Annotated in this window: 109 protein-coding genes (2 of these 109 only partly in view); 54 read left to right on the top strand and 55 right to left on the bottom strand. The window is 69.7% G+C overall.

The window, feature by feature from the left end:
• The 3 genes from AC07NB_RS09025 to AC07NB_RS09015 all read right to left on the bottom strand — a co-directional run.
• A protein-coding gene (locus AC07NB_RS09025; protein ID WP_494570382.1) for a carbon-nitrogen hydrolase family protein crosses the window boundary here: on the bottom strand, window positions 1–206 show its 5' end (the start). It extends 643 nt beyond the left edge of the window; 206 of the gene's 849 nt are visible here — the first part of the coding sequence; it begins with the start codon at window positions 204–206; the stop codon falls past the left edge of the window.
• Window positions 206–463: a glutaredoxin 3 gene (grxC, locus tag AC07NB_RS09020; protein ID WP_291836487.1), complete on the bottom strand. Its 258-nt coding sequence runs from the start codon at window positions 461–463 to the stop codon at window positions 206–208. Before grxC ends, AC07NB_RS09025 begins: the two co-directional genes overlap by 1 nt.
• Before the next feature lie 76 nt (window positions 464–539).
• On the bottom strand, window positions 540–1,334 hold the full coding sequence (locus AC07NB_RS09015; protein ID WP_291836490.1) for a ComFC family protein: 795 nt from the start codon (window positions 1,332–1,334) through the stop codon (window positions 540–542).
• Here AC07NB_RS09015 and AC07NB_RS09010 point away from each other — a divergent pair.
• Window positions 1,333–2,214, top strand: a complete 882-nt coding sequence (locus AC07NB_RS09010) for a methyltransferase domain-containing protein (protein WP_494570383.1) — start codon at window positions 1,333–1,335, stop codon at window positions 2,212–2,214. The genes AC07NB_RS09015 and AC07NB_RS09010 overlap by 2 nt on opposite strands.
• Before the next feature lie 13 nt (window positions 2,215–2,227).
• Here the strand turns inward: AC07NB_RS09010 and AC07NB_RS09005 are convergent, their stop codons facing one another.
• The 5 genes from AC07NB_RS09005 to AC07NB_RS08985 are packed head-to-tail and all read right to left on the bottom strand — an operon-like array spanning window position 2,228 to window position 5,401.
• Window positions 2,228–2,407 carry a Flp family type IVb pilin gene (locus AC07NB_RS09005; protein ID WP_291836497.1) on the bottom strand — a complete coding sequence of 60 codons (180 nt, stop codon included), beginning with the start codon at window positions 2,405–2,407 and terminating at the stop codon, window positions 2,228–2,230.
• A 22-nt stretch (window positions 2,408–2,429) separates the two neighbouring features.
• A complete protein-coding gene (locus AC07NB_RS09000; RefSeq protein ID WP_494570641.1) occupies window positions 2,430–2,828 on the bottom strand; it encodes a (deoxy)nucleoside triphosphate pyrophosphohydrolase in 399 nt (132 codons plus the stop codon).
• 1 nt (window position 2,829) lies between these two features.
• Window positions 2,830–3,009, bottom strand: a complete 180-nt coding sequence (locus AC07NB_RS08995) for a hypothetical protein (protein ID WP_494570384.1) — start codon at window positions 3,007–3,009, stop codon at window positions 2,830–2,832.
• Window positions 3,010–3,056: 47 nt separating this feature from the next.
• Window positions 3,057–4,448, bottom strand: a complete 1,392-nt coding sequence (gene argJ, locus AC07NB_RS08990; protein ID WP_494570385.1) for a bifunctional glutamate N-acetyltransferase/amino-acid acetyltransferase ArgJ — start codon at window positions 4,446–4,448, stop codon at window positions 3,057–3,059.
• Window positions 4,445–5,401, bottom strand: a complete 957-nt coding sequence (locus tag AC07NB_RS08985) for a peptidylprolyl isomerase (protein WP_494570386.1) — start codon at window positions 5,399–5,401, stop codon at window positions 4,445–4,447. The genes argJ and AC07NB_RS08985 overlap by 4 nt, the downstream gene beginning before the upstream one ends.
• Window positions 5,402–5,640: 239 nt before the next feature.
• On the opposite strand from AC07NB_RS08985, the gene secA reads away from it, so the two are divergent.
• Entirely contained in the window at window positions 5,641–8,496 is a 2,856-nt protein-coding gene (gene secA, locus AC07NB_RS08980) for a preprotein translocase subunit SecA (RefSeq protein WP_492311789.1), read from the top strand.
• Between the two features lie 73 nt (window positions 8,497–8,569).
• On the opposite strand, the gene AC07NB_RS08975 is transcribed toward secA, so the two are convergent.
• Entirely contained in the window at window positions 8,570–9,007 is a 438-nt protein-coding gene (locus AC07NB_RS08975) for a helix-turn-helix domain-containing protein (RefSeq protein ID WP_291840715.1), read from the bottom strand.
• 73 nt (window positions 9,008–9,080) lie between these two features.
• On the opposite strand from AC07NB_RS08975, the gene AC07NB_RS08970 reads away from it, so the two are divergent.
• Together AC07NB_RS08970 and AC07NB_RS08965 are read left to right on the top strand one after the other, a co-directional pair.
• Complete coding sequence (locus tag AC07NB_RS08970; protein ID WP_494570387.1) at window positions 9,081–9,920, top strand: class I SAM-dependent methyltransferase; 840 nt, start codon at window positions 9,081–9,083, stop codon at window positions 9,918–9,920.
• A 43-nt stretch (window positions 9,921–9,963) separates the two neighbouring features.
• The gene (locus AC07NB_RS08965) at window positions 9,964–11,127 is read left to right on the top strand and encodes an aminotransferase class V-fold PLP-dependent enzyme (RefSeq protein WP_494570388.1); all 1,164 of its coding nucleotides are present in this window, start codon (window positions 9,964–9,966) and stop codon (window positions 11,125–11,127) included.
• A 7-nt stretch (window positions 11,128–11,134) separates the two neighbouring features.
• On the opposite strand, the gene AC07NB_RS08960 is transcribed toward AC07NB_RS08965, so the two are convergent.
• Together AC07NB_RS08960 and AC07NB_RS08955 are read right to left on the bottom strand one after the other, a co-directional pair.
• Complete coding sequence (locus AC07NB_RS08960; protein WP_291836308.1) at window positions 11,135–12,034, bottom strand: hypothetical protein; 900 nt, start codon at window positions 12,032–12,034, stop codon at window positions 11,135–11,137.
• Between the two features lie 105 nt (window positions 12,035–12,139).
• Window positions 12,140–13,642: a CoA-acylating methylmalonate-semialdehyde dehydrogenase gene (locus AC07NB_RS08955; RefSeq protein ID WP_494570389.1), complete on the bottom strand. Its 1,503-nt coding sequence runs from the start codon at window positions 13,640–13,642 to the stop codon at window positions 12,140–12,142.
• A gap of 190 nt (window positions 13,643–13,832) precedes the next feature.
• On the opposite strand from AC07NB_RS08955, the gene AC07NB_RS08950 reads away from it, so the two are divergent.
• Both AC07NB_RS08950 and AC07NB_RS08945 read left to right on the top strand, forming a co-directional pair.
• The gene (locus tag AC07NB_RS08950) at window positions 13,833–14,429 is read left to right on the top strand and encodes a hypothetical protein (protein ID WP_494570390.1); all 597 of its coding nucleotides are present in this window, start codon (window positions 13,833–13,835) and stop codon (window positions 14,427–14,429) included.
• A complete protein-coding gene (locus tag AC07NB_RS08945; protein WP_494570391.1) occupies window positions 14,426–15,457 on the top strand; it encodes a WD40 repeat domain-containing protein in 1,032 nt (343 codons plus the stop codon). The genes AC07NB_RS08950 and AC07NB_RS08945 overlap by 4 nt, the downstream gene beginning before the upstream one ends.
• Before the next feature lie 13 nt (window positions 15,458–15,470).
• Here the strand turns inward: AC07NB_RS08945 and AC07NB_RS08940 are convergent, their stop codons facing one another.
• The gene (locus AC07NB_RS08940) at window positions 15,471–16,361 is read right to left on the bottom strand and encodes an alpha/beta fold hydrolase (protein WP_494570392.1); all 891 of its coding nucleotides are present in this window, start codon (window positions 16,359–16,361) and stop codon (window positions 15,471–15,473) included.
• Between the two features lie 58 nt (window positions 16,362–16,419).
• Complete coding sequence (locus AC07NB_RS08935; RefSeq protein WP_291836325.1) at window positions 16,420–16,905, bottom strand: Fur family transcriptional regulator; 486 nt, start codon at window positions 16,903–16,905, stop codon at window positions 16,420–16,422.
• A gap of 106 nt (window positions 16,906–17,011) precedes the next feature.
• Between AC07NB_RS08935 and AC07NB_RS08930 the strand changes: the two genes are divergently transcribed.
• Together AC07NB_RS08930 and AC07NB_RS08925 are read left to right on the top strand one after the other, a co-directional pair.
• Window positions 17,012–19,045, top strand: coding sequence for a TonB-dependent receptor (locus AC07NB_RS08930; protein ID WP_494570393.1), 2,034 nt, complete (start codon window positions 17,012–17,014; stop codon window positions 19,043–19,045).
• Between the two features lie 89 nt (window positions 19,046–19,134).
• On the top strand, window positions 19,135–19,926 hold the full coding sequence (locus tag AC07NB_RS08925) for a SapC family protein (protein WP_291836332.1): 792 nt from the start codon (window positions 19,135–19,137) through the stop codon (window positions 19,924–19,926).
• A 56-nt stretch (window positions 19,927–19,982) separates the two neighbouring features.
• On the opposite strand, the gene AC07NB_RS08920 is transcribed toward AC07NB_RS08925, so the two are convergent.
• Window positions 19,983–20,390 (bottom strand): hotdog family protein, encoded by a 408-nt coding sequence (locus tag AC07NB_RS08920; protein ID WP_291836335.1) that lies wholly within the window; start codon window positions 20,388–20,390, stop codon window positions 19,983–19,985.
• A gap of 13 nt (window positions 20,391–20,403) precedes the next feature.
• Complete coding sequence (locus AC07NB_RS08915) at window positions 20,404–21,426, bottom strand: NADP-dependent oxidoreductase (RefSeq protein WP_494570394.1); 1,023 nt, start codon at window positions 21,424–21,426, stop codon at window positions 20,404–20,406.
• A 317-nt stretch (window positions 21,427–21,743) separates the two neighbouring features.
• Between AC07NB_RS08915 and AC07NB_RS08910 the strand changes: the two genes are divergently transcribed.
• Window positions 21,744–22,022, top strand: coding sequence for a hypothetical protein (locus AC07NB_RS08910; protein WP_291836341.1), 279 nt, complete (start codon window positions 21,744–21,746; stop codon window positions 22,020–22,022).
• Window positions 22,023–22,092: 70 nt separating this feature from the next.
• Here the strand turns inward: AC07NB_RS08910 and phyR are convergent, their stop codons facing one another.
• Window positions 22,093–22,887 (bottom strand): anti-anti sigma factor/receiver protein PhyR, encoded by a 795-nt coding sequence (phyR, locus tag AC07NB_RS08905; RefSeq protein ID WP_291836344.1) that lies wholly within the window; start codon window positions 22,885–22,887, stop codon window positions 22,093–22,095.
• Between the two features lie 195 nt (window positions 22,888–23,082).
• Between phyR and nepR the strand changes: the two genes are divergently transcribed.
• The 6 genes from nepR to AC07NB_RS08875 all read left to right on the top strand — a co-directional run bounded on the left by nepR (window position 23,083) and on the right by AC07NB_RS08875 (window position 29,156).
• Window positions 23,083–23,271 (top strand): anti-sigma T factor NepR, encoded by a 189-nt coding sequence (nepR, locus tag AC07NB_RS08900; protein ID WP_291836347.1) that lies wholly within the window; start codon window positions 23,083–23,085, stop codon window positions 23,269–23,271.
• On the top strand, window positions 23,268–23,873 hold the full coding sequence (locus tag AC07NB_RS08895) for a sigma-70 family RNA polymerase sigma factor (protein ID WP_492311797.1): 606 nt from the start codon (window positions 23,268–23,270) through the stop codon (window positions 23,871–23,873). The genes nepR and AC07NB_RS08895 overlap by 4 nt, the downstream gene beginning before the upstream one ends.
• 4 nt (window positions 23,874–23,877) lie before the next feature.
• Entirely contained in the window at window positions 23,878–25,644 is a 1,767-nt protein-coding gene (phyK, locus tag AC07NB_RS08890) for a sensor histidine kinase PhyK (protein ID WP_291840993.1), read from the top strand.
• A 38-nt stretch (window positions 25,645–25,682) separates the two neighbouring features.
• The gene (locus tag AC07NB_RS08885) at window positions 25,683–25,820 is read left to right on the top strand and encodes an entericidin EcnA/B family protein (protein WP_376859470.1); all 138 of its coding nucleotides are present in this window, start codon (window positions 25,683–25,685) and stop codon (window positions 25,818–25,820) included.
• 186 nt (window positions 25,821–26,006) lie between these two features.
• Window positions 26,007–27,665 (top strand): MFS transporter, encoded by a 1,659-nt coding sequence (locus AC07NB_RS08880; protein WP_492311799.1) that lies wholly within the window; start codon window positions 26,007–26,009, stop codon window positions 27,663–27,665.
• A 39-nt stretch (window positions 27,666–27,704) separates the two neighbouring features.
• A complete protein-coding gene (locus AC07NB_RS08875; RefSeq protein WP_494570395.1) occupies window positions 27,705–29,156 on the top strand; it encodes an NAD-dependent succinate-semialdehyde dehydrogenase in 1,452 nt (483 codons plus the stop codon).
• An 11-nt stretch (window positions 29,157–29,167) separates the two neighbouring features.
• Here the strand turns inward: AC07NB_RS08875 and AC07NB_RS08870 are convergent, their stop codons facing one another.
• Genes AC07NB_RS08870 through AC07NB_RS08860 form a run of 3 tightly spaced genes read right to left on the bottom strand, consistent with a single transcriptional unit; the run spans window position 29,168 to window position 31,566 of the window.
• Window positions 29,168–30,364 carry a hypothetical protein gene (locus AC07NB_RS08870; RefSeq protein ID WP_494570396.1) on the bottom strand — a complete coding sequence of 399 codons (1,197 nt, stop codon included), beginning with the start codon at window positions 30,362–30,364 and terminating at the stop codon, window positions 29,168–29,170.
• A gap of 27 nt (window positions 30,365–30,391) precedes the next feature.
• A complete protein-coding gene (locus AC07NB_RS08865; RefSeq protein WP_492311802.1) occupies window positions 30,392–31,060 on the bottom strand; it encodes a helix-turn-helix domain-containing protein in 669 nt (222 codons plus the stop codon).
• Between the two features lie 38 nt (window positions 31,061–31,098).
• On the bottom strand, window positions 31,099–31,566 hold the full coding sequence (locus AC07NB_RS08860) for an Lrp/AsnC family transcriptional regulator (RefSeq protein ID WP_291836930.1): 468 nt from the start codon (window positions 31,564–31,566) through the stop codon (window positions 31,099–31,101).
• A 155-nt stretch (window positions 31,567–31,721) separates the two neighbouring features.
• Here AC07NB_RS08860 and ald point away from each other — a divergent pair, with 155 nt between their 5' ends.
• Both ald and AC07NB_RS08850 read left to right on the top strand, forming a co-directional pair.
• Entirely contained in the window at window positions 31,722–32,837 is a 1,116-nt protein-coding gene (gene ald, locus AC07NB_RS08855; protein WP_291836921.1) for an alanine dehydrogenase, read from the top strand.
• Between the two features lie 166 nt (window positions 32,838–33,003).
• Window positions 33,004–34,020, top strand: a complete 1,017-nt coding sequence (locus AC07NB_RS08850) for an alpha/beta hydrolase (protein WP_494570397.1) — start codon at window positions 33,004–33,006, stop codon at window positions 34,018–34,020.
• Here AC07NB_RS08850 and AC07NB_RS08845 read toward each other — a convergent pair.
• Window positions 34,017–34,793: a hypothetical protein gene (locus tag AC07NB_RS08845; RefSeq protein ID WP_494570398.1), complete on the bottom strand. Its 777-nt coding sequence runs from the start codon at window positions 34,791–34,793 to the stop codon at window positions 34,017–34,019. The two genes, AC07NB_RS08850 and AC07NB_RS08845, sit on opposite strands and share 4 nt — an antisense overlap.
• A gap of 89 nt (window positions 34,794–34,882) precedes the next feature.
• Here AC07NB_RS08845 and obgE point away from each other — a divergent pair, with 89 nt between their 5' ends.
• Window positions 34,883–35,944 (top strand): GTPase ObgE, encoded by a 1,062-nt coding sequence (gene obgE, locus AC07NB_RS08840; protein ID WP_494570399.1) that lies wholly within the window; start codon window positions 34,883–34,885, stop codon window positions 35,942–35,944.
• A gap of 51 nt (window positions 35,945–35,995) precedes the next feature.
• Window positions 35,996–37,000 (top strand): DUF6624 domain-containing protein, encoded by a 1,005-nt coding sequence (locus AC07NB_RS08835; RefSeq protein ID WP_494570400.1) that lies wholly within the window; start codon window positions 35,996–35,998, stop codon window positions 36,998–37,000.
• A 6-nt stretch (window positions 37,001–37,006) separates the two neighbouring features.
• On the opposite strand, the gene AC07NB_RS08830 is transcribed toward AC07NB_RS08835, so the two are convergent.
• A complete protein-coding gene (locus AC07NB_RS08830) occupies window positions 37,007–37,564 on the bottom strand; it encodes a DUF1579 domain-containing protein (protein ID WP_494570401.1) in 558 nt (185 codons plus the stop codon).
• A gap of 142 nt (window positions 37,565–37,706) precedes the next feature.
• On the opposite strand from AC07NB_RS08830, the gene AC07NB_RS08825 reads away from it, so the two are divergent.
• The 7 genes from AC07NB_RS08825 (at window position 37,707) to AC07NB_RS08795 (ending at window position 43,940) form a co-directional block, all read left to right on the top strand.
• On the top strand, window positions 37,707–38,381 hold the full coding sequence (locus AC07NB_RS08825; protein ID WP_494570402.1) for a nicotinate-nucleotide adenylyltransferase: 675 nt from the start codon (window positions 37,707–37,709) through the stop codon (window positions 38,379–38,381).
• A 117-nt stretch (window positions 38,382–38,498) separates the two neighbouring features.
• A complete protein-coding gene (gene rsfS / locus AC07NB_RS08820; RefSeq protein WP_291840035.1) occupies window positions 38,499–38,903 on the top strand; it encodes a ribosome silencing factor in 405 nt (134 codons plus the stop codon).
• Window positions 38,904–38,918: 15 nt separating this feature from the next.
• Entirely contained in the window at window positions 38,919–39,383 is a 465-nt protein-coding gene (gene rlmH / locus AC07NB_RS08815; RefSeq protein ID WP_492311808.1) for a 23S rRNA (pseudouridine(1915)-N(3))-methyltransferase RlmH, read from the top strand.
• Between the two features lie 108 nt (window positions 39,384–39,491).
• Complete coding sequence (locus AC07NB_RS08810) at window positions 39,492–40,565, top strand: murein hydrolase activator EnvC family protein (protein WP_492311809.1); 1,074 nt, start codon at window positions 39,492–39,494, stop codon at window positions 40,563–40,565.
• Between the two features lie 154 nt (window positions 40,566–40,719).
• Window positions 40,720–42,090 (top strand): S41 family peptidase, encoded by a 1,371-nt coding sequence (locus AC07NB_RS08805; protein WP_291840026.1) that lies wholly within the window; start codon window positions 40,720–40,722, stop codon window positions 42,088–42,090.
• Between the two features lie 111 nt (window positions 42,091–42,201).
• Window positions 42,202–43,398, top strand: coding sequence for a divergent polysaccharide deacetylase family protein (locus AC07NB_RS08800; RefSeq protein WP_494570403.1), 1,197 nt, complete (start codon window positions 42,202–42,204; stop codon window positions 43,396–43,398).
• Between the two features lie 68 nt (window positions 43,399–43,466).
• Window positions 43,467–43,940, top strand: a complete 474-nt coding sequence (locus AC07NB_RS08795) for an RNA pyrophosphohydrolase (protein ID WP_494570404.1) — start codon at window positions 43,467–43,469, stop codon at window positions 43,938–43,940.
• Here AC07NB_RS08795 and AC07NB_RS08790 read toward each other — a convergent pair.
• The 7 genes from AC07NB_RS08790 to AC07NB_RS08760 form a co-directional block, all read right to left on the bottom strand.
• Window positions 43,937–44,182, bottom strand: a complete 246-nt coding sequence (locus AC07NB_RS08790; protein WP_494570405.1) for a DUF1272 domain-containing protein — start codon at window positions 44,180–44,182, stop codon at window positions 43,937–43,939. The two genes, AC07NB_RS08795 and AC07NB_RS08790, sit on opposite strands and share 4 nt — an antisense overlap.
• Before the next feature lie 49 nt (window positions 44,183–44,231).
• Window positions 44,232–44,561, bottom strand: a complete 330-nt coding sequence (locus tag AC07NB_RS08785) for a DMT family transporter (RefSeq protein WP_291836895.1) — start codon at window positions 44,559–44,561, stop codon at window positions 44,232–44,234.
• A 199-nt stretch (window positions 44,562–44,760) separates the two neighbouring features.
• Window positions 44,761–45,030 carry an ATP synthase F1 subunit epsilon gene (locus AC07NB_RS08780; RefSeq protein ID WP_291836897.1) on the bottom strand — a complete coding sequence of 90 codons (270 nt, stop codon included), beginning with the start codon at window positions 45,028–45,030 and terminating at the stop codon, window positions 44,761–44,763.
• Window positions 45,031–45,032: 2 nt separating this feature from the next.
• Window positions 45,033–46,586 carry a F0F1 ATP synthase subunit beta gene (atpD, locus tag AC07NB_RS08775; protein ID WP_291836898.1) on the bottom strand — a complete coding sequence of 518 codons (1,554 nt, stop codon included), beginning with the start codon at window positions 46,584–46,586 and terminating at the stop codon, window positions 45,033–45,035.
• 43 nt (window positions 46,587–46,629) lie between these two features.
• Window positions 46,630–47,508, bottom strand: coding sequence for a F0F1 ATP synthase subunit gamma (locus AC07NB_RS08770; protein ID WP_492311812.1), 879 nt, complete (start codon window positions 47,506–47,508; stop codon window positions 46,630–46,632).
• 32 nt (window positions 47,509–47,540) lie between these two features.
• Window positions 47,541–49,073, bottom strand: a complete 1,533-nt coding sequence (gene atpA / locus AC07NB_RS08765; protein WP_291836902.1) for a F0F1 ATP synthase subunit alpha — start codon at window positions 49,071–49,073, stop codon at window positions 47,541–47,543.
• 68 nt (window positions 49,074–49,141) lie between these two features.
• Window positions 49,142–49,696: a F0F1 ATP synthase subunit delta gene (locus tag AC07NB_RS08760; protein WP_492311813.1), complete on the bottom strand. Its 555-nt coding sequence runs from the start codon at window positions 49,694–49,696 to the stop codon at window positions 49,142–49,144.
• A gap of 258 nt (window positions 49,697–49,954) precedes the next feature.
• Between AC07NB_RS08760 and AC07NB_RS08755 the strand changes: the two genes are divergently transcribed.
• Both AC07NB_RS08755 and AC07NB_RS08750 read left to right on the top strand, forming a co-directional pair.
• Window positions 49,955–50,800: a TerC family protein gene (locus AC07NB_RS08755; RefSeq protein ID WP_291836906.1), complete on the top strand. Its 846-nt coding sequence runs from the start codon at window positions 49,955–49,957 to the stop codon at window positions 50,798–50,800.
• Between the two features lie 2 nt (window positions 50,801–50,802).
• A complete protein-coding gene (locus AC07NB_RS08750) occupies window positions 50,803–51,609 on the top strand; it encodes a glutaminyl-peptide cyclotransferase (protein ID WP_494570406.1) in 807 nt (268 codons plus the stop codon).
• Window positions 51,610–51,768: 159 nt separating this feature from the next.
• Here AC07NB_RS08750 and AC07NB_RS08745 read toward each other — a convergent pair whose 3' ends face one another.
• Window positions 51,769–53,931 (bottom strand): primosomal protein N', encoded by a 2,163-nt coding sequence (locus tag AC07NB_RS08745; RefSeq protein WP_494570407.1) that lies wholly within the window; start codon window positions 53,929–53,931, stop codon window positions 51,769–51,771.
• A 30-nt stretch (window positions 53,932–53,961) separates the two neighbouring features.
• Between AC07NB_RS08745 and fsa the strand changes: the two genes are divergently transcribed.
• The 4 genes from fsa (at window position 53,962) to AC07NB_RS08725 (ending at window position 57,388) form a co-directional block, all read left to right on the top strand.
• The gene (gene fsa / locus AC07NB_RS08740) at window positions 53,962–54,615 is read left to right on the top strand and encodes a fructose-6-phosphate aldolase (protein WP_494570408.1); all 654 of its coding nucleotides are present in this window, start codon (window positions 53,962–53,964) and stop codon (window positions 54,613–54,615) included.
• A gap of 56 nt (window positions 54,616–54,671) precedes the next feature.
• Complete coding sequence (locus AC07NB_RS08735; RefSeq protein ID WP_494570409.1) at window positions 54,672–55,373, top strand: DUF484 family protein; 702 nt, start codon at window positions 54,672–54,674, stop codon at window positions 55,371–55,373.
• Window positions 55,355–56,284, top strand: a complete 930-nt coding sequence (locus AC07NB_RS08730) for a tyrosine recombinase XerC (RefSeq protein WP_494570410.1) — start codon at window positions 55,355–55,357, stop codon at window positions 56,282–56,284. The genes AC07NB_RS08735 and AC07NB_RS08730 overlap by 19 nt, the downstream gene beginning before the upstream one ends.
• Before the next feature lie 231 nt (window positions 56,285–56,515).
• Window positions 56,516–57,388 (top strand): retropepsin-like aspartic protease, encoded by an 873-nt coding sequence (locus AC07NB_RS08725; protein ID WP_291835340.1) that lies wholly within the window; start codon window positions 56,516–56,518, stop codon window positions 57,386–57,388.
• Between the two features lie 58 nt (window positions 57,389–57,446).
• Here the strand turns inward: AC07NB_RS08725 and lpdA are convergent, their stop codons facing one another.
• The 4 genes from lpdA to AC07NB_RS08705 form a co-directional block, all read right to left on the bottom strand.
• Window positions 57,447–58,856: a dihydrolipoyl dehydrogenase gene (gene lpdA, locus AC07NB_RS08720; protein ID WP_494570411.1), complete on the bottom strand. Its 1,410-nt coding sequence runs from the start codon at window positions 58,854–58,856 to the stop codon at window positions 57,447–57,449.
• A 105-nt stretch (window positions 58,857–58,961) separates the two neighbouring features.
• The gene (locus AC07NB_RS08715; protein ID WP_494570412.1) at window positions 58,962–59,441 is read right to left on the bottom strand and encodes a hypothetical protein; all 480 of its coding nucleotides are present in this window, start codon (window positions 59,439–59,441) and stop codon (window positions 58,962–58,964) included.
• A gap of 63 nt (window positions 59,442–59,504) precedes the next feature.
• Entirely contained in the window at window positions 59,505–61,355 is a 1,851-nt protein-coding gene (locus tag AC07NB_RS08710) for an ATP-binding protein (protein ID WP_494570413.1), read from the bottom strand.
• Between the two features lie 209 nt (window positions 61,356–61,564).
• The gene (locus AC07NB_RS08705; RefSeq protein WP_494570414.1) at window positions 61,565–63,832 is read right to left on the bottom strand and encodes a TonB-dependent receptor plug domain-containing protein; all 2,268 of its coding nucleotides are present in this window, start codon (window positions 63,830–63,832) and stop codon (window positions 61,565–61,567) included.
• 254 nt (window positions 63,833–64,086) lie between these two features.
• Between AC07NB_RS08705 and AC07NB_RS08700 the strand changes: the two genes are divergently transcribed.
• On the top strand, window positions 64,087–65,184 hold the full coding sequence (locus AC07NB_RS08700; RefSeq protein ID WP_494570415.1) for a phytase: 1,098 nt from the start codon (window positions 64,087–64,089) through the stop codon (window positions 65,182–65,184).
• Here the strand turns inward: AC07NB_RS08700 and AC07NB_RS08695 are convergent.
• Window positions 65,181–65,858: a TMEM175 family protein gene (locus tag AC07NB_RS08695; protein WP_494570416.1), complete on the bottom strand. Its 678-nt coding sequence runs from the start codon at window positions 65,856–65,858 to the stop codon at window positions 65,181–65,183. The two genes, AC07NB_RS08700 and AC07NB_RS08695, sit on opposite strands and share 4 nt — an antisense overlap.
• Window position 65,859: 1 nt before the next feature.
• A complete protein-coding gene (locus AC07NB_RS08690; protein ID WP_494570417.1) occupies window positions 65,860–66,558 on the bottom strand; it encodes a MarC family protein in 699 nt (232 codons plus the stop codon).
• Between the two features lie 97 nt (window positions 66,559–66,655).
• Between AC07NB_RS08690 and pyrF the strand changes: the two genes are divergently transcribed.
• Window positions 66,656–67,372, top strand: a complete 717-nt coding sequence (gene pyrF / locus AC07NB_RS08685) for an orotidine-5'-phosphate decarboxylase (RefSeq protein ID WP_494570642.1) — start codon at window positions 66,656–66,658, stop codon at window positions 67,370–67,372.
• Between the two features lie 3 nt (window positions 67,373–67,375).
• On the opposite strand, the gene AC07NB_RS08680 is transcribed toward pyrF, so the two are convergent.
• From AC07NB_RS08680 to AC07NB_RS08670, 3 genes are all read right to left on the bottom strand, one after another.
• Window positions 67,376–68,194, bottom strand: coding sequence for a hypothetical protein (locus tag AC07NB_RS08680; RefSeq protein WP_494570418.1), 819 nt, complete (start codon window positions 68,192–68,194; stop codon window positions 67,376–67,378).
• 127 nt (window positions 68,195–68,321) lie between these two features.
• Entirely contained in the window at window positions 68,322–68,756 is a 435-nt protein-coding gene (locus AC07NB_RS08675) for a hypothetical protein (protein ID WP_494570419.1), read from the bottom strand.
• 54 nt (window positions 68,757–68,810) lie between these two features.
• Complete coding sequence (locus AC07NB_RS08670; RefSeq protein WP_494570420.1) at window positions 68,811–69,047, bottom strand: DUF1674 domain-containing protein; 237 nt, start codon at window positions 69,045–69,047, stop codon at window positions 68,811–68,813.
• Window positions 69,048–69,135: 88 nt separating this feature from the next.
• On the opposite strand from AC07NB_RS08670, the gene htpX reads away from it, so the two are divergent.
• Window positions 69,136–70,101, top strand: a complete 966-nt coding sequence (gene htpX / locus AC07NB_RS08665; RefSeq protein ID WP_494570421.1) for a zinc metalloprotease HtpX — start codon at window positions 69,136–69,138, stop codon at window positions 70,099–70,101.
• Window positions 70,102–70,141: 40 nt separating this feature from the next.
• On the opposite strand, the gene AC07NB_RS08660 is transcribed toward htpX, so the two are convergent.
• A complete protein-coding gene (locus AC07NB_RS08660; protein WP_494570422.1) occupies window positions 70,142–70,948 on the bottom strand; it encodes a hypothetical protein in 807 nt (268 codons plus the stop codon).
• 125 nt (window positions 70,949–71,073) lie between these two features.
• Window positions 71,074–72,933 carry a DNA helicase RecQ gene (gene recQ, locus AC07NB_RS08655; RefSeq protein WP_494570423.1) on the bottom strand — a complete coding sequence of 620 codons (1,860 nt, stop codon included), beginning with the start codon at window positions 72,931–72,933 and terminating at the stop codon, window positions 71,074–71,076.
• A 64-nt stretch (window positions 72,934–72,997) separates the two neighbouring features.
• On the opposite strand from recQ, the gene AC07NB_RS08650 reads away from it, so the two are divergent.
• From AC07NB_RS08650 to AC07NB_RS08605, 10 genes are read left to right on the top strand one after another with little or no spacing between them, the layout of a single operon-like run.
• Window positions 72,998–73,897 (top strand): class I SAM-dependent methyltransferase, encoded by a 900-nt coding sequence (locus AC07NB_RS08650; RefSeq protein ID WP_494570424.1) that lies wholly within the window; start codon window positions 72,998–73,000, stop codon window positions 73,895–73,897.
• A gap of 34 nt (window positions 73,898–73,931) precedes the next feature.
• On the top strand, window positions 73,932–74,678 hold the full coding sequence (locus AC07NB_RS08645) for a pseudouridine synthase (RefSeq protein ID WP_494570425.1): 747 nt from the start codon (window positions 73,932–73,934) through the stop codon (window positions 74,676–74,678).
• A gap of 52 nt (window positions 74,679–74,730) precedes the next feature.
• A complete protein-coding gene (locus AC07NB_RS08640) occupies window positions 74,731–75,945 on the top strand; it encodes an NAD(P)/FAD-dependent oxidoreductase (protein ID WP_494570426.1) in 1,215 nt (404 codons plus the stop codon).
• Window positions 75,946–75,976: 31 nt separating this feature from the next.
• Window positions 75,977–76,627 (top strand): phosphoribosylanthranilate isomerase, encoded by a 651-nt coding sequence (locus AC07NB_RS08635; protein ID WP_494570427.1) that lies wholly within the window; start codon window positions 75,977–75,979, stop codon window positions 76,625–76,627.
• Between the two features lie 20 nt (window positions 76,628–76,647).
• Window positions 76,648–77,862 carry a tryptophan synthase subunit beta gene (gene trpB, locus AC07NB_RS08630; RefSeq protein WP_291833855.1) on the top strand — a complete coding sequence of 405 codons (1,215 nt, stop codon included), beginning with the start codon at window positions 76,648–76,650 and terminating at the stop codon, window positions 77,860–77,862.
• Between the two features lie 6 nt (window positions 77,863–77,868).
• Window positions 77,869–78,327: a hypothetical protein gene (locus AC07NB_RS08625; protein ID WP_494570428.1), complete on the top strand. Its 459-nt coding sequence runs from the start codon at window positions 77,869–77,871 to the stop codon at window positions 78,325–78,327.
• Complete coding sequence (locus tag AC07NB_RS08620) at window positions 78,327–78,743, top strand: hypothetical protein (protein ID WP_492311835.1); 417 nt, start codon at window positions 78,327–78,329, stop codon at window positions 78,741–78,743. The genes AC07NB_RS08625 and AC07NB_RS08620 overlap by 1 nt, the downstream gene beginning before the upstream one ends.
• Window positions 78,740–79,570, top strand: a complete 831-nt coding sequence (gene trpA, locus AC07NB_RS08615) for a tryptophan synthase subunit alpha (protein WP_492311836.1) — start codon at window positions 78,740–78,742, stop codon at window positions 79,568–79,570. Before AC07NB_RS08620 ends, trpA begins: the two co-directional genes overlap by 4 nt.
• Before the next feature lie 9 nt (window positions 79,571–79,579).
• Window positions 79,580–80,473: an acetyl-CoA carboxylase carboxyltransferase subunit beta gene (locus AC07NB_RS08610; protein WP_291833841.1), complete on the top strand. Its 894-nt coding sequence runs from the start codon at window positions 79,580–79,582 to the stop codon at window positions 80,471–80,473.
• Between the two features lie 9 nt (window positions 80,474–80,482).
• Window positions 80,483–81,757 (top strand): bifunctional folylpolyglutamate synthase/dihydrofolate synthase, encoded by a 1,275-nt coding sequence (locus tag AC07NB_RS08605; RefSeq protein ID WP_494570429.1) that lies wholly within the window; start codon window positions 80,483–80,485, stop codon window positions 81,755–81,757.
• Window positions 81,758–81,760: 3 nt separating this feature from the next.
• Here AC07NB_RS08605 and trxA read toward each other — a convergent pair whose 3' ends face one another.
• The 7 genes from trxA to AC07NB_RS08570 all read right to left on the bottom strand — a co-directional run bounded on the left by trxA (window position 81,761) and on the right by AC07NB_RS08570 (window position 91,855).
• Window positions 81,761–82,108, bottom strand: a complete 348-nt coding sequence (gene trxA, locus AC07NB_RS08600; RefSeq protein WP_291833835.1) for a thioredoxin — start codon at window positions 82,106–82,108, stop codon at window positions 81,761–81,763.
• 109 nt (window positions 82,109–82,217) lie between these two features.
• Window positions 82,218–85,661, bottom strand: a complete 3,444-nt coding sequence (gene addA / locus AC07NB_RS08595) for a double-strand break repair helicase AddA (RefSeq protein WP_494570430.1) — start codon at window positions 85,659–85,661, stop codon at window positions 82,218–82,220.
• The gene (addB, locus tag AC07NB_RS08590; protein WP_494570431.1) at window positions 85,658–88,729 is read right to left on the bottom strand and encodes a double-strand break repair protein AddB; all 3,072 of its coding nucleotides are present in this window, start codon (window positions 88,727–88,729) and stop codon (window positions 85,658–85,660) included. Before addB ends, addA begins: the two co-directional genes overlap by 4 nt.
• Complete coding sequence (murU, locus tag AC07NB_RS08585; protein WP_494570643.1) at window positions 88,726–89,421, bottom strand: N-acetylmuramate alpha-1-phosphate uridylyltransferase MurU; 696 nt, start codon at window positions 89,419–89,421, stop codon at window positions 88,726–88,728. Before murU ends, addB begins: the two co-directional genes overlap by 4 nt.
• Before the next feature lie 29 nt (window positions 89,422–89,450).
• Complete coding sequence (amgK, locus tag AC07NB_RS08580; RefSeq protein ID WP_494570432.1) at window positions 89,451–90,539, bottom strand: N-acetylmuramate/N-acetylglucosamine kinase AmgK; 1,089 nt, start codon at window positions 90,537–90,539, stop codon at window positions 89,451–89,453.
• Complete coding sequence (tsaE, locus tag AC07NB_RS08575; protein ID WP_494570433.1) at window positions 90,532–90,999, bottom strand: tRNA (adenosine(37)-N6)-threonylcarbamoyltransferase complex ATPase subunit type 1 TsaE; 468 nt, start codon at window positions 90,997–90,999, stop codon at window positions 90,532–90,534. The genes amgK and tsaE overlap by 8 nt, the downstream gene beginning before the upstream one ends.
• The gene (locus AC07NB_RS08570; RefSeq protein WP_494570434.1) at window positions 90,992–91,855 is read right to left on the bottom strand and encodes a GNAT family N-acetyltransferase; all 864 of its coding nucleotides are present in this window, start codon (window positions 91,853–91,855) and stop codon (window positions 90,992–90,994) included. The genes tsaE and AC07NB_RS08570 overlap by 8 nt, the downstream gene beginning before the upstream one ends.
• A 96-nt stretch (window positions 91,856–91,951) precedes the next feature.
• On the opposite strand from AC07NB_RS08570, the gene AC07NB_RS08565 reads away from it, so the two are divergent.
• Both AC07NB_RS08565 and AC07NB_RS08560 read left to right on the top strand, forming a co-directional pair.
• Complete coding sequence (locus AC07NB_RS08565; protein WP_494570435.1) at window positions 91,952–94,078, top strand: S9 family peptidase; 2,127 nt, start codon at window positions 91,952–91,954, stop codon at window positions 94,076–94,078.
• A gap of 83 nt (window positions 94,079–94,161) precedes the next feature.
• Window positions 94,162–96,258 (top strand): S9 family peptidase, encoded by a 2,097-nt coding sequence (locus AC07NB_RS08560; RefSeq protein ID WP_494570436.1) that lies wholly within the window; start codon window positions 94,162–94,164, stop codon window positions 96,256–96,258.
• A 68-nt stretch (window positions 96,259–96,326) separates the two neighbouring features.
• On the opposite strand, the gene AC07NB_RS08555 is transcribed toward AC07NB_RS08560, so the two are convergent.
• Window positions 96,327–96,632 (bottom strand): hypothetical protein, encoded by a 306-nt coding sequence (locus AC07NB_RS08555; RefSeq protein WP_291835886.1) that lies wholly within the window; start codon window positions 96,630–96,632, stop codon window positions 96,327–96,329.
• 178 nt (window positions 96,633–96,810) lie between these two features.
• Here AC07NB_RS08555 and AC07NB_RS08550 point away from each other — a divergent pair, with 178 nt between their 5' ends.
• A complete protein-coding gene (locus tag AC07NB_RS08550) occupies window positions 96,811–98,844 on the top strand; it encodes an AsmA family protein (protein ID WP_494570437.1) in 2,034 nt (677 codons plus the stop codon).
• A 31-nt stretch (window positions 98,845–98,875) separates the two neighbouring features.
• Window positions 98,876–99,748 carry an alpha/beta hydrolase gene (locus AC07NB_RS08545; protein ID WP_291835881.1) on the top strand — a complete coding sequence of 291 codons (873 nt, stop codon included), beginning with the start codon at window positions 98,876–98,878 and terminating at the stop codon, window positions 99,746–99,748.
• Between the two features lie 3 nt (window positions 99,749–99,751).
• Here AC07NB_RS08545 and AC07NB_RS08540 read toward each other — a convergent pair whose 3' ends face one another.
• Window positions 99,752–100,642, bottom strand: coding sequence for an SDR family oxidoreductase (locus AC07NB_RS08540; protein ID WP_494570438.1), 891 nt, complete (start codon window positions 100,640–100,642; stop codon window positions 99,752–99,754).
• Window positions 100,643–100,741: 99 nt separating this feature from the next.
• Here AC07NB_RS08540 and AC07NB_RS08535 point away from each other — a divergent pair, with 99 nt between their 5' ends.
• From AC07NB_RS08535 to AC07NB_RS08525, 3 genes are all read left to right on the top strand, one after another.
• A complete protein-coding gene (locus AC07NB_RS08535; RefSeq protein ID WP_494570439.1) occupies window positions 100,742–101,572 on the top strand; it encodes a helix-turn-helix transcriptional regulator in 831 nt (276 codons plus the stop codon).
• 217 nt (window positions 101,573–101,789) lie between these two features.
• The gene (locus AC07NB_RS08530) at window positions 101,790–102,092 is read left to right on the top strand and encodes a hypothetical protein (RefSeq protein WP_494570440.1); all 303 of its coding nucleotides are present in this window, start codon (window positions 101,790–101,792) and stop codon (window positions 102,090–102,092) included.
• A gap of 45 nt (window positions 102,093–102,137) precedes the next feature.
• Window positions 102,138–103,583, top strand: coding sequence for an AMP nucleosidase (locus AC07NB_RS08525; RefSeq protein WP_494570441.1), 1,446 nt, complete (start codon window positions 102,138–102,140; stop codon window positions 103,581–103,583).
• Window positions 103,584–103,600: 17 nt separating this feature from the next.
• Here AC07NB_RS08525 and AC07NB_RS08520 read toward each other — a convergent pair whose 3' ends face one another.
• Genes AC07NB_RS08520 through AC07NB_RS08495 form a run of 6 tightly spaced genes read right to left on the bottom strand, consistent with a single transcriptional unit; the run spans window position 103,601 to window position 108,415 of the window.
• Window positions 103,601–103,747 carry a hypothetical protein gene (locus AC07NB_RS08520; RefSeq protein WP_492311846.1) on the bottom strand — a complete coding sequence of 49 codons (147 nt, stop codon included), beginning with the start codon at window positions 103,745–103,747 and terminating at the stop codon, window positions 103,601–103,603.
• Window positions 103,748–103,798: 51 nt separating this feature from the next.
• Window positions 103,799–104,260: a phasin family protein gene (locus AC07NB_RS08515; protein ID WP_291835862.1), complete on the bottom strand. Its 462-nt coding sequence runs from the start codon at window positions 104,258–104,260 to the stop codon at window positions 103,799–103,801.
• Between the two features lie 26 nt (window positions 104,261–104,286).
• Entirely contained in the window at window positions 104,287–105,036 is a 750-nt protein-coding gene (locus AC07NB_RS08510; RefSeq protein WP_494570442.1) for a creatininase family protein, read from the bottom strand.
• 51 nt (window positions 105,037–105,087) lie between these two features.
• Window positions 105,088–105,684, bottom strand: coding sequence for a TetR/AcrR family transcriptional regulator (locus tag AC07NB_RS08505; protein ID WP_291835856.1), 597 nt, complete (start codon window positions 105,682–105,684; stop codon window positions 105,088–105,090).
• Window positions 105,684–107,276 (bottom strand): DHA2 family efflux MFS transporter permease subunit, encoded by a 1,593-nt coding sequence (locus AC07NB_RS08500; protein WP_494570443.1) that lies wholly within the window; start codon window positions 107,274–107,276, stop codon window positions 105,684–105,686. The genes AC07NB_RS08505 and AC07NB_RS08500 overlap by 1 nt, the downstream gene beginning before the upstream one ends.
• Window positions 107,277–107,305: 29 nt before the next feature.
• The gene (locus tag AC07NB_RS08495) at window positions 107,306–108,415 is read right to left on the bottom strand and encodes an HlyD family secretion protein (protein WP_492311850.1); all 1,110 of its coding nucleotides are present in this window, start codon (window positions 108,413–108,415) and stop codon (window positions 107,306–107,308) included.
• A gap of 196 nt (window positions 108,416–108,611) precedes the next feature.
• On the opposite strand from AC07NB_RS08495, the gene AC07NB_RS08490 reads away from it, so the two are divergent.
• Window positions 108,612–109,889, top strand: coding sequence for a flavin monoamine oxidase family protein (locus AC07NB_RS08490; RefSeq protein WP_494570444.1), 1,278 nt, complete (start codon window positions 108,612–108,614; stop codon window positions 109,887–109,889).
• Window positions 109,886–110,169 carry the beginning of an endonuclease III gene (gene nth / locus AC07NB_RS08485; protein WP_494570445.1) on the top strand. The gene runs 457 nt beyond the window's last position, so the window shows 284 of its 741 coding nt (coding positions 1–284); its start codon is at window positions 109,886–109,888; its stop codon lies beyond the right edge, outside the window. Before AC07NB_RS08490 ends, nth begins: the two co-directional genes overlap by 4 nt.

Genomic DNA, 110,169 nt, shown 5'->3' with positions numbered 1-110,169 from the left:
GCCACCACCTCGTCGCGATCGTCGGGGACCAGCACTGCCTCGCGGGCGGCGCGGTCCTGGATCAGGAAATTGGTGGCCTCGGGCGTCAGGATCAGCCGGGCCCCGCCTGCCGCCGCCTGGCGGATCAGCGGCTCGACATGGACGAAGGCGGCCCCGGGCGAGGCCGGGGTGCGCGTCTGGATCAGGGCGACGGAAAGAGTGCTCATCAGGCGGCGAGCAGTGCGTCCAGCTCGCCCTTGCGGTCAAGCGCATGCAGGTCGTCGGAGCCGCCGATGTGCTTTCCGCCGATGAAGATCTGCGGGAAGGTCATCCGGCCGTTGGAGCGCTGGATCATCTCCTGCTTCTTCTGCGGATCGTTCGAGGCGACGATCTCGGTGTAGTCCACGCCCTTGCGGGCCAACAGGGCTTCAGCCGCCGCGCAATAGGGGCAACCGGGCTTGGTGTAGATGACGACGTCGGCCAATTTTATCTCCAGCTTGATGCGCCCCCTGTCGCTCGCCGCGCAGCGGCTCGCTGATCGAGGGGCATGCTCTTCCCCCCTACATAGTCAGTTCGCGCACGGTTCGCACGCGGGCGATGACCGCCAGGTCCACGGCGCGGGCTCCGGCCTCCAGCAAAACCCGGGCGCAGGCCTCGGCGGTGGCGCCGGTGGTCAACACGTCATCGACCAGAAGAACGCGCCGCCCCTTGATCCGCCGCGCGCCCGAAGGGGTGACCGCGAAGGCCGCCTTCACGTTCAGACGCCGCCCGCGCGCCGACTTGCCGCCCTGGCTGGTGGTGTGGGCCTGACGCACCAGGGCGTCAGGCAGATAGTCGAGCCCTGCGGCCCGGGCCAACGGCCGCGCCACCTCGGCGGCCTGATTGAAGCGCCGCGACAGCAGCCGCCAGCGGTGCAGGGGCACGGGCGCCACCACATCCGCCTCGGCCAGCAGGGGCGCGGCGGCGCGGCTGAGCCAGCGGGCGAACAGCGGCGCGAACGGCTGGTGGTCGCCGTGCTTGAACTTCAGGATCAGGCCGCGCGACGCCTCGTCATAGAGGCAGGCCGCCCGCGCCCGGGCGAAGGCGTAGGGCTGGGCCAGGCAGGCCGCGCAACGCTCGGACGCAAACACTCCGCCGTCCATCTCGAACGCCGCGCCGCAGCCGTCGCAGACCGGGTCCTCCAGAAACACCACTCGACTCCAGGCGTCGGCGGTGAGGCCGGCGGAGGCGGTGGCTTCAGGGCTGTCGTGGGCCAGCGGCGGCAGCAGCAGATCGGCCACGCCCCGGCCCAGAAGACGGCCGAAACCGGCTGCGGCTTCCCATCGCGTGCGCCAGACCCCATCCTGAAGGCTCATGAGCCCCTCCTCCGGTCCCCCCGTCATCTTCGACAGCCAGCGCCGAACGGCAAGGCTTCAGCGCAGCGAAAAGTTGTTTTCCGGCGCCGACTTCCTGCATGCGCGGGCGGCGCAGAACGCCGTCGACAGCCTGGACGCCCTGCTGCGCGACTGGCCCGAAGTCGCTGATCTATCGGCCCATCCCGGCCCGTTCGCCGCCGCCCTGGCCGACAGTCATGCCGCGCCGCGGGTCGGCGCCGTTAAGACGGTGGACGACCGCCCGGCGCGCGCGGCCCCGGGCCAGACGCCGCTGGACCTGCCGGATCAGTCGCAGGACCTGATCGTCAGCCTGATGAGCCTGCACTGGGCCAACGATCTGCCGGGCGCCCTGAGCCAGATCCGCCGGGCGCTGAAGCCGGACGGCCTGTTCGTCGGCACGCTGCTGGGCGCGGGCACGCTGAAGGAGCTGCGCGCCGTGCTGACCGAGGCGGAGCTGGAGCAGCGCGACGGGGCGCAGGCGCGGGTCTCGCCCTTCGCCGACGGCTTCGACGGGGCGGCCCTGCTGCAGCGGGCCGGCTTCGCCTTGCCGGTGTCGGACGTGGACCGGCTGACGGTCCGTTATCCCGACCTGTTCGCCCTGATCCGCGACCTGCGCGCCATGGGCGAGACCAATGTGCTGGCGGGGGCGAGCCGTCCGCTCACGCGCGGCATCGTCGCCCGGGCGGCGCAGCTCTATGCGGAAAGGTTCGGCGAACCGGACGGCCGGATCCCCGCGACCTTCGAGATCGTCCACCTGGCCGGCTGGGCCCCGCACGAAAGCCAGCAGAAGCCCTTGCCCCGCGGCTCGGCGAAGATGCGGCTGGCGGATGCGCTGGGCGTGAAGGAGCAGACGGGGGAGTAGGCCCGGCCGGCCGTCAGCCGCCCATCGCCGCGCGGATCGCGTCCATCGCGCCGTTGAAGACGCCGCTGCCGGTCGCGCCGAAGGCGGTCAGGGCGGACAGGATCACCAGGAAGATCAGGGCGAGGATCAGCCCGTATTCGATGGCCGTGGCGCCGCTCTCGTCGCGCCGGAAGCGATCCAGGAAACGTTTCATCGGCGCCTCCCTTTCCGGACGGCTAGAGCAGATCGCGCAACCAGGCGATCAGGGGTTCGTCCGCCGGGGGCATGGGATAGTCCGGCAACTGCGCCGGCCGAACCCATTTTAGCGCCGAATGCTCATGCGCCTGAACCACCCCCGACCAACGTCGGCACAGATATAGTGGCATCAACAGGTGAAATGACTCGTAAGCGTGACTGGTAAACACGAAGGGGGCCAGGCAGGCCTCGTTCACGTCGATGCCCAGCTCTTCCTTCAGTTCACGGATCAGGGCGGCCTCGGGACGCTCGCCCGGCTCGACCTTGCCACCCGGGAATTCCCACAGCCCCGCCAGCTGCTTGCCCTCGGGCCGCTGGGCGATCAGCACCCGACCGTCGGTGTCGATCAGGGCGACGGCGACGACGAGGACGGTCTTGATGTCAGACAAGGCTTTCTCCTGCCCATGCCGTCCAGGCCTCCGCCGGGACTCCGAATTCTTCGAATGCGGCCTGTTTCGCCGCCTCGACGTTATCGAGGAGGTGATCGCGCTCTGGAAAGGCGGACTGTTGGTGTTGGAACACGAACAGGTACGCGCCCTCGGAAGCGGGTTCGATGACCACCCTATAGGCTTCGCCCGTCGTCCCGAGAGCCGTCAGAGACGCGGGCATCAGCTGCGGTAGTCGCCGTTGATCTCGACGTAGCGCTTGGTCAGGTCGCAGGTCCAGACGGTGGCCGAGGCGCGGCCCGAACCCACGTCAACGGTGATGTCGATCTCCGAATTCTTCATATAGGCGCTCATCTTGGCCTCGTCGTAGGTCTGCGACGGGGCGCCGTCGATGGCGGCGACATGCGGGCCGAATTTGATGGCCAGGCGGTCGCGGTCGACCGGCTCCTCGGTCTTACCGACGGCCATGACGACGCGGCCCCAGTTGGCGTCCTCGCCGGCCAGGGCGGTCTTGACCAGCGGGCTGTCGGCGATGGACTTGGCCAGCTTGCGGGCCGAGGCGGGGCTAGCCGCGCCGTCCACCGTGACCTTGACGAATTTGGTCGCGCCCTCGCCGTCGCGGACCAGCTGGTGGGCGAGGTCGAGCATGACCTGGTCCAGCGCGCGGCTGAAATCCTTCAGACGGCGGTCGCCGACCCGGCCGATGCGCGGCGCGCCGCTGGCGCCCGTAGCGAACAGCAGGCAGGTGTCGTTGGTCGAGGTGTCGCCATCGACCGTCACGCTGTTGAAGGTCGTGCGCACGTGCAGGCCCAGCAGGGCGCGCAGCACGTTCGGATGGATGTCGGCGTCGGTGACGATGAAGGCCAGCATGGTGGCCATGTCGGGCGCGATCATGCCCGAACCCTTGGCGACACCGGCGATGCGGACCTTGTGCCCCTCGATGTCGCACTCGGCGTACGAGCCCTTGGGGAAGGTGTCCGTGGTCATGATGGCCTGACCGGCGGCGGCCCAGTTGTCGGAGTCCAGCCCGGCCTCGATGTCGTGCAGGCGGGCGGCGATCTTGCGGTCGTCCAGCACCACGCCGATCACCCCGGTGGAGGCCAGCATGACGTCGCGCTGGCGGCAGCCGAAGCGTTTGGCGACCTCGGAAGCCGTGCGGCGGGCCGCATCGGCCCCGGCCTTGCCGGTGAAGGCGTTGGCGCAGCCGGCGTTGACCACCAGCGCCCGCACGTCCTGGCCGCCGTCCTCGGCGCCCAGATGGCGTTTGCACCAGTCGACCGGGGCCGAGCCGACCTTGTGGCGGGTGAAGACCCCGGCGCAGCTGGTGCCGCGCGCGAAGCTGAACACCACCAGATCGTCGCGCTCGTGCTTGTAGAAGCCCGCGCGGCCGGTCGCGATCTCGACCCCGCCGATGGGCGGGATGACCGGGAAGGGCACGGCCAGCGGCGACACCTCCAGACCCGGCTTGCCCGGCGCGGGGGCGGCCGCCGCGGGTTTCGACGGAGTGGTGGCGCGCTTGATCGCCGTGGTCACCGGCTCCAGCGCCTTTTCGAAGGCCTGTTCGATCATCTGGCCGGTCGAACCCCGACCGGGGGAAGTGGGCGTCTTGCTCATCGGGCCTTGACGGGAACGGGGGCGGAAACAGGGGCGGGCGAGGCGGGCGGCTGGGCAGGAGCGGCCGCGGGCGGAACGGCGGCCGAGGCCGGTTCCTGCGAAGGCGCGCCCTCGCCGCCCAGCAGGACCTCGACGGCGGCCTTGCCGCGCAATTCCTCGAGCAGCTGGCGCACGCCTTCATAGGTCAGGTAGCGCACGATCTGCGGCCGGGCCTGCTCCATGGTCGGCGGGGTTTCGCGGCGGCGGTCCTCGACCCGCAGCACGGCCCAGCCGCCCTCGGTCTGGAAGGGACCGACGGTGGAGCCGGCGGGCCGGTCCCGCAGGGCGTTGCGATAGGCCTCGGGCATGACGTCCAGCGTCGAATAGCCCAGGTCGCCACCTGAGAAGCGGGTCGCGTCATCGATCGACCGCTCCATGGCCACCGCCTCGAAGGCAGCGCCCTGCCCCAGGATGCCGACCACGGCGTCGGCCTCGGCGCGGGTGCGCGACAGGATCAGGCGGGTGCGGACCTCTTCCGAGGTCCGGGCCAGATTCAGCTGGCCCTGGTAGATGCCCTCGACGGCCTTGTCGGAAATCTTGTCGTTGACCACCGTCTCGACCAGCATGTCGCCGAGGATGCGTTCGCGGGTGGCGGCCAGGCGGCGCTGGGCCAGGGGCGAATTGTCCAGCCCCCGGCGCTCGGCCTCGTGGGCCAGCAGCTTCTGGTCGATGACCTCGTCCAGGACGCGGCGGAACAGGTCGGAGGTCACGTCCAGCGGCTCGCCCTCGCCCACCAGTCCCTGCGCCACGGCCTCGCGCTTCACGTCGGAGGCCCAGATGGTCTCGTCCTGGATCTTGGCCACGGCGCGGTCGCCGGGCTCGGGCGGGCGGTCGGAGCCGCCGCCGCGATCACAGGCGGCGACCGTCAGCGCGAACGCCATCAGCAGGGGAAACAGGACGCGGGAAGGCCTCATGCAGACGCGCTCCGTCGGCGGGCGGCGAAAGGCCCTCGCGTTGACAGGGATAAGGCCGGTGCTTAAGTCCCGGCTGCGCCCAAGTCGAGGGGTTTTCGATCGTTCGCGCGGCCCTCGCGCGCGCCTGTTTTCAAGGGCGCACCGGGCCGTCGTCGCCGGAGCCCCTCTGCGGCGTCCGCCGCCGCCCTTCCGGGACCACAACCAGAGCCATTTGTCGCTCGCCCGCCTTCGGATCCTCCATGCTCGGCTTTGCCAAGAAGATTTTCGGCTCCTCCAACGACCGCAAGGTCAAGGACTTCATGGGCCGCGTTCAGAAGATCAACGCGCTGGAGGAGAAGTACGCCGCCCTCTCGGACGACGAGCTGCGGATGATGACCGACGCCTTCCGCGACCGTCTGGCCGGCGGCGAGAGCGTCGACAAGATCATGAACGACGCCTTCGCGGTGGCCCGTGAGGCCTCCAAGCGCGTCCTCGGCCAGCGCCAGTATGACGTGCAGCTGACCGGCGGCATGATCCTGCACGACGGCGGCATCGCCGAGATGCGCACCGGCGAGGGCAAGACGCTGGTCGCCATCGCCCCGGCCTATCTGAACGCCCTGTCGGGCAAGGGCGTGCACGTCATTACCGTGAACGACTACCTGGCTCGCCGCGACGCCGAGTGGATGGGCCGCGTCTATCGCTTCCTGGGCCTGGAAGTGGGCGTGATCGTCAACGGCCTGTCGCAGGGCCAGCGCCAGGCCGCCTACGCCGCCGACATCACCTACGGCACCAACAACGAATTCGGCTTCGACTATCTGCGCGACAACCTGGTCTACGACCGCAAGGAGATGGTGCAGCGTCCGCACCACTTCGCCATCGTCGATGAGGTCGACTCGATCCTGATCGACGAAGCCCGGACCCCGCTGATCATCTCGGGCCCGACCGAGGACCGCTCCGACCTGTATGTGACGGTCGATGCGATCATCAAGGACCTGATCCAGGACAAGACGACCTACGACCTCGACGAGAAGCAGCGTCAGGCGCTGCTGACCGAGGAAGGCTCGGAGCTGATCGAACAGTTGATGGAAGAGCGCGGCCTGTTCGCCGAGGACACCACCGGCCTGTACGACGCGGCCAACATCACCCTGGTGCACCACATCAACCAGGCCCTGCGCGCCAATACCCTGTACCAGAAGGACAAGGACTACATCATCAAGGCCGGCGAGGTCATGCTGATCGATGAGTTCACCGGCCGCATGATGCAGGGCCGCCGCCTGTCCGAAGGCCTCCACCAGGCCATCGAGGCCAAGGAGGGCGTGAAGATCATGCCCGAGAACCAGACCCTGGCCTCGGTGACGATTCAGAACTATTTCCGCCTCTACGAGAAGCTGTCCGGCATGACCGGCACGGCCGCGACCGAGGCCCAGGAATTCCTCGACATCTACAAGATGGACGTCCTGGAAGTGCCGACCAACCGCCCGGTCCAGCGCATCGACTACGACGACGAGATCTTCCGCACCGAGCGCGAGAAGAACCTGGCCATCGCCGCCCAGATCGCCGAGCGCCATCTGGCGGGCCAGCCGGTGCTGGTCGGCACGGTGTCGATCGAGAAGTCCGAGACCCTGTCCGAGCTGCTGAAGAATTTCGTCTACAAGGTCGAGGTCTCCCGCACCCCGAAGAAGGAGTTCGAGGGCAAGCCCAAGGACGCCGAGAAGATCGGCGATGCGGCCTATGACATCGAATACGAGGTCAAGCTGCGGGGCATTCCGCACAATGTCCTGAACGCGCGCCAGCACGAACAGGAAGCTTACATCGTCGCGGACGCGGGCCTGCCCGGCGCGGTGACCATCGCCACCAACATGGCCGGCCGCGGCACCGACATCCAGCTCGGCGGCAACCTCGAGATGCGCATGCAGAAGTGGCGCACGGAGCTGCGTAACATGGCGCAGGAGCTCACCCCCGAGATGGAGGCGGCCGAAGAGGCCCGCCTGAAGGCCGACATCGCCGTCCAGAAGGAAATCTCGCTGGCCGCCGGCGGCCTGTTCGTGCTCGGCACCGAGCGCCACGAGAGCCGCCGTATCGACAACCAGCTGCGCGGCCGGACCGGCCGTCAGGGCGACCCCGGCACCTCGAAATTCTTCCTGTCCTGCGAGGACGACCTGCTGCGCATCTTCGCCGGCGACCGTCTGGACTCGATCATGAAGTCGTTCGGCGTCGCCGAGGGCGAGGCCATCAGCCACCCGTGGCTGAACAAGGCGGTCGAACAGGCCCAGAAGCGCGTCGAGACCCGCAACTACGACATCCGCAAGAACCTGCTGAAGTACGACGACGTCGTGAACGACCAGCGCAAGGCCGTGTTCGAGCAGCGCCAGGAGTTCATGGACGCCACGGACCTGTCGGAACTGGTCAACGAGTTCCGCAGCGACGTGATTTCGGACCTGGTCGAGAAGCATATGCCGCCCAAGGCCTATGCCGAGCAGTGGGACATCGCGGGCCTGGACGAAAAGGTCCGCTCGACCCTGGGTCTCGAGCTGCCGCTGGCTGACTGGGCCGCCGAGGAAGGCGTGTCCAACGAGGAGATCGAGGAGCGCATCGTCACCGCCGCGGACGCCCGCGCCGAGGAACGCATCGCCCTGGTCGGCGCCGAACAGATCCGCAACCTCGAACGCCAGTTCATGCTGCAGATGATCGACATGCAGTGGCGCGAACACCTGGTCCAGCTGGACCACCTTCGCGGCGTCATCGGCCTGCGCGGCTACGGCCAGCGCGATCCGCTGAACGAGTACAAGACCGAGGCCTTCAACCTGTTCGAGTCGCTGCTGTACGGCCTGCGCCACGATGTGACGCGTTGGCTGATGACGGTGGAGTTCCGCTTCGAGCAGCCGCCGGCGATGGAGATGCCCGAGTTCCAGGAAATCCACCTGAACCCCGGCACCGGCGAGAACGAGATGGCCAACCCGCTGGCCCAGCTGCCGGAAGGCGCGCTGGAAGGCGACGCCCGGTCGCGTCTGCCGGTCGACGTCCTGCCCGTCGGCTGGGAACGCACCCCGCGCAACGCCGACTGCCCCTGCGGCTCGGGCCGCAAGTTCAAGCACTGCCACGGCAGCCTGATTTAAGGACGCTATCGCTCGCCGCGCGGAGGCTCGCTGCCCGAGCGCCAGGACGTGTGATCGACCTTCGGGCGGCGGTTCAGACCGCCGTCGCCCGGAACCGGCTCCGCGAGGGCGTCGCCGCCGCCTCCCGACCCGCAAAGCGCACGATCCGACGGAATTTGGCGCACGCCATCAGCGTCGGCGCCGTGCAGGCCGAGGCGTGCAGCAGGCCTTCGCGCATCCGCGACAGCTCCTCGATACGGCGGCCGATCTCTTCCGCCCTCGCCCGCAGCCGCGCCTTGTCTATGACCGGCTCGGGCGCGCCGCCCAGCATGGCCGCGATCTCGTCCAGCGAGAAACCGGACGCTCGCCCCAGCGCGATCAGGGACAGGCGCTCCAGCACCTCCGGATCGAACAGGCGTTTGAGCCCCCGGCGCCCCGTCGAGGCGATCAGCCCGCGCTCCTCGTAGTAGCGCAGCGCCGAGGCGCGCACGCCCGAGCGGCGGGACAGTTCGGCGATGTCGATGTCGCGCACTCTTGACCTCAAGTCGGCTTGAACTTGCAGGATGGGCGCGCGGTCCTCTCGCCGCAACCGGATGGAGACCGAGATGACCGACCCCGCACGCCCGGCCGTTCCCGATCAAGGCTACTGGAGCCGGTCGGGCGGCTCCGCCTGGGCCGATCTCCAGACCCTGATGGACCGGCTCTACCAGCCGATCGGCGAGGCGGTCGCGGACCGGGCCGATCCGCTCGTCGGTGCGCGGGTGCTGGACGTCGGCTGCGGCGCGGGCGCGACGACGCTGGACCTGGCCCGGCGCGTGGGTCCGACGGGACACTGCACCGGCGTCGATATCTCCGCCCCCCTGCTGGAGGCGGCGCGGCGCAGGGCGGTGGCGGCCAATGTCGATTTCATCGAGGCCGACGCCCAGACCCATGACTTCGGCGCGGCGACGTTCGACGCCGTGACCTCACGGTTCGGGGTGATGTTCTTCACCGATCCGGACGCCGCCTTCGCCAATCTGAGGCGGGCGACCAAACCCGGTGGCCGCCTGACCTTCGCCTGCTGGCGTGCGGTCGCCGAGAACGCCCTCACCCAGGTCCCGCTGGAGGCCGCCACGCCCTTCCTGCCCGACCTGCCCCCGTCGCCGCCCGTCGACGCCCCCGGCCGGTTCGCCTTCGCCGATCCGGAAAAGGTGCGCGGCATCCTGCATCGCAGCGGCTGGACGGACATCGAGATCACGCCGCTGGACACGCCCACGCCCCTGAGCCTGGACGAGATGCTCGACCTCGGCCTGAAGTTCGGCGTGCTGGGAACGGCCCTGCCGCAACAGGACGAGACGGTGCGGGCGCAGGTGCGCGCGGCGGTGACGGATCGGCTGAACGTGCACCTCCGGGACGGGATCATTCCGATGAGCGCCGCCTGCTGGCTGGTCTCCGCCCGGCGCTGAAGGCCGCTGGCGGCGACCGCCGCGCCGTGCGACATCCACGGATATGACCCATAAGGCCCTGTTCTCCCGCGCCCTGTCCCTGGACCCGGAGCGCCTGCATTTCGCCGCTCACAGCCACCACCTGTGGCCCGACGCCAGCTTCGACGGCCAGGTGCGGGCCTGGGTCGAGGCCAACCGGTTCGCTGACCGCAAATGGGACCTGGTCTTCGGCGACGTCGTGCCCGAGGCGCAGACGCATGTGGCCAAAGAGCTGAACCTGCCCTCGCCGGACAGCGTCGTCTTCGCGACCAACACTCATGAATTCCTGCTGCGCATCGTCTCCGGGATCGAGGCCAAGCCCGTGCGCATCCTGTCGACCGATGGCGAGTTCCACTCGTTCCGCCGTCAGGGCGAACGCTGGGAGGAGGCGGGCGATGCGGTCATCACCCGCGTGCCCCTGCATCCGTTCGACACCTTCGAGGCGCGCTTCATCGAGGCCGCCCGGGGGGGCGGCTTCGACCTGATCGTGATCAGCCAGGTCTTCTTCCGGACCGGACAGGTGTTCGGCGGCGTCGAGGCGCTGGCCGACCTGGCCAAGCCGGAAGGCCCGTGGGTGGTTATCGACGGCTACCACGGCTTCATGGCGGTCCCGACCGACCTGTCGGCGGTGGCGGACCGCGTCTTCTATGTCGCCGGGGGCTACAAATACGCCATGTCGGGCGAGGGCGCCGGCTTCCTGCATGCGCCCGACGGCTTCTGCCCCCGTCCGGTGATCACCGGCTGGTTCGCCGAGTTCGGCAATCTGACCGGGCCGCCGGAGGGGGTCCAGTACCGCGCCGACGCGGGCCGTTTCTGGGGCGCGACCATGGAGGCGACGCCCCTGTACCGCTTCAACGGCGTGCGCCGCATGCTGGAAGAGGCCGGGCTGAGCACCGCGAACGTCGCGGCCCACGCCCGCGGGCTGATGGCGCGGTTCCAGGGCGCCGTGCAGGCGGGGGAGGCCGGACGGCTGGACAAGGCCGAGCTGATCAATCCCGTCGCCGGCGACGCGCCACGCGCCCGCTTCCTGGCCTTCCGCCACGCGGACGCGCAGGACTGGCGCAAGCGGCTGCTGGACGCCCATGTCGTCACCGACGTGCGCGACGATGTGATCCGCTTCGGCTTCGGCCTGTATCAGGACGAGGCGGACGTGGACCGGCTGATCGAGATCTGCCGCCGCGTCCTGTGACGCCGACCTAGTAGAAGGTGGTGTCTTCCTGCTGGCGCGGCTCGGGCGCCTTTCGCGGGGCCGAAGGCTGGGCCGGACGCGCCGGAGCCGGGGTCGCCCCAGGCGTTGCCGGCTGGGCGACGCCGGGCTGGGCCGGGACCTGACCGGGAACGGGCGTCACCTGCGGCAGGGTCGGATACGGCAGGCTCTGCGGCGCGGGTCCGCCGTCGGGGTAGGGCAGCGGCGCCTGGCCGTCCGCCGCGGGCGCTGCAGGGGCGATCCGGTCCGGGGCGTCCAGATCGTCGCGGATGAAGGCCCAGGACCGGGCGTCGGAACAGGCGCAGGCCTTCATGAAGCCCTCGCGGTCCCGCCAGATGATCAGCGGATAGCGGGTCTGCAGCCCGGCCTCGCTCAGATTGCGGCTCAGCTGGCCGACGAAGTCGCGGCCGGCGTCGACCACCGCCCCCCGGGCCAGGTTGCCGTCGGCCGACGGAATGCCCGCCGCCGTCCAGTTGTTGACCGGCGTGGCGGTCCAGCGCTGGTACAGCACCCAGTCGCGGGTCAGCCACAGCTCGGCGACCGTGGCGCGCTCGGCGGCCGTGGACTGCTGCAGCCCCTCGCGGTCGCCGCGCGCGAAGACGAGGATGCGCATCTCGACCCCCGCGGCGCGCAGCTTGGGCCCCTCCTCGCGCTCGAACCGCTGCATGGCGGCGCTGTCGCGATAGCCTATGACGTACAGGGCCTGACCGCCGCCGCCCGCCGAGATCCACGAGCTTTCATCCAGCAGGCGCTGGATCTCGACCTGGTTGCGGGTGACCGTCACCGGCTGGAAGCGGGCGTAGAAATTCCAGTAGGCCCAGTAGCCGCCGCCCGCGAGGGCGAGGCCGATCACGGCGGCGAGGGCGGACCAGACGAAAAAGCGACGCATGCGGGGGAGCGCTCCAGCTTCACAGTGCGTGGAGGTTAACGCCTAACATCGAAATGCGCTGCCGCGAACGCCGGAAAGGCGAAACCTTGCCGACGTTCGTCAATCTCAGCCCATCGTCGGGATGACGAAGGAGCTGTCGGCGTGCTCCAGCTCGCTATCGGGCCAGCGGGCGGTGATGGTCTTGACCTTGGTCCAGAACTTCACGCCTTCCATGCCGTGCTGGTTGGTGTCGCCGAAGGCCGAGCGCTTCCAGCCGCCGAAGGTGTGATAGGCGACCGGCACCGGGATCGGCACGTTGATGCCGACCATGCCGACGTTGACGCGGGCGGCGAAGTCGCGGGCCGCGCGGCCGTTCTGGGTGAAGATGGCGACGCCGTTGCCGTACTGGTGCTTGGACGGCAGCGACAGGGCCTCCTCGAAGCTGGCGGCGCGCATGATCTGCAGCACCGGGCCGAAGATCTCTTCCTTGTAGGATTCCATGTCCGCCGTGACGTGGTCGAACAGCGACGGGCCGACGAAATAGCCGTTCTCGTGACCCTGCAGGGTGAAGCCGCGGCCATCGACGACCAGTTCGGCGCCGTCCTTGACGCCCTGGTCGATCCAGCCTTCGACGCGCGCCTTGTGCTGGGCCGTGACGACCGGGCCATAGTGGGCGCCCGCGTCGGTCGAGACGCCGACCCGCAGGGTGTCGATCTCGGCGACCATGCGCTCGCGCAGTTCATCGGCGGTCTTCTGACCGACCGGCACCACGACCGGCAGGGCCATGCAGCGCTCGCCCGCCGAACCGAAGGCCGCGCCGGACAGGTCCTTGATGACCTGATCCATGTCGGCGTCGGGCAGGACGATGCCGTGGTTCTTGGCGCCGCCCATGGCCTGGACGCGTTTCCCGTGCTGGGCGCCCATCTGGTAGACGTAATGGGCGATGTCGGACGAGCCGACGAAGCTGACGGCGTGGACCTGCGGGTGGGTCAGGATGGCGTCGACGGCGGCCTTGTCGCCATGGATCACGTTCAGGACGCCGGCGGGGGCGCCCGCCTCCATCATCAGCTCGGCCAGACGCACCGGCAGGGACGGATCACGCTCCGACGGCTTCAGCACGAAGGTGTTGCCGACCGCGATGGCGACGCCGAACATCCACATCGGGATCATGCCGGGGAAGTTGAACGGGGTGATGCCCGAGACGACGCCCAGCGGCTGGCGCATCGAATAGACGTCAATGCCGGGACCGGCGCCCCAGGTGTACTCGCCCTTCAGCACGTGCGGGATGCCGCAGGCGAACTCAATCACTTCCAGGCCGCGCTGGATGTCGCCCTTGGAGTCGGCGATCACCTTGCCGTGCTCCGACGACAGCAGCTCGGCCAGCTCGTTCATGTTCGCCTCGACCAGGCGCTTGAACTCGAACATCACACGGGCGCGGCGCTGCGGATTGGTCGAGGACCAGCCGTCAAAGGCGGCCTGGGCGGCCTGCACGGCGCGATCGACCTCGCCGGTCGTGGCCAGCTGGACACGGGCCTGGACCTCGCCGGTGTTCGGATTGAACACGTCGCCGAAGCGACCCGAGGCTCCGACGAACGACGCGCCGCCGATGAAGTGATTGATGTCACGCATGATGTGGGCGTTCCCTGAACCGGAGGCTTGTTCTTATGGGCGGCGGTTTAGCCGCTGCCGCGAGGGAAAACCAGCCGCGCACACCTGTACGGGCGTTGCGAAACCGTAACTGTCCGACGAGGACAGGCTGTGATCCAAAAAGGCCCGTCCCGCGCAAGATGTCGCCCGGGAGCCGCCGATGGAGCTCGCTATGGACGATGGATCCCTGGAACAACGCCTGATGAAGCTTGAGCGGCGCAATCGCCTGCTGACGGCGGGACTGGTCGCAACGGCGGCGCTCGGCCTGATCGCCGCGGCGTCCGCCGGCGCCGATCTCGACCGTTCGCCTCAGGTGTTCGACAAGATCGTCGCCCGCGAGATCGTCGTGATCGATCCCAACGGCCGCGAGCGGGTGGTGATCGCCGCGCCCCTGCCCGAACCGCGTCTGGCCGGATCGCTCAGCAAGCGCGGCGAGGCTCTGTCCGGCATCCTACTGTTCGACGGCGAGGGCAATGAGCGGGGCGGCTATGTCACCGGCGACGATCCGTCGAGCGGGATATCCCTGACCCTGGATGAGATCGGCCGGATGGCCGTGTCGCTCTGGGCCGGCGAGCGCGGATCCTCCGGCCTTCGGTTCGGCAATCAGGACGGCAACTCCGTCGATCTGCAGGTCAATCCGGCCGGAACCTTCCTGACACTCCGGGAGAAGGGGCAGATCACCGCCGTGCTGCCGGCGTCCGCGACTCCGCCAGCGGCCGCTTCCCCGCCGCCTCCAGCGCCGGCGGCGCCCGCAGGGACGCCACAATGACCTTCCGCTCTCTGAAACCCGCGGCCCTCGTGGGCCTCGCCCTTCTGGCCGCCGGCGTCAGCCCTCTAAGGGCGCAGGACGCCGGCGAGACGATTCGGGCCGCCGGTGAATCCATCAGCCTGAGTCAGCCTCGTGCGGTGACATCCCTGGATATCGATCCACGCGGCGAGACGCTGGCGGCGAGCGGGCTCGACGGCGCGGTGCGTCTCTGGTCGCTGGCGACGGGCGCCGCCGGGCCGGTGTTCCAGATTCACGAAGGGGACGCGGCCGCCGTGCGCTTCACCACCGACGATCGCCACCTGCTCACCACAGGCGCAGACGGTCAGGTCGCCCTGCTGGACGCCGCCGCCGGAACCCGCGTCCGGACGTGGCGCTTTCCGACCTGGTGCCTAGGGCTGGCCGTCATCGACGGGGACACGGCGGCCGTGGGCTGCGCCGATCTGAAAATCCGGATCCTGAACCTCGGCGAGGACCGGGTCGTGCGCGAAATCCAGGCTCCCGGAGATCTGCAGTACCAGTACGTCATCTCGCTTTCAGCCTCACCGGATGGGCGACTGCTGGCCTCGAACAACCCGCTCACCCTGTATGACGTGGAGACCGGGGAACAGCGGGGAAGCGTGCCCAGCTTCGCGCAGCGCGTGACGTTCTCGCCCGATGGTCGGAGCCTTCTGGGCGGCAGCATGAAGGCCGGAGCGTCAGTGGTTTCCGTCGACCCCCTCCAGGCCCGCGCGCGCCTGGTCACGGATGTGGAGCAGCAGGCGCAGACCCCGTCCGGGCGTCAGACCGTCCGGCAGGGAATGCCGATCTACGGCGTCGTCTGGTCGCCTGACGGCCGGTTCTTCGCGACGGGGGGCCTGGACCGGCTCGTGCGTATCTGGCGCATGCAGGACGGCGCCGAACCTGTCGAGGTCACGCGGCTGGAAGGTCATGAGAGCGCGATTTCCGCCCTGGCTTGGCGTGGCGACCATCTGGTCAGCGGCGACCTGGGCGGTCATATCCGGATCTGGCGCCTGACGAGCGGGTCCTGAGACCGCCCCCCTCTCAGACCGCCGCGTCGAACAAGGCGTCGCGGGCGACGTCGGCCTTGAGCATGGGGAAGAAATGGGTGCCGCCGTGCACCGTCTCGACCGTGACCTTGGGCAGGCCCGGCGGGCTGCGGGTGGGGAAGCAGGTCGAGCCGGCCTCGGCGCGCAGAATGCGGACCGGACGGTCGACCCGTCCCAGCGCCCGCCACGGATCATGCGACTGGGCCGCATAGTTGGAGGCTTCCCATTCCGGCGCGCAGGCCAGGACAAAGCCCTCGGGCGTCTCGATCAGACCATCGGCCAGATAGTCGGCGATCATCATCTCGGGCCAGCCGCGGAAGGCCCCCCGGCCCGAATAGGCGGCAAGCGCCTGCTCTCGGCTGTCGAATACGGCGCGGCGCTTGAGGGCGTTCTTCACCAGCGGGATCCGCGAGGCCAGGCGGTCGAACAGGGGCAGCTGGAACAGGGCCACGGTGACGCGGCCCCAGATCACGGGATCCATCAGCACCAGCTCTGACACCCGCTCGGGGCGTTCGGCGGCGGCGAGCAGGGCCGCGGTGCCCCCCATGGAGTGCCCGGCCAGCACCACTGGCGGGCCGTCCAGCGCATCCAGCAGGGCGACGAGGTCATCCCGGTGATCGCTCCAGCCGCGCCGCCCCTGCCGTTCCGTCGGCAGGGTGGTGCGCCCGTGACCGCGCAGGTCCGGGGCCCAGATGCGCAGCGTCCCGGACAGGGGCGCCAGCAGGGTGCGATAGGTCATGGCATTGAAGCCGTTGGCGTGAACGAAGACCAGGTCCACGGGTCTCTTCGGATCGCCGAAATCGAGGACCGACATTTCGCCCGCGCCCCACCGGTTGTCGACCGGCAGGCTCAGGCGACGGGGCGGGGAGAGCCGGATCGCGTCCATGCCGCAGAGATAGAGACCCGGGAGCCCGTTTTCCAGAGAAACCGACTTGAAACGGACGTCAACCGGCGACGCGGCAGGCCGGGCACCGGCCGTGGGCCTCGATCGTGGTGCGCTCGATGACGTAGCCGGCGGCGCCCGCGGCCCGGTCCAGCCCCTCGGCGACCGTGGCGGAGACCTCCTCGGTCGCGCCGCAGCAGTCGCAGATCAGGAAGGCGGCCGCATGGTCCGCCGAGCCCGAGGAACAGGCGACATAGGCGCTGATCGAGGCGATGCGGTGGGCCAGGCCCATGCGCTCGAGGAACTCGAGCGCGCGATAGACGGTGGGCGGCTTGGCCGGCTGACCGTCCTCGCCGAAGCGCGCGATCAGGTCGTAGGCCTTCACCGGCTCGCCCGCCGCAAGCAGCAGTTCCAGCACCCGCAGGCGGGCCGCGGTCATGCGCTCGCCCTCGCCCGTCAGACGCGCGTCCGCGGCGGCCAGGGCCAGGGCCACGGTCGAGGCGGACGGCGGACCGTCATGATGATGGTGATGGCAGGTGTCGCCCATGACTGAGAGCTAATCCTTCCCCCGCCCCGCCGCAACCGCATCCCGCTTGACTTCGTGTGATGTTATCTCATAACACTCACAGAATCCTCCCCTCCGAGTCCTCTCCATGACCCTCGCCGCCGTCTCCCGCGCCGCCCTCCTGACCGCCCTCGGCTGGAGTGCGCTGGCGGGCGCCGCCTCCGCCCAGAGCGGGCCTTCGGCGCCCCGGCAACCGGTGGCGGAGCTGGACGAAGTGGTCGTGACCGGGGCGCCCTTCGGCATCAGCCAGCGGGCCACCACCATCGCCACCACCGTCCTGACCGAGGAGCAGCTGGCCCAGGCGCCGGCCGCTTCGCTGGGTGATCTGGTCAACGGCCTGCCGGGCGTGCGCTCGACCGACTTCGCGCCCGGCGCCAGCCGCCCGGTGATCCGCGGCCTGTCGGGGCCGCGCGTGCAGGTGCTGACCAATGGCATCGGCCTGATCGACGCGAGTTCGGTCTCGCCCGACCACCAGGTGGCCACCGATCCGGCCGAAGCCAATCGCATCGAGATCGTGCGCGGCCCGGCGACCCTGGCCTACGGCGGCACCGCCATCGGCGGGGTGGTCAATGTGCTGGACGGCCGTATCCCGGACGCCCTGCCCGACGGCGTGGACGGCATGGTCTCGACCCAGGCCTCCAGCGTCGATGACGGCTGGTCGGCTTCGGGCCGCGCCACCTTCGCGCTCGGCCCCGTCGCCGTGAATGTGGAGGGCGTGAAGAAGGACGCCTCTGACTACGACATCCCCTCGCCCGCCATCTCGCAGCGTCTGGCCGACGCCGAGGGCGTCGCGCGCGGCGACGGCGGCACGCAGCCGAACAGCTTCTCGCAGCTGGAAAGCTGGGGCCTGGGCGCCTCCTACATCGGGTCGCGCGGCTATATCGGCGCGTCATACAAGGACCTGTCCTCGACCTACGGCACCGTGGCCGAGCCGGACGTCTTCATTGAGCTGAAGCAGACCCGCGAGGACGTGCGCGGCGAGCTGCGCTTCGACGGCGGCCCGTTCCAGGCGGTGCGCGGCTCAGCCGGCCACGCTGAGTACACCCACACCGAGTTCGAGGGTCCGGGCGAACCCGGCACCATTTTCAACTCCGACGGCCAGGAAGGCCGTATCGACCTGGTCCAGCGCACCCGCGACGGCTGGAACGGCGCGATCGGGGTGCAGGCCCTGTCGCGCACCTTCGAGGCCATCGGCGATGAAGCCTTCGTCCCGTCCAGCAAGATCGAGGAGACCGGGATCTACACGGTCCAGCGCCTGGACCGCGACGGCTGGGGCCTGGAGGGCGGTCTGCGCTACGACCGGCGCAGCCTCGCCGCCAACCCGCTGAACGGCGACCCGCGCGTCGACCGCAGCTTCGACAACTGGTCCGGTTCGGCGGCGGTCTTCGTCCGCCCGACGCATGACCTCTTCCTGGGCCTCAGCCTGGCGCACAACGAGCGCGCGCCTTCCGAGGTCGAGCTGTTCGCCGACGGCCTGCACATCGCCACGGCCGTCTACGAGACCGGCGACCCGACGCTGGACAACGAGAAGGTCTCCACCATCGAGGGAACCGTCCACTATGACGCCGGCAAGTTCCGCGGCGACCTGCACGTCTATGCGTCCAAATACGACGGCTTCATCGACGAGCGCGACACCGGGGCCACCTTCATCGACGACGGCGAGGAATTCCCGATCTTCCAGTTCGTCCAGACCGGCGCGAAATTCCGCGGCTTCGAGGCCGAGGCCGAGTACGAGTTGTGGAGCTCGGGCGACCGGGCGCTGTCGCTGCAAGGCGCCGCCGACTATGTGCACGCCGAGACCGACGTCGGCCCCGCCGCGCGCATCCCGCCATACAGCGTGACTGGCCGTCTGGCCTGGACCTCGACCCCGTTCGACGCGACCTTCGAGGTCCGCCACGTGGGCGAGCAGGACCGGCTGGCCGAGTATGAGCTGGGCACGGACGGCTACACCCTGGTCAATCTGTCGGGCGTCTGGCGGCCGTTCAGCGACCGCAAGGTCTCGATCTTCGCCGAGGGCCGCAACCTGACGGACGAGGAGGCCCGCGAGCACGTCAGCTTCCTGAAGGACATCGCGCCCCTGCCCGGCCGAAACCTCCGCGTGGGGGTGAGCTACAGCTTCTAGACGAACCTGGAAGGCGAGCCGGTTTGCCGGTCTCCCATCTCTGGGCTAGAAGGCCCGCCTTCCTCTTTTTTCCAGAGCTGACCGCGTCCATGACCGACACCACCGCCCAGACCGCCGGCCTGTCCGGAAACGTCCTCTTCTACAGCCAGCCCGAACCCCTGTCGGTCGAGGCCCACGGCACGCTGGGCGTCGATCCGGTCGATCGGCCCTACGCCTTCACCGCCGTCACCAATCTGGTGCCGCTGACTGTGACCGAGTTCGCTCCGGCCGCCCTGTCCTATCCGGTCATCTTCGTCGGCGAGGCCAAGCAACCGGTCGCCGTGATGGGCCTGCGCCCGGCCGAGAACCTGTATGTCAGCGAAGAGGGCGACTTCCGCCCCGAGGCCTACATCCCGGCCTATGTGCGCCGCTATCCGTTCGTCTTCGCCAACGACGACACCCAGAAGCGCCTGATCCTGTGCGTAGACCGCGCCGCCCCCTTCCTCAAGGAAGCCGGCCAGACCCCGCTCTTCGTCGATGGCCAGCCGTCGCCGTACACGCAGCAGGCCATGGAGTTCTGCAACAATTTCGAACAGGAGCGTCAGCGCACCGAGGCCTTCGTCGCCCTGCTGACCGAGCTTGACCTGTTCGAGACCAAGGAAGCCGTCTTCACCCCGCGCAATCCGGACGGCACCGCCGCCGAGCCGCAGAAGCTGGCCGAGTATTTCGCCATTTCGGAAGACAAGCTGAAGGGCCTGTCGCACGAGAAGCTGGCCGAACTGCGCGACAACGGCGCCCTGGGCCAGATCTACGCCCACCTGGTGTCGCTGCTGGGCTGGGATCGCCTGATCGCCATGGCCTTCCAGCGCGCCGCGCAACAGCCGGCCGCCGCCAACGCCTGAGCGTCCATCCGGACTTCAGAATGAGAAGGCCCCGCCGTCGACGGCGGGGCCTTTTCTTATCGACGCGCCAGAAGCGAGCGGGTCAGGCAGGAGAAGATCAGCCGTCCCGCCTCGTCCAGCATGTCGTGCTGGGCGATGACGATGCCCTTCTCGTCCCCTACCGGATCCTTGCCCATGACGGTCATGCGGCCGCGCATCAGCTCGCCGGCGGGCGGGTTGCGCATGTAGCGCAGGCCGTCGACCGCCAGCACCTTGGACTGAGCCCAGCCCGCCGCCTTGTCGGCGAACAGTCGGCTCCATAGGGCATAGACCATGGCGTCGGGCGCGCCATAGGCTGGATCCCAGCCTGGGAGGAAGCGTTCGATGAACACCTCCATCGCCGCCTGATCGACCATACAGGCCCCCAGCGGCACCACCTCGCCGACGCCCAGATCTTCGAAATGGACGTGCAGGGGTTCGGTCATCCGGGGCGCTCCGTCAGGCGGCCGGTTCTTCCGACACCCGAACCAGCAGCTTGCCGTCGTGATCGCCGGTGAACAAGCGGTTCAGCGAGTCGAGCGCGCCTTCCAGCCCGTCATCGACATGAACCTTCCACTTCACCCGGCCGTCAGCCAGCATCGGACCGACCTCGGCCACCATCTCCTTGCCGCGATGGCCGTAGTCGAGGACCAGGAAGCCGCGCACGTCGAGCCGGTGGGTGATCAATCGGCTGAAGTTCGGCGACGGCGGCATGCGGGTGGCGTTGTAGGACGAGATCAGGCCGCAGACGGCCATGCGGCCATGGATCTTCAGACGGTTGAAGACGGCGTTCATGATGTCGCCGCCGACGTTCTCGAAATTCATCTCGAAGCCGTCGGGAGCCAGGCGGTCCAGGGCGTCGCCCACGTCTTCGTTCTTGTAATCGATGGCGGCGTCGAACCCGAGATCCTCGGTCAGCCAGCGGCATTTCTCGGCCCCGCCGGCGATGCCGATGACCCGCGCGCCGCGCGCCTTGGCGATCTGGCCCGCGATCGAGCCGACGGCGCCGGCGGCGGCGGAGATGACGATGGTCTCGCCCGCCTGCGCCTTCAGCACGTCGGTGACGCCCGCCCAGGCGGTCAGGCCGGTCATGCCCAGCACCGACATGTTGGCGGTCAGCGGCAGGCCCGGCGCACGATGGGCCCGCGACGCCGCGGCGTCGGGAATGACCGCATAGTCGGCCCACCCGCCTGCGGCGGTGGTGACCACGTCGCCCACCTTGAAGCGCTCCGACCGGCTTTCCTCGACCACGCCCAGCGTCAGTCCGCGCATCACGCCGCCCAGCGGCACGGCGGGCAGATAGCCCTCGGCCTCGTTCATCCAGGTGCGGTTGGTCGGGTCCAGCGACAGATAGACGGTGCGGACCAGGATCTCGGAATCCTTCAGGTCGGGCAGGGTCCCCTCGACCAGCTCCAGATCGCCGGGCTGGATCAGGCCCTTGGGCCGCTGACGCAGCACCCACTGACGGTTGGTTCGAGCCATGGGATGTCCCTCCGGGTTTTCTTTCTGGACCCACATAGTGGCGACAGCCGCGCGACTGTCCAGACGGCGCAAAGAAAAAGGCGGACCGCAGAGGGTCCGCCCGAAGTGGCATCATCGAGAATGAGGCGCGGAGGCGACAGACTGGCTGTGGCCAGTCCTAAGTCGGGGGGGCGTCGCCGCCTCCGCAGACTGATAACGGGGTCTCCTGAATGGGGTTCCGGAGCGCTTCGGATTTATTTCGCCTTTCGAGCGAGACCGGAACAGCGGCGCCGACCGCCGCGTTGAACAGCCGACCCATTGACCATCGGGAGGCCGTCATGACCCATGAATCCCCACACGACAAATCCGCCGACGCCGTCCACGAGGGCCGTCCCGTAGAGGCCCAGTATGTCCGGGGCGGCCGGGGCGGCGTGCGCATTCTGACCCTGCTGATCGTTTCCGCCGGCGCGGCTGCGATCCTGCTGCTGGGCATGTGGTTCGTCAGCAACGGCGGCTTCGAACGCACCAACGCCAACAACGGCGAGCAACCCGTCGACTCCCAGGCCTTCAACCGGGAGGCCGCCGCGCCCCCGACCGCTTCCGCTCCGGCTCAATAGCGGAAGCCCCAACGACAAAGGCCCCGGTCGCGGGACCGGGGCCTTTCTTCATTCGTCATAAGCGAAACGGTCAGGCCGCTTCCCGTTGGCGCGAAGGATGGAAGAACAGCGCCTGGCTGATCGCCGCTTTCACCGTCTCCGGCTGGAAGGGCTTGGTGATCAGGAAGGTCGGCTCCGGCCGCTCGCCGGTCAGCAGACGCTCGGGGAAGGCGGTGATGAAGATCACCGGCACATCGATCCGCTTGAGGATGTCCTTGACCGCGTCGATGCCCGACGAGCCGTCAGCCAGCTGGATGTCGGCCAGCACGAGACCCGGACGATGACGCGACACCGCATCGACCGCTTCGTCGTGGGTGGTGGCGGTTCCGGTGACACGATGGCCCAGCTCCTTCACCAGGCTTTCGATGTCGGCCGAGATGATGGCCTCGTCCTCGATGATCAGGACATCGGTGGCCAATTCGGCGTCGATGTCCGACTGGGCTTCCGAGATCAGGCGCTCGACGTCCTGGGCGTCGGCGTCAAGGATCTGGGCGGCTTCCGAAGGGGTGAAGCCTTCAAGGGCGGTCAGCAGGAAGGCCTGGCGCGACCGGGGCGCGATGCGCATCAGGCGGCCCGTGGGATCGTCGCGGCCTTCGATGCCGCTCTTGTCCTCCAACTGGGCGCCGGTCGAGGTCCAGATGGCGTGGAACACATGATAGAGAGCGACGCGAGGCGTCATCTCGGTCGGCAGTTGGCGCTCGCCGGCGGCGAGGGCCTCCAGCGCAACGCGGACGTAGTTGTCCCCGGTGGTCTGATCGCCGGTCAACGCGCGAGCGTAACGGCGAACATAAGGAAGATGCGGCGCAAGGCGGGCCAGCAGGCTCATACTCGAAGTCCCCGACATAGGTTTGCAGGCCCCCGGAAACGGGACCGCAGCAACCGATGGAAACGTATCAAATCAGTCACGGTTCCCGAACGCGAAAGAAAGCTTGAGCATATTTCGGTTCCATCCCCGGAACCCGAAACCGGGGGTGGCGTTTCCCGCTTCTACAATAGCGTCTGGGTGGCGATCTTTTTTACAATGACAGACAAATCCAACCCTCCGGGGAAACCGGCCAAGGACGGAGCCGGCCTCGAGGAGGCTCGCCTGCGCCAGCAGGCTATCGGCGTGAAGCTGAGGCATATGTTCGATGAGGTCGTGAACGAGCCCGTCCCGGACGAATTCCTCGACATTCTGAGGCGCGCCGACGAGCGCGGGAGCGGCGCATGAGCGGCACGAACCCGCCGCCCAAGCCGCCTTCGGCTGACGACAACGCCTTCAAGAAAGAGCTGGTCGCGCTGATCCCGCATCTGCGTGCGTTCGCCCGCACCCTGACCGGTGATCCGACGGCGGCCGACGACCTGGCGCAGGACGCTATGATGAAGGCTTGGGACGCCCGCGCCAGCTATCAGATGGGCACCAATATGAAGGCCTGGACCTTCATGATCCTGCGTAACCAGTTCTATTCCGAGAAACGCCGATCCTGGCGCCAGTCGCAGCTGGACCAGGAAGCCGCCGAGCGGACCCTGGTGGCCGTGGACGATCCGGAATCCCCGGTCGCGCTGGACGAACTGCGTCTGGCCCTGGCCACCCTGCCCGAGGAACAGCGCGAGGCGCTGATTCTGGTCGGCGCCGGGGGCTTCGCCTACGAGGAGGCCGCCGAAATCTGCCAGTGCGCTGTCGGCACGGTCAAAAGCCGCGTCTCCCGCGCCCGCAAGGCGCTGCAGGCCACGCTCGAGAAGGGCGGCTACGCCCGCGACGGCCGCGCCGCCGGCGACGCCATGCGTTCCATCCTGGCCGCCGCCGACCGCTTGAGCAGCGTCCGGAACTGATCCGGTGCGGATCGGGCGCGCACTGGGCAGGGGGCTGGCTCAGCCGAAATTCCAGGGCATCCGCTTCCGATTGGGCGTCGCCCTGGCCCTTGCCCTGCTGCCCATCCTCCTGCTGGGCGCCTTCCAGGCCCAACAGCAGTTCCGTCTTCAGGACACGGAGCGGCGGCAGGACCTGCAACTGGCCGCCGAACGCACGGCCGCCAGCGCCAAGGCGCGGCTGGACAGCACCAGCGTCCTGCTCCAGGCGCTGCGGCCCGAGGCGCTGGAGCTGTTCTGCGAACCCCGGCTGACGGCGCTGGTCGACCGGCTGGACGACCTTGACGGCCTCGCCCGGCTGAGCCCCACCGGCTACACCGCCTGCGCTTCGCAAGCGCTCGGCGCCTCGCCGCCGCCCTGGCTGATCGACGCCCGCCGCAGCGCCTGGTTCCAGCGCCTGCGGGCCGGCGAGAACACGGTGCTGGCCCGCGCGCCCGCCGCGCCGGGACGACCGCCGGGACTGATCGTCGCCCTGCGGCTTGAACGGCCCCTGGGCGCATTCGACGGCGCCATGATCGCGGTCATCCCCCTCGCCTCCCTGCAGCCGGACGTCGCCGACGCCGCCCTGCCCGAGGGATCCCAGGCCGCCCTCACCGATGCGCAAGGCCGCATCCTGACGGCCACGGACGTCGACGCCTTCACCCTGACCGGCGACCAGAGCCTGCTCGGCTGGGTCGATCGCGCCCGCACCCAGGGCTCGTCCATCTTCGAGGGCGATTCCGACGGTCGGCGCCGGGTCTTCGCCGGCGCGGCCCTGGCGGGACGCGACGTCTACGCCCTGCTGTCGGCACCGTCGCCGGGCCTGCTGTCATGGGCGCGCCTGAACCCGGTCGGCCTGCTTCTGATGCCCCTGGCCGCCTGGCTGGCCGCCTTCGTCTCGGTGATGCTGTTCAGCGAGCGTATCGTGGTGCGCTGGCTCGACTATCTGGAACGGATCGCCGCCATCTACGCCCGCGGCCGCTTCTCGGTGCGTCCCGTCCAGGCGGTCAATGCGCCGTCAGAGATCCGCGTGTTGGCCAAGACCCTGGACGAACTGGCCGAGACCATCACCACCCGTGACGCCGCCCTCCTGGCCTCGGTCGAGGAAAAGGACGCGCTGATGCGCGAGATCCACCACCGGGTGAAGAACAACCTGCAGATCATCTCGTCCCTGCTGTCGATGCAGCAGCGGGCCCTGAAAGACGAACCAGCCAAGGCGGCCGTGGGCGACACCCGCCAGCGGATCGCGGCTCTGGCCCTGATCTACCGCACACTCTACCAGAGCGACGACCTGCGCTATGCGGACGCCCGCATCTTCCTGACCGAACTGGTCGGCCAGCTGATCGCCAGCGAGAGCGGGCGCGGCCATCTGGTCACCTCGTCGGTGGAGGCGGATTCGCTGGTCGTCGATCCCGACAAGCTGGCTCCACTGGCCCTTTGGCTGGTCGAGGCGGTGACCAACGCCCAGAAACACGCCTTCGCCGGCAGAGGCGGCGACCTGAAGGTCCGTTTCCGAGTGCAGGGCGACCAGAGCGTCCTGGAGGTGCAGGACAACGGACCGGGCGTCAGCGAGACGGAACGCGCCGGCGTGGGGCGCACCCTGATGGGCGCCTTCGCCAAGCAGCTGCGCGGAGAGGTCGAGATGCTACCGGCCGAGGGAGGCGGCACGATCGCCCGCATGACCTTCGCCACGCCCGAGGCTGTGGTCCCTGTCGATCCCGCCGATCTGGGAACCCCCAAAGCCCCGCGACGTTGATACGGCAGACGCCTCCCCGGCCTCATGGAGTTGAACCGATGCGCAAGATTTTCATCCTGGTCGCCGCCGCCGCCGCCCTGACCACCGCCGCCTGCAACACGGTGTCCGGCGTGGGCCGTGACGCCTCCGCCGCCGGCAACGCCGTCACGGGCGCCGCGGAAGAAGCCAAGAACTAAACCCGTTTCGAGTTCCCGGATGCGGTTCCCCCGACCCGCGATCCGGTTGAAAGAGGCCCGCCGGTCCCCCCACCGGCGGGCCTTCGTCTGTCTGGCCCGCCGCTTCCCGCTTGCGCCCGGCGTGGCGCGCTCTAGCATCGCGCCGAAGCGTCCATAGACGACGCTCACGACGCGGGGAGGCGTTGGATGACGCAAGCGGTTGAAACCCGGGATGGACCGGGCCTGAAGACGGTTGTGGGCGCCTCAGCGGCGGGCACGGCGTTCGAGTGGTACGACTTCTTCGTCTTCGGCTCCCTCGCCACCGTCATCGCCAAGCATTTCTTCGCCGATGCGGGCGAGACCGTCAGCTACATCATGGCCCTGCTGACCTTCGGCCTGGGCTTCGTGGTTCGGCCCCTCGGCGCCCTGGTGTTCGGCTGGTTCGGCGACCGCACGGGGCGCAAGACGACCTTCCTGGTGACCATCACCCTGATGGGGGTGGCGACCGTCGCCATCGGCCTGCTGCCGGACTACGGGACCATCGGCATCGCCGCGCCGATCCTGCTGCTGATCATGCGCATGCTGCAGGGCTTCGCCCTGGGCGGCGAGTACGGCGGGGCCGCCATCTACGTCGCCGAACATTCGCCGCCGAAGAAGCGCGGCCTGCTGACCGGCTGGATCCAGACCACTGCGGCCATGGGCCTGATCGGCGCCCTGGCGGTCATCCTGACGACGCGCGCCCTGGTCGGGACCGAGGCCTTCGACGACTGGGGCTGGCGCATTCCCTTCCTGCTGTCGGCCCTGCTGCTGGCGGTGTCGCTGTGGATCCGGCTGAAGCTGAACGAGAGCCCGGCCTATCAGCGCATGGAGGCGGAGTCTGGCGAGAACCGCGCGCCCTATCGCGAGGCCTTCTTCCAGTGGGGCAACGGCCGCTTTGTCCTGATCGCCCTGTTCGGGATCATGATCGCCCAGGGCGCGGTCTGGTACTGCGGGTATTTCTACACCCGTTTCTTCATGGAGAAGGTGCTGAAGGTCGATACGAACACGGTCGATCAGCTGGTGCTGATGGTCACCGTAGCCTCGGCCTTCCTCTACATCTTCTTCGGCTGGCTGTCGGACAAGATGGGGCGCAAGCCGGTCATGCTGTTCGGGATGATCCTGGCGCTGGTCGCCTTCTTCCCGGGCTTCCACGCCCTGACCCGCGCCGCCAATCCGGCGCTTGCGGAGGCCCAGGTCTCCAGCCCGGTGACCGTCGTGGCCGACCCCGCCGACTGCAACCTGCTGTTCGATCCGATCGGGAAGGCGGTCTTCTCCAGCTCCTGCGACATCGCCCGCATCGCCCTGTCCAACGCCGGCGTCCCCTATGAGACCGTCGACGCTCCAGCCGGCGCGCCGGCCGTGATCCGGGTCGGCGACGCCGAGGTCGCCTCGATCGATGGAAGCGCCATGGCCCCGGCCGCGCTGAAGGCGGCGCGCGCGGACCTCGAGGTCCGCGCCAAGGCCGCCCTGACCGCCGCCGGCTATCCGGCCAAGGCCGATCCGGCGCGGATCAACATGCCGCTGACCTGGGCCATCCTGATGATCTTCATGGTCGCGGCCTGCGCCCTGTACGGCCCCCAGGCCGCGGCGCTGGTCGAACTGTTCCCGACCCGGGTGCGCTATACGGCGATGAGCCTGCCCTACAACATCGGCACCGGCTGGGTCGGAGGGCTGCTGCCCGCCGCCAGCTTCGCCCTGGTGGCGGCGTCGGGGAATATCTATTTCGGCCTCTGGTACTCGGTCGCCTTCACCGTCGTGGCGGTCATCGTCAGCCTGATCTGGCTGCCGGAGACAAAGGGCCGCGACCTGGACACGATCGAGACCTGACGCGTTCCCTCCGTTCCTCCCCGAACCGGACGACTGACCATGAACACCTCCGCCCGCGACGCCGGCCTGGCGCTCCTTCGCGAACACGCCTTCATCGCCGGCGAGGCGGTGACGGGGGCGAAGCGGATCGCCGTCGATGATCCCGCCACGGGCGAAGTCATCGGCCATATTCCCGACCTCGGCGCCGCCGAGACCGAGCGGGCCATCCAGGCGGCGGACGCGGCCTTCCCCGCCTGGTCGCGGTCCGACCCGCACAAGCGCGCCGCCTTCCTGCGCGAATGGGCGCGGCTGATCGACGAGAACACCGAGGGTCTGGGCGCCCTGATGGCGCTGGAGAACGGCAAGCCGTTCGAGGAAGCCAAGGGCGAGGTCGCCTACGCCAACGGCTTCATCAAATGGTTCGCGGGCCAGGCCGAACGGTTGATCGGCGAGACCCAGGACAGCCCGCTCGGCCACGTCATCCTGACCTTCCGCGAGGCGGTAGGCCCCTGCGCCCTGATCACCCCGTGGAACTTCCCGGCGGCCATGCTGACCCGCAAGCTGGGTCCCGCCTTCGCCGCCGGCTGCACCGCCGTGGTCAAGCCGGCCAGCCAGACGCCGTTCACCGCCCTGGCCCTGGCGGAGCTGGCCTACAAGGCGGGCCTGCCCAAGGGCGCGCTGAGCGTCATCACCGGTGACGCGGCGACCATCGGCGGGGTTCTGACCGCCTCGCCCCTGATCCGCAAACTGTCCTTCACCGGCTCGACCCCGGTCGGCCGCAAACTGGCCGAGCAGTGCGCCCCGACCCTGAAGCGGGTGTCGATGGAGCTGGGCGGCGCCGCCCCCCTGATCGTCTTCGCCGACGCCGACCTGGACCTGGCGGTGGCCGAGACCATCAAGGGCAAGTTCCGCAACTCGGGCCAGACCTGCGTCTGTCCCAACCGCGTCTATGTCGAGGCGTCGGTCGCCGAAGCCTACGCCGAAAAGCTGGCCGCCGAGGTGGCGAAGATCCCGGTCGGTCCAGCCTTCGAAGCCGGGGTCAAGGTCGGGCCGCTGATCGAGGACAAGGCCATCACCAAGGTCGAGGACCACCTGGCCAAGGTGCAGGCCTCGGGCGGGCGAGTTCTGACCGGCGGGGCGCGCCACGAACTGGGCGGCCGCTTTTTCCAGCCGACCGTGACCCTGGGCGGCGATGACAAGCTGTTCCGCGAGGAGGAGACCTTCGGTCCGCTGATCCCGGTCTTCCCGTTCGAGACCGAGGACGAGGTGCTGGGCAAGGCCAACGACAGCGAGTTCGGCCTGGCCTCCTATCTGTTCACCCGCGACCTGGATCGCGCCTTCCGCATCGGCTGCCGCATCGAGGCGGGGATGTGCGGGGTGAACACCGGCCTGATCTCGACCGCCGTGGCTCCGTTCGGCGGGGTGAAGTCCTCCGGCTACGGCAAGGAGGGCTCGGTCCACGGCATCGACGAGTATGTGGACATCAAGGCCGTGACACTGGCCTTGCGCTAGGCGCGACTTCGCTACGCGTCCGGGGCCAGCGGCCAGAGCCGATCGACGGGCCGTTCCAGCACGCGGGCGGCGACCGGATGCAGGACCGCGGGCGCGAGTCTGCCCCGGCGAACCGCGTCGGCGAGCCAGGCCTCGATCGAGCCGCCCTCGCGCGACCAGCGATCCTCGCGCAGCAGGCCGTAGAGTCCCGCCGCCAGCACATGCATGCCGTCGTCCTGGGTGCGCCAGCGGTCGGCCGGATTGCGCGCCACGCCGAGGACTTCGCTGACGGTCTGGTCCAGCGCCTGGCAGAGGTCCTCGTTCAGGACGCCTTCCAGGGTCGTGTAGCCGAAGCGGGGATCATGCTCGCGAACGATGCGGGGGATCAGCGGATCCCTTTCCAGCACGGCCAGCGCCGCCAGAGCCGTCGGGCCGTCCATCGGCACGGGCGGATGCAGCAGCTCATGGGCGGCGATCCGGACGGTGAGGCCCACGTCGTAGTCGGCCGATTGCAGGAAGCGCTGGCCGTGCACCTTGATCCCATGGGGCTTGGAGAACTGCAGCAGGGTGATGTCGATGCGGGGATCGAAGGTCCGTCCCGTCAGCTTCTCCTCGACCTTGATGATGTCGAAGGCCGGCAGGGCGGCGCGCAGCATGGTCAGTCCGGCCTCCAGCGCCGCGCCGGCCCGCTCGCGGCGCCAGGCCGAAAACCCTGCCGCCTTCATCGCTTCCAGGATCGATCGCGTCTCCGGCGCATGACGAACGAACCAGTCCCAGTCCTTCTGGTCCCAGTAGGGACCGGTCTGATAGGTCGGACGGACGATCGCCTCCGGATCGCCCAGGGCGACAATCATGTCGTCCAGGGTCGCGTCGCGGTCGGCGTGGGACAGGATGGTGTTCAGGTTCGGCGAGAACAGGCCGAAGCCGTCATCCTCGGCCGTCTGCCATAGAGCCGGGACGGCGCGCCGCACCGCCTCCGGCAGGCGGGGCGCGAAGGCGGCGACATCTTCGGCGTAGTAGCGCGTGTAGAGCTCACGGCCCGACAGGGGCGCCAGGAAGGCGATGGCGTCCTGCCCCTCGGAATCCTGCACCCGCCAGTCGGTGCGGCCGGGCGGACGGCTCGATCCCGAAGCTTGCGGCCGCGCCCGAGCAGACGACGGCATGGTCAGCAGAACGGCGGGCGCCAGGGGCGCGGCGAGGGCGGCGGTGAGGAGGGTGCGTCGATCCATGGCCCAGACCTAGTCGAGCCCGGAGCCTCAGGATTGAACCGACTTGACCCGAAGCCGTCCTGGCGGAAGGCCGGTCAGGGCGGCGACAGCGCGGCTCATGTGGGCCTGATCGGCGAAGCCGAGCTCGGCCGCCAGCGCCGCCGGCGGGTCCTCGCGCCGTTGAAGCGCCCGGGCGGCCCTCAGCGCCCGCTGCTCGGCGCGGTATCGTCGGGGCGTCGTGCCGAAGACCTGGCGGAAGCCCCGGCTGATCGTTTCGGGCGCCAGGCCGGCCCCGGCCGCCCAGGCCTCAAGTCCGACATCCGGTCCCCTGCGAAGCGCGGCCGCCAGCAGGTCGGGCCAGTCGCCTCCGTCGTCCGACGCGGGCGTCAGCGCTTCACGGAACAGCCCCAGGGCCTCGACCATGTCACGCCGGGCGGCCCGCGCGACGACGTCGGGATCGGCGATCCGGCCGACGCCGAAAGCCACCGGGTCGGTGAAGGGCAGGTTCAGCACCACCGCCCCCGAGGCCGACACGGCGTCCATGTGGGATTCCCAGGCGCCGTGGATCAGCACCTGGCCCGGAGCGGCGCGAAAGCGGCCCCGATCCCCCGCCTCGACATAGCCGCCGGACAGCACCAGGGCGGCGTAGGCGTGCGCGTGGCGATGCCGCTCCATGCGGCCGCCGGCGGTCAGGGTCTGGAAAAGCGAATGGCCCACCCCGCCAAACTGGGGGCGGGATCGGTCGGGGTCCAGTGTCAAACCGGTAATGCGCCGCGCTTGACCACCGTCCGCATCGCCACGCTGGACGACACCCGCGTCACACCGGGTATGCGGGTCAGTTCGCGAGAGTGGACCCGTTCCAGGTCGTCCACGTCGCGAACCACGAGACGCAGCAGATAGTCCGAGCCGCCGGTCATCAGATAGCATTCGACCACCTCCGGCACGGTGGCGATGGCGGTCTCGAAGGCGGTCAGGGCGGCTTCGGCCTGGGACGAGAGGGTCACCGTCACGAAGACGCTGATCGGCAGGCCGACGGCGCGTTCATTGATGATGGCGGCGTAGCGGCTGATTACCCCTTCGCTCTCCAGCGCCCTGAGTCTGCGCAGGCAGGCGCTCTCGGACAGGTTCACGGCGCGGGCCAGATCGGCGTTCGTCATGCGCCCGTCGCCCTGCAGGGCGCGAAGCATCTTCCGATCCGTATCATCGAGGGTGACAGCGGAAATCGTCTTCACAGGCGGCCTCGTTCGCAGATTCTGCGACTTTACGTCGATCAGTCAGCAAAAAGAACAGGAACCTGCGCGGAAACCGCCGCTAGATTGCGCGCGAAACGCGGCCGCCGCAGAGTGGCTCGTACCCGGTTCAGGCAAGGAAACTCCCCATGCGCGTCGGCGTCCCCAAGGAAATCAAGAAGAACGAGCACCGCATCGGCCTGACGCCGACCGCCGTGCGCGAGTACGTGTCCCACGGCCACGCCGTCTCGATCGAGAAGGGCGCCGGTCTGGGCGCCGGCTTCACCGACGCCGACTACGTCAAGGCGGGCGCCAAGATCGTCGACACCGCCGCCGAAATCTTCGCGAACAACGACATGATCGTGAAGGTCAAGGAGCCGCAGAAGGTCGAGTGGGAAATGCTCCGCGAGGACCAGATCCTGTTCACCTACCTGCACCTGGCGCCCGATCCCGAACAGACCAAGGGCCTGATCGCCTCGAAATGCGCCGCCGTCGCCTATGAGACCGTGACCAACGCGCAGGGCGGCCTGCCGCTGCTGGCCCCGATGTCGGAAGTCGCAGGCCGGATCGCCGTCTTCTCGGCCGCCGAGACTCTGCTGAAGCACAACGGCGGCATGGGCCTGCTGTTCTGCGGCGTTCCGGGCGTGGCTCCGGCCCGCGTGCTGGTGCTGGGCGGCGGCGTCGTCGGCCTGAACGCGGCCCGCATGGCCATGGGCCTGGGCGCCGAGGTCGTGGTGCTGGAACGCTCGATCCCGCGCATGGCCTACATCGACGAAGTTACGCAGGGCCGGGTCATCACCCGCTATTCCTCGATCGGCGCGATCGAAGAGGAACTGGTCAAGGCCGACGTCATCATCGGCGCCGTGCTGGTGCCGGGCGCCGAGGCGCCCAAGCTGATCAAGAAGGAACACCTGAAGTCGATGAAGCCCGGCTCGGTGCTGGTCGACGTCGCCATCGACCAGGGCGGCTGTTTCGAGACCAGCCACGCCACGACCCACGAAGACCCGACCTACGTCATCGACGGCGTCGTCCACTACTGCGTGGCCAACATGCCGGGCGCCGCCCCGCGCACCTCGTCGGAAGCCCTGAACAACGCCACCCTGCCCTTCGGTCTGGCGCTGGCGGACAAGGGCCTGGACGCCCTGAAGGACAACCCGCACCTGGCGCGCGGCCTGAACGTGCTGAAGGGCGAGCTGACCTATCCGGCCGTCGCCGAGGCGCTGGACATGCCGTGGAGCGATCCGTTCGGCGTCTGGGCCAAATAGGCCTTCCACCAGACCGACAGATGAGCGGGCGGGATCGGCGACGGTCCCGCCCGCTTTCGTTCTGGCGCCCGGTCATGAAATTATCTCGGGGCAGGCTGGAGTTCTCATCCTTTGTGAGGCCTCCGTCGCCGTGGCTAGCTTTCCCCGGCACAGGGGAGACGCGCAGATGTCCGGAATGAGAGTGTTCCTGATCGTTGCGGTCGCGGTGGCGACGGTCAGCGGCGCGCTGGCCTGCATCGAAAGGCCCGAGGCGGAACCGCACCGTGCGGCAACGACGACCGCGCCTCAGGAGATCGGAACGCACGTCGGCGTCTGGCGGCAGCCCGAAGGCCTGATCCAGACCCCCATCTGGCCCGGCGTCGCGCCGGACATGGCCGGCATGACCCAGCCGCCCGAAAGCGTCCTGACCAGGCACACGCCGGACGCCATCGGCGGCACGACCTCGCAGGCCGTCCTCGACGTCTCCGTTCCGACCATGACGGTCTTTCCGCCCAAGGGCCGCAACACCGGCGCCGCCATCGTGGTCTTCCCGGGCGGCGGCTTCCGCGCCGTCGTCCTGACCATCGAAGGCACGGAGATCTGCGGCTGGATCACCTCGAAAGGGATCACCTGCATCCTGTCCAAATACCGCGTCCCGGGCAGCAACCACTACTGGAACCCGGAGTGCCGCTGCAGCATCACGCCAGACGTGCCGCGCGCGCTGCAGGACGCCCAGCGCACCATCCGGCTGGTTCGCGCCCGGGCGGCCGAACTGCAGATCGATCCCGACAAGATCGGCGTCATGGGTTTTTCGGCCGGCGGGTATCTGGTCGCCCAGACCAGCAACATCTTCGCACCTGCCTACACGCCGGTCGACGCCGCCGACCGGATCAGCAGCCGCCCGGACTTCGCCATCGCCTTCTTCCCCGGCCACATCTGCCGTCGCGGCGGCGCGATGGATCCGGGCCTCCGCGTCACCGGACGGACCCCGCCGACCTTCCTGTTGCAGGCCTGGGACGACCCGGTGGACGACATCTGCAACAGCACCCTCTACGCCCGGGCGCTCGACGCCGCCGAGGTGCCGGCGGAGGTGCATCTGTTCGCCAGGGGCGGGCACGCCTTCGGCCTGAGGCGTAACGAGAGCCCCGATACCGTCTGGCCCGGACTGGTCGAGACCTGGCTGAAGGGAATCGGCGTCCTCTAGACGATCAGCGACACCAGGCCGCCGCCCAGATCGGCGCCGGCCTGTCCGACCTGGCGGTCCATTTCGGCGACGGCCTTGTCCAGTTCGGCGGCTTCCTGCGGCGACATGGCGTCGTCGTCCTTGCCGGCCTTGGCGCGCTCGGTGGCGGCGCGGACGAGGGCCTTCAGTTCGGCGGCCATCTTGCGGACATCGGCCATCAACTCACTGTCGGCCTGCTGCTGGCCGCTGCGGCGGGCCATGTCGGCGACCTGCGCCTTCTGCTCGTCGATGGCCTGCTGATAGGGATTGGCGGACTTGCCCGTATCCTCCTTGCCGGCGTCGGTCTCGCCGGCCTGCGTTTCGCCCGTCGGGGTCTGCTCTCCGGAGGCGACGGGCGAGCCCTCGCGACCGGCGGCCGCATCGCCCTGGGCTCCGGCCGCGTCGGAGCCCGAGACCGGAGCCGCCGGCGCGCCGCCCACCCCCATGCCGGAGATCACGCCGCCCGCCGCCGCATATTCCTTGACCGCCGCGCCCAGTTCGCGCGCGATCTGGGCCGCGATCCGCGCTGTGCCCTTCGGATCGACCCCGGCCATGGAGCGCAGCATCTGCAGCCGCGCCTTCAGCTGTTCGATCTTCTGGCGCGCCGCGGCCTTGCGCTCTTCCGAGGCCTGGCTGCTCTTCGCCCGGAGCGTCTCGGAGGCGGCCCTGGCGTCGCGCAGCCTCGCCTCGGCCGCGGCCTTGAGCCGATCCTCACGCGCCGTGTCCGCCGCCTTGAGCGGCGTCAGCATGTTCATCAGGCTTTCGGACGAGATCTTCACCCCGTGGAGGGTGAGGTGATGCGCGCCGCCTGTAAATCGCCGCTCTCTTGCGGCATAAGCCGCCGATGAAGTTTCTCGACCAGGCCAAGATCTATATCCGCTCCGGCAACGGCGGCGGGGGCTCCGTTTCGTTCCGCCGCGAAAAGTTCATTCCCAACGGCGGGCCGGACGGCGGCGACGGCGGCCACGGCGGCAACGTCTGGATCACGGCCATGGACGGCCTGAACACCCTGATCGACTTCCGCTACCAGCAGCATTTCAAGGCCCAAACCGGTCACCACGGCCAGGGCCGCCAGATGCACGGCGGCAAGGGCGAGGACGTGATCCTGAAGGTCCCGGTCGGCACCCAGGTGCTGGACGAGGACAAGGAGACGGTCCTGCTGGACATGGACTACGCCGGCAAGACCGAGATGCTGCTCAAGGGCGGCAACGGCGGCTGGGGCAATACCCGGTTCAAGGGCCCGTCCAACCAGGCGCCGACCTACGCCAATCCGGGCCAGGAAGGCCAGGAGCGCTGGATCTGGCTGCGGTTGAAGCTGATCGCAGACATCGGTCTGGCGGGCCTGCCCAACGCCGGCAAGTCGACCTTCCTGTCAGCCGCCAGCGCGGCCAAGCCCAAGATCGCCGACTATCCGTTCACGACCCTGGTGCCCAACCTGGGCATGGTCGACCTGTCGCCCACCGAGCGTTTCGTCATCGCCGACATCCCGGGCCTGATCGAGGGCGCCAACGAGGGCGCGGGTCTGGGCACCCGCTTCCTGGGCCACGTCGAACGCTCGGCCTCGCTGATCCACCTGATCGACGGGACGCAGGAGGACGTGGCCGGAGCATACCGGATCATCCGCGGCGAGCTGGACGCCTACGGCGAGGGCCTGGCCGACAAGGCGGAATTGCTGGCGTTGAACAAGATCGACGCCTTGTCGCCGGAAGAGCGCGACGCCAAGGCCGCCGAGCTGGAGGCCGTATCGGGCAAGCGACCGTTCCTGGTGTCCGGCGTGTCCGGCGAGGGCGTGACCCCGCTTCTGCGCGCGGCCTGGAACGAGGTGCGCAAGACGCGCGGCGAGCTGACCCGGGTGGACGACGAGGACGAGGGCGTGGTCGAGACCCCCGGCGGCTGGGCGCCTTGATCCTGCCTTGAAACGCCCCTGTTCTCCCAAAGGAGAATGAGGGGCTCTTCGATGGTTCGACACGCTGCGCTGACGGTCGCCGCCATGGCGGTCTGTATGATCCTTTCCGGGTTCCAGAGCGCGCCCACGCAGACGCCGCCGCAACTGACTCCGGCCCTCGCGGCGTTGGCCGAGGACGCCGACGCCGCGAGAGCCTTCGACTACATGGCGCTGAAGGCTGAGGGCGCTGACCTCAGCGCCTTGTCCGACGCCGTCTTCCGTGGCGCCGTGATCGACGGAAACGGCCGCTGCCTGTCAGAGGCGGAGGCCGAACTCCAGGCCAACCTCGCCGCCGCCATGATCGCGGCGGACCCGGCGGCTTTCGACGACGATCGCGCGGCGGCGGCCGAGGCCTGGGCGAAATGGGACCTGTTCGCCGAGGGGATCGAACACGGCCAGGTCGCCACCGAAGAGCCGTTCAAATGGGTCTCGGACCGCTATGCGCAACTCGAGAGCGAGACCAGCCCGCGGTCGCGGGAGCTGCTGCGCCGGACCGCGCGCGACCAGCTGTACCGCCACAGCTGGACCGGCGGCTCGCAGATCTGGGGCGAACTGAGCCCCGGCGCCAAGGGACGGGTGATGTCACGCCTGATGCGAGCCACCTGCCTGACCGACCGTGACAACACCGCCTGGCTGAAGGCCGATGTGGCGGCCAACGGCTGGTTCACGATCTCAGCCACGGGCGAACGAGCCTCGAGCTCGGCCTGGCTGATGGCCCAGCACGCCGACCGTGATCGCGACTTCCAGCGGCACGTGCTGGCCCTGATGGAGCCGCTGGTCGCATCGGGCGAGGTCACGCGCGGCAACTACGCCTATCTCTGGGACCGGATCGCCGTCAGCGAGAACCGGCCGCAGCGCTACGGCACCCAGGGGCGCTGCACGGGCCCCGGCCGCTGGGAGCCGAACGAGATCGAGGACCGCGACCGGGTCGAGGCGCTGCGCGAGGAAGCCGAGATCGGCAGCCTGGTGGAGTACGAGGCGCACATGCAGCCGCACTGCGCCGGGTTCGCCGGCTGACAGGATCTAGGCGACCCGGCTCCACTGCATGATCCAGTTCCAGTCCCAGGTCGCGCCACCGTCGCGGGAGGCGCCCTGACGCCAGCGGCAGCTCGTGGCGGTGATCTGGTCCCAGCAGCCGCGGTAGATGACCGTTCCCTGATCGTCGGTCTCGGCGGCGTCGAAATCGCCGACGCCGTCCACGAAACGGCCGGGCGTGCCGGTCGATCCGGGCACGCCGGTCCTGGCGTTCATCCAGTAGTCCAGCCAGACGCCGTTGGCGGCGTCGAGCGTGCGCAGCCCCATGCCGCTGAAATCCCTCGCCGGGATGCGCAGCTCCTCGACGCTGGCCACGCCGCCCAGGATGTTCCAGCAGGTCGCCTCGCCGTCGAACTCGTCCCAGTCGCCCGGAGCCTTGAGGCGCCGGTTCCGGATACGCCATTCGCCGGACAGGAAGTCGAACTCGCCCGCGCGCGCCGGGACCTGGGCGCGCGCGGGAACGGCGACCAGGGCGGGCGCGGCGGCGAGGCCGGCGGCGGCTTTCAGGACGCCCCGGCGGCCGGGGCGAAGCGATGCGTCAGTCATGGAGTCCTCCCTGTAGGGACCGAACCTGCGCCGGGGCTGCCGCCACCCTGCTGTCAGCATCGGGGGGCAACGACGAAACTGAGGCGACACGGACGATCCCGCGTGTTAGGGCGCGGATGAGCATAAGTCGCGCGAGCCCGCCTTGCCCTTCTTCCACGCCGGTCCCGCGCCGAAGATCGCCGGCCCCCGCAGGGGCGCGCTGCGCGACGGCCTGGACCTGCGCCCCGGCATGTCGGTCGGCCTGTTCGGCGGCTCGTTCAATCCCGCCCACGACGGTCACGCCCATGTCGCCGAAACGGCCCTGCGGCGGCTGGGGCTGGATCGGGTGATCTGGCTGGTGTCGCCGCAGAACCCCCTGAAGGACGCCCGCGACAGCGCCCCGCTGGCCGAGCGAATGGCCTCCGCCGGACAGGCGGCCCAGCTGGCGGCCTCCGGCCCGTCGATGATCGTCTCCGATGTCGAGACGCGGTTGGGCACCCAGTGGACCATCGACACCCTGCGCGCCCTCGTCGCCCGCCATCCGGGGGTGAATTTCGTCTGGCTGATGGGCTCGGACAACCTGGCCAGCTTCCATAAATGGCGCGGCTGGACGGACATCATGCGGCTGATGCCGGTGGCGGTGATCGCTCGCCCGGGCTCGATGCTGGACAGCCGCACCGCACCGGCGTCGGCCCGCTTCGCCGACGCCCGCGTGCCCGCCCAGAAGGCCCGGCTGCTGTCGTCGATGGAGGCTCCGGCCTGGACCTATCTGACCGCGCCGCTCAATCCGCGCTCGTCCACGGCGCTGCGCGCGGCCGCCAAGAGCCGCGGTGCGTGACGGCGGGGGCCGTCCGTGCTAGACTGCCCCTTTAGTAACGACCCCCGGAGCCCTCCGCTGACCCCCTCTACCGCGTATGACGCGCACGATGACGCCGTCTCCAACACGGCGCACGAGATGGACGAGATCGAACCCGTCCACTCCGAAGACGGTCAGCAGGCTCCCCTCCCCGTCGGCCTGACGGACCTCGAGAACGCCATCCTGGGCAAGCTTGACGATGACAAGGCGCAGGACATCGTCCTGATCGACCTGCGCGGCAAGAGCCCCATGTCCGACGCCATGATCGTGGCTTCGGGCCGCTCGCACCGCCACGTCGGCGCCCTGGCCGACCACCTGCAGCGGCTGATGAAGGAAAAGGGCCTGGGCAAGGTCAAGGTTTCCGGCCTGCCGCACTGTGACTGGGTGCTGCTGGATGGCGGCGACGTGATCGTCCACCTGTTCCGCCCGGAAGTGCGCGCCTTCTACAACATCGAGAAGATCTGGTCGGTCGAGAGCGGCCACCGCACCGACAGCCGCGCCTGATCCCCTGATCCGACCATGAAGCTGGGCGTCATCGCGATCGGCAAGCCGGGACGCGGGCCTGAAGCCATGCTGGCCGAGGACTACGCCCAGCGCGCCACCCTGGCGGGCCGGGCGCTGGGTCTCGGGCCGCTGGAGCTGATCGATCTGGAGCCCCGCAAGCCGGGTAAGGCGCTCGAAGCCGAGCTGATCCTCAAAGCCGCCGAGGGCGCGCACCTGATCGCCTGCGACGAACGCGGCAAGACCTTCTCCAGCCGCGCCTTCGCCGACCATATCGCCCTGCTCCGGGACCGGGGCGAGCGGCGGCTGGTGTTCGCCATCGGCGGAGCCGACGGACTGGACGCCAGCGTGCGCGAAGCCGCGGGATCGACCCTGGCCTTCGGCCCCCAGACCTGGCCGCACGCGCTGGCGCGGGCGATGCTGGCGGAGCAGCTGTATCGCGCCGTGACCATCCTGGCCGGATCGCCTTACCATAGGGACTAGAGCGAAATCGGTTTGGATGCGCAGCATCCGGGCTCAGATTTCGCTCCAGAGTTATGCCGGACCATTTTTTGGATTCGGATTGGAGCAACCCGAAGCAAAAATGGTCTGATGCGTCCCCTGATCGCCATCGCCATGGTCGGCCTGATCGCCCTGCCCGTCGCCGCCGCGGCGCCGCAGGAACGGGGCGAAGTCGCGCGCCTGCAGGCTGAGTTCCGCGACGAGCAGGCCCGCGCCCGCCGCCTGAGGGCCGAGGCCGACGACGCGGCGGCCGAGATCGGAACCCTGGAACGCGAGCTGGGCCGCCTGACCGCCGCCGTCAGCGCCGACGACCAGCTGATCGCCGCCCAGCGGGCGCGATTGCGCGAACTGGGTCAGCGCGAGAGCGAGCTGGTCGCGCGCCTGGCGCTGGCGCGCGGGCGGCAGGCGCGGCTGCTGTCGGCCCTGCAGATGATGAGCCGCAAGCCGCCGCCCCCCCTGCTGGTGCCCGCCGACGAGGCGGTGGACGCGGTGCGGGCCTCCATCCTGCTACGCGCCATCGCCCCCGAGTTGCAAAGCCGGGCCAAGGCCCTGGCGGATCAGCAGGCCGAGCTGACCCGCATCCGGCGGCTGGCGGCCCTGAACAGCGAGCAGCTGTTCACGACCGAGAGCGCGCGGGGCGACCGGCGCGGCGAGATCGAAAGCCTGTCGGCGCGCAAGGCGGCGCTGCAGGCGGTGTTGCGCGCCGAGGCCGTGCAGGCGGAACGGGCCGGGCGTGCGCTGGAAGCCCGGCTGAACGCGCTCGGCGCCGCCGTGCCCGCGCCGGAGACCGACGCGCCGACGACGGTGGCCCGCCTGCCCGCGGGGCGCAGCCGCCTGACCGCCCCGGTCGAAGGCGCGCCCTCGACCCGTTTCGGACGCGGCTCGAACGGATGGCGCTGGAGCGCAAACCAGCTGGAGGCCCGCGCCCCCGCGGCCGGACGCGTGGTCTTCGCCGGCCCGCTGTCGGGTTGGGGACAGGTGGTGATCGTCGACCTGGGCCCCGGTTGGCGCGCGGTCATCGCCGGGCTGGACGAGGTCTCGGTCGAGACCGGGACCCGGGTCTCGGACGGCCAGGCCGTGGGCCGCACCGCCCCCGACGGAGAGGTCTGGTTCGAGCTGCGGCGCGACGAACGCGCGGTCGATCCGGCGCCGTGGTTGAATTGACTCCGGTCGGGCTCCGAACGGGCGAATCCGCTTCCCATCCGCTGATGACGCTGATTTTATCGACCGTCTCCGGATCGGCCACGATTTCGTCGTCGCCCGGGACCTAACTGCCGCCCTGTAAGACCGCCTCCCCGGTCCGCTGAGAAGAAGACGAATGCGCAAGCTGCTGATGATCGGCGCCGCCGCCGCCACCGTGGTCGGCCTGGGGGCCGCGACCGCCGCCGGTCAGACCCCGCGCAACGAAGCCTTCCGCATGATCGGCCTGTTCGGCGACGTGCTGGGCATTGTCGAGCAGGCCTATGTCGTGCCGGTCGACGATAAGAAGCTGATCGAGGCGGCGCTGCAGGGCATGATGGGGGCGCTGGACCCCCACTCCAACTATCTGCCGCCGGAAGGCTACGGCGATCTGCGCGAGCGGACCGAGGGCCACTATTCGGGCGTCGGCCTGACCATTTCCTCGGAAGGCGGGCTGGTGAAGATCATCTCGCCGATGGATGGCGGCCCGGCCGCCCGCGCGGGCGTCAACGCCGGCGACGTCATCTCGGCCATCGACGGCCAGAGCGCCTCGGGCCTGACCGTCAGCCAGGTTTCCGACAAGCTGCGCGGCGCCGTGGGCACCACGATCAAGGTCACCTTCCTGCGTGACGGCGAAGAGCCGCGCGAAGTGACCCTGACCCGCGAGGTCATCCGCATCGAATCCGTCACCGGCCGCGTCGAGGGCGATTTCGGCTATCTGCGCGTCTCGACCTTCAACGAGAACACGGGCCGCGAACTCAGCGAGACGATCGCGAAGCTCAAGACCGAGAACCCGGCGCTGAAGGGCTATGTCCTCGACCTGCGCAACAACGGCGGCGGCCTGCTGGACGCGGCCATCGCCGTGTCGGACGCCTTCCTGGAACGTGGCGAGATCGTCAGCCAGCGCGGGCGCAAGCCGGACCAGATCCAGCGCTACGCCGCGACCCCGGGCGACCTGACCAACGGCCTGCCGCTGGTGGTGCTGATCAACTACGGCTCGGCCTCGGCTTCGGAGATCGTCGCCGGCGCCCTGAAGGACCACCAGCGCGCCACGGTCGTGGGCCTGACCAGCTTCGGCAAGGGTTCGGTGCAGACGGTGATCCCGCTGCGCAACGGCGCCGACGGCGCCCTGTCGATCACCACCGCCCGCTACTACACGCCGTCCGGCGCGTCGATCCAGAAGATCGGCATCGAGCCGGACCTGGAAGTGGCCCGTTCGGAAGCCGAGGCGCGCATCATCTCGCGCTCCAGCTTCATCTATTCCGAGGCGGCCTACGCCACGGCGCTGGACGCCTCCATCGGGGCCGAACGCAAGGGCGCCCACGTGCCGCACGAGGCCCCGGGCGAGGCCTATGACAAGGACAAGGACTACCAGCTGGAGCGCGCCTTTGACGTGCTTCGCGCGGGCGGTCAGCTGACCCGGCTGGCGGCGGCCCCGGAGGGCATCGTCACCTCGGCGCCCGGCACGGTGCTGGCCGACAACGGCGCGGCGGGAAGCCCCGGCGAATAAGCCCCCACATGGCTAACGCGCCGTTAGGGTTTCTTAACCGGCGCTCGGCAATGTGAGCCTCGAAGGGGTCCGCGTGCGCGGGTCCCGCCCATCGAGCGTGCTCACCTGTCCATGTTCGCCAAGCGCCAGTCCGCCCTCGCCGCCACCGCCGGAGCTCCGCCGGTGAAGATTCCTTTGCGCGACCGCCTCGCGCCGCTCGGCCGCCTGCTGAAGAAGCCGCCGGTCGCCGTCGCCGGCGCGGGCCTGCTGCTGCTCGCCGCCGCCGCCCTGTTCATCACCGTGCTGGGCGATCCGCGCGCCGGCGCGCCCTCGGCCCGCGCCACCCTGAAGCGGGAGGCCGCCGCCGGCGCGCCCGCCCCATCCGGTCTGGACGCCTTCTCGATGAACGGCGGGGCCTACGAGGACCTGACGGCCGGCGACGGGACGCTGGATCCATCGGCCATGGGCCAGGCCATGATCACCCTGCCCGACGGCGCCAGCGTGTCGGGCGACGGCGCGCCGGTGACCGCCCCGCGCATCGCCGCCCAACCCCTGACCCAGGCGCCCATCGCCGGCCTGCACCAGCCGGGTCCGGACGGCGTCCTGCCGCGCATCGCCAGCGACGGCCGCGTGCCCGCCCAGGCCTACGCCCGCCCGTTCAGCGCCAACGGCCGCCCGCGCGTGGCCGTGGTGGTCGGCGGTCTCGGCCTCAACGCCGTGACCACCCGCGCCGCCATCGAGCGCCTGCCCGCCGAGGTGACGCTGAGCTTCGTCCCCTATGCCGAGGGCCTGCAGGGCTGGATCGACCTGGCCCGCGCCCAGGGCCACGAGGTGATGATCGAGATGCCGATGGAGCCCACCGGCTATCCGTCGAACGATCCCGGCCCCTACACCCTGCTGTCCTCGGCCGACGCCGCCGATGTGACGGCCAAGATGAACTGGCTGCTCAGCCGCGCCACCGGCTATTTCGCCGTGACCAACTATCTGGGCGACCGCTTCCAGACCTCGGACGAGGGCATGAACGCCTTCATGGGCATGCTGCGCGCGCGCGGCCTCGCCTTCATCGACGACGGCTCCATGAGCCGCAAGCCGGGCGCCTGGGCCCGCGCCAGCGCCAACCGCGTCATCGACGAGGAACAGACCCCGGCCTCCATCGTCGGCCAGCTGAACGCGCTGGAGGCCCTCGCCAAGGCGCGCGGGCAGGCCATGGGCACGGGCTTCAGCTATCCGGTGACGGTCGAGGCCGTGGCCCGCTGGACCGCCGGCCTGGAAGCGCGCGGACTGCAGCTGGCTCCGGCGAGCGCGATGACGCAGCGGCCGGGACGGTAAGGCCGTAGGGCCGCGGCCGAACGACCTGCTACAAAGCCCTATCGCCTATTCCTACCGCCTCGGGCCCCATGACCGACCTGTCCCTCTACCGCCCCAACGTCGGCGTCGTGCTGTTCCATCCGGACGGACGCGTCTGGTACGGGCGGCGGGCCGGGACGCCGGAACCCCATAACTGGCAGTTCCCGCAGGGCGGCGTGGATGACGGCGAGGACTATGAGACCGCCGCCCGCCGCGAACTGGCCGAGGAGACCGGCGTGGTCTCGGCGGAACTGATCGGCGAGATCAGCCAATGGGTCGCCTATGATTTTCCCGAAGGGTACGGCGGCTCGAAGCAGGCCCGCGGCTGGAAGGGCCAGAAGCAGAAATGGTTCGCCTTCCGCTTCACCGGCGAGGAGTCCGAGATCGACCTGGAGCAACACGACGAGATCGAGTTCGACGCCTGGCGCTGGGGCCGGTTGGACGAGGCGCCCGACCTGATCGTGCCGTTCAAGCGGGCGGCCTATGAGCAGGTGGCGGCGACCTTCGCGGCGCTGCTGATCTAGGCCGCCACGCAACCCTCGGGCTTGAGCACCCGCGCGGTGGAGGCCGGATATTTCGCCAGCAGATGCGCGGGCCGGATCGGTCGGGCCACAAACCCGCCGCCGCAGTTCGGGCAGACGCCCTTTAGCCGCGTCTCCACGCAGTCGGCGCAGAAGGTGCATTCAAAAGTGCAGATGCGGGCGTCGGCGCTATCGAACGGCAGATCGCGGTCGCAGCATTCGCAGTTGGGACGGATTTCGAGCATCGGGGCCTCCCTGTGGAGACCCTGACACCCGCCCCGTCCCACCGCAACGTCAGTGGGCGCCGCCGCCCGGCGCCAGGCGGAACAACACCAGGCCCGACAGCACCAGCACCGCCGCCAGGATGCGCAGCGGGTTGATCTGCTCGCCCAGCAGGACCACGCCGACGACGAAGGCCCCGACCGCGCCGATGCCGGTCCACATGACGTAGGCCGTGCCCATGGGCAGGGTCTTCATCGAGATGGACAGCAGGGCGAAGCTGACGGTCATGAAGCCGAGCGTGGCGACGCTGGGCCACAGGCGGGTGAAGCCGTGCGACTGCTTCATGAAATAGGCCCACACGATCTCGAGCAGGCCGGCGATGAGAAGATAGATCCAGGCCATGGGTTGCGGCCCTCCTTGCAAAGGGCCGGGCCGTCCCGGACTTGACCCGGCGCCGGAGCACGGGGGCGAGGACGTGGCCTCGTCTTGCTGGGGCTATCTAGGGCGCCGGGCGCGGGGGTCAAGAGCCGGGGCGAACAAGAAAAATCCGGCGGACGCGCTGGGCGTCCGCCGGATATTCAGATCAGATTTGCGGGGCCGATCAGGCCGCGGCCACTTCCGAGGCTTTTTCGGCCAGGATGGTCAGGCCGGCCGGGGTCACGTCGGCGAAACCGCCGTGCACCTCGAACTGACGGCGCGAACCGCCGTCAATGACCGTGACCACGCCCTCGCGCAGGGCGGTCATGAAGGGCGCGTGGTCGGCCAGGACGCCGAAGTCGCCCTCGACGCCCGGCGCATCGACCTGGTCCACGAGGCCCGCGAAGACCTCGCGTTCAGGCGAGACGAGGGAGAAGCTCAGCTTGCCGGCCATGATCAGGCTTCCGCGGCCAGCTTCTGGGCCTTCTCGACGGCTTCCTCGATGGCGCCGACCATGTAGAAGGCCGCTTCCGGCAGGTGGTCGTATTCACCGGCCACGATGCCCTTGAACGAGCGGATCGTGTCTTCCAGCGAGACGAACTTGCCCGGCGAGTTGGTGAACTGCTCGGCCACGAAGAACGGCTGCGACAGGAAGCGCGAGATTTTGCGGGCGCGCGAGACGACCAGCTTGTCCTCTTCCGACAGCTCGTCCATGCCCAGGATGGCGATGATGTCCTTCAGGGCCTTGTAGGACTGCAGGACTTCCTGGACCGAACGGGCGACGCGGTAGTGCTCCTCGCCGATGACCAGCGGGTCCATGATCCGCGAGGTCGAGTCCAGCGGGTCCACGGCCGGGAAGATGGCCTGGGCGGCGATGTCGCGGCTCAGAACGGTCTTGGCGTCCAAGTGGGCGAACGAGGCGGCGGGCGCCGGGTCGGTCAGGTCGTCGGCGGGAACGTAGATGGCCTGGATCGAGGTGATCGAGCCCTTCTTGGTCGAGGTGATGCGTTCCTGCAGGTTGCCCATCTCGGTGGCCAGCGTCGGCTGATAGCCCACGGCCGACGGGATGCGGCCCAGCAGAGCCGACATTTCCGAACCGGCCTGCGTGAAGCGGAAGATGTTGTCGACGAACAGCAGCACGTCCTTGCCTTCCTCGTCGCGGAAGTACTCGGCCTGGGCCAGGCCGGTCAGGGCGACGCGGGCGCGGGCGCCGGGGGGCTCGTTCATCTGACCGTAGACCAGGGCGCATTTGGAGCCCTCGGTCGAACCGCCGTTCTTGGCCGGGTCCACGTTCACGTTGGACTCGATCATCTCGTGGTACAGGTCGTTGCCTTCACGGGTGCGCTCACCCACGCCGGCCAGAACCGAATAACCGCCGTACGCCTTGGCGATGTTGTTGATCAGTTCCTGCATGGTGACGGTCTTGCCGACGCCGGCGCCGCCGAACAGGCCGGTCTTGCCGCCCTTGGTGTAGGGGCACATCAGGTCGATGACCTTGATGCCCGTGACCAGGATTTCCGACGAGGTCGACTGCTCTTCGAACGAAGGCGCCTCGCGGTGGATCGGGCGGTACATGGTGGTCTTGATCGGGCCCTGTTCGTCGATCGGCGCGCCGACGACGTTCATGATGCGGCCGAGCGTGCCCGGGCCGACCGGCGCCAGGATGGAGGTGCCCGTGTCGGTCACCGGCTGGCCGCGCGTCAGGCCTTCCGAGGTGTCCATGGCGATCGTGCGGACCACGTTCTCGCCGAGGTGCTGGGCGACTTCCAGAACCAGGGTGAAGGGCTCGCCCGTCTTCTGGTCGATGTTCTGGGTCGTCAGGGCGTTCAGGATGGCCGGCAGGTGGCCGTCGAACTCAACGTCGACGACGGCGCCGATGACCTGAGAGATGCGGCCGGTGGCGACAGCCGCCGTGGCCTGTGCGGCGGCGGGCGTCTTCGCGGCGGCCGGAGCCTTCGGGGCGGCGGGCTTCTTGGCGGCGGGTTTCTTCGGGGCGGCGGTGTCGGTCATCGGTTCGTTCCGTTCGGAAAGTCTTGTCTGTGCGGGAGTCGGATCAGAGCGCTTCAGCGCCGGCGATGATCTCGATCAGTTCGGTGGTGATCTGGGCCTGGCGCTTGCGGTTGTACTGCAGGGTCAGGGCATTGATGAGGTCGCCCGCGTTGCGGGTGGCGTTGTCCATGGCGCCCATCTGGGCGCCGAAGAAGCTGGCCTGGTTCTCGTACAGTGCGGCCAGCACCTGGGTCGTGATGTTGCGCGGCAGGACGACGTCGAGGATTTCCTCTTCCGAGGGCTCGTAGTCGTAGACGGCGCCGTTCAGGTTGATCGGCTCGGCGTCGCCGTCGACGACCGCCGGGATCAGCTGCTTGGGCGTCGGCACCTGCGAGATGACCGATTGGAAGCGGCTGTAGAACAGGGTCACGACGTCGGCGTTGCCGGCTTCGAATTCCTCGGCGATCAGAGCGGCGATCGGCTCGGCGGCGGGAAGGCCGACGATCTTGTGGTCCGACATCTCGAAGGTGCGGATCAGCTTGTCGCCGTACAGGCGCGACAGGCCGTCGCGAACCTTGCGGCCCACGGCGACGATGCGGACGTCCTTGCCGGCGGCGATCAGGCCGTTAATGCGTTCCTTGGCGGCGCGGATGACGTTGGTGTTGAAACCACCCGCCAGACCCTTGTCGCCGGTGGCGACCACGACCAGGTGCTTTTGGTCCTTGCCCGTGCCGGCCAGCAGCTTGGGCGCACCGTCGCCGGACACGCCGGCCGCCAGATTGGCGATCACGGCGGCCATCTTCTTGGCGTACGGACGGGCGCTTTCAGCCTGGTCCTGGGCGCGCTTCAGCTTGGCCGCGGCGACCATGTTCAGGGCTTTCGTGATCTTCTGCGTGGACTTCACGCTGTCGATCCGATTGCGCATTTCCTTGAGGCTGGCCATCCGGCGCTACTTTCTCGCTATCCGGTCCGGTCTCAGGCGAAGGTCTTGGTGAAGGCTTCCAGCACCGACTTCAGCTCGGCTTCGAGCTCGGCGGTGAGGTCCTTCTTGGTGCGGATGCCTTCCAGCAGACCCGGGTTCGACGACTTCACGCGGGCCAGCAGCTCCGACTCGAAGCGGCCGATGTCGCCGACGGCGACCGTATCCAGGTAACCGCGGGTGCCGGCGTAGACCGACACGACCTGCTCTTCCATGGTCAGCGGGCTGTATTGCGGCTGCTTCAGCAGCTCGGTCAGACGCGCGCCGCGGGCCAGCAGCTTCTGGGTCGAGGCGTCCAGGTCCGAGCCGAACTTCGCGAAGGCGGCCATTTCACGGTACTGGGCCAGCTCGCCCTTGATGGTGCCGGCGACCTTCTTCATCGCCTTGGTCTGGGCCGAGGAGCCCACGCGCGACACCGAGATGCCGACGTTCACGGCCGGGCGGATGCCCTGGTAGAACAGGTCGGATTCCAGGAAGATCTGGCCGTCGGTGATCGAAATCACGTTGGTCGGGATGTAGGCCGAAACGTCGTTGGCCTGGGTCTCGATCAGCGGCAGGGCGGTCAGCGAGCCCGAGCCGTTGTCGGCGTTCAGCTTGGCCGAACGCTCCAGCAGGCGGCTGTGCAGGTAGAAGACGTCGCCCGGGTAGGCTTCGCGGCCCGGCGGACGGCGCAGCAGCAGCGACATCTGGCGATAGGCGACGGCCTGCTTGGAAAGGTCGTCATAGACGATCAGGCCGTGCATGCCGTTGTCGCGGAAATACTCGCCCATGGCGGTGCCGGCGAACGGGGCCAGGAACTGCAGCGGGGCCGGTTCCGACGCCGTGGCGGCCACGACGATGGTGTATTCCAGCGCGCCGGCTTCTTCGAGCGTCTTCACGATCTGGGCGACGGTCGAGCGCTTCTGACCGATGGCCACATAGATGCAGTACAGCTTGGCGGACTCGTCGTCCGAAGCGTTGACCGACTTCTGGTTCAGGATGGTGTCGATGGCGACGGCGGTCTTGCCGACCTGACGGTCGCCGATGATCAGTTCGCGCTGGCCGCGGCCGACGGGGATCAGGGTGTCGATGGCCTTCAGGCCGGTCTGCATCGGCTCGTGCACCGACTTGCGCGGGATGATGCCCGGGGCCTTCACGTCCACGCGGCGGCGCTCGGTGAACTGGATCGGGCCCTTGCCGTCGATCGGCTCGCCCAGCGGGTTAACGACGCGGCCCAGCAGGCCCTTGCCGACCGGAACGTCCACGATCTCGCCCAGGCGGCGGACTTCGTCGCCTTCCGCAATGGCGGTGTCGGCGCCGAAGATAACCGCGCCGACGTTGTCGCGCTCCAGGTTCAGGGCCATGCCCTTCACGCCGGCCTTCGGGAACTCGATCATTTCGCCGGCCTGGACGTTGTCCAGACCGTGGATGCGGGCGATGCCGTCGCCGACCGACAGCACCTGGCCGACGTCCGAAACGTCCGCTTCCACGCCGAAGTTGGCGATCTGCGACTTGAGGATGGCCGAAATCTCGGCGGCGCGGATGTCCATTTGGATCTCTCTGTCTTCGTCTCAGGGCGGGCCGTCAGGCGCGCTGCATTCTTGTTGTCGGTGCGCGCTTACGCGCGCTTGAGGGCAAACTTCATCTGGTCGAGCTTGGTCTTCAGCGAGGCGTCGAACAGCTTCGAGCCGACCTTGACCTTCAGGCCGCCCAGGATCGCCGGGTCGACGCGGGCCGTCAGTTCCGGATCCTTGCCCAGCGAGGTGCGGAGCGTGGTCTGGATGGTCTTGAGCTGGGCGGCGGTCAGCGTCTGGGCGGACACGACCTCGGCGGCGACGACGCCTGTCTTCTTCGCGTACAGCGCCTCAAAGCCCGCGATCACGCCCGTCAGGTCGCGGGCGCGGCCGTTCTGGGCCAGCAGGCCGAGGAAATTCTTGGTCACGGCGTTGAACTTCGCCTTGTCGGCGATGGCGGTCAGGCCCTTGCCCTGGTCTTCGGCGGCGATCACCGGCGAAGTGGCCAGGCGGCGCAGGTCCGCGCTCTCCGCCCAGGCGGCGCGCAGGGACTTCAGATCCGCTCGCACGGCGTCCAGGACGCCCGTCTCGTCTGCCAGGTCGAACAGCGCCTGTGCATAGCGCTCGCCGACTTCCGTCGTTCTGAAATCGTCAGCCACTTATAAAGTCCGCGCGGGTTAGCGTTCGGGTTGGTCGACCGGCCGCGTGTCCGCGTCGATCAAAGGCATGAAATGCTTGAAGAAAGCACACCGGGGACGCGCCTTGCGACGCATCCTCCGGTTCAGCCGGGCGCCTGATAGCACCCCTGCCGTTCCGCCGCAACCGAGACAGGCCGCCACATCCCGCCGCATTGCCGCACCCGCAACTGCACCGCTACAGATGAGTTTCAGCGTTACGCTCCAGGAAAATCCCCACCGATGTTCGACTTCTCCGTCTTCTTCACCGATCCGACCGTCTGGGCGGCGCTCATCACCCTGGTGGTGATGGAGGTGGTGCTCGGCATCGACAATCTGATCTTTATCTCGATCCTGTCGAACAAACTGCCGCCCGAGCATCGCCAGCGCACTCGCCGCATCGGCATCGGCCTGGCCCTGGTCATGCGACTGGGCCTGCTGGCCACCATCGGCTGGATCGTCGGCCTGACCGCGCCGGTCTTCGACCTCGGCATCCACGGCGCGCTGAACAGCCATGGCGAGCCCGCGTTCGACACCGCCTTCAGCTGGCGCGACCTGATCCTGATCGCGGGCGGCCTGTTCCTGATCTGGAAGGCCACCAAGGAAATCCACCACGCCACCGACACCACCCCGTCCCATGACCTTCTGGAGAAGGACAAGAAGGACGTGGTCATCAACAATGTCGGCGCGGCCATCTTCCAGATCATCCTGCTGGACCTGGTCTTCTCGATCGATTCGATCCTGACCGCCGTCGGCATGACCGACCATGTCGTGGTCATGATGATCGCCGTCGTCGTCGCCGTCCTGACCATGCTGCTGGCCGCCGACCCGCTGGCCGAGTTCATCGACAAGAACCCGACCGTGGTCATGCTGGCGCTGGGCTTCCTGCTGATGATCGGCGCTGTGCTGATCGCCGACGGCTTCGGCGTGCATGTGCCCAAGGGTTACATCTACGCCGCCATGGCCTTCTCGGCCCTGGTCGAGGGCCTGAACATGCTCAGCCGGGCCTCCGCCAAGAAGAAGGAGGCGGCCCTCGCGGCCCGACAGGCCCAGTTGAACAAGGCCGAGACGGCCGAGCCCGGAGTCTGAGCATGCGGCGGCTGATCCTTTTCGCCGCCGCCCTGCTCGCTTCGGCGCCCGCGGCGGCGTTGGCCCAACAGGCCGCGCCCGCCGTTCGGGCCGCCCCCGCGCCCACCGCGACGCCCCACTACGGCTTCGAGGTGGTGCGGACCTATCCCCATGACCCCCATGCCTTCACCCAGGGCCTGATCTGGCGGGACGGCGCCCTGTACGAAAGCACCGGCCGCTCCCCCTCGACCATCCGCAAGGTGCGGCTGGAGGACGGGGCCGTGCTGCAGCGGCGCGTCCTCGACCCGGCCATCTTCGGCGAGGGGCTGACGGAGCTGAACGGGCGGCTGCTGACCCTGACCTGGACCGACGGCAAGGGCTTCATCTGGGACCCCGCCGACCTGAGCCCCCGTGGCGAGTTCGCCTATGACGGCGAAGGCTGGGGCCTGACCACCGACGGCGAGCGCCTGATCCTGTCCGACGGCGCGCCGCATCTGCGCTTCCTGGACGGCCGCACCCTGGCCCAGACCGGCCAGGTCGAGGTCACACTGGACGGCCATCGGCTCGGCAAGCTGAACGAGCTGGAATGGGTCGAGGGCGAGGTCTTCGCCAACATCTGGCAGACCGACTTCATCGTCCGCATCGACCCGGCGACGGGCGTGGTGAAAGGCGTCATCGACCTGACCGGCCTGCTGCCCGACCGTACGGGCATGGATCCTCGCGACGACGTTCTGAACGGCATCGCCTGGGATCCTGTCGGCCGCCGCCTGTTCGTCACAGGCAAAAACTGGCCCAGCCTGTTCGAGATCAAGCTCACGGGACCGCGCTGACCTCGCTTCGCAAGGCCAGCGCGTTTTTGCTGGGCCGCGGACCGTCGGCCCTCCGGGCCTCCCGACCCGACGCGGCCTGGCGCTTCGCGCGCCGCCAATCCCTCAAGATGAGCGGACTGCGCTCAAGCCGCGAGCCGCCGCGCGGCGAGCGATAGCGCCCTACAGGAAACTATACGGATCCACGTCAACATTGAGCCGGACGGACGCCGGCACCTTCACCCGGCTGAGCCACACCCGCAGGAAGCCCTGCAGGTCGACATCGCGGTCGGCGCGGACCAGCAGCCGCTTGCGTCGGCGGCCGCGCACCAGCGCCAGCGGCGCGTCGGCCGGGCCATAGACCTCCAGCCGCTCGGCGTTGGGAATGTTCTCGGCCAGGTCCCGGGCCACCTTTTCGACCGCCTGGGGATTTTCGCCCGACAGGATGATCGCCGCCAGCCGGCCGTAGGGCGGCAGGGAAGCCGCCTCGCGCTCGGCCATCTCGGCGTCGACGAAGCCGTCGCGGTCGCCCGCCGCCAGCGCCTGCAGCACTGGATGCTCCGGCGTCCAGGTCTGCAGCAGGGCCCTGCCCGGCTTGTCCGCCCGCCCCGCCCGGCCCGTGGCCTGCGTCAGCAGCTGGAAGGTCCGCTCGGCCGCCCGCAGGTCGCCGCCGCGCAGGCCCAGGTCGGCGTCCACCACCCCGACCAGGGTCAGGTGGGGGAAGTTGTGCCCCTTCGCCGCCGCCTGGGTGGCCACAAGGATGTCGATCTCGCCCTCGGCCATCGACTGGATCAGGGCGCGGGCCGACTTGCCGTCAGGCACGGTGTCGGAACTGAACACCGCCGTGCGAGCCTGCGGGAACAGGTTGCGCACCTCCTCCTCGACCCGTTCGACGCCTGGTCCGACCGACACCAGCGAGTCCTCGGCGCCGCAGGACGGACAGAACTTGGGCCGCAGCATGGAAAAGCCGGTCAGGTGGCAGACCAGTCGTCCGGTGTAACGGTGCTCGACCAGCCAGCTGTCGGTGTCTGGCGCGGTCAGGCGGTGGCCGCAGACGCGGCACAGGACCACCGGGGCGTAGCCGCGCCGGTTGAGGAACAGCAGGGTCTGCTCCCCCCGGGCCAGGGTCTCGCCGATAGCCTCTCGCAGCGGTTGGGACAGCCAGGTCTGGGGGTCAGGCGGCGCGGCGCGCAGGTCCAGCAGGGCGATGTCCGGCAGCACCGCCGCCCCGTGCCGCGCGGCCAGCTTCAGCCAGCGATAGCGGCCCTGGTGGGCGTTCCACAGAGTCTCCAGCGACGGCGTGGCCGAGGCCAGCACCACCGTCGCCCCCTCGATCCGCGCCCGGGCCACGGCGAGGTCGCGGCCGTGATAGACCAGCCCCTCCTCCTGCTTGAACGAGCCGTCGTGCTCTTCATCGACAACGATCAGGCGCAGGTTGGCATAGGGCAGGAACAGGGCCGAGCGCGCGCCGACCACGATGTTGCAACGACCGGCCTGCACCGCCTCCCAGACCTGACGGCGGCGGGGCGGGGCGACGCCGGAATGCCATTCGGCGGGCGCGGCGCCGAAGCGGGTCGCGATGCGCTCGATCAAGGCCTGGGTCAGGGCGATCTCGGGCAGCAGGATCAGGACCTGCGCCGCCGGATCGGCCTTCAGGGCGCGGGCGGCGGCCTCCAGATAGGCCTCGGTCTTGCCCGAGCCGGTGACCCCGTCCAGCAGGAAGGGGACGAAGCCGCCGGCCGTCACGGCGTCGGCCACGGCCTCGGCGGCGGCGGCCTGATCCGGATTCAGCGTCGCCGGCGCATGGTCCGGATTGGGCGGGTCGAAGGCGGCGATCGCCTCGATCTCGATCGTCTCCAGCACGCCCTCGTCCAGCAGGCCCTTCACGACGCCGGACGAGACGCCCGCCGCCCGCGCCAGATCAGGGCCGGGCATGGACTTTCGGCCCAGCGCCTCCAGCACCGCCGTGCGCGCCGGCGTGGGGCGGACAGGCGACCGGTCGCCGACCCTGCGCACCCGGCGCTCGGGCCGGGGCCGCGGCGCGCGCAGGCCCTTCAGGGCCGCCGAGGCCATCTCGCCGGGCGCGCTCAGAGTCCAGCGCGCCGCCCATTCGACGAAGTCCACGGTGCGTTCGGGCAGGCGCGGCTCGTCCAGAACATGATCGATGGCCTTGAGCCGGCGATTGGTCCCCGTGGTCTCTCGCGCTTCCGCCACGACGCCCCGGATCAGGCGCGGCCCCAGCGGCACGGCCACCTGATCGCCCCGCGCCACCTCGACGCCGTCGGGGATCTCGTAGTCGAAGGCCTCGGGCACCGGCAGCGGAATCAGGACGGATGCGACTTTCACCGCGCTCCCCTCTCCGCTAAAAGCCCGCCCATGAAACTCTTCCTCGACACCGCCGACGTCGCCGTCATCAAGGACCTGCTGCCCACCGGAATGGTGGACGGCGTGACCACCAATCCCACGCTGATTGCAAAGTCCGGGCGCAACATCGCGGAGGTCATCGCTGAAATCTGCGCCCTGGTCGAGGGGCCGATCTCCGCCGAGGCCGTGGCGACCGATTTCGAGACCATGGTCAAGGAAGGCGACAAGCTGGCCGCCATCGCCCCGAACGTGGTGGTGAAGCTGCCGCTGACGTGGGACGGGCTGCGCGCCGCGCGGGCCTTCTCGGACAAGGGCGTCAAGACCAACGTCACCCTGTGCTTCTCGGCCGCCCAGGCCATGCTGGCCGCCAAGGCCGGCGCGACCTTCATCTCGCCCTTCGTCGGCCGTCTGGAAGACCACGGCGCCGACGGCATCGCGCTGCTGGAAGAGATTCGCACCCTGTACGACATCCACGGCTTCGAAACCGAAATCCTGGCCGCGTCGCTGCGCAATCCGAACCACGTCTCGGCCGCCGCGCTCGCCGGCGCCGACGCCGCGACCCTGCCGGCGGACACTTTCAAGGCGCTGGTCAAACACCCGTTAACCGACAAGGGGCTTGATGCCTTCCTGGCGGACTGGGGCAAGACCGGCCAGTCGATCCTGTAGGGATCGACAACTCCCAGAACGCTCCATTCTCTAAGTACCGCCTCGAGGAGAGGTTTGTGAGCGTTTCACCCGACCTCTCTGCAAAGCCTGAAGAGCCGCACTGGCCGGACATCCGCGCCTGGCTGCAGGCCCATCCCCAGACCCTGCTGGACGACCGGTCCCTGCTGGAGGAGATCGGCCTGAAGCCGCATGGGCGCAATGTGGTCGAGTTCGGCCGCGCCGCCCTGACGAAGCTGGAAGAGGCCGCCGAGCGCGAGGCGGACGCCCGCAAGCGCATCGAGGCTGTGGCCCGCGCCAATTTCGCCGCCCAGACCCAGACCCATGTCGCGGCGCTGGACCTGATGGAGGCGCGCAATCCCTCCGATCTCGCCCGCCGCCTCGACGCGGTGGCGCAAGGGCGCTTCGGCCTGGCCGGCGCTGCCATCGCCATGGAGAAGCCCGGCGGCGTGCCGTTCGGCTGGAAGGCGCTGGAGGTCGGCGGCGTCGACGCCCTGCTCGGCGACCACGGCCTGACCTGGCTGGGCCCGAATTTCGACGGCCTGGGCCTGTTCAGCGCGGTCGAGGACGAGGTCCGGTCGGTCGCCCTGATCCGCATGGCCCCGCAATTCCCGGGGTCCGAGACGCCGGGCCGTCACGCCCTGTGCGCCTTCGGCTCGCCGGAAGAGGACGGCTTCACCCCCAATATGGGCTGCGAACTGGTGGCCTTTATCGCCCGGGTGGTCGAACGCACGGCCGAACGATGGCCCATTCTCAGCTGACCGCCTCCGAAGCCCTGTCCGCCTGGCTGGAGCATCTAGCCCATGAGCGGCGGCTGTCGCCCCGGACGCTGGAAGCCTACGGCCATATCGGGCGGCTCTATCTGGCCTTCCTGGAACGCCATCGGGGCGAGCCGCAGGGATTGGCGGACCTGGGAGTGATCACGGCGGCGGAAGTTCGCGCCCATCTGGCCGAGCGCCGATCCGGCGATCATCCCCTGAACGCCCGGTCGATCAGCCAGACCCTGTCGGCCATCCGCGCCTTCCACAGCTTCCTCGACCGGCGGCTGGATACGCCCGCGCCGCAGCTGGCCCTGGTGCGCGGCCCCCGCCTGAAGCCCACCTTGCCCCGGCCTGTCACCGAGGATCAGGCGCGCGGCCTGCTGGAGGAGACGCAGGCCGATCCGGACGCCGAGCCGTGGGAGGCCGCCCGGGACCGGGCCGTGCTGACCCTGCTGTACGGTTGCGGGCTGCGGATTTCGGAGGGCCTGTCCCTGATCCGGGCCGACGTTCCCCTGCCCGAGACCCTCAGGATCACGGGCAAGGGCGACAAGACGCGGATGGCTCCGGTGCTGCCCGCCGTGCGCGCGGCGGTGGACGCCTATCTGGCCCTCCTGCCCTGGCCGCTGGAGCCGTCGGACGCCCTGTTCCGCGCCCGTCGCGGCGGGCCTTTGGGACCGCGTCAGGTTCAGGCGGCGATGCAGCGTCTGCGCGGCCGCCTGGGCCTGCCCGCCAGCGTCACGCCCCATGCGCTGCGCCACAGCTTCGCGACCCATCTGCTGGGCGCCGGAGCCGACCTGCGTTCGATCCAGCAACTGCTGGGCCACGCCAGTCTGTCGACGACCCAGAAGTACACCGCCGTCGACGCCGCCCACCTGCTCGACGCCTATGCGGCGGCCCACCCCAGGGCTTGAGAGAACACGGACTCGCCACGGCGCGCGAACGGCGCCTAGAGTGCGGGAAAATAAAAAAGATAAGGGGAAACGCCGCTGACCTCATATCCCACGCCGATTCTCCCGCGCCGCGATCTGCTGATCGCTCTGGGCGCGGCGGGCGTCGCCGGGGCGACGCCCGGCCCCGCCGCCTTCGCCCGAACCCAGGACCGGACTCAGCAACCGCCCGCCGACGCTCCGTCGCCCATCTCGGTGCAGGCCAATCTGTTCACGCGGATCGCCGCCGAGGTGACGATCAACGGTCAGGGCCCCTTGAGCTTCGTGATCGACACCGGCGCCGGATCGACCGCGGTCGCCGACACCGTCGCCGCGCGGCTGGCGCTGCCGGCCCGCGAGCCGCTGATGGTGCACGGCATCACCGCGGCGGCCCGGACCGACAGCGTTCAGGTGGATCGCCTCACGCTGAGCGGGCTCGGCTTCCGAAACCTGCGATGCCCCGTCATTCCGCGCGAACAGCTGGGCGCTGATGGTTTGTTGGGCCTGGATGTGCTGGGCCGGTTCCGGCTCGCCTTCAACATCGAGCACCAGTCCGTCTTTATGAGCGCGCGCGGCATACGCGTGTTGATGGGCGGCGAGCAGATGTCGACCGGCTCCCGCATCCGGCAGGCCGGGATTCACTCGGTGCGCGGCCGGTTCGGTCAGTTGATCCTGACCGAGACCTTGGTCGAAGGCCTGCCGACCGCCGCCTTCGTCGACAGCGGCGCGCAATATTCGATCGGCAACAATGCGCTACGCCGGGCGGTCGCCGCGCGTCGTCCCGACGGCGCCGCCCTGTCCCGTCCCGTGCCCCTCTACGGCGTGACGGGCCAGACCTTGTCCGCCGACCTCGCCAGGGTGGATCAGATCCGACTGGGCCGCTCGCGCCTCGGCACGACGCCGCTGCTGTTCGCCGACCTGCACTGTTTCGAGACGCTGCAGCTGGCGGACCGCCCGGCCCTGCTGATCGGCGCCGACCTGCTGGGCCGGTTCCGCCAGGTCACCCTGGACTTCACCGCGAACACCGTGAACTTCGAGGGCCTGCGTCGTCGGACGACACGCACCATCGAGGACGAGTTGCTGCTCTAGGGCGAAATCGGTCGACGGCCCCCAGGTCGGCTCGCGCCGGCCCCGGGGCGCTGGAGCGTCAGGCCTGCATGGTCCAGTTGTCGACGCCCATGGCGGCCTGTTTGACCGCTTCCGACCGGGTCGGGTGGGCGTGGCAAGTGCGGGCGATGTCTTCCGAGGCGGCGCCGAAGGCCATGGCGATGCAAGCCTCGCCGATTAGCTCTCCCGCCTGCGGGCCGAAGATGTGCACGCCGAGCACCTTGTCGGTCTTCGCATCGGCCAGCACCTTCACGAAGCCCTCGGTCTCGTGGTTGATCTTGGCGCGGCTGTTGGCGGTGAAGGGGAATTTGCCCTTCTTGAAATCGACGCCCGCGGCCTTGAGCTGCTCCTCGGTCTTTCCGACCCAGGCCACTTCGGGGCTGGTGTAGATGACGCTGGGGACCAGGTCGTAGTCGACGTGCCCCGCCTTGCCGGCGATGTATTCGATCACGGCGACGGCTTCTTCTTCCGCCTTGTGCGCCAGCATCGGGCCGTGGGTCACGTCGCCGATGACCCAGATCCCGTCCTTGCCGGCCTTCAGGTGGTCGTTGTTGAGGAAACCGCGCTTGTCGGTCTCGATGCCGACCGTCTCCAGGCCCAGACCGGCGGTGTAGGGACGACGACCGATAGCGACCAGAACCACGTCGCCCGTCAGGGTCTCGGCGGTTCCGCCGGCGGCGGGCTCCAGCGTCAGGACGACGCCGTCCTTGGCCGTCTTCGCCGAGGTGACCTTGGTCCCCATCTTGAAGGTCATGCCCTGTTTGGTCAGGCCGCGCTGGAAGGCGGTGGCGACCTCGGCGTCCATGCCGGCGCCGACCTTGTCGAGGAACTCGACCACGGTGACCTCGGCGCCCAGACGGCGCCAGACCGAACCGAGCTCAAGGCCGATGACGCCGGCGCCGACCACGATCAGGTGTTTCGGAACGGCCGGCAACGACAGGGCGCCGGTGGAATCGATGACCTTGCCCTCGACGAAGTCCACGCCCGGCAGCGGCGTGGGCTCGGAGCCCGTGGCGACGACGATGTCCTTGGCGGTCAGGGTCGTGACGGTCCCGTCGGCGGCGGTCACCTCGACCGTGCCCGGACCGGTGATCTTGCCCTTGCCCTTGATCCAGTCGGCCTTGTTCTTCTTGAACAGGAATTCGATGCCCTTGGTCAGGGCGCCGACGCTGTCGGCCTTCTGCTTCATCATCTGCGGCAGGTTGACCTTGGGCGTCCCGACATCGATGCCGAGCGTGGAGAACTCCTTGCCCGCGACCTCGAACAGCTCGGAAGCGTGCAGCAGCGCCTTGGACGGCATGCAGCCGACGTTCAGGCAGGTGCCGCCCAGCGTCTCGCGCATCTCGATGCAGGCGACCTTCAGACCGAGCTGGCCGGCGCGGATGGCGGCGTTGTAGCCGCCGGGACCGCCCCCGATGATGACGACGTCATAGGATGCGGCTTCGGCCATGGGGTCTCTCTGATGCTTGTCTGGGCGCGGGAAGGCGCGCGGAACCTAGCGCCGCCCCCGCGAGGGTCAACCGCCGCGTCAGTATATGGGGGCGATACCCTGGCGCTAGAAGGCCAGCTGACCCGCGACGCGGCGCTTGCGCTGGCGGCGGGCGAGGACGACCACCAGCACGCCCAGCAGGAACAGGCCGCCCAGCACCAGCCAGACCGGATCGACCGGCAGGCCGCTGTCCGCCGCCATGGTCGTCGGCCCCGCCGAGCGCGCACTGGCGTCCGGACCGCCGCTGTCCATGGCCAGCCGCAGCACGGCGTCGGCGATGAAGCCCAGGAAGTAGGCCACCGAGGCCTTGGTGTTGCCGGACCCCAGCATCAGGGCGGCGATGAGATACAGAACGATGGCCCCGGCCCACAACGCCCAGCCGGGAATGAAGCCGAACAGGTCGCCGCCGGTCAGGGCGTCGGCCTCGGCGCGCATCGCGCCCATGTCCGGGGTCGCGCCGCCGATGATCGGCGACAGAAGAGGCCACGCCAGCCAACCCGCATAGGCGAGGATGACCACCGCGATGAGGATGCGCGCAAACTTCATGACCGGGCTCCGTCTTCGTCGTTAACCACCCTACACCCGGGACGGAGAACGTCGATAGCGGGGTCAGGCGCGCTGAAGTTCCGCCTCCTCCAAGGGCTGCGGCAGGGTGATGGACACCTCGGCCCCGCCCCCGGGCGCTTCGTCGATCGACAGCACCCCGCCCGACTGGCGCGCGAAGGCATAGGCCTGGGACAGGCCCAGACCGGCCGCGCCGTCACGGGTGGTGAAGAAGGGCTCGACCGCGCGGGCGGCCATTTCACGATCCATTCCGGGGCCGGTGTCGCGCACGCTGAGCCGCAGGCCGCCTTCCATCAGGGCCTCCAGCCGCACGGCGACGGAGCCCTTGGAGCCCACCGCCTCGACGGCGTTCTGGGTCAGGGCGCGAACCGCGCCCTCGAAGGCGACGGGGTCCAGCCGGGCCGGGGCGGCGTCTGACGGCCCCTCTATCATCAGGTCGATCTCGGGACCGGCCATGGCGCGCAGCCGGGCTTCCATGCCGCGCAGCAGGACGCCGGCGTCCAGCGTCTGGAACACGGGGGCGTCGTCGCCCTGCGAGAAGGCGGTCAGGCGCCGCGTCAGCTGTTCGCCGCGCTGGCCGGCGGCCAGGGCGGCCTGGCCCAGACGGCGCACGCGCGCAGGGTCGTCGGCCTGGCGCAGCATCATGTCCAGCGCGCCGGTCATGACGCCCAGCAGGGCGTTGAAGTCATGGGCCAGACCACCGGTCAGACGGCCGACGCTTTCCATACGGCGTCCGCCCTGCAGTTCGAGCTCGGCCTCTTCTCGCGCCTGATGAGCGGCGGCGCGGGCTGCATCGGCCTCCTGACGCGCGGCGGCGGCGGCGGCGAGAGCCTCCTCGGCCTGACGGCGGGCGGTCTCGGCCTCCTCGCGCAGGGCCCGGGTCTCCTCGGAGATTTCCGGCGCCTCGGGCTCGGGTTCGGGGGCGAAGGCGATGGTCTCGACCGGAGCCTCCTCGACGACCTCGACCGGCGTCTCTTCCACCACGGGATCGGCGCGTTCGCCGGCCAGCAGCAGGGCGTCGACCCGGCCCTCGGCGTCGGTCAGGGGCAGCATGGACCAGCGGATGCCTTCCGGCGCGCCGGTGCGCGAGACGAAGGCCTCAGCCTCGCCCGCCGGGGCGGATAGGGCCGCGCGCAGGGCCTGACGGCCCTCGACGCGCTCATCCTCGGCCAGGAAGGCGTCGGCGAAATCGCCCTCGACGGCGTCGCGGCCCAGCACCAGCAGGGCCGTGCGGTTTGCCTCGCGCACCAGGCCGTTGGCGGCGACCACCACCAGGGCGCTGGAGGCGGCGTCGAACACCCGGCGGGTCAGGTCGTCGCCGACGACCTGCACGGGCTCCGGCGCGATGACCTCGGGCGTCTGCAGGCCCTCGGTCTCGACAATGGCGGCGGTCGAGCCGGTGATCTGACCCAGCTCATTCTCGATCGGCATGGCCGTGACCGAGACCAGCATCTTCTTGCGGGTGGCGGGGTTGGAGATCAGGTGGTGGAAGCCCTTGACGGTCTGGCCGCGCAGGGCGCGGGCGCTGGGCAGCAGGTCCGGCGGCACCGGACGTCCGTCCGGGAAGGTGATGCCCCAGGTTGCGGAGTGGAAGCGCAGGCCGATCAGCTCGGCGTCGCGGCGACCCAGCAGCTGATGGGCGGCGCGGTTGGCGAAGACGAACTTGCCCTGTTTGTCGGTCTCGACCAGCGCCACCGGGATGGCGTTCAGGGTCTCGAACAGCCGCTTCTGCGAATCTTCGGCCACGCGCTGGACCAGATCCAGCTGGCCCGAGGCGTCGACGTGGCGCGACCGGTTGGTCAGCGCGAACCACAGCGCGATCAGCCCGACGAGCCAGCCGACGACGGCGACGGCGCCCAGCACCCACATCCAGTTGATCTGGCCTTCGAGAAACATTCGACCTGACTGTCCCGTTCTGGCGCGGCGCGCGCCCGTTCGGGAGATGCCTTGCAAACGGCGAACCGCAACGACCGCCTTTCGCCCCCAAGGCGACCTAACCCTTGATTCCGAAACGGTCCAGCTTGGCCGTTAACCATTGGAGCGGAGAATCAGAAAAGGGCCGGGCGTCGCCGCCCGGCCCCTTCTGTTTCGTCCTTGGACAGGCGTCAGAAGGCGACGCGCATCACCAGTTGGTAGACCGGGCCGGCGCTTTCGCTCTCCAGCTCGTACTCGTCGTAGCTGCGGCTGATCTGGTCCGCCCGGTCGCCGAACTTGTCGAACACCTCGTCCTTGGAGCTGTCCAGCAGGTTCGAACCGGTCAGGCGGACGACGGTGTTGGCGAACACGCGCTTCTCGAGGAAGACCTCCAGGTCGGCGCCGTAGGAGGTCTTGACCTCCTCGGCATAGACCCGGCCGAAGGCGTCGCCCTGCTTGCGGTAGGTGGCGCCGAAGGCCGCGCCCCAGGTCGGGATGTCGTGGGTGAAGCCGAAGTTCACCACATAGTCCGACTGGTCGTTGAAGCGGCGCTCGCCGAGGCCGTCCTCGACCTTGCTGTCCAACCACGAGGCGTTCAGGAACACCCCGGTGTTCTCCATGCCGATGAAGTCCAGCGGCGTGGAGAGGTCGAACTCGACGCCATAGACCTGACCGTCGCCGACGTTGTCGATGGACTCGATGAACGCTTCGATGACGGTGGGCGTGGCGGGGTTGTCGCCGCTGCCCGCTTCACCCGTATTGACGTCCTCGATCAGGTCCGTGATGTCCCGGTAGAAGACGTTGATCCCGACGACGCCGCGACGGCCCAGACGACGCTCGAAGCCCGCATCGATACCCCAGGCCAGTTCGGGCTTGAGGTAGGGATTGCCGCGGAAATCGTTGTCGCCGCGCTCTTCCTCGAGCGTGACGGGAGCCAGATCGTCGAAGTCGGGACGGCGGACGGTGCGCGCCACCGACAGGGTCAGGCGATCGGTGTCCGACAGGCGGTAGCGCAGGCTGGCCGAGGGCAGCAGCTCGGCATAGTCGTTCTCGATGCCGGCGATGGTGGTGTCGGTCGTCTCGTAACGCAGACCGGCCTCCCACTTCAGCGCGCCGCTCTCGCCCGAGAACATGACGTAGGGGTCGATCCGGGTCTCTTCGATGGCGTAGGCGCCGTCGGTGAAGACGAACGGCGGCTGGACCGGGCGCGGCGCCGGGGCGTTCGGGATGGTGAAGCGGACGCGGGTCGCCGTGCGGGTGTTCGAATCGCGATCCTTCTGGACGCCCTGGAGGCCGAACTCCAGCTCGACGCCGTTGCCCAGCGGACGAGTGTGCTCAATCGCCGCCGAGACTTCTTCGTCCTGCAGGTCGCGGTATTCCAGATCGGCCGTGAAGCGATCCTCGTCCGGGAACGGGATAGCCGGCGCTCCGCCGCTTTCGAGGCGGAGATATTCCGCCTCGTTCTCGAACTCGGTCTGCTGGTCGTCGAAGCTGGCGTAGCCCAGCTTGAAGCGGGTCTCGCCGCCGAACATCTCGCGCTCGTAGCGGGCGCGCAGGCTCAGGTTGTCGGTCTGGATGTCGACATCGTTGTCATTGATCGTCAGCAGGTTGGCGTTGTTCTCGAGGCCGAACTGGTACTCGAGCGAGTCCTCGTCCTGCAGGCGCTCGGTGCGGACGAAGACGCCCGACAGGTCCAGCGTGCCGCCGCCGACCTCGACCTCATAAGCCGCGTTGAAGGAGTAGTCGGTGCCGCTGCGGACGTCGGTCTGGACTTCGGTGTTCTGCAGCGTGCCGCCCGGCTGGCTGAAGCGTTGGCTGTACTTGTTCTTCGGGTTGCGGCGGTCCTGGAGGCTGCCGCCGACCAGCAGCCGGCCCGGTCCGACCTGACCGCCCCAGACGGCGCCAAAGGTGCCGCCGATCTCATCGTCCGGGAACATGATGGCGCCGGCGCGGATGTAGCCGCCGTCCAGGGCGAGAGCGTCACGCAGCACGATGTTGATGGCGCCCGAGACGGCGTCGCCGGAACGGTTCGCCGACGACGAACGCACGACCTCGACCCGCTCGATCAGTTCGGCGGGGATGCGGTCGACGAAGAAGGACCGGTCGACGCCGGCGCCGGGCACCTGCTCGCCGTTGATCAGGATCTGGGTGTAGCCGGGATCCAGGCCGCGCAGGCGCACGCCGTCGGCCTCCAGGATGTCCGACAGGAAGGTCACCGAGGGCACGCGCTTCAGGGCGTCGCCGACGGTCAGCGGCTCGAAGCGCTGGAAATACTCGAGGTCGTAGGACAGGGTCGGAACCACGTCGTCGGTGCGGTTGCGCATGACCGGCTCGCCGGTGACGATGACCTCGTCGAGGGCGGTCGTCGGACCGTTCTGGGCGTCTTGGGCCAGAGCCGGGCTGGCCAGGGCGAAGGCGAGCGGCGCGACGGCGGCGCCGAGCAGAAGTCCGATTTTCATTTGAAACATCCCGATGCGTCCGGTCGACCCCCCGGCCGCCAGCTCTGGACGCGCCAGCTAGGCCGCACCGGCGACGCGGGCGCGACGGTTTCGCGAACGAGGCTTGGCGATTTGCCGACGCCGTCGTGACGATTTGTCCCAAGGCTGATCGTTCGTCACGAAGGTGACGCGGGACCGTCATCGTGCGTTGCTTGACCCTCCACCACGGCGCGTGGTCTGGCGCGGCCGTTCAAGCCTTTGGAGGGGCGTATCCAATGACTGTCCGGACCCTGATCGTCACAGTCGCCGCCGCGGCCCTTCTGGCCGCCTGCGCGACCCGTGAAGTCGACTACCAGGGCGAGGGCGAAGGCGTCGTCGGCCAGGGCGCGCCGGTTCACGCCGTGCTGGAAACCCCGCCGGTGGGCCTGCCCGGTCAGGACGCCGCCGATGATCCCGCGGTCTGGGCCTCGGCCACGCCGGTCCATATCAAGGGCGCCGTCGTGGACGGTTTCGTCGCCGGCACCGACAAGAAGGCCGGCCTGTACATCTACGGCCTGGACGGCGCGATCCTGCAGTTCCTGCCGGAAGGCCTGCTGAACAATGTCGACGTGGCCGAGGGCCTGAGCGTCGGCGGCCGTCCGCAGGTGGTGTTCGGCGCCAGCGACCGCACCCCGGGCAAGACCGGCATCGCCCTGTATCTGTTCGACCCGGCGGCGACCGGCGACAACGGCGTCCGTCACTGGGGCAATGTCGCCACCGACGTGGTCGAACCCTACGGCTTCTGCTTCGCCCGCCGCGGCGCCGAACTGCACGCCATCCTGGTCGGTCACGAGGGCGAGCTGCGCCAGTTCGTGCTGACCGTCGCGGCCGATGGTCAGCCGGCCGCCCGCCTGGTCCGCCGCGCCGAGATCGGCAGCATCTCGGAAGGTTGCGCCGCCGACGAGGCCACCGGCGCCCTGTATATCGCGGAAGAGAACGTCGGGGTCTGGCGCTACGGCCTGGACCCGGCCTCGGGCGCGACCCGGACCCTGGTGCAGGCAATCGCTCCGGGCGTGCTGGTCGCCGATGCGGAAGGCCTGACGATCATCGCCGACGGCGCGGCCCGCTACCTGATCGGCTCCAGCCAGGGCGACTCGACCTTCCCGGTCTGGCGCATCGACGGCGCCGCGCCCGAGTACAAGGGACGCTTCGTGGTCGCGAACGGCGCGATCGACGGCGTGACCGGCACCGACGGCCTGGACGCCCTTGGCGGCCGGGTCGGCGACCGCTTCCCCGAGGGCGTGGTCGTGGTGCAGGACGACGTGAACGACGTCGGCAACCAGAACTTCAAATACATCGACTGGCGCGATATCCGCGCCGCCCTGGGTCTTTAGGTCCGGCGGTTCCGCCGGGTCACGACAAGCACGCCGACAGGGATGAGGTTGTAGGCCACGCCCGGCAGCCAGGGCGCGACCTTCAGAAGGGGCGTCGCCGCGATCAGGGCCGAGATCAGCCCGGTCGCGGCCGAAATGGTCCAGGTCCTCGCCCACTGCACGCCCTTGCGGTGCGTGGCGGCGTCCCCGCTGCGCAGGGCTCTCGCGGCGTGCGCGAACAGGCCGGCGTTCAGCCCAGACAGCACGGCGAAGGCCACGCCGTAGATCACATAGGTCCAGCGCAGGTCGGCCAGGCCCGACATCAGCCGCCCGCCCGGCAGCACGCCGCCCGAAACATAGTGCGTCGCCGTCTCGGCCAGCAGGCGCAGCGGGAAGACAAAGACCAGCACCGCGAACACCACCGCGAGGCTGAGGAGGGTGGTCCAGCCTGTGCGCACCGGCGTCAGGGTCGACCACGTCCGGTGCGCCGTCCAGAACAGGGCGATCAGGGCGAAGCCGAAGATGAAGGCCGGAATGCGGGCCAGCGCCGTGGCCAGGTCGGCGAAGGACCGCAGCGGCTCGGTCCCGCCGATGATCAGCAGGGAGACCGCGAAGGCGAAGGCCGCATCGACGAAGGCGTCCAGCCTTTGCGACTCCGGCCCCTGGAACACCCGGACCCCCGACGATCCGTCCATCTCAGTGCCCGTCGGAGGGATAGGGGATGGTCACGCCGGTGCTGATGATGCCCGGCAACGCCTCGCCCAGCCCCATCAGGATGAACTGGATCGCCAGGGCGCACAGGATCAGGCCCAGCACCCGCACCACGATGGCCAGGCCCACCTCGCCGAGGATCCGGCTGATCGGGCCGGTCAGGGCGAAGCAGATGAACGAGACCACGCAGGCGCCGGTGATCGCGGCCAGTGAGGCGGCCGTGCCGGCCGGGCCGATCTTCGTGGCTTCGCCCGCCTGGATGATGATGGCCGAGATCGCGCCGGGCCCGATCATCAGGGGAATGGCGAAGGGCACGACCAGCCGCTGGAAGCGCCGCTTGGCGTAACCGCGCACGTCCTTCAGGTCATTGGCCGCGTCCTTGTCAGCGAAGGTGGCGAGGAAGTCCTCGCGCGCCATGTCGAGGCCCAGCAGCAGCAACAGGATGCCGCCCGCGATGCGGAAGGCCGCCAGCGAGATGCCGAAGAACTGCAGCAGGCCCAGGCCGGTGAAGAAGAAGAACCCCAGGAAGAGCGCGGCGAACACGCAGATCAGGAACGAGACCGACACTCGCTGGCGCAGCGTCGCGCCCGCTGTCGCCGCCGCGAAGATCGGCAGGTTTCCCACCGGATCCAGCAGCGCGAACAGCGTCACGAACAGGTTGACCCCCAGTTCGACCGCGTCCATGACCTGACCTCGCCCCCAATTCACCCAACCGCCATAAGGGCCGACGCACGTCCGCGCGTCCACCCCCGGCGGCAAAGGAGATCGACCCATGACGCCTGTGCTCAGCGACCCGCGCCTGATCGTCGGCCTGGACCTGCCCTCGCTGGACGCCGCCCGCGCCATGGTCGAGCGGCTGGGCGCGACGATCACCGCCTACAAGATCGGCCTGACCCTGCTGGCCCGTCCCGGCGGCGTGGCCTTCGCCCATGAGCTGAGGACCGCCGGAAAGACGGTCTTCCAGGATTGGAAACTGCATGACATCGGCGCCCAGGTGGAGGGCGCGGCCCGCGCCGTGGCCGAGGGCGGCTGCGACCTGCTGACCGTCCATGCCGAGCCGCAGGTCATGAAGGGCGCGGTCAAGGGCCGCGACGCCGCCGGATCAGGGACCAAGCTGCTGGCCGTCACGGTCATGACCAGCCTGTCGGACGCCGACCTGGCCGAGATCGGCTACGGCTTCGACGCGGCCGCCCTGGTCGAGCGGCGGGTGCGTCAGGCGCTGGACTGCGGCGTCGACGGCGTCGTCTCCAGCCCGCTGGAAGCCGCCCGGGTGCGCGAGATCGCCGTCGCCGCCGGTCGTCCCGACTTCCTGATCGTCACGCCGGGCGTCCGTCCCGAGGGCGCTGACAGGGGCGACCAGCAGCGCGTGGCCACGCCGCGCGCGGCGCTTGAGGCCGGAGCGACCCATCTGGTGGTGGCCCGCCCGGTGGTGGGGGCTGACAATCCGCTGCTGGCGGCCTCGTCCATCGCCGAATCGATCAACGGCGTCGCCCTTTAGAAATCAGCCCCGCTCGCCGGGTTCCTGGCGGTATTCCTGCCGCGGCGTCTGGCGGCGCGGCGGCTGGGGCCGGTGAGCGCGCGGCGGCGGCGGGGCGACCCGGTGCGGCGGCTCGTAGCGCGGCGGCTCCGGCAGATAGACGGGCGGATAGGGCGCCGGCCCCCGGTCGCAGTCGCAGCCGCGCCGATCCTCGTAGCGGCGGCCGTCGTCGCGGATGTAGCCCTCTTCGTAGGCCTCGTAGTCGCTGTAGCTTTCGCGGACCTCGTAGCGGCTCTCGGAGTAGCCGTCGTACCGGTCGTGACGCTCGCTGTAGCCGTAGCGGCCGCCCCGGTCGTAGCGGTCGTCATAGCGGTAGCCGCAACGCGAGGGGCGCATGTCGTCACGACCGAAGCCGGTGACCACATAGCCGAACGGCGCCGAGGGGCAGGCCCGGCCTTCCAGCACGCGCTCGTCATAAACCGCCGGACCGCCGGAGTAGTAGCCGCCCGCGTCGCCGCCGTAACCGCCGCCGACATAGACCGTGCCGCCGCCGTAGCCGCCGCGGGGGCCGCCCATGTCATAGGTCCGGGCGTTCAGATAGCCGCGGGCGCCGGCCGAAGCGTAGGCCTCGGCCCGCGCCGAGGCGTTGACGTTCACATTGATGTTGGAGTTCCAGCCGCCGCCGTGCGGGGGCGACGGCGGACGCGGCCCCCCGCCGCCGCCATGGCAGCAGGGCGCGGGCGGGCGGGGTTGGTGGCCGCCCCCCCGCGGATCGCCGGCGAAGGCGGGCGAGGCGGCGAGGATAAGCAGGGCGGCGCCGGCCGCGGCGGTGAGCATGCGCATGTCACGGACTCCGTTTCAGGAGCCGTTATGACGCGCCCGGGCCAGCCGCCGCGCGGCCTTGCACCGATAGGGGGAGTGCTGGACCGCGCTTTCCCCTCAGAGGACGGAAATTAACCCTGCTCAGGGGTCAGCGGTCGTAGAAATACACGTCGGGGCCCCGATCGCGCGATCGGCCGTAGTGATCGACGTAGCCCTGTCGCCCGGGCCGGGCGCGGTCGTCGTTGTAGCCCCATTCATCGCGGTAGCCCTGGTGCGGACGGCGGTCGTACCCGCGCCCTTCATAGTCGTACCGACGGTAGCGGCTCGCGCCATAGCCGTGACCGTATCCGGGCGCGCGGCCGGGCACATAGACGTAGGGGCGCTCATGAGACCCGTCCGCCCAGCGACCGGTTTCGGCGTAGGACCGGGTTTCGACCTCGGACAGGGGCGTTCCGCCGACGGGACGGCCCCAGCTGTCGAGATAGACGGGCTGGCCCCAGGACGGCGCATGGGTCTGGGCCGTCGCGGCGCCCGCGCAGAGGAGGAAAGCGAGGCCCGCTGAGGCGGCGAGAAGGCGGATCATCGGCGCGTCTCCTGAACGTCAGGGTTAACGCCGTTCGGCGGCTTTCGTTCGCCTTCAGAAGTCGACGGCGATGCCCTTCTTCTCCCAATCGCCGTAGCGGGTGGGCTCGGGACCGCGCGGACCGCCGTGTTCGGCCTCCAGCGCCGCCTGTTCCGAGGCGGCGCGACGATCCGCCGCCTCCAGCAGGGCGCGGCGCGCCACCTCGCTCAAGGGCCGCTCAGGCGTGGCGTGCGGGACATCCGCGTTGAAAACGGGGGCGGGTTCGGTCTCGGGGGTGGGATGATCGGTCACAGCGTCCTCGCCTTGAGCCATCGCGTTGCAATTCGCAAATTGGAAGCCTCCCCCAACGGCGCCAGTGCGCGCCCCAGTTCGAGTTCAGATGAACCATCTCAAGACCTTCGCCCTGCTGGCCGCGCTGACCGCCCTGTTCATGGGCGTCGGCTTCATGATCGGCCGCGTGCCGGGCATGCTGATCGCGCTGGTCGTGGCGGGCGGGATGAACCTGTTCAGCTACTGGAACGCCGACAAGATCGTCCTGAAGATGTACCGGGCCCAGCCGGTCGACGAGAACCACCCCAACGCCGTGGTGCGGACCTATGTCGCCGATATTCTGCAGATGGCGCGGGACGCCGGCCTGCCGCGGCCGATGATCGCCATCATCCCCAACGACCAGCCCAACGCCTTCGCCACCGGCCGCAACCCGCAGAACGCCGCCGTCTGCGCCACCACCGGCCTGCTGGACATGCTGACCCGAGACGAGATCCGGGGCGTGATGGCGCACGAACTGGCGCATGTGAAGAACCGCGACACCCTGACCATGACGGTCACCGCCACCATCGCCGGGGCCATCGCGGCGCTGGCGAATTTCGCCCTCTTCTTCGGCGGCGGCGACGACCGCGAGCGGCCCGGCGGCATTATCGGGACCCTAGCCCTGATGATCCTCGCCCCCATGGCCGCGGGCCTGGTGCAGATGGCCATCAGCCGGTCGCGCGAATACGAGGCCGACCGCGTCGGCGCCGAGATCGCCGGCGACCCCAACGCCCTCGCCTCCGCCCTGCAGAAGATCGAAGCCTACGCCAAGCGCATCCACAACCCGACCGCGGAGCGCAATCCGGCCTCGGGCCAGCTGTTCATCATCAATCCGCTGGCGGGCCGGGGCGCCGACAACCTGTTCTCGACCCACCCGGCCACCGGCAACCGCGTCCGCGCCCTGATGGACCTGGCCGTGAAGATGGGCCGCGCCCCCTCGGCGCGCCCAGTCATGGCGGGGTCTCCTCCGATCCGGTCGTCAGTGACGTCTGTGCCGGTCACCGATCAGGCGCCATCCCGGGGACCATGGGGCTAACCCCTATGACCGGGATGATCGTGTGACTTCTGGACGATGTTCAGAAGACCGACGCCGCGAGGGCCACCAGCGTAAGCAGGGCGAAAACAGCAGGCGGCAGAACCCTGAGGACGTCGATTCCAATCTCGATCTTGCGGTATCCGATCCGCTGCGCGGGATCCTCGCGCTGGAGGGCGACCAGCGCCCCGGTCGCCTGCTGCAGCGACAACATCAGCGACTGTTTGATCGGGTCTTCCCGGCGAAGATCAGCTTCGGTCTGGGCTTGACGGGCGCTCAGACTTTCGAGTTCGGCCTCAGCCTGCGCAACGACCGACTTGGCGCCGAACTCCTGCAAGGAGTCCAGATCAATCCCGCTCCCAGGCTCTTTGCCCTCAGTTCGGCCAGGCCTTCTGCGAATCTCCTCCAGTTGGAAAAGCGCCTTCTGGAGGCTCTCGCGCGCTGCCGTCATCTCCTCAGGCGCAACCCTTGGCCGCTGGTCCTGATAGTCGTTGAGGCCTCGCTGCGCCTCGCTGACTTTCTGACGCCCGGCAGCGAGTTCGTCCTCGCGGCGGAAGGCCAGCCGCTCCCGAAGAACCAGGTCGTAGCTGACTGACAACTGGGCAACGAGCATGACGTACTGGAGCAAGAGGTACGCTATGCCGACGAGCAGGAAGTTTCTGACGACGCCGTTCGGGAGCGTTATGACCTGAAGCAGGGCTTTCGCCGCCGCTTCATCATACAACCCCATGGCGACAAACGCCCCCAAGCCGGCTCCTAGATATAGCCACTTCCGCGTCTTGAGCACGCGACTGTAAGGGCCGTCCTTTGCCGTATGTTCGTCGTCGCCGAAGAGTATCTGCAGGGGCATGGCCGCAATCATACGTCTGCATGCCCCAAAGCTCTACCGTTAGTGCAACCACGGTTCGAAACCTGCGGCGAACGATCTTTTCCAGGCGAACTCCGTCGAGCTGCACGCTCGACTGCGCATCGACTTCAGGCTGATAGCGCCGCCAGAACGCCTTTGCCGTAGCGGTCCAGCTTGGTCTGGCCGACGCCGGAGATGTGGCCCAGCGTCTCCAGATCGCCGGGCTCCGCGATGGCGATCTCCAGCAGGGTCTTGTCCTGGAAGATGACATAGGGCGGCACCCGCTGTTCGGCGGCCCGCTCGCGGCGCCAGTTGCGAAGCACCTCGAAGCGGGCGCGGACATCGGCGTCCATGGTCTCCAGCGCGGCGTTGCGGCCGTTTCGCACCCGTTCTCGCGGGGCCGAGACCCGGGCGGGCGTCAGCCGCACCTCGATCACCCGTTCGCCGCGATAGACGCCGCGCACCGCCTCCGGGTCGCCCAGTCGGACCAGCGGCTTGCCCTCGTTCGGATCCTCGACCAGCAGGCCATCGAACATCAGGTGGTCGATGACGTCGCGCAGGGTGTGCGAGGCGATGTCGGCGCCGATGCTCCAGGTGGACAGCGCCGTCTCCCACGGCTGTGCATCCTTCGTCCGCCCCTGCAGGTGATCGACGATGCGGGTCTTGCCGAAGCGTTCGCCCAGCCGCTGCACCGCCGCCAGCGCCTTCTGGGCCGGGACGGTCGCGTCGAACAGGGCGGGCGGGTCCTGGCAGATGTCGCAGACGCCGCAGCGGTCCGCGCCGGCCTCGCCGAAATAGCGGCGCACGGTCTGGGGGCGGCAGGTCGCGCCGTCCAGCATGGCGAACAGCTGGCGCGCCTTGCGCACCTGCACCGCCTTGACCTCCTCGGCCATCGGGCGACCGTCGAGCCGGCGCAGTGTCCAGGCGATGTCGGAAGGACCGTACAGGGTGATGCCCTCGGCCGGTTCTCCGTCGCGTCCGCCCCGGCCGATCTCCTGCCAATAGGCCTCCAGCGAGCCGGGCGGGTCGGCGTGGATGACGAAGCGCACGTCGGCCTTGTCGACCCCCATGCCGAAGGCGATGGTCGCCACCATCACCGCCCCGTCCTCGGCCAGGAAGCGCTCCAGCCGCTTGTCGCGCTCCCGCGCGTCCATGCCGGCGTGATAGGCGATGGCGTTGGTCCCCGCGTCGCGGAGCGCCTGGGCCACCCGCTCGCAGCCGTCGCGGCTGCCGCAATAGACCACGCCCGACTTGCCGCGCCGCTGCCGCACCAGGTCGATCACCGCCGCGTCCGTCTTGGCCCGCGAGCCGTTCTCCTTGCGGATGGCCGACAGCTGCAGGTTCGGACGGGCGAAGCTGTCGACGACGACCTTGGCGCCGTCCAGCCGCAGGGAGCGGACGATGTCCTCGCGCGTGCGGGCGTCGGCGGTCGCCGTCACCGCGATGCGCGGCACGCCGGGGAACAGTTCGGCCAGCCGGCCCAGCGTCCGGTAGTCCGGCCGGAAGTCATGTCCCCATTGCGAGACACAGTGCGCCTCGTCGATGGCGATCAGGCTCAGCGGCAGGTCGTGCAGGCGATCGATGAGGTGCGGCTGGGCCAGCCCCTCGGGCGAGACGTAGAGCAGGTCCAGCTCCCCCGCCCGCGCCGCGCGCCAGATGGCCGAGCGGTCGTCCATGGAGACGCCGGAATCCAGTCTCGCCGCCGAGACACCCTGTTGCTTCAGCGCCTCGACCTGATCGGTCATCAGGGCGATCAGGGGCGACACTACAAGGCCGAGGCCGGGACGCAGCATGGCCGGGATCTGGTAGCAGACCGACTTGCCGCCGCCGGTCGGCAGCACCGCCAGCACATCGCGCCCGGCCAGGATCTCCTCGACCACCTCGGCCTGCCGTCCGCGGAAGTCGGCGTGACCCCAGACGCGCTCCAGCGTCGCGCGCGCGTCCATCAGGGTCGGCGCGAGCGGGGCGGAGATCGAGTCAGGGAGCATGGCGGGGTTGTGCCGGATTTGTTCCGGGGTGTCACCGTGGGTCGTGGTCCGCTAGAGGAGCCGGATGACGACGCTTCTCTATGGCCGCCCCCCGGCGGTGTTCGATCCGCCGGGCGACGCGACCCAGACCTCGCCCCTGATCCCGGGCGCCACAGCACTCGAAACCGTGCCCGAAGGGTCGGCCGACAGCATCATGATCTACGCCCCGCCGGGCGTGCTGGAGCGCCGCTACACCCTGGCCCTCGCGCTGAAGGCGCTGAAACCGGGCGGACGGCTGGACGTCATGGCCGCCAAGGACAAGGGCGGCTCCCGGCTGAAGAAGGAGTTGGAAGCCTTCGGCGCCGAGGTCGGCGAGAGCGCCAAGGCCCATCATCGTCGGTGTGTGGTGATCAAGGGCGACGGCCTGACCGGTCTGGACGCGGCCATCGAGGCCGGGGCGCCGCGCCTCGTGCCCGGCCTGGACGCCTGGTCCCAGCCCGGCGTCTTCGCCTGGGACCGGATCGACCCCGGTTCGGCCCTTCTGGCCCAAACCCTGCCTCCGCTGAAGGGCGCGGGCGCCGACCTGGGCTGCGGTTACGGGGCGCTGGCCACCGTGGCGCTGCGTTCGCCGCTGGTCACGGCCCTGGCCCTCTACGATCTGGACCGTCGTGCGGTCGAGGCGGCGCGGCGCAACGTCGAGGATCCGCGGGTCGTTATCGAACAGGCCGATGTCCGCACCCTGGCTGTCAACGGCGACCTCGACTTCATCGTCACCAATCCGCCCTTCCACGACGGCGGCGCCGAGGACAAGCGGCTGGGCCAGAACTTCATCCGGCAGGCCGCGGCCATGCTGAAGAAGGGCGGCGTCCTGTGGCTGGTCGCCAATCGCCACCTGCCCTACGAGGCCGACATCAACGAAGCCTTCAAGCGCGTGCGGATGGCCGCTGACGCCGGGGGCTACAAGGTCTTCGAGGCCATCAAGTGAACGCGCCCTCAAGTAGCCCGAAGGGCGGTAGGGCATGAAAAAAGTCCCGACATCGCGCGTCGACAAGCTGCTCGGTTCGCTGGGCTACGGCTCGCGCACCGAGATGGCGCGCATGGGCAAGGCGGGCGGCATCGTGCTGGACGGCGTCGACATCACCGATGTCTCCAAGCGCATACCGGTGACCCCGGATCTGCCCACCCGGATGGAGATCGACGGCGAGCCGCTGGATCCGCCGCAGGGCATCGTCATCCTGCTGCACAAGCCGCTGGGCATGACCTGTTCGCACAAGGAGGACGGGGCGCTGGTCTATGACGTCCTGCCCGACCGCTGGCGCCGCCGCGACCCGGCCATCTCGACCATCGGGCGGCTCGACAAGGAGACGTCCGGTCTGCTGCTGATGACGGACGATGGCGACCTGCTGCACCGGGTCATCAGCCCCAAGAAGAACGTCGCCAAGATCTATCGCGCCACGCTGGCCCGCCCGCTGGACGGTTCGGAGGCCGCCCGGTTCGCCTCGGGCGAACTGCTGCTGGAGAACGACGACCGGCCGCTGAAGCCCGCCGGGCTGGAAGTGATCTCTCCCACCGAGGCGAGGGTCTCGGTGACCGAGGGCCGCTATCACATGGTCCGCCGGATGTTCGCCGCCGTGGGCAACCACGTCGAGGCCCTGCATCGCGAGCGGCTGGGCGGCCTGGCCCTGCCCGACGACCTCGCGCCGGGCGAATGGCGGTTGCTGACATCGGACGAGATCGACGCCATCTTCGCCGGGTCCGCAGACTGAGCGGAACCGGCGGGGCCCTCGCCCGCTAAGGCTCCGCTTCTGCGGAGACGGCATGACCGGGGCCACCCTCAAACGCGATCTCAGGACCGGCCGGTCCCTCTGGGCGGACAGCCCCGGGCTGGGCGTGCCCGTGCGGCCGCTGGAGACGGCCGTCTCGGTGGATGTCGCCATCGTCGGCGCGGGAATCAGCGGAGCCTTCATGGCGCACGAGCTGAGCCGCGATCACTCGGTCGCCGTGCTGGATCGGCGTCCGCCGCTGATGGGCTCGACGGTGGCCTCGACCGCCCTGCTGCAGTGGGAGATCGACCTGCCGCTGACGGCGCTGGCGGAACGCATCGGGCAGGCGAAGGCGAGACGGGCCTATCTGAGATCGCGGTCGGCCATTGATGATCTGAAGCGGATCGTCGCCGATGACCGGATCCGCTGCGGGCTGAAAGACAAGGCGACCCTCTATCTCGCCGGCGACGAATACGGCCATCGCGCCCTGGCGGCGGAGGCGGACGCCCGCGCCGCGATCGGCCTGGACAGCGCCTATATTGGACCCGCCGACCTGCGCGAGCGGTTCGGGATCGAGCGAACCGGCGCGATCCTCAGTCAGGGCTCAGCCAGCGGCGACCCGGCCCGGCTGGCCGCCGGCCTGCTGCGCCGCGCGGCGGACCGTGGGGCGAAGGTCTATTCCCCGGTCGAGGTGCTGGAGGCGGTCAGCGACCCCGACGGCGTCACCCTGCTGACGGACGCCCATCATCCGGTGCGGGCCGGGACGGTGATCTTCTGCTGCGGTTACGAGTTTCCGAAGACCGTTCCGACGCCCGGCGCGAAGGTAATCTCGACCTGGGCCATGGCGTCGACGCCGCGCCAGCGCTGCCCAGCCTGGCTGCGGGACACGCTCGTCTGGGAGGCGTCCGATCCATACCTGTATTTCCGCATGGGCGGCGACGGGCGTTTGATCGTCGGCGGCGAAGACGAGCCGTCGCCCACGGCTCACGCCGACAAGGCCAAGCTGAAGCGCAAATGCGCGACGATCACAGCCAAGCTGAAGCGACTGCTGCCCGATATCGAGTTCGAGATCGACTACAGCTGGGCCGGGGCGTTTGGGGAAAGCGCGACCGGCCTGCCGTCGATCGGCGCCGTGCCGGACATGGACCATGCCTGGGCGGTCATGGGCTTCGGCGGCAACGGCATCACCTACTCCGTCATCGCCAGCCAGATCGTGTCGGCTGCGATACGCGGCGGCGGCGATCCGGACGCCGACCTGTACCGGCCTTGACCCCGACCGGCGGCGAGCGCACCTGCCGGGCATGACCCGGGCCAAGATTTGCGGACTCACCACGCCTGACACGCTGGATGCGGCCCTGGCGGGCGGCGCGGCCTTCGTCGGCGCGGTCGTCTTCCCCAGGAGTCCGCGCCACATCGCCCCCCTCCACGCCGCGACGCTGTTCGAGCGCGCGCGCGGCCAGGGACCGGGCAAGGCCAGGATCGTGGCCGTCACGGTCGACGCCGACGACGCCCTGCTGACCGAGATCGCCCTGATCCTGAAGCCGGATCTGATCCAGCTGCACGGGTCCGAGACCCCGGCCCGCGCCGAACAGGTGCGGGCCCTGACCGGGGCGGGGATCATCAAGGCCCTGCCGATCCGCGCCCAGGAGGATTTCGACGACGCCGTCGCCTGGGAGCCCTTCGCCGATCATCTGATGTTCGACGCAAAACCGCCGGAAGGATCGCATCTGCCGGGCGGGGTCGGGGCCCGGTTCGACTGGACCCTGCTGGCCGGTCGGGCCTTTCGGCATCCGTGGTTCGTCGCGGGCGGGCTGAATCCCGACAATGTCGGCGAGGCGGTGCGGATTTCCGGCGCTCCCCTCGTGGACGTGTCCTCTGGCGTGGAAAGCGCGCCGGGTGTTAAGGACCCGGCCCGGATCGCGGCCTTCCTCGAGGCCGTCCGGACCGCCTGATCTCCGCGCGAGTTTGCCCCGTGAACGCCATCCTGCCCAACAGCTACAGTTTCCCTGACGCGGAGGGCCGGTTCGGCCCCTATGGCGGACGGTTCGTGGCCGAGACCCTGATGCCGCTCATCCATGAGCTGAACGACGCCTATGAGGCCGCCAAGGCGGACCCTTCGTTCCAGGCCGAGCTGGACGGCTTCCTGACCGACTATGTCGGCCGCCCCAGCCCGATGTATTTCGCCGAGCGCCTGACCGAACACCACGGCGGGGCGGATATCTGGTTCAAGCGCGACGAGCTGAACCACACCGGCGCCCACAAGGTGAACAACTGCATGGGCCAGATTCTTCTGGCCATGCGCATGGGCAAGACCCGCATCATCGCCGAGACCGGCGCCGGCCAGCACGGGGTGGCTACCGCCACCGTCTGCGCCCGCTTCGGCCTGAAATGCATCGTCTACATGGGCGCCACCGACGTGGAGCGTCAGTCGCCCAACGTCTTCCGCATGAAGCTGCTGGGCGCGGAGGTGATCCCGGTCACCTCGGGCCGAGGCACGCTCAAGGACGCCATGAACGAGGCGATGCGCGACTGGGTCACCAACGTCGAGGACACCTACTACCTGATCGGCACCGCCGCCGGACCGCACCCCTATCCGGCCATGGTGCGCGACTTCCAGTCGGTGATCGGCCGCGAGGCGCGCGCCTCCATGCTGGCGCGCAAGGAGAAGCTGCCGGACGCCTGCGTGGCGGCCATCGGCGGCGGCTCCAACGCCATCGGCCTGTTCTATCCCTTCATCGAGGACGCGGGCGTGCGCCTGATCGGCGTCGAGGCCGCGGGCCGCGGGCTGGACGGTCCGGACCACGCCGCCTCCATCCAGGGCGGCCGCCCGGGCGTGCTGCACGGCAACCGCACCTATCTGCTGCAGGACGACGACGGCCAGATCCTGGAAGGCCATTCGATCTCCGCCGGCCTCGACTATCCCGGCATCGGGCCCGAGCACGCCTGGCTGAAGGACATCGGCCGGGCGGAGTACCGCGCCGCCACCGATCAGGAAGCTCTCGAGGCCTTCCAGCTGTGCTCGAAGCTGGAAGGGATCATTCCCGCCCTGGAGCCCAGCCATGCGCTCGCCCGCGTCGGCGAGATCGCAAAAGAAGTGGGCAAGGGCGGCGATGTCGTGCTGAATATGTGCGGGCGGGGCGACAAGGACATCTTCGCCGTCGCGAAGCATCTGGGCGTGGAGCTCTAGCGTATCATGAAGACCCTCATTCTGGCCGCCGCCGCGGCCCTGTGCGCGGCGGCCGCCCCGACCTTGGTCATGGGCCAGACGCCGCCGGCGGCCCTGCAGGTGGAGATTCCGGAGCTGGAGCGGGTCACCGCCGATCCGACCTGCGGCGGCAAGACCGCCATCGCCCAGCAGGCCTTCTGCGTGACGACGACCCAGGCCGGCGTCAACGATGCGGTCGACGCCTACAGCGCCGCCTTCCAGGAACAGGGCTGGCTCGCCGCCGGCGGGGACAACAACCTGATCATTTACGTCAAGCGCAAGCCGGATGGCGGCTGCGACGGCTTCCAGATGCTCGCCTTCGCCGACGACACCCGTGTCCCGGCGCCGGGCGCTGCGGCCTGGCTGGCCTTCGCCGCCATTCCCGGCAACGTCTGCGCCGCCGCGCCGGCCGGGCCGATCTCCGGCCCGCCCGCCCCGAGACAATGATGCTGAGCGTCCTCGCCCTCGTCGCCGCCCTCGCAGCGGCCCCGCAAGCCGCGGCCCAGACGCCGGGGCTCTCGCCCTCCCCCGACTGCGGCGGCCTGACGGAACGGATCGCCGGCCCGGGCGTGCCGATGCGCTGCGTGACCGCTCCGATGCAGTACATCCCGCAGGTCGCCTATACCTTCGCGGGCGAAGCCCAGCGCAATGGTTGGGTTCCCCTCACCCAGACCTCAAGCTCGATCTGGTTGCAGAAGCCCCTGGCGGACGGGAAGTGCGATCGGATGATCATCTTCGGCTTCTGGGATGTCGAGATTCAGCCCGAATCCCGCCCGGACACCCCCGGCTACGTCGGGGTGGTCAACCAGGCCGGGCAGACCTGCCTGTCCCTAAACTCACTCCCCGCACCGAACGCCCAATGACCACCCAACGCATCGACGCCCGCTTCTCCGCCCTCAAGGCGGAGGGCCGGGCCGGCTTCGTCGCCTATGTCATGGCCGGCGACCCCTCGCGCGACGAGGCGCTGGAGATTCTGCGCGGCCTGCCCGCCGCCGGCGCCGATATCATCGAACTGGGCTTCCCCTTCTCGGATCCGATGGCCGAAGGGCCGCCGATCCAACGCGCCGCCCTGCGCGGTCTGAAGGCGGGTTTGACGCTGAAGGGCACGCTGGAGCTGGCCAGGGCCTTCCGTGACGGCGACGCCGACACCCCGCTGATCCTGATGGGCTATCTGAACCCCATCGAGAGCTACGGCCACGAGGCCTTCGCCCGCGACGCGGCGGCCAGCGGCGTGGACGGCGTCATCGTCGTCGACTGCCCGCCGGAAGAGGCCGATCCCCTCACCGACGCCCTGGACGCCCATCAGGTTTCGCTGATCCGCCTGGCGACGCCGACCTCGGACGACGACCGGCTGAAGATCATCGCCGAACGCACCTCGGGCTTCGTCTATTACGTCTCCGTGGCGGGCGTGACGGGGGTCAAGGAAGCCCAGGCCGGCTCGGTCGCCCCGGCGGTCGAACGGGTGCGCAAGGCTTCGGGCCTGCCGGTCGCGGTCGGCTTCGGCATCAAGACGCCCGAGCGGGCCGCCGAGGTGGCGCGCGTGTCCGACGCGGTGGTCGCCGGCTCGGTGCTGGTGGACGAGGTCGCCGCGGCCCTGGCGGCGAACGAACCCGCCGCCCCGCGCGTTCTGGCCAAGGTGCGCAGCCTCGCGGACGCCGTGAAGGGTGCGCGCGCGGCAGAAACCGTCTAAAGCGCGCCCATGGTCGACAAGAACAAACCCCAGCAGGAGAAGCGCGGCGGCTGGCTGTCCCGCTTCGCACCCGGCGTCCGCAAGATCGTCAGCCGGCGCGACACGCCCGACAATCTGTGGGTCAAGGACCCCGACACGGGCGACATGCTGTACCGCTCGGACCTGGAAGGCGCCCTGTGGGTCACGCCGTCGGGCCGTCACATGCGCATCGACGCGCCGACGCGGTTGCGCTTCACCTTCGACGACGGCGCCTACGAGTCCATCGAAACGCCTGAGGTGCCCGAGGACCCGCTGAAATTCTCGGACGGCAAGCCCTACAAGGACCGCCTCAACGCGGCCCGCAAGGCCGCCGGCCGCAAGGACACCATGGCCATCGGCTTCGGCGAGGTCGGCGGCAGCGAAGCCGTCGTCATCGTCCAGGACTTCACCTTCATGGGCGGCTCCCTGGGCATGGCCGCGGGCGAAGCCTTCATCGCCGCGGCCCGGGCGGCCGTCGCGCGCGGCGTGCCCCTGGTCTGCTTCACCGCCGCAGGCGGGGCGCGGATGCAGGAGGGCGCGCTCAGCCTGATGCAGATGGCCCGCACCACCCTGGCCATCCAGGAGCTGAAGGCGGCCCAGCTGCCCTTCGTCGTGGTGCTGACCGATCCGACCACGGGCGGCGTCACCGCCAGCTACGCCATGCTGGGCGATGTCCACCTGGCCGAGCCGGGCGCCCTGATCGGCTTCGCCGGTCCGCGCGTCATCGAGGCGACCATCCGCGAGAAACTGCCCCCGGGCTTCCAGCGCGCCGAGTACCTTCAGGAAAAGGGCATGGTCGACAAGGTCGTCGCCCGCGCCGACCTGCCGCACACGCTCGGCCAGATCCTGTCGATGCTGATGGGCGGGAAGCGCCGGGCCGCGTAAAAAGCGGCCATGGACCCGATTTCCGAACGCCTGCGCGCGCGGCACCCCCAGCGCATCGACCTGTCGCTGGACCGGATGCGTGTCCTGTGCGCGGCGCTGGGCGAGCCGCAGCATCGCCTGCCGCCGGTCATCCACGTCGCGGGCACCAACGGCAAGGGCTCGACCGTCGCCCTGCTCCGCGCCATCGCCGAAGCCGCAGGGCTGAAGGTCCACGTCTATACCTCGCCCCATCTGGTGCGCTTCAACGAGCGCATCCGGCTGGCGGGCGAACTGATCACCGACGAGGCCCTGAACGCCATCCTCGACCGCATCGAGGCGGTGGCGAGCGAGGCGACGGTGTTCGAAAGCACCACGGCCGCCGCCTTCGTGGCCATGAGCGAGACCCCCGCCGACCTGGCCATTATCGAGGTCGGGCTGGGCGGTGTTCTGGACGCCACCAACGTCATTGAACGCCCGCTGCTGAGCCTGATCACCCCGGTCGATCTGGACCATGCCGAGTTCCTCGGAACCTCGCTGCGCGGCGTCGCCGTGGAGAAGGCGGGCATCCTCAAGCCCGGCGCGCGCGGCCTGATCGCGCGGCAGGCCCCGGAGGCGATGGAGGCCATCGAGGCCGCCGCCCTGGCCGTGGGCGCGCCCCTGACCGTCATGGGCGTGGATTTCGACGCCTGGGCCGAGCGCGGGGGGCTGGCCTTCCAGGATCAGGAGCGCTTCCTCGACCTGCCCGCGCCCGCCCTGGCGGGACCGCATCAGATCGACAACGCGGGCCTGGCCGTCGCCGCCGCGCTGGAGCTCGACCTGCCCGAGGCCGCGATCGCTGAAGGCCTGCGGACCGTGCGCTGGCCGGCCCGGATGCAGCGGTTGACCGAAGGCCCCTATGCCGAAGCCGCCCGGGCCGCCGACGCCGAGCTGTGGCTGGACGGCGGGCACAATCCGCACGCGGCCCGGGCCTTGGCCCTGACCCTGGCCCGGCGGCAGGCCTCGGCGCCCCGACCCACGGCCCTGATCGTCGGCATGCTGGGCAACAAGGACGCCGGCGGTTTCTTCGAGGCGCTGAAGGAGTCCGGCGCGACCGTCTTCACCGTCGGCTTCGACGGCGCGGCCGCCGAACCCGAGGCGCTGGCGGCGGTGGCGCGCGGCCACGGCCTGGGCGCGACGGCGGCTGGAACCGTGGAACAGGCGCTGACGCACGCGCTCCGGCTCGGGGCCGGGCGCGTGGTCATCTGCGGGTCGCTGTATCTGGCCGGCGAGGTCCTGGGCGCGGCGCGCGAGACCTGGCCGACCTGACGATCAGGCGGTGGCGGACGAGGCGGAGGTGATGCCGCTTTCAGCCAGCCATTCGACGATCTTGCCCTTGGGCATGGCGCCGACCTTCATGGAGGCCATCTGGCCGTCCTTGAACAGCATCAGGGTCGGGATGCCCTTCACGCCCAGCTTGGACGGGACCATCGGGCTGTCGTCGATGTTGACCTTGGCGATGGTGACTTGGCCCTGCAGTTCGTCGGCGATCTGCTCCAGCGCCGGACCGATCTGCTTGCAGGGGCCGCACCATTCCGCCCAGAAATCGACCAGCACGGGCTGGGACGCCTTCAGCACATCGGCTTCGAAGCTTTCGTCGGTGACCTTGACGGTGGCCATTGCGGTTCTCCTGGCGGCCCGCCAGGCAGGCGCGCCTCATAAAATCAGCCGGCCATCATAGGGTGATTCCGGCCCGTTGCAGTCGATGTGGGATGCCGGAGGCGGCAAATCAACGGACTAGGGCGGCGTCCATCAGGGCGGCGGGCACGGGCATCAGCTTGGGCCCGTCGGTCCAGACCAGCGCCGCCTCGACCGGGCGGTCGGGATAGATCTGTCTCAGTATCGAGACGTAGATCGCCAGTTGCAACACATAGGCCGGATCGGCGTCTTCGATCCGGTCCGGGGCCGGGCGGTTGGTCTTGTAGTCGACGACCAGGACCCTGTCCGGCGTGATCACCAGCCGGTCCATCCGCCCGGAGACGGCGACGCCCGCCGCCCGTCCGGTGAGGGCCACCTCAGGCCGCGAGCCGGGGCCGAACACCGGGGCGAAGCGGGCGTCCTCCAGCACCGAGAAGGCGGCGGCGATCATCTCGCCGCGCTGATCGTCGCTGAGGTCTCGCTCACGGGACAGCAGGCGTCGCGCCGCATCGGGCCGATCGGCCGCCGCGATCTCGGGCAACCGCTCCAGCAGGCGGTGGATCAGGTCGCCGCGCCGGAACCGGCCGAGGCTTCCCGCCGCCACGGCCAGCGGCGACGGGGCGGGCAGACGCAGCACCTCGTCCATCTGCGACGGCGCCGCGATGCGCGCGGTCGGATCGGGCGCCGGCGATACCCCCGCCCAGGCCGGAACGACCATCGTGGCCGCGGTCGCGGCTCCCTGCGGTGGAAGCCGGGCCGGATCGGCGCCGAACCGGCGCACCCCGTCCGCCTCATGCACCCGGTCGCCGAGCTGATCGAAGGTCCCGGTCAGGACATCCCACCAGCTGCCCTCGTCGAAGCCCGTCTTCGTCTTCGTGCTTCCCCGACCCATGATCACGATCCGGTCGCGGGCGCGTGTCAGGGCGACGTAGAGCAGGCGCAGGGTCTCGGCGTCGGTGCGCGCCTGCCGGGCGTCGCGTGCGGCCGCGGAGGCCTCGCAGTCATCCGCCGAGCGGCCGGGGCACATCAGCCACGCCTCTGAACCGTCTTCCAGCGCCACCGGCATCAGGGCCGGCCCCTGCGCCTTCGCGCGGCTGGTGGTGTCCGGCAGGATGACCACCGGCGCCTCCAGCCCCTTGGCCCCGTGTACGGTCATGACCCGCACCTCGCCGCGTGGGCCCTCCAGCTCGCGCTTCACCTCGACGTCCGCGGCCTCCAGCCGGGCGACGCAGGTTTCCAGATCCACCGCGCCGCGATCCTCGGCGGCCAGCACCTGGTTCAGAGTCTCGTCAATCGCCTCCTCGGCCTCGCGGCCCAGGCGGCGCAGCACCCGCGCCCGGCCCGAGACTCCGGTCTCGTCCACGCGGTTCAGCAGGGCCGAGAAGAAGCCGAACGGATCGCGATCCCGCGCCGACAGGGCGAACTGCAGCATGTCCCGCGCGCGAGACCACTCCAGCCGCTCCCCGGCTCTATCGCGCAATTCCCGCCACAGCCGGCCGCGCTTCGCCGTCGCCCCGGCCAGGGCGAACAGGCTGTCCTCGTCCACGTCGCAGAAGGGGCTGCGCAGCACCCCCGCCAGCGACAGGTCGTCGTCGGGATAGAGGACGAAGCGGGCGAGCGCGATCAGGTCGTCGAAGACGATGTGCGACGACAGCTTCAGCCGGTCCGCCCCCGCCACGGGCACGCCCGCCGACTTCAGGGCGCGGATGATCTCCTCGAAGGTGGCGTCGCGTCGGCGCACCAGAATCAGGAAGTCGCCATAGCCCGACGCTCGCGGCTGTCGCGTCCGGCGATCGTACACGGCCACGCCGGTCTCCACCTGACGCCTGATGTCCGCGGCGAGGTCGGCGGCCAGCCGCTTGCGCGCCGAGGCGACGGACTCATGGTCCACCGGCGCATCCCAGGCTTCGCGCTCCGGTCCCTTGATCTCCTCGTGCAGCGGCCACAGGTCGACCGATCCGGCCTGGCCCTCGCGCATGGCGGCATGGGGCGGGATGGCCGCCAGCCCGGCGCCGACCAGGGCGCGGGTCCGCTCGGCGCCCTCGAACACGGCGTCGACGAAGCCCAGCACCTCCGGCGTCGAGCGGAAGGACTTGGCCAGCTCCACGCCCTCGAACCGGGCGTCCGCGCCCCGCGCCAGCATGTCATAGCGCTGGGCCTCCTGCCGCAAACGCTCGGGCCGGGCTCCTTGGAAGGAGTAGATCGACTGCTTCTCGTCGCCGACGGCGAAGACCGTCCGGTCCAGCCTCTCCCCCGAGGCTGGCATGGGGGTGAAGCGCCGCCCGCCCTCGCCCGCGAAGAAACCCTCGGTCAGGGCCTTGAGGATGTCCCACTGCTGGGGCGCCGTATCCTGCGCCTCGTCGACGAGTACGTGCTCGACTCCGCCGTCCAGCTTGTACAGCACCCAGGCCGCCGAGGCCCGGCGGGTCAGGAGGTCCACCGTGCGCGCGACCAGATCGCCGAAATCGAGCGCGCCCTTGGCGATCTTGGCCTGGTCATAGAGGTGGGCGTGGGCCTGGGCCAGGGTCAGGACATGGATGGTGTCGCGCGCCACCCTCACCCGCTTCAGCCGCTCCAGCACGGCGACGTATTTCAGCTGCAGATCCATTAGCAAGGCGCCCGCCGCGGGCGGCGCCTTGGCCGTCGCCATGGCCTTGCGCGGCTCGCCGCCGGTCAGGAAGACATTGGCCAGCCCGGGGAAGGTCCAGGCCGCCTCTCGCATCCGGTCGGCGCATTTCTGGTCGTTGGTCGAGCCCGTCGCCATGGCCGCCGCCGTCTCCAGCCACTGGCCCCGGTCGAGGTATCGGATGAAGTCGGCCTCCAGCCCCTCGACCGTGTCCTCGGGATGGGCGCCCGCCACCGCATGGGGCCCCGGGGCCGTCCCGTCGGCGACGCGGGCGGTATAGGCGACCAGCTTGTCCCGTTCGGTCTCGATCATGGCCAGCAGCGACTGGAACGAGGCCCAGTCCAGCTCGACCGCGAAATGGCTGTAGGCCTGGCCGATCACGCCGTCGGCGTCGCGCAGGGCGGCCCGGGCCAGATCCTCGCGCGCCGAATGCGACAGGGCCGTCGCCGCCTCGTTCTCCAGCACGGTGAAGCCCGGCGTCACCCCGGCCTCGATGGGGAAACGGCGCAGCAGCTTTTCGCAGAAGGCGTGGATGGTCTGGATCTTCAGGCCGCCCGGCGTCTCCAGCGCCTTGGCGAACAGACGGCGCGCGTCCGACAGCTCCGGCCCCGACAGGCGGGCCGGATCGCGCCCGTCCAGATCGGCCAGCGACTGCGCCAGGCCGGCGTCGTCCATCACCGCCCATTCGCCCAGCCGGTCGAACAGCCGCGCCTGCATCTCAGCGGCGGCGGCCTTGGTGTAGGTCACGCACAGGATCTCGCCCGGCTGGACCTCGCGCAGCAGCAGCCGCGCCACCCGGTCGACCAGGGTCGAGGTCTTGCCCGAGCCGGCGTTGGCGGTGACGAAGACCGACTGGCCGGGGTCGGCGGCGGCGATCTGGGCGGGATCAGGCAGGATACGCGCGCTCATTCCGCATCCCCCTCGTCGCCGCCGACCACATGCCACTCCCAGACCCGCGCCAGGTGGTCGTAGTTGCCGCCGAAATTGCCCATGAACTGCGGCGCGACCCAGCTGAGATAGGGCGTCTCCTCATGGTCGAACCGTTCGATCCGCGCGGTCAGCCCCGCCAGCGCCGCCTGCGACAGGGCCATCGCCTCCGCGCCCGCCGCCCGCACCGCGGCCTGCCCCGGCTCCTTGCGGCCGACGACGCGGACATAGGTCAACTCCTCCGGCTCGACCGGCCCGGCATCCTTCAGCCCGGCCTCGGCCAGGATGGCCCCGGTCAGGGTCAGCTGGGGCGAGAAGCCGGTGCGCACCTGTTTCGGCGAGGGGATGGAGCCGGTCTTGAAGTCCAGCACCGCCGCGCCCGTGGCCGACAGTTCGATCCTGTCGGCCTTGGCGGTCAGCTTGAACGGTCCCGCCGGGGCCGGGATCAGCATCTCGACCCGTTCCTCGACCCGGATTTCAACCCCGCGCGCCCGGCGTTCAGCCTCGAACCCGGCCAGCCAGACCGCGCTGTTGCGAGCCAGCGGCGTCTCCCGCGCCATGGCCGCGTCCTCGAACCCGGCCGAGGTCAGCTCCTCCAGCAGCAACCGTTCCAGCTGGTCGGCGCTGTCCTCGGGCAGGACGTCGGGCCAGGACAGGGTCAGCCGTTCAACCGCCTTGTGGACGGCGTTCCCCCGCGCGATCGCCTCGGCCGACTGACCCGGCCGGTCGAGTTGTCTCAGATTCAGGACATAACGCGCATAGACGGCGTAGGGATCGCGCACCCAGCGCTCGACCCCGGTCACCGGCAGCTCGCGCGGGCGCCGGTCCACGGGCGGGCGCGGCGCGGGTCGGGGCGCATATTCGGGCGTCAGGCGCGCGGGCGCGTCCAGCGTCCGCGCCTGATCCAGGACGGCGGATGGTCGGGCGATCGACACCGGCGTCGTGGGCGTGTCGGCGCCCCGCGTCAGCATCTCCAGCCGCCACAGCCAGCGCGACTTGACCGCCGGCTGGCCGCCGCGCCGCTCGCAATGCACCAGTATGGCCTCGTCGGCGCTGGCCGCCTGGACAAAGTCCTGCGCCGTCTGGCCCAGGCGCCGCTCGGGCGGCGGGAGTTGCATTGTCCCGCGCATGGGACGCGACAGGAAGGGATCGGTCGGGGCGGCGTTGGGCCAGACTCCCTCCTCCAGTCCGGCCAGGATCATGCGGTCGGCCCGCACCAGACGGGCCTCGATGGCGCCGAGGATGCGCAGGCGCGGCTGGGTCGCTCCGCCGGTGCGCACCGTCTCGTCGGTCAACAGGCCGTGAACCAGTTCGGCGAAGTCGCCGCGCGACACGGCGCCCAGGGACCCGCCGCCCTCGATCAGGGCCGACAGCAGGCCGGCCGCCGCCTCCCCGTCCGGTCCGGCCCAGGCGTCCTGCCCCGCCACCGCCTCGATCAGCCCCGTTAGGGCGCGCGCCGCGGCGTCCAGCGGGGCCTCGTCCAGGAACGGCGTCCTCGCTTCGGCGAACAGGGCCTCGAGGCGGTCCAGCAAGAGCCGCGCAGCCAAAAGTCTCGCCTGCGTGACGTCCGACGGAATCCGTCCGTCGTCGCGCGGCTGTCCCGCCTGGAACAGGGCCTTGCGCGCGCGGGACCAGTCACGGCGGCGCGGACCGCGCAGGGCGAAGGCCTCCAGCGCCTCGACCGCGGCCCGGAAGTCTGTCTCGCCAAGGTCCAGCCGGACCAGCGGATGTTTGAGCAGGCCCAGCAGGGCGTGGGGATCCAGCGGGTCGGCGATGAAGCGGACCGCGAGATCGACCAGCCGCCCGCCGGCCATGCGCGACAGGGGCTGGCCCGAGGACACGTCGGCGCTGACGCCCCAGCGCTCCAGCCGCGCCGCCACCCGGCGGCCCAGCGCCAGATCGGGCGTGACCAGGGCGCAGGTCTTGCCCGGCGTCTCCAGTGTCTCGCGCATCATCAGGGCGATGGCCGCCGCCGCATCCTCCTCGGCTCGAGCCGTGACCACCGACAGGCCGCGCAGCCCCTCGGCGATGGGATCGGCCGACTGGGTTCCCGCCGCCTCGGCGCGCATGGCGCGGATCAGCTTGCGCCAGTCGTCGGTGGCGTCGGCGGGCCGGAGGGCCTCGTTGAGCAGCCGCTGGCGGGCGCGGCCGCGCGCCTCCAGGGCGGGTTCGACGGACGGGCGGAACCAGCGGCGCACGGCTTCGCGCTCGACCCGGCCCTCGAGCAATCGCCACAGGGCGTTCTGCGGGTGTTGCTCGTTGTCTCCCAACCGGGACCAGACCGCCGGATCGAGGTCGATATCCAGTCCAGGCAGGACGACGCAACCCTGCGGCGCCTTGGCGACCGCAGCCAGCACGTCTGCAGCGGCCGGCGCCGAACCGGTCGAGCCGGCGGCGATCACCGGATGCTCGGGCGGTCGCGTCTCCCAGCTGTCGGCCAGCAGCCGCAGCAGCTTCGCCCGTCGCCAGGCGGGATCCACCAGCCCGAGCGCGGCCAGCCGCTTCGGCCATGTCTCGACGGCGAGACCAAGAAACCGCGCTGATTCCCGCCAGTGTTCAGCCAGATCGCCCTCGACCAGGGTCGCGACCTTGCCGATGTCCTTGATCTCTTCCAGGTGGCAGGAATCCAAGAAGCCGCCCAGCGCGTCCGCCAGCTCCAGCGCGCGAAGGGGCGACAGGTCCGAGCGGAATTCCTCGACGATCATCCGCGCCATCTCGAAGCGGCGGGTCAGGGGGGCGATGGCCGGCGGCAGGTCCAGCCCGACCTCGCCCGGCGCGAAGGGCGGTTCGTCCTCTTCCAGATCCCCCAGCGGCCGCACCTGCGGCAACAGCACCGGCCGACCGCCCGCCTGTTTCGTCAGGGCGGCGGTGAAAGCCCGCGCCGCGCGGCGGTTGGGCAGCAGGATGACCGCGTCCGACAGGGTCTCGGGCGGCCTGTCGCCCAGCCAGTCCAGCACGCCCGCCGCCAGATCCTCGAGGAAGGGGCGATAGGCCTCGACCGCGTACCAACGAGGGGTCTCTCCGGCGAAGGGATCGAACCGCGCGGTCATACCGCTCCAGTCAGCTTCGCCTCGGCCTCGTCGCGGGCCTGCGGGTCGCCGACGTGCATCCAGTCGCCGTCCATGACCACGCCGTACAGCCGCCCGGCCGCCGCCGATCGGCGCCAGAACTGGCTCAGCGAGAAGGCCCCCTCGGGACCGTCGGCGACATAGTCAGGCCGGCAGATGTGCACGCCCATATAGGCGAAGGGCGCGGACGCCGCCTCGCCCCGGAAGGTCAGCTTGCCGTCGTCGCCCAGGAAGAAATCCCCGTCGCCCTCGAACCCGATGGAGCCTTCGCGCCGCGCGAGAAGAAGCGCGACATCCATGATTGACGGATTCCACAACCGGGCGAGTTGATTCAGGGCGTCGTCCCGATCCAGCCAGACGCTGTCGATATTGGCCACGAAGACCGGGTCGTCGCCCAGCAGCGGCGCGGCCTTCTTCAGACCCCCGCCCGTCTCCAGCAGGGTTTCCCGCTCATCGGAGATGACGATCTCCGGCCCGCGCCCGCGCGCCGCGAGGTGGCTTTCCAGCCGATCGGCGAACCAGTGGACATTGACCACGGCCTTCTCCACGCCCGCATCAGCGAGCCGGTCCAGCACATGGTCGATCAGGGCGCGTCCAGCCACCTCGACCAGGGCCTTGGGCCGGTCGTCGGTCAGGGGGCGCATGCGCGTGCCGAGACCGGCGGCCAGCACCATCGCGGTCTTGGGCGCGGTCTTCGGAGCGGTCATCGGCGGCTGGCCTCCGGCACGTGGGCGTCGAACCAGGCGCGGACGGTCTCGAGCCCCGGCTTCTGCAGATTGGCGTTCAGGTGCGCCCACATGCGCGGCATGAAGGCGCGGTAGCGCGGCTTGCCGTCGCGCACGACCAGCCGGGCGAAGATGCCGAGAATGCGCGCCTCATTCAACGCCGCCAGTCCGGCGTAGTCGCGCATGAACACGGCCCGGTCGACGCCCGGACGCAGGCTGAAATAGTGATCCAGCGCCCTGGCCTCCAGCGCCGGCGCCACGTCGCGGCGGGCGTCCTGCAGCAGGGAGTGGAGATCCCACGACGGGTGGGCGCGCACGGCGTCCTGGAAGTCGATCATCCCGACCATGGCCGCCCCCTCGCGGTCCGGCAGGCGGATCAGGTTCTCGGCGTGATAGTCGCGGTGCGCCATGACCGTGGCCCCGGCCGCGCCGCGCTCGACCACAGGCCGCCAGGCCGCGCGCCAGTCGGCGACGGCGGCGTCATCGAAGCTCAGGGCCGGGTCCAGCGCCGGCATCCATTCGACGAACAGGTCGGCCCCGCCCTGCAGCGCCGTCTCGTCATAGACCAGCAGCGGCCAGTCCCCCGCCGCCCCGCTCAGCCGCACGGGCGGCTCGACCGCGTGCAGGGCGGCCAGGGCCTCGACGGCGGCCAGATAGAGCGGCTCCTCGGCCTCTCCCGCCTCGATGACCCGGGCGAACAGGGCGTCGCCGAAATCCTCCAGCACGGCCAGTCCGGCGGCGGCGTCGACGGCGATGATCTCCGGCGCCGACAGGCCGAGCGCCCGCAGGTGGTCGGCCACGGCGGCGAAGGCCTCGATCCGGCCCGCCGACAGCCGCGCGGTGGCGTTCCAGCCCGAGGCCAGCCGCTGCGCCGGCGTCCACGCCGGATCGGCCGGCGGGCTTTCGGCGTTGGCCGGCTGGTCCATCAGCATCAGCGACCGCCCGTCCGCCGTGGTCAGCCGCTCATAGCGCCGCGTCGAGGCGTCGCCGGGCAGCGGATCGCGCACCGCCTCGGCAAGGCCGGCGGCTTTCAGGAACTCGAGACGAAGGGCTTCGCGGTCAGACATTCAGGTCCTTCAGTTTCTCGGCCCAGGCGCCCGCGCCGGACACCGACGCGCGGCGGCCGTCGCCGTCCTCGGCCAGGATGACCGTCAGCCGGTCCGGTCCCAGCCAGGGGCCGGGATCCTCGCCCAGCCGCTCGGGCCATTCGATGATCGCACAGCCTTCGTCCAGCGCCTCGTCCAGCCCGATCTCGGCGGCCTCTTCCGGCCGGGTCAGGCGGTAGAGATCGAAATGCGCCACCGGCGGATCGCTCTCGTAGAACTGCACCAGGGTGAAGGTCGGCGACGGCACGTCCTCGTCGGGCGAGGTCAGGGCCCGGATCAGGCCGCGCGCCAGCGTCGACTTGCCCATGCCCAGCGGCCCGTACAGCAGCACCGTCTCGCCCGGCGCCAGCAGGGGCGCGATCGCCGCGCCCAGCCGGGTCGTGGCGTCCGCGTCAGACAGGGTGAAGACGGCCTCAGGCAAAGTCGGCGTCCGGCTGGCTGGGCAGGACCCGTTCGGTGAAGGCCTTGAGGGCGTAGGTCGCCTTGCCCGCGTCGATGTCGAGGCGCGCGGCCGGGATCGGCTTGCCGACCATCAGCTGGAACGGCTTCTTCCGCTTGTTCAGCAGCTCGTGGAACAGGGTGATGTCCCGCAGCTCCTGCGACACCTGGTCGAACCAGTGGAACAGGCGGGAATAGGGGCCGGCCACATGAATCGGGACCACCGGGGCGTCGTATTTCCGCGCCAGGGAGGCGGCGGTCGAGGCCCACTCCGGATCGGTCACCGAGCCGTCCTTGCCGATCCGCGCCAGCCGACCGGCCGGGAACATGACCACGCAGCGTTCGGCCTCGAAGGCCGCCTTGGCGGCCTGCAGGGTTTCGCGGGTCTTCTCGCGGGTGCGCTTGTCGACCACCCACTCCACCGGGATGACGGTCTCGCCCAGCCGCGGCGAGACCCGCAGGGCGTCGGCGTTGGCGAAGAAGATGGCGTCCGGCCGCCGCGTCTTGATCGCGTCGAACACCGCGATCCCGTCGGCGATGCCGGTCGGATGGTTGGCGACGATGATGCAGCGCCCCGTCGCCGGGATGCGCTCGGGGTTCATCACCGAGACCTTCAGGTCCAGCAGGTCGCTCATATAGTCCAGCGCCGCCGCGCCGGAGAGGGGCCGGACCGCGTCGGCCATGCGCACGGCCTGGCGGTAGTTGAGCAGCCGGTACAGCACCGGCCGCACCACCGGCCAGAAGGCCGACGCCGTCAGCCGGGGCGCGCGCTCGGCGATCAGCACGTCGCAGATGTGCGGCGCGGGACGAACGGGCATGGCGGCGGCGGGGGCGGTCATTCGAGGCCGGTTGTCGCCGCTCGCGGGGCGGACGGCAAGCGGCTTGGCGGCGGCGGGAAGCGTGTTACCTCTTGCGCTGGACCTGGAGGGGTGAAGATGGCGATCCGGATGGAACTTCTGGTCGGCGCGGCGGTGCTGGCGCTCGGCGCGGGCGCGGTTCCGGCCTCGGCCCAGACATCGGCCCAGACGCCGGCTCCCGCGAAGGCGCCGGCCGCGACGGACGCTGCGCCTTCGACCCGGCCCACGGCGGCCGGCGGGCTCAGCCCCGGCCAGCTCGCGATGATGGAGCGGGCTTCCGATCCCCGCCTGTCGCCCGACGGCCGCCGCGTCCTCTACAACCTGCGCACCACCGACTGGGCGGGCAACCGCGGCGTCGGCGCCCTGTGGGTGATCGAGGCCGACGGGACCTCGCGCCGGCTGGCCGCATCCGACGGCGGCGCGGCCTCGGGCCGCTGGGCGCCGGACGGGAACAGCGTCTATTTCCTGTCCAGCCGCGGCGGGTCGAACCAGGTCTGGCGCGCCGACCGCGACGGCCAGGCCGCGACCCAGGTCACCACCCTGCCCGTGGACGTCACCGCCTTCCGCCTGTCCGGGGACGGCCGGACCCTGATCGTCGCCCTGCCGGTCTTCCTCGACTGCGCCGACCTGGACTGCACGCGCGACCGGCTGAAGGCGCAGGCCGCGCCGGGCTCGACCGTGCGCGGCTATGACCGCCTGCCGCTGCGGCCGTGGGACAGCTGGAACGACGGGCGGCGCAGCCATCTGTTCGCCCTCACCCTCAACGCCTCGGGCCTCGCGGCGGGGACGCCGCGCGATCTGATGAGCGGGCTGGACGGCGACACGCCCTCGCGGCCGCTGGGCGACGACAGCGAGTTCACCCTGTCGCCCGACGGGACCCGGCTGGTCTTCCAGACCCAGACCCAGGGCCGCACCGAAGCCCTGACCAACAACACCGACGTCTGGACGGTCCCGGTCGCGGGCGGCGCGCCCGTGAACCTGACCCAGGCCAACACCGCCCCCGATTCCAATCCGACCTTCTCGCCCGACGGCCGCCGCCTCGCCTGGCTGGCCGGGCGGCGCGAGAACGTCTACGGCGACCAGCCTGTCCTGATGATCGCCGACGCCGACGGCGCCAACGCCAGGCCGGTCGCCGCCGACTGGGATCGCGGCGCCGCGGGCCTGCGCTGGCGGCCCGACGGTCAGGCGCTGTACGTGCTCGCCGCCGAGAACGGCCAGCAGAAGCTGTTCGAGATCAACGCCCGCACCGGCGCGGTCCGGGCGATCACCGACCAGGGCACGGTGTCGGGCTTCGACGCGGCGGGTGATCGGCTGGTGCTGGCGCGCGAGACCTTCACCGGCCCGTCCCAGATCGTCGAGGCCGGCCGCGACGGCCTGACGCCCCTGACCCGCCACAACGCCGACCTGCTGGCCGGGACCGACCTGCCGGCGGGCGAAAGCTTCAGCTTCCCCGGCTGGAACGGCGAGGCGGTGCAGGGCTGGACCTTCAAACCGGCAGGCTTTGTCGAGGGCCGCCGCTATCCGGTCGTCTATCTGATCCACGGCGGGCCCAAGTCGCCCTGGACCGACGGCTGGAGCTACCGCTGGAACCCGCAGATCTACACCGGCGCCGGGTACGGGGTGGTGATGGTCAATTTCCACGGCTCGCCGGGCTTCGGCCAGGCCTTCACCGACGCCATCAACGACCATTGGGGCGACCGCCCGCTGGAGGACCTGCAGAAGGGCTGGCAGACCGCCCTGGACCGCAACGGCTGGATGGACGGCGGACGCGCCTGCGCCCTGGGCGCCTCCTACGGCGGCTACATGGTCAACCTGATCGCCGGACGCTGGAACGGGCCGTGGGACTGCCTGGTCAACCACGCGGGCGTGTTCGACGTGGGCCAGCTGATGAACGCCATGGACATCGGCAACTTCAGTTCCGAGTTCGGCGGCGCCTCATGGGAGAAGCCGGAGCTGTACCGCGCCTTCAGCCCCAACACCTACGTGGGCGACTGGTCCAAGCCCATGCTGGTGCTGCACGGCTCGCGCGACTTCCGCGTGCCCGTCGAACAGGGGCTGGGGACCTTCTCGGCCCTGCAAAGGCGGGGGATCGAAAGCCGCTTCGTGCATGTGCCGGACGAGAACCACTGGGTCCTGAAGCCGCGCAACTGGGTCGACTGGCAGTCGGAAATCCTCTCCTGGACCGACCATTACACGGCTGAGTGAGGCGACGGAGCGCGACTTTCGCTGCGTTTCACGTGGTGCTACGCCAGCGGCCAAGTTGGCGATCAAGCCATGAGGAACCGCCCATGCGTCACCGCTCCCTGCTCTCGTGCGCCGTCGCCGCCATCGCGCTGGCGACCGCCGTCCCCGCCCTGGCCGAGGCGCCCGCCGCCTCCCCCGCTCCGGCGGCGTCCCAGGCGCGCGAGGCCTTCGACTACAACGACATGATCTCGGCCAACCGGCTGGGCGATCCGCAGGTGTCGCCGGACGGCCGCTGGGTCGTCTATTCGCTGACCACCACCGACGTGGCCGCCAATCGCCGCGCCGGCGCCCTGTTCGTGATCGACCTGCAGAACCCGGGCGAAGGCCGCCGTCTGGCCATCAACGAGGGCGGCGCCAACACCGCCCGCTGGGGTTCGGACGGCAAGCTGTATTTCCTCTCGGGCCGTTCGGGCTCGAGCCAGGTTTGGCGCGCCGAGGCCGACGGGACCGCCCCGGTGCAGGTGACCAATCTGCCGCTCGACGTGAACGCCTACCGCCTCAGCCCCGACGCCGCGCAGGTGGCCGTGTCGCTGGCCGTCTTCCCGGAGTGCGAGACGCTGGCCTGCACGGTGGACCGCAACAAGGCCGTGGCCGACGATCCCTCGACCGGCCAGACCTATGACCGCATGTTCGTGCGCCACTGGGACACCTGGAACGACGGCACGCAGAACCACCTGTTCGTGGTTCCGACGGCCGGCGGCCGCGACCCGGTCTGGGTCACCCGCGGCTTCGACGGCGACACCCCCTCCAAGCCCTTCGGCGACGAGAGCGAGTTCACCTTCACCCCGGACGGCCAGGGCATCGTCTTCTCGGCCCGCGAGGCCGGCAAGTCCGAGCCGTGGAGCACCAATTTCGACCTCTACCAAGTCGCCATCGCCGAACCGGGCCGGCTGACCAATCTGACCGACGCCAACGACGCCTGGGACACCGGCCCCGTCTACTCGCCGGACGGCAAGACCCTGGCCTACCGCGCCATGGCCCGCCCGGGCTTCGAGGCTGACAAATATTCGATCTTCCTGCGCGACGTGGCGACGGGCCAGACCCGTCAGATCGCCGCCGACTGGGACCGCTCGGCCGACACCCTGCAATGGTCGAAGGACGGCCGGACGCTGTACACCACCGCCGGCGACGTCGGGCAGACTCGCATCTTCTCGATCGACGTCCGCAACGGCTCGGTCGTGCCGATCACCGGCCCGGGTCACGTCTCGGCCTTCCAGCAGACCCCTTCGGGCTTCGTCTTCGCCCAGGACACCCTGACCCGGCCCAGCGAGCTGTTCGTCAAGACCTTCCGGGGCCGCGAGATGCCCGCCCGGATCACCAATGTGAACCCGCAGCTGGACGCCAAGGCCTTCGGCGAGGCCGAGCAGTTCAACTTCCCGGGCTGGAACGGCGAGACGGTCCACGGCTACGTCATCAAGCCGGCCAACTATGTCGAGGGGCGGAAATACCCGGTCGCCTTCCTGATCCACGGCGGGCCGCAGGGCTCGTTCGGCAACGGCTGGTCCTACCGCTGGAACCCCGAAACCTACGCCGGCGCCGGCTACGCCGTCGTCATGATCGATTTCCACGGCTCGACCGGCTACGGCCAGGCCTTCACCGACTCGATCAGCCAGCACTGGGGCGACCGCCCGTTCGAGGACCTGCAGAAGGGCTGGGCCGCCGCGCAGGCGAAATACGGCTTCCTGGACGGCGACAACGCCTGCGCCCTCGGGGCCTCCTACGGCGGCTATATGATCAACTGGATCGCGGGCAACTGGCCGGGCGAGTTCAAATGCCTGGTCAACCACGACGGCGTCTTCGACATCCGCGGCATGGGCTACGGCACCGAGGAGCTGTGGTTCACCGAGTGGGAATACGGCGGCACCCAGTACGAGAACCCGCAGGGCTATGAGCAGTTCAACCCGGTCCACCACGTGGCCAACTGGCGCGACCCGATGCTGGTGGTCCAGGGCGACCTCGACTACCGCATTCCCACCGCCCAGGGCCTGTCGACCTTCACGGCGCTGCAGCGTCGCGGCATCGACAGCCGCCTGCTGTTCTTCCCCAATGAGAACCACTGGGTGCTGAAGCCGGCCAACAGCCTGCAATGGCACAACGAGGTGTTCGGCTGGCTGGACAGGTATCTGAAGCCGGCGAACTGATCGCCGCTTCAGGCAAGAGAAAGGGCGCTCCCGCCGGGAGCGCCCTTTTTCATGGCCGTCGTCCGGTACTAGCGGGCGGTGCGGGCGTAGGTGGTCGCGGCGCTGACGTAGCGGGCGTGCTCGACCGAGGTCATGCAACGCGGCGTCGACCAGGCGGGATCGGACGGCTGCAGCGCCAGGGCTTCGCGGGCGGTGATGAACACCGGCGCGGCGCCGTGTTCCCGCGTGAAGGCGCGGCGGGTGGCGGCGTCCGTGCCGCAGACCAGCACCGGTCGGGCCGTCGACGACTGGGCCGCATCATGGGCGACGGCGGGCAGGGCCGACAGGGCGGACGCGGCGACCGCGAGGGCGGCAAGGGCGCGGATGGTGCGCATAGGAGTTCCTCCAGAACGCCTGAAATGCTCAGGACTCGGAGCGAATAATGCGCCAAACGCAGCAGATGTAAATGTTATGTGACGTTTGAAAGTATGAAATTTGACATGAGGCCAAACGCCGGTCCTGAGGCTTTCGGTCCCCTCATGCGTTGTGCAGGCTTCGACGGAGCCGTACCGATTGCCCAACCCCTTGAAAGACAATCCGAACTGGCTGGCCTTCCGCGACCGCGCCCTGGCTCCGGCGGGGGCCCGTCTGCGGGAATGGCGCGACAACGACCCCTTCATCGCCGCCGCCCGCCGCCCGGGACCGGCCGAGAAGACGGCCGTCGCCATCACCCTGCTGCTGATCCTCGCCGTCGTGGCCTTCCTGATGCTGTTCGACTGGAACTGGCTGCGCGGTCCGATCGGCCGCTGGGCCTCGGCGAAGTACGAGCGTGAGATCGAGCTGAACGGCGAACTCGACGTGAAGCTGTTCAGCTGGACCCCGTCGGTCCAGGCCCGCGAGATCCGCGTCGGCGGCCCCGTCTGGGCGCGGGAGCGCGACACCCTGCGCGTCGCCGACCTGCAGGCCTCGGTGCGGCTGCGCGCCCTCTTCATAGGCCGGATCGAGATGCCCATGGTGGCCATCACCCGTCCCGAGGCCGTGCTGATCGCCACCGAGGACGGCCGCCAGAGCTGGAAGCTGAACCCGGACAGGCCAGACGACGGACAAGGCTTGAAACTGCCGCCGATCAACCGGCTGATCATTCGCGACGGCGAGATTTCGCTCGATGAACAGCGCCGCAAGATCAGGCTGGAGGCGACCGTCACCGCCCGCGAGGGCTCGGACGGTCGGGCCGGCTTCAATCTGCAGGGCGAGGGCACGATCAACGGCACGCCCCTGACGCTGGCCGTGCACGGCGGCCCCTTCATCAACATCCGCCGAGACCATCCCTACGCCTTCCAGGCGACGCTGGCGGGCGTCGGCTCCCGGCTGGAGGCGCGCGGCTCGATCACCCGGCCCTTCGACCTGGGCCAGTTCCGTTCAACCCTCAGCCTGCAGGGCCGCGACCTGGCCGATCTCTACCTGCTGACCGGCATCACGACGCCGAACACCCCTCCCTATCGCCTGTCGGGGACCCTGACCCGCGACGACGCCAAATTCACCTTCAGCGACTTCGCCGGTCGAGTCGGCTCCTCGGACCTGTCCGGCGACCTCGTGGTCGACAAGGTCGGCGACCGCCGCCGCGTCGACGCGGTGCTGCACTCCCGCTTGCTCGATATCGACGACCTGGCCTCGGTGCTGGGCGGTCGACCGACGGTGACCCCCGCGGGCAATACGGTCGTCACCTCCGGCCAGCCCGGCCGCCTGCTGCCCGACGCCCCGCTGGCGGTCGAGCGCCTGCGCGCCATGGACGGCACGCTGAGATACACCGCCGCCCAGGTGAAGCGGAACGAGCTGGATATCCGCAAGGTCGAGCTGGGGGCGGAGCTGAAGGACGCCGTCCTCGATCTCGATCCGGTCGCCTTCAACTTCAACCGGGGGGAACTTCGCGGCACGGCGCGGATCAACGCCAAGCGCGACACCCCTTACAGCGCCATCGACTTCCGTCTGCGCGGCTATCCGCTGGAATCCATCATTCCCGCGCGCGGCGGCGCCCCCACCGTGACCGGCAGCGCCCTTGGACGCGCCCGGCTGGAAGGCCCCGGCGCCTCGATCCATGACTTCGCCGCCGCCTCCAAGGGACAGATCACGCTGGTGGTGCCGCACGGCAAGATGCGCTCCGCCTTCGCAGAACTGCTGGGCATCAACGCCACGGCGGGCCTGTTCAGGCTGCTGGGCGGCGACGAGTCCACGACCGAGATCCGCTGCGGCGTCGCGGACTTCAGCGTCGCCGGCGGGACCGCCACCGCCCGCACCTTCGTCATCGACACCACCCCGGTGCTGGCCCGGGGCGCGGGGACCATCGACCTGGGGGCCGAGACGATGAACCTGCGCATCGATGGCGAGACCAAGCAGGCGCGGCTGGTCCGGCTCTGGTCGCCCATCGTGGTGCAGGGACCGCTGACCGCGCCGCATGTGGGCATCGACACCGGTTCGGTCGTGGCCCAGGCCGGGCTGGCGGGCGTCCTCGGCGCCGTGGTCAATCCGTTGATCGCCCTCCTGCCCTTCGTCGATCCAGGCCTGGCGGAGGACGCCAATTGCGGCGCGCTGATTTCTTCGGCCCGATAGGCGACGCAGCCTTGGTCCGGAGCGGCTCTTCGTGCGTATCTGGGGCATGACCCGACGCGGCCTTCTCGTCCCGACCCTCGGCGCCCTCGCCGCCGCCTGCTCTCCCCTCGGCCTGCTGAACGGCCTGGGTCCCCGCGACGGAGGGGTGCGCCGCGCCGCCCACAACCTGTCCTATGGCCCGGACGACCGGCAAACGCTGGATGTCTGGACGCCCCTCGCGCCTTCGACCGGCCCGCGGCCCGTGCTGGTCTTCTTCTATGGCGGCGGCTGGTACGCGGGCGACAAGGACCTGTACGGCTGGGCGGCCCAGGCCCTGGCCGCGCGCGGCTTCGTGGTCGTGGTCCCCGACTATCGCCTCGTGCCCGAAGTCCATTTCCCCGCCTTCATCGAGGACGCGGCGGCGGCGACCGCCATGGCCGGACGGATCGCGGCGCAGTACGGCGGCGACCCGGCCCGACTGGGAGTGATGGGCCATTCGGCGGGCGCCCATCTGGCCATGATGATCGCGCTGGACCGCCGCTATATGGCGGCCGTCGAGGCGCCGGACCTGATCAAGGCCGCCGCCGGACTGGCCGGCCCCTATGACTTCCTGCCGCTGGACACGCCGTCCTCGATCAACGCCTTCGGCCGCGCGCCTGACTTGACCCTGACCCAGCCGGTCTCCTTCGTCCGCGCCGACGCCCCGCCGATCTGGGCCGGGCACGGTACGACGGACAAGATCGTTCACGCCGAGGACACCACCATCCTGTGCGAGCGGATGCACGCCGTCGGCGGCCGCTGCGAGGCCAAACTCTATCCCGGCCTGTCGCACGAGGACCTGATCGCGACCTTCTCGCCCCTGTTCCGCAAGAAGGCCCCGGTGCTGGACGACGTGGTCGCCTTCTTCCACCGCGAACTGGGCTGAGCGTCAGACAGCGTAGTTCATCGCCTTCAGATCCGCGATCAGGCTCGGCCCCTCGGGGGTCCAACCCAGGCGCTCGCGCGTCCAGGCGCTGGAGGCGGTCATGTCGAGGCCCGCGAAAATGCTCATCCAGCCGAAATGGGCCGCGGCCTCTTCCGACGAGAGACTGACCACGGGCAGGTTCAGCCCCGCCCCCAGCGCCTCGGCGATCTCGCGCGCGGAGACGCCTTCCTCGGCGACCGCGTTGTAGCGTGCGTTCCGTTCGCCCCGGTCCAGCGCCAGCCGATACAGCCGGGCCACATCCAGCACATGGGCCGCCGACCAGCGGCTCGCGCCATCGCCGACATAGGCCGACACGCCCTTGTCGCGCGCGATGTCGAGCAGCCAGGTGATCAGACCTTGCCGCACCGGGTCGTGCACCTGCGGCAACCGCACCACGCGCACATCGACGCCCTCGACCTTCAGGACCTCGCCGGCCTCCTCGGTGGCGATGCGGGGATTGGGGTGCGATCGGTCGAAGACGGACTCGACCGCGAGCCGACCATGACCTCCGCCGCCCATGCCGACGCCCGAGGTGATCAGCAGGGGCCGGTCCGAGCCCTTCAGCGCGCCGCCCAGCGTCTCGATCGCGCGGCGGTCCTTCTCGCAGTTGGCGACGAAGTTGGAGAAGTCGTGGTCGAAGGCGGTGTGGATCACGGCGTCCGAGGCCGCCGCGCCCGCGCGCAGGCTGTCCAGGTCCTCGATGTCGCCCCGCCAGGGCTCGGCGCCGGCGGCGATCAGGGCGGCCGCGCCCGCATCCGAGCGGGTCAGGCCCAGCACCTGATGCCCGGCGGCGAGGAGCTCGGGCACGATCCTCGATCCGATGAAGCCGGTCGCGCCGGTCAGGAAAACACGCATGAAAAGGTCTCCGAGTTGTTCGCGGAGAGCTCTGCGCCTACGGTTCATGCTGTTAAAGTAGTGGCTTTATCCCAGTATAATGATCACCCGGATCGCCCCATGACCGCCCCGCCCACCAACCGTCTCGGCGCCTATCTGCGAGACCGCCGCGCCCGGCTCGACCCGGCCGCGCTCGGTTTCCCGGCCGGTCGGCGGCGCACGCCCGGTCTGCGCCGCGAGGAGGTGGCCCAGCGCGCCAACATCAGCCCCACCTGGTACACTTGGCTGGAGCAGGGCCGGGGCGGCGCGCCGTCGGCCGACGTGCTGAACCGGATCGCATCGGGCCTGATGCTGACCGAGCACGAACGCGAGCACCTGTTCATCCTCGGCCTCGGCCGCCCGCCCGAGGTTCGCTACCGGGCCGTAGACGGGGTCACGCCGCGCCTGCAGCGGGTGCTGGACGTGATGGAGACCAGTCCGGCCATCATGAAGAACGCCACCTGGGATGTGGTCGCCTGGAACCGCGCCGCGGCCGCCGTCCTGACCGACTATGGGGCCCTGCCGCCCGAGGGCCGCAACGTCCTGCGCCTGATCTTCACCCATTCGCGCGTGAAGGCCGCCCAGGAGGACTGGTGGGCCGTGGCCCGCTACGTGGTCGCCGCCTTCCGCGCCGACGCCGCCCGCGCCGGCGCGGGCGACGAAATCAGCCGCCTGGTCGAGGAGCTGTCGCGGCTCAGTCCCGAGTTCGAGACCCTCTGGCGCGAAAGCCACGTCATCGCCCACGGCGAGGGGCTGAAGCGGCTGCACCACGCCGAACTGGGCGTGCTGGAGCTGGAGTTCTCGACCTTCGCCGTCGAGGGCCGGCCCGAGCTGGCCATGGTCGTCTACAATCCGGTGGCCGCCGCGGACGCCGACCGCATCCGCGCCCTGGTCGCCGCCCGCGCGCCCTGATCGAGGTCAGCCCCGTCAGTGGACAGCCGCCCGGATCAGCGCATTCTGCGCCGCGGGAGAACGCCGCCATGAAGATCGCCGCCGTTGCGGTTGGGCATCGAGCGGCGGCAGTGGCTGCAGGAGCGCGCGTTCGAGAACGCCGTCGTCGCGGAAACGGACGAACGTTGGTGCGAGCGTTGGAACGCGTCCGCCCGGACGGATGCCCGGGTCCGGGTTCATGGCCGGCGCCGGGGCGTACAACGCCGACGCCCTGTATCGCTTCACCCCCGGCGCCGATCATCCGCTGACCGAGATCGACAACGAAAGCTGGCGCGACATCGACCTGCCCGCCCTGCTGCCCACCGGCCTGGAAATCTGGAAGGGCGTCTCGTTCAGCTATGACGGCATGACCGCCCGGACCGCCCTATGGCGTCCGTCGGACGGCAACTGCTGCCCCTCCGGCGGCGAGGCCACGCTGGAGTTCGAAATCCGCGACGACCGGCTGGTCCTGACCCGATTGGTCAAGGACGACGCGCCTTAAGCTCCGCCGTCTCGCCAAGGTCATGATCTTCCGCTAGGGGAGGTCATGACAAACACGATGACAGCACAGGCGGCGCTGGACCGCCTCGAAACCCTCTACAGCCAATCCGTCGCCAATCTGCGCGACGCGGTGAAGACCTTCCTCGCCACCGGCGAGCGCCCCGACGCCGCGGCCCGGGCCACCGGCCTCTTCTCCTATCCCGAGCTTCGCGTCAGCTGGTTCGGCGACCGGCCGGCCAATCTGGCGACCCGCTCCTACGCCCGCCTCTCGCGGCAGGGCGTCTATTCCACCACCATCACCCGGCCCGACCTGTACCGTTCGTACCTGAACGAACAGCTCAACCTGCTCGAGGACGACTACGGCGCGACCTTCGACGTCGGCCCGTCCGAGCAGGAGATCCCCTTCCCCTACGTGCTGGACGGCTCGGACGTGGTGCTGGACGCCAGCATGACGGCGGCCATCGCGCGGTATTTCCCGACCACCGACCTAGCCCACATCGGCGACGAGATCTCCGACGGCCTGTTCGATCCGGCCGAGGACTTCCCGCTGTCGCAGTTCGACGGCCTGCGCACCGACTTCTCGCTGGCCCGGTTGCGCCACTACACCGGCACCCCGGTCGAGGACGTGCAGAACTACATCCTGTTCACCAACTACAACCGCTACGTCGACGAGTTCGTCCGCTGGGCGCTGGAGCAGATCAAGGATCCGAACAGCATCTACGAGACCTTCTCGACCTCGGGCGGGGTGGTGGTCACGCGCGATACGCCCAACCCCGAGGCCGTCGTCGCCGACGCCGCGTGGAAGAAGCACCAGATGCCGGCCTATCACCTGACCGCGCCGGGCTGGAACGGGATCACCCTGGTCAACATCGGCGTCGGCCCGTCCAACGCCAAGACCATCTGCGACCACCTGGCCGTCACCCGGCCGCACGCCTGGATGATGATCGGCCACTGCGGCGGCCTGCGCCCGTCGCAGACGATCGGCGACTACGTCCTGGCCCACGCCTATCTGCGTGACGACCACGTGCTCGACGCGGTGCTGCCGCCGGACATCCCCATTCCCTCGATCGCCGAGGTCCAGCGCGCCCTCTACGACGCGGCCAAGATGGTCGCCGGCGCGCCGGGCGAAGAGGTGAAGAAGCGTCTGCGCACCGGCACCGTCGTCACCACCGACGACCGGAACTGGGAGCTGCGCTATTCGAAGTCGGCGCTGCGCTTCAACCAGAGCCGCGCCGTCGCCATCGATATGGAATCCGCCACCATCGCCGCCCAGGGCTATCGCTTCCGCGTGCCCTACGGGACGCTGCTGTGCGTGTCGGACAAGCCGCTGCACGGCGAGATCAAGCTGCCGGGACAGGCCAACCGCTTCTACGAGGGCTCCATCTCGGAACACCTCCAGATCGGCATCCAGGCCGTGGATCTGCTGCGCGCCGAAGGCAACCGCCTGCACTCCCGCAAGCTGCGCGCCTTCGACGAGCCGCCGTTCCGCTAGGATTGGGCCGTTAAGCCCTATTCGTCGTCGCCGCCGAAGGCCTCTTCGACCTCCTCCTCGGTGATCCGTTTCGACGGGTCGCCGGGCTGGTTCAGGTTCTGCTCTTCGGTGCCGTCGCCCATCATGCCGGGATGCGGGTCGGTCTTCTTGGGATCGTCAGCCATCTGGGCCTCCGTTGCTACAAAGGCGGAAGCCTTGGCCGCGCGACTCGTTCCCTACTTCCGGAGCCGTTTCGCATTGGCGGTGGCCGCCGCGTGGATCGGCTGCAGGGCGTCGGTCTGAAGCTTCATCAGGGCCGCGCCCATGGCCCAGCCGTCCTGCATCGAACGGGTCCAGGCGTTGGCCGCCCACAGCCCCTGGGCGGTCATCGCCTCGGCCGGAGTGGTCGAGGTCATCACCGCGTCGAAGGCCCGGCTCGCCGCCGCCGTTTCGCGCGCGGCCACGGTCTGCGCGGTCTGGGCCAGCGCCATCGCCCCCGTCATGCCCACGCGGGCGGAGGCGGCCATGGCCTCGACCTTCTCGGAGCTCATCAGCGACAGTTCGCGCATGTCGGCCTTGGACGGATCGCGCATCGCGTCCGCGACGATGCCCAGCCGCCGGGCGATCACGTCGCCCGAGGCTTGCATCAGTTCCTGTCCGGCGCGGGCGGCGCGGGCGGCTTCGTCGATGGGGCTCATGCCAGGACCGTGCGCTTCGCCGGAGGCTACGGCAACACTTCGTTCGAGAAGTCGGCCACGTCCTTCAGCAGGGCGGGCACGGAAGCGTCGATGATCGTCTGGCCGTGCTCGGGGCTGGCCAGGGCCGGATCGGAGCCGATGCGGCCGTCGGGGAAGCGGGCGCGATAGTCCAGGGCGTCGCGGATCGGCCCCGTGGGCGCGATCTTGGGGCTGTAGTCCGCCGTCTTGATCCGGTCCGGATAGGCGGCCTGGGTGACGGCGATCTCGGACGGGGTGGCGTGCATGCCGTGGCCGGTCGGGAACAGGCGGTTGCACAGCCCGTGCACCCCCGGCAGGTCCCACCAGTTGCGCAGCTTCAGCACGAAGGGCGGACGCTCCTCGACAAAGCTCCACTCGGCGTAGATCTCGGCGAAGGTGGCCTCGATGGTGGCGACGTTGCCGCCGTGCCCGTTGAGGAAATAGATCCGCTCGAAGCCGTGCCGCTGCAGCGACATCACCCAGTCGGTGATCGCGGCCATGAAGGTCGAGGGGCGCAGCGAGATGGTGCCCGCGAAGGCCAGGTGGTGCTGGGCCATGCCGATGTTGAAGGTCGGCGCCACGACCAGCGACTCATCCTCCTTCTCCGCCGCATGGGCGATGATCTCGGGGCACAGCCAGTCGGTGCCTAGCAGGCCCGTCGGCCCGTGCTGCTCATTCGAGCCGATCGGCACGACCGCGGTCTTGGTGGTCTTCAGCCGGGCGTCGATCTCGGGCCAGGACGACAGGTGGATCAGCATGGGCGGGCTCTCCGTGAACTGACGGTGCTCTACGCCGATCCCGTCCGCCCGTCACGCCGGGGCGAACGCCCGGATAAAGCGGCGCGCCGTCTCCAGCGCGCGCGCGTCCGGGTCGAACGGCGGCTGGGGCACGCCGAGTATCCCGCGCAGATGGCCGTGGCCCAGGGTCATTCCGGCGAACATCTCGGCGGCGGCCGCCGGATCGGGCACCACCAGCAGGCCCTTCCGGTCCTGTTCGGCCAGCCAGACGGACAGGCGCCTCAGCCCCTCCGCCGGCCCGGCGTCATAGATGGCGTGAGCGACCTCTGGCGCCTGGGGCGAGATCATCGCCACGCCGCGCATAGAGCCCCGGCCGTCCCGGCTGCAGATCTTTTCCAACAGCGCCCGGGCCATGCCGGTCAGCACCGTCTCGGGATCGCCGCCCGACCGCAGCGGCGCGCTGATGGCGTCCGACCGGCGCGAGGCCAACGCGCGGGCCATCTCCACCCGGGACGGGAAGCGGTTGTACAGCGTCTGGCGCGAGACCCCGGCCTTGCGCGCGATGGCCTCCATCGACACCCCCGCGCCCTTCTCGGAGAACAGGGCGAAGGCCGCGTCCAGAATGGCCTCGGTCTTGGTCTCGTCGACCTGTCCGACAACGCGCGGCATCAGTGTGCGTCCGCCGGCGGGGCCGCGCCCGTGCCCGGCTTTACCGGCTTGGCCAGCAGGGTCACGAAGGCCGCGGCGGCGCAGCCGATAGCCAGCATGGCGAAGGCGTCGCCGAAGGCCAGCGTCGTCGCCTGCAGCTGCAGCATGCCATAGACCGCCTTCATCGAGGCGCCTGCGGGATCGATCGAGCCCGCGAACCGGTCCTGCATCCCCGCCAGCATGCCCTGCATGCCCGCGTTGGTGTTCTGGATATTCTGGGTCAGCTCGCTCATGTGCAGGGCGGTGTTGGTCGTCAGCGAGGTGTTCAGCAGAGCCAGGCCCACCGCCCCACCGACGTTGCGGAACAGGTTCACCAGCCCCGAGGCGTTCTTCACCATGTGCGGCGGCAGGGTCGACATGGTCACCTGCTGCGAGGCGATCATGGCGATCATCACGCCGACGCCGCGCAGCGCCTGCACGCCCGCGAACTGCCAGAAGCCCCACTGGTCGGTGACCGCATGGGCGTCCCACATGCCCCAGGCGCACATCATGAAGCCGCCGAACATCAGGATGCGCGGATCGACCGCCCGCACCAGACGGCCGGCGAACGGGCCGGTGGCGAACATGGCCAGGCCGGACACCACCATGGTCGTGCCGACCTCGGCCGCCGAATAATGGCGCACCCGGCCCAGGAAGAGCGGCAGCAGGAAGGTCCCGCCGAACAGGGCCAGGCCGACGGTGAAGGTCATCACCACCCCGACGAAGAAGTTGCGGTTCGCGAACGCCCGCAGCTCCACGATCGGGTTGTAGTAGGTCAGCGTCCGCCAGATGAAGGCCGGTCCGGTGACGGCGACGACGACGGCGAGCAGCAGGATCTGGTCGTCGGCGAACCAGTCGTTCTTGGCCCCCTCCTCCAGCACGAACTGCAAGCTCATCAGGAAGGTCGCCATCAGGGCCAGTCCGAACCAGTCGAAACCCTTGGACAGCGACGGGTCGCCCTTGTCGAAATTGGCGTAACGGCTGACCAGGAACAGCACCAGCATGCCCGGAGGCACATTGATGAAGAACAGCCAGCGCCAGCTGAGCTGCTCGGTCAGGTGGCCGCCCAGCGTCGGCCCGATGGTCGGGGCCAGAGTCACGATCAGGCCCATGATCACGCTGGCCGTCACGCGCTGCGCGGGCGGGAAGGCGGTGAAGGCCACCGCGAAGACGGTCGGGATCATGGCCCCGCCGACGAAGCCCTGGACGGCCCGGAAGAAGATCATCTGCTCGACCGACCCGGACAGGCCGACCGCGACGCTCATCAGGATGAAGCCCGAACAGGACAGCAGGAAGACCCGCTGCGTCCCCCATAGCCGCGACAGATATCCCGACAGGGGGATCATCACGACCTCGGGGATCAGATAGGCGGTCTGGATCCAGCTGATCTCGTCCGCCGAGGCGCCCACGCCCGCCTGGATCTGCGGCAGGGACGAGGCGACGATCTGGATGTCCAGGATGGCCATGAACTGGCCGATCACCATCCCGGCGAAGCCGAGCAGGAGGATCGTCCAGTTGACCTGCGGCGCCGCGGGGGCGGGCGCCGAAGTCTGTGCGACGGACTGGGACGTCATGGTTCAACCTTCCCCAGGAGGGGAGAAAATCACTGCGCCGTCGCGGTCGGGGCGGCGGCGGTCTGGATCGCGCCCGCGGCGGACTCGGCGAAGGTCAGGCCGCCCTCGCTCTTCAGATCGACCTTGACCTCGACCGACAGGCCGGGACGCAGGGCCGCGCCCTCGCGCCGGTCGACCCGGATGCGGACCGGGATGCGCTGGGTGATCTTGGTGAAGTTGCCGGTGGCGTTCTCGACCGGGATGAGGGCGAACTCCGAGCCGGTGGCCGGGGCGAAGCTGTCGATATGGCCGACCAGCGGCTCGCCCTTGAAGGCGTCGGCCTTGATCTCGACCGTCTGGCCGATGCGCAGGCGGCCCAGCTGGGTCTCCTTGAAATTGGCCACCACATAGGTGTCGCCCAGCGGCACGATCGACAGGATGGTCCCGCCCGGACGGACATACTGGCCCACGCGCACGCCGCGCGCGCCGACCACGCCCGCGACGGGCGCGCGGATCACCGTCCGCTCCAGGGCGATGCGGGCCTTGTCGACCTGCGCGCGGGCCTGCTCGACCGAGGCCACCGACTGTTCGCGGGTCGAGCCCAGCACGCCGGCGGCGCGCTGTTCGGCGACCAGGGCGGCCTGGGCTTCGGCGACGCTGGCCTGCGCCGTGCGCACCCCCGCCTGCTCGCTCTCGATGCGTTGCTGCGAGACCCAGCCCTTCTCGGCCAGCTGGCCGTAGCGGTTGACCTGCTGGCGGGCGAGGTCGGCCTGGGCCTGGGCCTGCGTCACGGAGGCGGCGCGGCTGGCGATCAGGGCCTGTTCCTGCTGGGCGCGGGCGTCGACGTTGCTGACCCCGGCCTGAAGCGCGACCAGATTGGCCTCGGCCTGGGCCAGGTTGGCCTTGGCGTCGGCGTCGTCCAGGCGGATCAGCACCTGACCGGCCTCGACGCGCTGGTTGTCGGCGACCAGCACCTCGACCACATAGCCCTCGACCTGCGGGCTCACCTCGGTGGTGTCAGCCTGCACGAAGGCGTTGTCGGTGGCCTCCCACCGCTGCTTGCCCTGCCACCACACGACCCCGCCCACGATCAGGGCGAGGCCCACGATTCCGGCGACGATCAGGGGCAGGCGTTTCTTGACGGCGGGATTCAGAGCCATGTGAAGAATTCTCGAGAGGAGGCGTTCGGGGAGGAACGAGCGCATAAATGGACACAAACGTCCAAAAATCAACTCTGCTCATTTCGACGCCGCAACACGTGATGTTTCGATGTGTGATCGGTCCTGTCGGAGGACGGCGCCTTGAAGCTTTCCGCCGCTTCGGCGACAGGTCGCATACCCATCTGTCAGGACCGCGATGACCGATACCCTCCCCGCCTCCGTCGATGTCGCCGTCATCGGCGCGGGCGCCGCCGGCCTCGCCGCCGCCCGCGCCCTGTCCGGCCGCCCGCTGACCGTCGCCGTGCTGGAGGCGCGCGACCGCATCGGCGGCCGCGCCTGGACCCTGTCGTTCGAGGGCGAGGGCCTCGACATGGGCTGCGGCTGGCTGCACTCCGCCGACGAGAATCCGCTGGCCGCCCTGGTCGAACCCGCCGGCCTGACCGTCGATCGCACCCCGCCCCCCTGGCAGAGCCAGGTCTTCGGTCACGAGGTCACAAGCTCGGAACAGGCCGAGTTCCGCGCCGCCTTCGACGCCTTCGACGACCGCATCGCCCAGGCCGCCGCCCGCGGTCACGAGGGCCCGGCCTCGACCCTGCTGGAGCCCGACTGCCGCTGGAACGGCCGCATGGACGCCATCTCCGGCGCCCTGAACGGCGCGCGTTTCGCCGAGGTCTCCATCCTCGACTACGACGCCTATCGCGACACCGGGATCAACTGGCGGGTCCGCGAGGGCTATGGCCGCCTGATCGAGACCTTGGGCCGCCCGGTCGCGGTGGTCACGGGCTGCCCGGTGCGCCGGATCGACCGCTCGGGACCCGTTCTGCGGCTCGAGACCGACCGGGGCGTGATCGAGGCCCGCGCCGTCATCGTCACCGTCCCCACGGACCTGATCGCGCGCGAGACCCTGCGTTTCGACCCGCCCCTGCCCGACCTGGTCGAGGCCGCGACCTATGTGCCGCTGGGGCTGGCGTCCAAGATGCACATGACGGTCACCAAGGCCGAGGACTTCCCGCCCGACAGCCAGCTGTGGGGCCGCCGCGACACCGGCGACACCGGCGGCTATCACCTGCGCCCCTTCGGCCGTCCGATGATCGAGGGCTACTACGGCGCCGATCTGGCCCGGGGGCTGGAGGCCGAGGGGCAGGCCGGCTTCTTCGCCTTCGCCGTCGATGAGCTGGTCCATCTGCTGGGCTCGGACATGCGCAAGCGGCTGGCCCCGGTCGTGGCCACCATGTGGGGCGCCGATCCCTGGTCTCACGGCGCCTATTCCCACGCCATGCCGGGCCACGCCGACGACCGCCGCAAGCTGAAGGCCCCGGTCGAGAACCGCATCTTCCTCGCCGGCGAAGCCACCGCCGAAGCCTTCTACGGCACCGCCCACGGGGCCTGGATGGAGGGCGAGCGTGCGGCGCGCGAAGCGTTGGCCGCGCTGGGGCTCGATCCCGGCCCGGCTCCCGGAGACGAGGGGGAATGAAGCCGCCCGCCCGCCCCCGTAAGAAGCCCGCCCCCAAACGCCCCGCCGTCATGACCGGCGCGGCCATTCCGATGCTGCGCTGGCCGCCGGACGAGGATCGGGTCGAGACCATCTTCGAGCGGCTGGCGGCCTTCATGCCGGACCCGAAGACCGAGCTGAACTACTCCAACCCCTTCACCTTCGTCGTCGCGGTCGCCCTCTCGGCCCAGGCGACCGACGTCGGGGTCAACAAGGCGACCGACAAGCTGTTCAAGGTCGCCGACACGCCGGAGAAGATGCT

The organism is Brevundimonas sp. GW821-FHT09G01, assembly GCF_059416065.1.
The sequence above is the reverse complement of the archived record's forward strand: the minus strand, read 5'-3'. Positions and strand labels throughout refer to the sequence as shown.

Excerpts from the sequence above, each read along its gene's own strand:
- AC07NB_RS08515 (WP_291835862.1), bottom strand. The coding sequence starts at position 104,260 with ATGAGCCCCATCGACGAAGCCGCCCGCGCCGCCCGCGCCGGACAGGAA.
- AC07NB_RS08770 (WP_492311812.1), bottom strand. The coding sequence starts at position 47,508 with ATGGCCAGCCTCAAGGAAATGCGCAATCGGATCGACAGCGTGAAGTCC.
- phyR (WP_291836344.1), bottom strand. The coding sequence starts at position 22,887 with ATGAGCCTGCTGGCCCGCCTTGCGCCGCATCTTCCTTATGTTCGCCGT.
- AC07NB_RS08910 (WP_291836341.1), top strand. The coding sequence starts at position 21,744 with ATGACCCATGAATCCCCACACGACAAATCCGCCGACGCCGTCCACGAG.
- AC07NB_RS08835 (WP_494570400.1), top strand. The coding sequence starts at position 35,996 with ATGGTTCGACACGCTGCGCTGACGGTCGCCGCCATGGCGGTCTGTATG.
- AC07NB_RS08885 (WP_376859470.1), top strand. The coding sequence starts at position 25,683 with ATGCGCAAGATTTTCATCCTGGTCGCCGCCGCCGCCGCCCTGACCACC.
- AC07NB_RS08625 (WP_494570428.1), top strand. The coding sequence starts at position 77,869 with ATGAAGACCCTCATTCTGGCCGCCGCCGCGGCCCTGTGCGCGGCGGCC.
- AC07NB_RS08965 (WP_494570388.1), top strand. The coding sequence starts at position 9,964 with ATGACCCATAAGGCCCTGTTCTCCCGCGCCCTGTCCCTGGACCCGGAG.
- AC07NB_RS08505 (WP_291835856.1), bottom strand. The coding sequence starts at position 105,684 with ATGCCGCGCGTTGTCGGACAGGTCGACGAGACCAAGACCGAGGCCATT.
- AC07NB_RS08660 (WP_494570422.1), bottom strand. The coding sequence starts at position 70,948 with ATGCCCCTGCAGATACTCTTCGGCGACGACGAACATACGGCAAAGGAC.
- AC07NB_RS08800 (WP_494570403.1), top strand. The coding sequence starts at position 42,202 with ATGTTCGCCAAGCGCCAGTCCGCCCTCGCCGCCACCGCCGGAGCTCCG.
- recQ (WP_494570423.1), bottom strand. The coding sequence starts at position 72,933 with ATGCTCCCTGACTCGATCTCCGCCCCGCTCGCGCCGACCCTGATGGAC.
- ald (WP_291836921.1), top strand. The coding sequence starts at position 31,722 with ATGCGCGTCGGCGTCCCCAAGGAAATCAAGAAGAACGAGCACCGCATC.
- AC07NB_RS08940 (WP_494570392.1), bottom strand. The coding sequence starts at position 16,361 with ATGGACGCGATCCGGCTCTCCCCGCCCCGTCGCCTGAGCCTGCCGGTC.
- AC07NB_RS08610 (WP_291833841.1), top strand. The coding sequence starts at position 79,580 with ATGGTCGACAAGAACAAACCCCAGCAGGAGAAGCGCGGCGGCTGGCTG.
- AC07NB_RS08510 (WP_494570442.1), bottom strand. The coding sequence starts at position 105,036 with ATGCTGATCCACCTGTCGTCCTGGCCCGAGATCGACGCCCGGCTGAAG.
- atpD (WP_291836898.1), bottom strand. The coding sequence starts at position 46,586 with ATGACCGACACCGCCGCCCCGAAGAAACCCGCCGCCAAGAAGCCCGCC.
- AC07NB_RS08495 (WP_492311850.1), bottom strand. The coding sequence starts at position 108,415 with ATGGCTCTGAATCCCGCCGTCAAGAAACGCCTGCCCCTGATCGTCGCC.
- AC07NB_RS08565 (WP_494570435.1), top strand. The coding sequence starts at position 91,952 with ATGGCGATCCGGATGGAACTTCTGGTCGGCGCGGCGGTGCTGGCGCTC.
- AC07NB_RS08845 (WP_494570398.1), bottom strand. The coding sequence starts at position 34,793 with ATGAACATGCTGACGCCGCTCAAGGCGGCGGACACGGCGCGTGAGGAT.
- AC07NB_RS08780 (WP_291836897.1), bottom strand. The coding sequence starts at position 45,030 with ATGGCCGGCAAGCTGAGCTTCTCCCTCGTCTCGCCTGAACGCGAGGTC.
- AC07NB_RS08710 (WP_494570413.1), bottom strand. The coding sequence starts at position 61,355 with ATGTTTCTCGAAGGCCAGATCAACTGGATGTGGGTGCTGGGCGCCGTC.
- AC07NB_RS08960 (WP_291836308.1), bottom strand. The coding sequence starts at position 12,034 with ATGCGTCGCTTTTTCGTCTGGTCCGCCCTCGCCGCCGTGATCGGCCTC.
- lpdA (WP_494570411.1), bottom strand. The coding sequence starts at position 58,856 with ATGGCCGAAGCCGCATCCTATGACGTCGTCATCATCGGGGGCGGTCCC.
- argJ (WP_494570385.1), bottom strand. The coding sequence starts at position 4,448 with ATGAGCAAGACGCCCACTTCCCCCGGTCGGGGTTCGACCGGCCAGATG.
- secA (WP_492311789.1), top strand. The coding sequence starts at position 5,641 with ATGCTCGGCTTTGCCAAGAAGATTTTCGGCTCCTCCAACGACCGCAAG.
- AC07NB_RS08490 (WP_494570444.1), top strand. The coding sequence starts at position 108,612 with ATGACCGATACCCTCCCCGCCTCCGTCGATGTCGCCGTCATCGGCGCG.
- AC07NB_RS08680 (WP_494570418.1), bottom strand. The coding sequence starts at position 68,194 with ATGCGCATGCTCACCGCCGCGGCCGGCGCCGCCCTGCTTATCCTCGCC.
- AC07NB_RS08790 (WP_494570405.1), bottom strand. The coding sequence starts at position 44,182 with ATGCTCGAAATCCGTCCCAACTGCGAATGCTGCGACCGCGATCTGCCG.
- AC07NB_RS08880 (WP_492311799.1), top strand. The coding sequence starts at position 26,007 with ATGACGCAAGCGGTTGAAACCCGGGATGGACCGGGCCTGAAGACGGTT.
- AC07NB_RS08715 (WP_494570412.1), bottom strand. The coding sequence starts at position 59,441 with ATGAAGTTTGCGCGCATCCTCATCGCGGTGGTCATCCTCGCCTATGCG.
- AC07NB_RS08915 (WP_494570394.1), bottom strand. The coding sequence starts at position 21,426 with ATGGCTCGAACCAACCGTCAGTGGGTGCTGCGTCAGCGGCCCAAGGGC.
- AC07NB_RS08690 (WP_494570417.1), bottom strand. The coding sequence starts at position 66,558 with ATGGACGCGGTCGAACTGGGGGTCAACCTGTTCGTGACGCTGTTCGCG.
- rlmH (WP_492311808.1), top strand. The coding sequence starts at position 38,919 with ATGAAGCTGGGCGTCATCGCGATCGGCAAGCCGGGACGCGGGCCTGAA.
- AC07NB_RS08755 (WP_291836906.1), top strand. The coding sequence starts at position 49,955 with ATGTTCGACTTCTCCGTCTTCTTCACCGATCCGACCGTCTGGGCGGCG.
- AC07NB_RS08795 (WP_494570404.1), top strand. The coding sequence starts at position 43,467 with ATGACCGACCTGTCCCTCTACCGCCCCAACGTCGGCGTCGTGCTGTTC.
- AC07NB_RS08785 (WP_291836895.1), bottom strand. The coding sequence starts at position 44,561 with ATGGCCTGGATCTATCTTCTCATCGCCGGCCTGCTCGAGATCGTGTGG.
- AC07NB_RS08935 (WP_291836325.1), bottom strand. The coding sequence starts at position 16,905 with ATGGGCGACACCTGCCATCACCATCATCATGACGGTCCGCCGTCCGCC.
- AC07NB_RS09015 (WP_291836490.1), bottom strand. The coding sequence starts at position 1,334 with ATGAGCCTTCAGGATGGGGTCTGGCGCACGCGATGGGAAGCCGCAGCC.
- AC07NB_RS08925 (WP_291836332.1), top strand. The coding sequence starts at position 19,135 with ATGACCGACACCACCGCCCAGACCGCCGGCCTGTCCGGAAACGTCCTC.
- trpA (WP_492311836.1), top strand. The coding sequence starts at position 78,740 with ATGACCACCCAACGCATCGACGCCCGCTTCTCCGCCCTCAAGGCGGAG.
- AC07NB_RS08985 (WP_494570386.1), bottom strand. The coding sequence starts at position 5,401 with ATGAGGCCTTCCCGCGTCCTGTTTCCCCTGCTGATGGCGTTCGCGCTG.
- AC07NB_RS08875 (WP_494570395.1), top strand. The coding sequence starts at position 27,705 with ATGAACACCTCCGCCCGCGACGCCGGCCTGGCGCTCCTTCGCGAACAC.
- murU (WP_494570643.1), bottom strand. The coding sequence starts at position 89,421 with ATGGTGCTGGCCGCCGGTCTCGGCACGCGCATGCGCCCCCTGACCGAC.
- AC07NB_RS08560 (WP_494570436.1), top strand. The coding sequence starts at position 94,162 with ATGCGTCACCGCTCCCTGCTCTCGTGCGCCGTCGCCGCCATCGCGCTG.
- AC07NB_RS08570 (WP_494570434.1), bottom strand. The coding sequence starts at position 91,855 with ATGACCGCCCCCGCCGCCGCCATGCCCGTTCGTCCCGCGCCGCACATC.
- addB (WP_494570431.1), bottom strand. The coding sequence starts at position 88,729 with ATGACCGCGCGGTTCGATCCCTTCGCCGGAGAGACCCCTCGTTGGTAC.
- fsa (WP_494570408.1), top strand. The coding sequence starts at position 53,962 with ATGAAACTCTTCCTCGACACCGCCGACGTCGCCGTCATCAAGGACCTG.
- AC07NB_RS08810 (WP_492311809.1), top strand. The coding sequence starts at position 39,492 with ATGCGTCCCCTGATCGCCATCGCCATGGTCGGCCTGATCGCCCTGCCC.
- AC07NB_RS08695 (WP_494570416.1), bottom strand. The coding sequence starts at position 65,858 with ATGGACGGATCGTCGGGGGTCCGGGTGTTCCAGGGGCCGGAGTCGCAA.
- AC07NB_RS09010 (WP_494570383.1), top strand. The coding sequence starts at position 1,333 with ATGAGCCCCTCCTCCGGTCCCCCCGTCATCTTCGACAGCCAGCGCCGA.
- AC07NB_RS08850 (WP_494570397.1), top strand. The coding sequence starts at position 33,004 with ATGTCCGGAATGAGAGTGTTCCTGATCGTTGCGGTCGCGGTGGCGACG.
- AC07NB_RS08805 (WP_291840026.1), top strand. The coding sequence starts at position 40,720 with ATGCGCAAGCTGCTGATGATCGGCGCCGCCGCCGCCACCGTGGTCGGC.
- AC07NB_RS08955 (WP_494570389.1), bottom strand. The coding sequence starts at position 13,642 with ATGCGTGACATCAATCACTTCATCGGCGGCGCGTCGTTCGTCGGAGCC.
- AC07NB_RS08525 (WP_494570441.1), top strand. The coding sequence starts at position 102,138 with ATGACAAACACGATGACAGCACAGGCGGCGCTGGACCGCCTCGAAACC.
- AC07NB_RS09005 (WP_291836497.1), bottom strand. The coding sequence starts at position 2,407 with ATGAAACGTTTCCTGGATCGCTTCCGGCGCGACGAGAGCGGCGCCACG.
- AC07NB_RS08645 (WP_494570425.1), top strand. The coding sequence starts at position 73,932 with ATGAAAAAAGTCCCGACATCGCGCGTCGACAAGCTGCTCGGTTCGCTG.
- AC07NB_RS08520 (WP_492311846.1), bottom strand. The coding sequence starts at position 103,747 with ATGGCTGACGATCCCAAGAAGACCGACCCGCATCCCGGCATGATGGGC.
- AC07NB_RS08970 (WP_494570387.1), top strand. The coding sequence starts at position 9,081 with ATGACCGACCCCGCACGCCCGGCCGTTCCCGATCAAGGCTACTGGAGC.
- AC07NB_RS08730 (WP_494570410.1), top strand. The coding sequence starts at position 55,355 with ATGGCCCATTCTCAGCTGACCGCCTCCGAAGCCCTGTCCGCCTGGCTG.
- AC07NB_RS08700 (WP_494570415.1), top strand. The coding sequence starts at position 64,087 with ATGACTGTCCGGACCCTGATCGTCACAGTCGCCGCCGCGGCCCTTCTG.
- AC07NB_RS08635 (WP_494570427.1), top strand. The coding sequence starts at position 75,977 with ATGACCCGGGCCAAGATTTGCGGACTCACCACGCCTGACACGCTGGAT.
- AC07NB_RS08950 (WP_494570390.1), top strand. The coding sequence starts at position 13,833 with ATGGACGATGGATCCCTGGAACAACGCCTGATGAAGCTTGAGCGGCGC.
- AC07NB_RS08530 (WP_494570440.1), top strand. The coding sequence starts at position 101,790 with ATGGCCGGCGCCGGGGCGTACAACGCCGACGCCCTGTATCGCTTCACC.
- atpA (WP_291836902.1), bottom strand. The coding sequence starts at position 49,073 with ATGGACATCCGCGCCGCCGAGATTTCGGCCATCCTCAAGTCGCAGATC.
- amgK (WP_494570432.1), bottom strand. The coding sequence starts at position 90,539 with ATGTCTGACCGCGAAGCCCTTCGTCTCGAGTTCCTGAAAGCCGCCGGC.
- nepR (WP_291836347.1), top strand. The coding sequence starts at position 23,083 with ATGACAGACAAATCCAACCCTCCGGGGAAACCGGCCAAGGACGGAGCC.
- AC07NB_RS08895 (WP_492311797.1), top strand. The coding sequence starts at position 23,268 with ATGAGCGGCACGAACCCGCCGCCCAAGCCGCCTTCGGCTGACGACAAC.
- addA (WP_494570430.1), bottom strand. The coding sequence starts at position 85,661 with ATGAGCGCGCGTATCCTGCCTGATCCCGCCCAGATCGCCGCCGCCGAC.
- htpX (WP_494570421.1), top strand. The coding sequence starts at position 69,136 with ATGAACCATCTCAAGACCTTCGCCCTGCTGGCCGCGCTGACCGCCCTG.
- AC07NB_RS08555 (WP_291835886.1), bottom strand. The coding sequence starts at position 96,632 with ATGCGCACCATCCGCGCCCTTGCCGCCCTCGCGGTCGCCGCGTCCGCC.
- trxA (WP_291833835.1), bottom strand. The coding sequence starts at position 82,108 with ATGGCCACCGTCAAGGTCACCGACGAAAGCTTCGAAGCCGATGTGCTG.
- AC07NB_RS08540 (WP_494570438.1), bottom strand. The coding sequence starts at position 100,642 with ATGCGTGTTTTCCTGACCGGCGCGACCGGCTTCATCGGATCGAGGATC.
- AC07NB_RS08920 (WP_291836335.1), bottom strand. The coding sequence starts at position 20,390 with ATGACCGAACCCCTGCACGTCCATTTCGAAGATCTGGGCGTCGGCGAG.
- AC07NB_RS08750 (WP_494570406.1), top strand. The coding sequence starts at position 50,803 with ATGCGGCGGCTGATCCTTTTCGCCGCCGCCCTGCTCGCTTCGGCGCCC.
- AC07NB_RS08870 (WP_494570396.1), bottom strand. The coding sequence starts at position 30,364 with ATGGATCGACGCACCCTCCTCACCGCCGCCCTCGCCGCGCCCCTGGCG.
- AC07NB_RS08930 (WP_494570393.1), top strand. The coding sequence starts at position 17,012 with ATGACCCTCGCCGCCGTCTCCCGCGCCGCCCTCCTGACCGCCCTCGGC.
- AC07NB_RS08640 (WP_494570426.1), top strand. The coding sequence starts at position 74,731 with ATGACCGGGGCCACCCTCAAACGCGATCTCAGGACCGGCCGGTCCCTC.
- AC07NB_RS08705 (WP_494570414.1), bottom strand. The coding sequence starts at position 63,832 with ATGAAAATCGGACTTCTGCTCGGCGCCGCCGTCGCGCCGCTCGCCTTC.
- AC07NB_RS08675 (WP_494570419.1), bottom strand. The coding sequence starts at position 68,756 with ATGATCCGCCTTCTCGCCGCCTCAGCGGGCCTCGCTTTCCTCCTCTGC.
- AC07NB_RS08620 (WP_492311835.1), top strand. The coding sequence starts at position 78,327 with ATGCTGAGCGTCCTCGCCCTCGTCGCCGCCCTCGCAGCGGCCCCGCAA.
- AC07NB_RS08650 (WP_494570424.1), top strand. The coding sequence starts at position 72,998 with ATGACGACGCTTCTCTATGGCCGCCCCCCGGCGGTGTTCGATCCGCCG.
- AC07NB_RS08945 (WP_494570391.1), top strand. The coding sequence starts at position 14,426 with ATGACCTTCCGCTCTCTGAAACCCGCGGCCCTCGTGGGCCTCGCCCTT.
- AC07NB_RS08830 (WP_494570401.1), bottom strand. The coding sequence starts at position 37,564 with ATGACTGACGCATCGCTTCGCCCCGGCCGCCGGGGCGTCCTGAAAGCC.
- obgE (WP_494570399.1), top strand. The coding sequence starts at position 34,883 with ATGAAGTTTCTCGACCAGGCCAAGATCTATATCCGCTCCGGCAACGGC.
- rsfS (WP_291840035.1), top strand. The coding sequence starts at position 38,499 with ATGGACGAGATCGAACCCGTCCACTCCGAAGACGGTCAGCAGGCTCCC.
- AC07NB_RS08535 (WP_494570439.1), top strand. The coding sequence starts at position 100,742 with ATGACCGCCCCGCCCACCAACCGTCTCGGCGCCTATCTGCGAGACCGC.
- AC07NB_RS08500 (WP_494570443.1), bottom strand. The coding sequence starts at position 107,276 with ATGACGTCCCAGTCCGTCGCACAGACTTCGGCGCCCGCCCCCGCGGCG.
- AC07NB_RS08605 (WP_494570429.1), top strand. The coding sequence starts at position 80,483 with ATGGACCCGATTTCCGAACGCCTGCGCGCGCGGCACCCCCAGCGCATC.